Raw genomic sequence first — 111,541 nt, 5'->3', positions numbered from 1 at the left:
GGCACCACGGACAACTTCACCAAGTACCTGAGCAAGACCGCCGAGGCCGACTGGACGTTCGGCAACGCCAAGGCGTGGAAGGCCCCGGGCGGCACCGGTGCGGCCAAGTCCGATGGGGTGGCCAGCCAGGTCAAGAGCACCCCGGGCACGATCTCGTACGTCGAGCTGTCGTTCGCCGAGAACAGCGAGCTCCAGCAGGCGAAGGTCAAGAACGGCGCCGGCGAGTTCGTCGAGCTGACCGGCGAGAGCGCCGGTAAGGCCATCGAGGGCGCCAAGGTCACCGGCACCGGCAGCGACCTCAAGATGGAGATCGACTACGCCACCAGCACCGCCGGCGCGTACCCGATCGTCCTGATCACGTACGAGATCACCTGCAGCAAGGGTTCCGCGAAGGCCGCCGACATCAAGGCGTTCCTGTCCTACACCGCGAGCACCGGCGGCCAGTCGGCACTGGCCGAACTCGGCTACGCGCCGCTGCCCGAGTCCGTGCGCGCCAAGGTCGAGGCTTCGGTCGCCTCGATCAGCTGACGCCGTACACCACATCCCTCCGAACGACAGCGAGCGAGCAGATGGGTGACTACCCCTCCCGCTCGACGAACGCCACCGCCGGCGGCCCGGGTACTGATCCCCGGTCCGCCGGCACCGGCGTTTCGCCGAGAAGCTACAAACAACCCCCGATCGGCGGCGGTGGAGCCCTGCCCAAGAAGGCCCGGTTCTCGATGGAGACCGGGTTCCGCGGCGTCTCGACCGCGGCCGGCGCGATGGTGCTGGTCATCATCGTGGCCATCGCGGTCTTCCTGATCTCGAAGGCCGTGCCCGCGATCCAGGCCGACACCGAGAACTTCCTGACCTTCAAGCAGTGGTTCCCGAACGACTCCGAGCCCAAGTTCGGCATCGCGGCCCTGGCCTTCGGCACGGTGCTGACCTCGATCATCGCGCTCATCGTGGCGGTTCCCATCGCGCTGGGCATCGCGCTGTTCCTGTCGCACTACGCGCCCAAGCGGCTCGCCAACCCGCTGGGTTTCACCATCGATCTGCTCGCCGCTGTGCCCAGTGTGGTGTTCGGCCTGTGGGGGCGGGACGTCTTCCTCGAGCCGGTCCGGGACTTCTCGGTCTGGCTCAACACGTACTTCAGCTGGATTCCGATCTTCGGCGGTGACGGACCGTTCGGCCGCTCGGTTCTGCTCGGCAGCCTGGTCCTGGCGATCATGGTGCTACCGATCGTCACCTCGCTCTCCCGGGAGGTCTTCCAGCAGACCCCGGCCATGAACGAGGAGGCGGCGCTCGCCCTGGGCGCCACCAAATGGGAGATGATCCGGACCTCGGTGCTGCCCTACGGCAAGCCCGGCGTGATCGCCGCGGTGATGCTCGGCCTGGGCCGCGCGCTCGGCGAGACGATCGCCCTGGCGCTGACGCTCGGCACGGTCTTCAACATCTCGTTCAACGTGATCGAAAACGGCGGCAACTCGATCGCCGCCAACATCGCCAACACCTTCGGCGAGGCCAACGCCACCGGCCGCGGCGCGCTCATCGCGTCCGGTCTGGTGCTGTTCGCCATCACCCTGGTGGTCAACATGGCGGCCCGGGCGATCATCTACCGCCGCCGCGAATTCCGGGACAGTGCCGCATGAGTCTTCTCGAACGCGAGCTCAAGAGCGTCGTCATGACGCCGGACAACATTCGGACCAGGAAGCTGTCGCTCGGCGTGAACATCGGCATCGCGGTCCTCGCCGTGCTGCTCGGTGCCGTCGTCGTCTACGGCCTCGGCATCGGCAACTGGGTCCTGGTGCTGGTGGTGGCCGGCATCCTCTACCTGGCCGGCCTGTTCGCGGCGGCGAGCCGGGTGGAGGGCCGGCGCGCCGCCCGCAACCGGGCCTGGAAGTCGCTGATCTACTCGGCCTGCGTGCTCGCCATCCTGCCGCTCGCCTCGGTGGTGTGGACGTTGATCTCCAAGGGCGTCGAGCGGCTGGACGGTGACTTCTTCGGAACCTCGATGAACAACATCGGCGCCCGCGACCCGAACGGCGGCGCCTATCACGCCATCATCGGCACCCTCGAGCAGGTCGCCATCGCCACCCTGATCGCCGTGCCACTCGGCGTGCTCGGCGCGATCTACCTGGTCGAGTACGGCCGGGGGCGGTTCGCCAACACGGTCCGCTTCTTCGTGGACGTGATGACCGGCATCCCGTCCATCGTGGCCGGCCTGTTCATCCTGGCGTTCTGGGTGCTGATCGTCAGCCCCTGGTTCAACGACGGGCAGCCGCGCTTCTCCGGCTTCGCCGCCGCGCTGGCGCTGTCGGTGCTGATGTTGCCGACCATCGTCCGCTCCACCGAGGAGATGTTGCGACTGGTGCCGGGGCCGCTGCGGGAGGGCGCGTACGCGCTCGGCGTGCCGCAGTGGAAGACGATCCTCAAGATCGTGGTGCCGACCGCGCTGCCCGGCATCGTCACCGGCATCATGCTCGCGGTCGCCCGGGCGGCCGGCGAGACGGCCCCGGTCCTGCTGGTCGCCGGCGGTGCCGCCGCGATCAACTTCGATCCGTTCGGCGGCAATCAGTCGTCCCTGGCGCTCTTCGTGTACCAGCAGGCCGGCGACGCCTCCCGGTACGCACCGGCGCGCGCCTGGACCGCCGCGCTGACGCTCGTCGCCCTCGTGCTCATCCTGACGATCGCGGCCAAGATGCTCGCCCGTCGCAACAGTCTGTCCCGTTAAGAGGTGTCCACCATGGCCAAGCGCATCGAGGCGAGCAACGTCTCCTCCTACTACGGCTCGTTCAAGGCGATCGACAGTATCTCGATGACCGTCGAACCCAAGACGATCACCGCTCTGATCGGGCCGTCCGGTTGCGGCAAGTCCACCTTCCTGCGGTCGATCAACCGGATGCACGAGGTGCTGCCGAACGCCCGCATCGAGGGCCGGCTGACCATCGACGACCAGAACATCTACGACGCCGACGTGGACGTCACCGCGGTCCGTCGCATGATCGGCATGGTCTTCCAGCGGCCCAACCCGTTCCCCACCATGTCGATCTACGAGAACGTGGTGGCCGGCCTCAAGCTCAACGGGGTCAAGAAGAAGTCTCTGCTGGACGACGCGTGCGAGCAGTCGCTGCGCTCGGCCAACCTCTGGGAGGAGGTCAAGGACCGGCTCGGCCGTCCCGGTGCCGGCCTGTCCGGCGGCCAGCAGCAGCGGCTCTGCATCGCCCGCACCATCGCGGTCGAGCCGCAGGTGGTGCTCATGGACGAGCCCTGTTCGGCGCTCGACCCGATCTCGACGCTGGCGATCGAGGACCTGATGTTCAAGCTGAAGGACCGCTTCACGATCATCATCGTCACGCACAACATGCAGCAGGCCGCCCGGGTCAGCGACCGGACCGGGTTCTTCTCGATCGACAAGACCGGCGACCCGGGCCGCCTGATCGAATACGACGACACCCAGAAGATCTTCAGCAACCCGACCGAGAAGAAGACCGAGGACTACATCACCGGTCGCTTCGGCTAATCACGGCCCGGCGGCGCCGTCTCACGGCAGGTGCAGGACGGCGCCGCCCTCCGGCGTGATCTCCACGCGAGGCATGACCGGGGTTGCGGCATCGCGGCGCGTCGCGGCCGCGACCACTTCTTCAATGCGGCGGTACGCCGAGAGCGAGTCGACGGTCGAGCGGGTCGGCGGGAGCATGGCCAAACCGTCCGCGGCCGAGGGGTCGATCCAGCTGACCGCCTCGCTCTCGCCGGACACGTCGCGGGCCGTCTGGCCGTCCGGCAGCAGGGCCACGAAGAACCACGTGTCGAAGCGCCGCGGCTCGAACTCCGGTGTGATCCAGCGCGCCCAGGGCAGCAACAGGTCGTCGCGCAACCGCAGCCCGCGCCGGGCCAGCAACTCGGTCATGGTCAGCTCGCGGGCCGCCACGGCCGCGCGGTCGGCCTCCCAGTCGTCCGCGCTCACGTCGCCGACGACCCCGTGCGACACCACGCCGGTCAGCGTGCCGTCGCTCACCGTCCGGTCGAGTTCGCCGACCGGGCCGGCCAGCAGCACGCCGGCCTCCTCGAACAGTTCCCGGGCGGCCGCGCCGACCACGGCCCGGGCCTGCTCGTCGGGCACGCCGAGCCGGTCGGCCCAGTCGTGGCGGATCGTCTCGGGCCGGTCGGACGGGTCCACGCCGCCGCCGGGGAAGGCGTACAGGCCGCCGAAGACCATGGTGGCGGCTCGCTTCACCACGTACAGCTGGAATTTGCCACCCTCGGGGCGTAGGAGAACGACGGTGGCCGCGGGGCGCACGGGCGCGGGTTCGCCGCGAAACTCGCGGGCGCGCTGCACCAGAGCGGGTGGTAACGACATCGCGGATACCTCGGCCGGTCGGCCCGCATTCGAGTCGGTCACCCGTCGATCCTGCCATTGGAGGCGGCCGAGGTACTACCGTGGCGATCATGACCGAACAGAAGGTCCGCTGGGGCATCGTCGGCCTCGGCGGGATCGCCGCACAGTTCGCCCGGGACCTGCCGCTCGCGCCGGGCGCCGAACTCGCCGCGGTCGGTTCGCGGTCCGCGGAGACCGCCGCCGCGTTCGCCGAACGGTTCGGCTTCGCCCGCGCCTACGGCTCCTATGCCGAACTCGCCGCCGACCCGGACGTGGACGTCGTCTATGTGGCCACGCCGCACGCGCAGCACCTGGACGCGGCCCTGACCTGCATCGAGGGCGGCAAGGCCGTCCTGGTGGAAAAGCCGATCACGCTGGACCTGGCGTCGGCGGCGTCGCTGGTGCAGGCCGCGCACACCAGGGGCGTGTTCCTCATGGAGGCGATGTGGATGCGCCTCAACCCGGCCGTGCTCAAGGTGGCCGAACTGGTCGCCGAGGGGGCGATCGGCTGGGTCAGCGCCATCCACGCGGACTTCGGTCTCCAGGGCCCGTTCGAGGCCGAGCACCGGCTGCGCAACCCGAAGCTGGGCGGCGGCGCGCTGCTCGACCTGGGCGTCTACCCGATCCACCTGGCCCACCTGATCATGGGCGCGCCGCGGTCGGTGCAGGCCTGGGCGCACCTGACCCCGGAGGGCGTGGACGAGAACACCGGCGTCCTGCTCGGCTGGGAGGCGGGCGCGGTCGCGGCCCTCACCTGCAGCATCAACGGCAACAGCCGGAACGGCGCGTCGATCACCGGCACCGACGGCCGGATCGACCTGCCGCCCGGCTTCTTCGTGCCGCGCGAGTTCGTGCTGAACCGGCCGAACCACGCGCCGGAGACGTTCCAGTTCCCGTTCGAGGGCAACGGTTACCAGTTCGAGGCGGCCGAGGTGCAGCGGTGCATCCTGGCCGGCGACCTGGAGAGCCCGCACGTCCCGCACGCCACCACTTTGGAGATCATGGGGCTGCTCGACACGATCCGCGACGAGATCGGCGTCGCGTACTGACTATTGTGGGCCCATGCCGTCGAGGAAAGTCGGCGGCAAGCCGACGTCGAGCGACGTGGCCGCGGCCGCCGGGGTGTCCCGGTCGGCCGTCTCGTTCGCGTTCAACAACCCGCAGCGGATCTCGGCGGCAACCCGTGAACGCATTCTCGCGGCGGCCGCCGCGCTCGGCTACACGCCGAACACGCTCGCCCGGATGCTGCAGGCCGGCACCACCACTTCGATCGGGGTGCTGCTGCCGCAGCGGCTGGCCCAGGTCATGGAAAACCCGTACTACGCCCGCTTCCTGATGGGCGTCGGGCAGATCTGCGACCAGGAGGGCTACACGCTGCTGCTCACCCCGCCGCTGGGGGATTCGGTGCTCAAGGCGATCCCGTACGCGGCGGTGGACGGCTTCATCGTCTGCGGTCTGGAGACCGAGGGCGCCGAGGTGGTCGAGCTGGAGCGCCGCGGCATCCCGTACGTCCTGGTCGACAGCGACCGCTTCGAGAACGCGGCGAGCGTCGAGGTCGACGACCGGGGCGGGGCTCACGACGTGGCCCGCTACCTGCTCGAACTCGGCCACCGGCGGATCGCGCTGCTGTCCATCGGCCCGGGTCCGGACGTGGCGACCCGGGGTTACCGCGGCCCGCTCGGCCGCCGGCTGACCGGGATCGCCGAGGCGCTGGCCACCGCGGGCCTCGCGATGTCCGACGTCGCGCTGGCCGAGGTGCCGGTGAGCCGGTACGAGGGATACCGCGCCACCAAGCAGCTGATGTCCGCCGCCGAGCGGCCGACCGCGATCCTGGCGCTGTCCGACGTGCTCGCGTACGGCGCCGTCGACGCCCTCGGCGAACTGGGCCTGGACGTGCCCGGGGACGTCTCGGTGACCGGCTTCGACGACCTGGCCGAGTCGGCCTGGTTCCGCCCCCGGCTGACCACCGTGCGGCAGCCCATCGTCACCAAGGGCCGCAGCGCCGCCAGCTTCCTGATCTCCGCGGTCCGCGGCGAGGACCAGCATCCGCACCAGTTCCTCGGCACCACCCTGATGGTTCGCGAGTCGGCGGCGAAACCACGGATGTAACACGAGTTAGTAACCTGATACTGTGATCGGCTATGACCGATCTCCTCGCGCCGCGTCCCCCCGCTCCTTGGTGGCGAGACGCGGTCATCTACCAGATTTATCCGCGCAGCTTCGCCGACGCGAACGGCGACGGCATCGGCGACCTGCCCGGCATCCGCAGCCGCCTGCCGTACCTGCGCGACCTGGGCGTCGACGCGGTGTGGCTGTCGCCCTTCTACCTGTCACCGCAGGCCGACGCCGGCTACGACGTGGCCGACTACCGCACCGTGGACCCGATCTTCGGCACCGTCGAGGACGCCCGCGGCCTGGTCACCGACGCCCACGACCTGGGTCTGCGGGTGATCGTCGACCTGGTGCCGAACCACTCGTCCGACCAGCACGAATGGTTCCAGCAGGCGCTGGCTGAGGGCCCGGGGTCGCCGCTGCGGGCCCGCTATCACTTCCGGGAGGGTCGCGGCTCTCTTCCGCCGAACGACTGGCCGTCCATCTTCGGCGGCCCGGCCTGGACGCAGGTTCCCGACGGCCAGTGGTACCTGCACCTGTTCGCCGCCGAGCAGCCCGACTTCAACTGGGACCACCCCGCGGTGGCCGACGAGTTCCGCACCATCCTGCGCTTCTGGCTCGACCTGGGCGTCGACGGCTTCCGCATCGACGTGGCGCACGGCCTGGTCAAAGAGGCCGGGCTGCCGGACATCGGCCGCCCCACCGAGTGGCATCTGCTCGACGTCGGCGAGAGCCCGTGCTTCGACCGCGACGGCGTCCACGAGATCTACCGCAGCTGGCGCAGAATCCTCGACGAGTACCCCGGCGAGCGGATCGCGGTGGCCGAGGCGTGGGCGCCCACGCTGTCCCGGGTGGCCGACTACGTTCGCGCCGACGAGCTGCACCAGGCGTTCAACTTCAGCTACCTGGGCACCTCATGGAACGCCGGCGACCAGCGCAAAATGATCGCCGCGTCGCTCAACGCGATGGGTGCGGTGGGCGCACCCACCACGTGGACGCTCTCGAATCACGACGTGGTCCGGCACACCAACCGCCTGATGCAGGACACCCAGGGCGACGTCGCCGGCCGCCGCCCCACCGAGGTCGACCCGGTGGCGGGCCTGCACCGGGCCCGGGCGGCGTCGCTGCTGCTGCTGGCGTTGCCCGGCTCGGCGTACCTCTATCAGGGCGAGGAACTGGGCCTGCCTGAGGTGATCGACCTGCCGCCGGAGGTGCGCCAGGACCCGGCGTTCCACCGCGCCACCGGTCAGGACGGCTACCGCGACGGCTGCCGCGTCCCGATCCCGTGGAGCGGCGCCGAGACCCCGTACGGCTTCGGCCCGGCGGGCGCCCCGACCTGGCTCCCGCAGCCCCCCTCCTGGGCCGCCCTGAGCGTCCAGGCCCAGGACGGCGTGCCCGGCGCCACCCTGACGATGTACCGCGACGCCTTGGCGCTACGCCGCAAGGTCTTCCACAACGAAGACCTGACCTGGCAGGACGCGCCCGAGGGCGTACTGGCCTTCGACCGCGGCGAGGGCTTCCGCTGCACGGTCAACATGACCACCGAGCCCCTCCGCCTCAACCGGCCGGGCGAACTGCTGATCGCGAGCGGCCCGCTGACCATGGAGGACGGCACCGCCATACTCCCGCCCGACACCACCGTCTGGTGGTCCCTCTGAGTTGTCCCTGACCGGTCCGACCCGCTTGGGGTCGGGCCGGGGCGGGGCGCCGGGGTGTGTCCCAACGCGTGCTCGCCAACTGCCGCTCGGTCAAGGTGAGCAGGTTGAACACGTCGCGCGCGAGGTAAGCGACGGTGCCGCGGGCGACGCGCTTCCGGCTCAGGATTCCGGCCTCGGCCAGCTCCTCGAGCGCCGCCGGCCCTGAAGATCAGGTGAAGAGGGGCCGGACGGCGAAGTAGAAGAGGCTGGCGAACAGCGCCGCCGCCGGGAACGTGGTGATCCAGGCGATCACGATGTTGCCGGCCACGTTCCAGCGGACCGCGCTCAGCCGCTTCGTGGCGCCTACACCCATGATGGCCGAAGTGATCGTGTGGGTCGTCGAGATCGGGGCGTGCAGGACCAGGGCGTTGAAGAACAGCACCGAGCTGGCCACCGTCTCGGCCGCGAAGCCCTCGGACGGGCCCAGGTCGATGATTTTGCGGCCCAGGGTCCGGATGATGCGCCAGCCGCCGGCGTAGGTGCCGGCCGCCAGGACCGCCGCCGACGTCCAGAACACCCACCACGGGATGTGCGTGGAGCTCTCCTGGAAGCCGGCCGTGTACAGCGCGAGCACCACGATGCCCATGGTCTTGGCCGCGTCCTGCATGCCGTGGCCGACGGACATCGCGGCGGCCGAGACGGTCTGGGCGATGCGGAAGCCGCGGTTGAGCTTGCCGGGGTTGCCGCGGCGGAAGATCCACATGATCGCGACCATGGCGGCGAAGCCGAGGAGCAGGCCGACGATCGGCGAGGCGACCATCGGGATCAGCACCTTCTCGGTGATGGTGAGCCACTCGACGGTGCCGTTGGTGTACCACAGGGTGGCACCGACCAGGCCGCCGAACAGGGCGTGCGACGAGCTGGACGGCAGGCCGAAGTACCAGGTGATCAGGTTCCAGGCGATGGCCCCCAGCACGCCGGCGAAGACCACGCCCAGGCTGGGGATGCCGACCGGGAGCTTGACCAGGCCGTCACCGACGGTTTTCGCCACGCCGGCGCCGAAGTGGGCGCCGATGAAGTTGCCCACCGCGGCCATCGCCAGCGCGGCCCGCGGGGTGAGCGCGCGGGTGCTGACGCTGGTGGCGATCGCGTTCGCCGCGTCGTGGAAGCCGTTCGTGTAGTCGAACGCCATCGCAGCCAGGATCACCGCGAGAGCTGCTACGAGCTCGGGAGACAAAGTCTACGACTCCTTGACGGCGATCGTCTCGACCGTGTTCGCCACGTGCTCGAACGCGTCGCAGGCCGCCTCCAACTCGTCGGCGACCTCCTTCATCTTGAGTACGGTCAGCGCGTCGTACTCCCCGGAGAAAAGACGAACCAAGAGCATCCGGTACGCGCGGTCGCCGTCGTTCTCCAGGCGGTTGATCTCGATCCAGTACTCGTCGAGGCCCTTCATCGAGCGCAGGTTGGGCATCGCCTCGGCGGTCAGTTTGGCCTGCTGGTCGAGGACCGTGATGAGTTCGTGCATCTCGCGCGGCAGCGACGGCAACTCGGTCAACCCGTACAGGTAAAGCAGGTTGCCGACCGCCTCCAGGTGGTCCATCACATCGTCCAGCTGGGAGCCGAGCGAATAGATGTCGGCCCGGTCGAACGGGGTGATGAAGGTCGAGTTGATTTTGCGGTACAGCTCGTGCGTGATCTGGTCGCTGTCGTGCTCCACATCGGTCAGCCGTTCGCTGACCGATTGCACGTCCACACCCGGCAGCGCCAGTTCGTTCAGCAGCTCGGTGCCCTTGACCAGATTTTGCGCAGCCTTGGTGAAGAGATCGTAGAAAGCGCCCTCCACGGGGCGGAAGGAGAACTTCACGGCGCGGACCTCGATCGACGGGCGTGGGTTGGATCTCCACGAATGCTAGCGGTCCCCCTGGATTCACCTTGCGTTCGCCTGCTAAACGGGTTCGTGGCGACGTTCTGGCCGGGGTGCGTTCGGGCGTGGTGAGCTGCGGCGGACCGCTCGGGTGGGCAGCGGCGCGCGGGGTACCCAACGGCTCACCGGGTGCCGGCGCAGATGGCGTACGAGTCCATGCTGGTCTCCGTCGGCGATCACGTCGACGCCGGCCGCACCCAGTTCGGTCCACACCGCGCGGCGGGCCCGGCGGGAGCCTTCCGGCAGGCCGGAGATCCGCACGGTACGGCCGTCGTCGTGCGCCGACCGCACCATGGCGTGCAGCAGGTGGCGTTCCTCGGCCGGGATCGGCTCGCGGCCGTCCCACCCGAACCGCCGCCCCCACGGCTCGCTGATCATCGGGACCAGGGTGGGTGGTGCCGAGCGCGATCCGAGGTCGTCGAACGTGCCGTCGGCGAAGCAGTACCGCTTGCGCTGGGCCGCAAGCAGTTCGCGTACGTCGACAATGCCCGCAACCGACACGGTGACCGCGCCCGGCACCAGGGTGTTTCCGTCGCAATGACTGAGGAGCGCCGCGTGGTCGCGCAACTGCTGATCGAGCATCTGGTACGCGCGCAGCAGCGTCTCCGGTTCCCGGTTGGCCCCGACGAACTCGACCACCAGCCGGAACGGCACCTGCTGGTCGCGGGCGAGCCGTCCACCGCGGGTCTTGGCCCGGGCGAACAGTGGCGTGAGGACGAGCCGGCGCAGCGTGTGACCCGGCTGCGGGCCGCCCGGACCGAGGAACAGTTCGCCGTGCGGGCCCGGGGTGACCGGTACGGTCAGGCCGCCGAGTCCGAGCCGCAACACGCCGGGCAGCGGGTCGGCGGCGCGCGGGCTGGCGATCGCGTGCGCGGCCGGCAGGTAGGGCCCGGGCCGGCGCAGCAGCGTGTTGCCGATCGAAACGGCGCCGGCCACACCGGCGAGGCCGGCCAGGCCGCCGGCGAAGGTAGCACCGTTGTCGTTCACACCACACCATCCGATTAGTCCGAATTAGGCGTTTCCTACTGTGTCACAAGTGTTACCCCCGGCCGGGCAATCTCGCGCAGAATTCCCTCCATGCCGTTGCCGCCCACCACGTCGCCCGAGACGGAGTTCGAGGCCGAGCGACCGCACCTGCTCGCCGTCGCCTACCGCATGCTGGGCAGCCGCGCCGAGGCCGAGGACGCCGTGCAGGAGGCCTGGTTGCGGTACGCCAAGGCGCGCACCGGCGGCGAGATCCGCGATCTGCGCGGCTGGCTCACCACGGTCACCGGCCGGATCTGCCTGGACGTCCTCAAGTCGGCCCGGGTGAGTCGCGAGGCCTATCCGGGGCAGTGGCTGCCGCCGTACCTGGTCGATCCGGATGCCGATCCCGCCGGGCGGGTCGAGATGAGCGACCAGGTCGCCCTCGCCCTCCTGGTCGTCCTCGAACGACTGACCCCCGAGCAGCGGGTCGCGCTGGTGCTGCACGACGCCTTCGCGGTGCCGTTCGAAGACGTGGCCACCGTGCTCGGCACCACCGAGACCGCGGCCCGGCAGCACGCCTCGCGCGGCCGCCGGGCGGTTGCCGCCGGTGGCGTCCGGCACAACGCCGGGCTGGCCGAGCAGCGCCGGGTGCTCGGCGCGTTCCTCGAGGCGGCGAACACCGGCGACGTGCAGGCCCTGGCCGCGGTGCTGGCGCCCGACGTGGTGGCCATCGGCGACGGTGGCGGTCTCGTGCCCGGCGTGGGCACCCGCGCGATCGTCGGCGCCGACAAGGTGGCCCGCTTCTACCTCGGCATCATCGGCACCAAGCTGGCCGAGGCCACGGTGGAGCCGGTGCTGGTCAACGGCACGTCGGCGGCGGTGCTCATCCGGGGGACATTCGCCGACGGCCGGCCGCTGCTCTCGGTGCTGGCGCCGGCCGTCGCCGACGGGCGGATCACCGGCCTGTTCAACCAGCTGAACCCGAACAAGCTTTTATTGAACGACCTGCTGTAGGTACTTGTGGTACTGCGAGGCGAACGGCTCGGTGCCGTCGCCGAGCGCCGCCATCAGCCGGCCGGCCGCCGCCCGGGCCTCGGCCACCAGGTCGTCCGGGTAACCGAACTCGACCCGGTGCTCGTCGAACTCGTCCTCGTCGCGCAACTCGACCAGGCCGGTCTCCCGGCGCCGCACCACGTCCAGATCAAGATCAATGATGTGTACGGTGTCACCCTCCCACCGGGCCGGGGTGGTGATGTCGCAGTACACCTCGCTGGTCCGCGGTGGCGGGTTGAACATGCCGGTCCACCACGCGTGATGCGGGATCAGCAGCACGAACGGGATCTGCTCGACGGACTGCCGGCCGTGGTAGACCGAGGGCGTGCCGTGCGTGACGCCGACCCAGACCCCCAGGTCGTCCTCGTCGAACCGGCGGGCCGGATAGTCACGGTGGGCCGAGCCGTCGTACTTCGTGTAGACGACCCGGACCATCTCGTGCGGCATGCGAGAACCCTAACGGTGGTCGGCTTCTGTCGGTGGTGGCGGGTACCGTCTCCCCGTGCCCGCAGCAACCCGCAAGAAGGCGTCCGCCGAAGATCTCCTGAACGCCGCCGTGGGTGCCGTCCCCGGCGGCGCCTCCCGACCCGGTCAGCAGGCCATGGTGGCCGCCATCGACAAGGCCGTCCGCGACCGTGAGCACCTGCTCGTCCAGGCCGGCACGGGCACCGGCAAGAGCCTGGCCTACCTCACGCCCGCGCTGCTGGTCGACGGCCCGGTGGTCGTCTCCACCGCCACCCTGGCCCTGCAAAACCAGCTGGTCGAACACGATCTGCCCCGGCTCGCCGCCGCGGTCGAGCCGGTCCTCGGCAAGAAGCCCACGTTCGCCGTCCTCAAGGGCCGGCACCACTACCTCTGCCTGGCCAAGATGGAGCACGCCGACGAGGAGGCGCCGACCGACACGCTCTTCGACGACGCGCCGCCGCGGGCCACCCAGTGGCTCGGCGAGGCGGGCAAGCTCGGCAAGCAGATCCAGCGCCTGCAGGCCTGGTCGGAAAAGACGGCGACCGGCGACCGTGACGAGTTGGACCCCGGCGTCGACGACACGGCCTGGCGCCAGGTCTCGATGCCGGCCCGCGACTGCGTGGGCGCGCAGAAATGCCCATACGGTGCCGAGTGCTTCGCCGAGGCGTCCCGGGCCCGCGCCCGCGAGGCCGACATCGTGGTCACCAACCACAGCCTGCTGGCCGTCGACATGCTGGCCGACCGGCACATCGTCCCGCCGCACAAGCTGCTGATCGTCGACGAGGCGCACGAGCTGGCCGATCGGGTTTCCTCGGCCGCTCAGGCCGAGCTCACCCCCGACGCCATCGAGCGTACGGCGAAAAGAGCCCGCACCCTGATCCCGCCGGCCGCGGCAGAGTCCCTGGCCGAGGCCGCCGACGCGCTCACGGTCGGCCTCGCCGACCTGCCCGCCGGCCGCCTCACCACCGGCCTGCCCCCGCTGGTCCGCCAGGCCGTCACCCTGCTCGAGACCGCCACCCGGGCCGCACTCACCGCGATCGGCGACATCAAGGCCGACGACCCCGACCCGGTCCGCAAACAGCAGGCCAAGGCGGCCCTGGGCGACCTCAGCGACACCGCGCAGCGCCTGCTCGAGGAGTCCGACTTCGACGTCGCCTGGGTCGAACGCTCCGACCTGGGCAGCGGCCGCCGCGCCCTGGTGGTCGCCCCGCTCTCGGTGGCCGGCACCCTGGCGCAGGGCCTCTACGCCGACCGCACCGTGGTGGCCACCTCGGCCACGCTCACCCTGGGCGGCCGCTTCGACACGGTGGCCCGCTCGCTGGGCCTGCCCGCCGCCACCCCCGCGGTCCCGTCCGCCCGCACCGCGGTTGCCGAGACGGCCGCACCCGGCGCACTGACCGCGGACGCCCCGCCCACAACAGGTGATGGTTGGACCTCACTAGACGTAGGTTCCCCTTTCGACTACCCCAAGCAGGGCATCCTCTACGTCGCGGCACACCTGCCCCGCCCGGCCGCCTCGGGCCTGCCCGACCAGGCCGGTGCCGAGCTGCTCAAGCTGGTCGAGGCCCTGGGCGGCCGCACCCTGGGCCTGTTCTCGTCGCGGCGCGCCGCCACCCAGGCCGCCGAGCTGCTGCGCGCCCGCACCGACCTGCCGATCCTGCTCCAGGGCGAGGAGGCGCTGCCGCTGCTGGTCCGCAAGTTCCGGGAAGACAAGCCCAGCTGCCTGTTCGGCGTCATGTCCCTGTGGCAGGGCGTCGACGTCCCCGGCGACGCCTGCCAGCTGGTGGTCATCGACCGCCTCCCGTTTCCCCGTCCCGACGAGCCCCTGGCCGCCGCCCGAGCCGCCGCGGTCGACGCCGCCGGCGGCTCCGGCTTCGCCTCGGTGAGCGTCCCGATAGCCGCGATCCGCCTGGCACAGGGCGTAGGCCGCCTGATCCGCTCCACCGGCGACAAGGGCGTGGTCGCGGTGCTCGACTCCCGCCTCGAGACGGCCCGGGGTTACGGCGCTTTCCTGCGCAAGTCCCTGCCCCCGTTCTGGTACACCACCCGCCCCGACGTTGCTGTTGGTGCCCTCCAGCGTCTCGCCAAAGACGCTAGTCACTAGTATAGTTGACTCATGACCCCTCTTGTTGCAGATAATTGCACTAGCTTGAGACGCATGCCCACCGAACAAGTCACCGTCGAAATGGACAAAACAGCGCTCTACCTCGCGCGGGGGGCGGCCGAGGCGGCGCACCTGTCGCTCGGAGACTGGCTCTCCAAGGTTGCCCGCGAGCAGGGCATGGTGATCGCCGCCGAGCAGGCGGCCGAGAACGATCGCCGATTTCCCGACGAACCTCCCGGTTGGGCGGATGACGTGGAGGACTGCATGTTCCGGGAGGGTGACTGATGAAGCGTGGTGACGTCTGGGTCAAGTCCCGGCTCGGGCACGAGTACAAGGTTGTGGTGGTAGGAAACGACGGTCTCACTGCTACCCGGCCATACGTCCTCGTCGTGCCGATTTCTGATGTCACGGACCCTGGTCTCGTCCAACCGGTCGTCGCTGACGGTGATGGCAGTGCGCTCGGCGTGGCCCAGATCCCGCGGGTCGGCGAGGTCAGCAAAGCGTCGCTGATCAAGCAGTCCGGTGTGCTGGCGCCGGCGAGTGTCGAGATGGTCGATATGGCGTTGCGGGCGGCGCTCGCGCTCTGACGCGGGCGTGTCACCATGGCTGCCGTGAGCGAGCCGGAGAACAGTGGGGTGCCGCGGCGGAAGCGGCGGCGAGTCTGGCTGATCTGGCTTGCGGCGGCCTGGGTTGTGGTGGTGTCCGGGCTGGGCGCGTGGTCGGTTCGGCGGGATGCGGCGACCGTTCCGGAGCAGCGGGACATCGTGACCGCGGTCGGCGACCTGCAGCGGACCGTCGGGGTGCTGTTCGCGGCGGCCGACGGGGACGGGCGGGCCGTGGTGCTCGGTGGGCTCGACATGGTGCCGGACTGCCGGGTCACGCCGGTGCGGCGGGGGATGATCGCCAGCCGCGAGGTGACCGTCTATGTGGCCGAGGGCGAGGCCCGGACGGCGTTTGACGCCATCGCGGCGGGACTGCCGAGCGATTATCGCGCGGAAGTGTCCGAGTTGCGGGGCGGGACCCGATTGTCGCTGTTTGCGGACGCGGGAAATTTCGTGGCGATCGACGGGGATGCCGAGGCCGGGGCCGGCGCGCTGACCGTGCGCGTCACCACCGGGTGCCGGCCACGTGGTGGCACGGAGCCCGACAGGGCCGATCCGGTGCCGGGTGGGGCGCCGGTTGCGCTGAGCGCGCTGGTCAACGCATTAGGCGGTACGCCGTCAGAGCCGTCCATGGTCACCGCGGTGAACTGCCCCGAGGGCGGGGTGGCGGCCACCTACGCCGTCGACGAGGTGGCGGCGCCGGCCGGGTTCGAGGGCCGGATGCGGGAGGCCAGCGCCGGCGGGACCCTGCTGCGCGCCGACGAGTCAGTCTGGGCGTACCGCCTGGATGGTGACTCCGTGGTGGTCGTGCCGGATGAAAAGAATGTGCGAATAAGCGTCAGCAGTGGCTGCTGAGAACTGTAAACGTCCTGATATTCAGCCATTTCCAGAAAAGTCGGGTAGGCAAATTCCGGCCGCCATAGCGTGTGCAGGCGGCGGCCCCGCCACATGAGGGCCGCTTTCGATCCGGCGTGCGTGGGGATGCGGCATGTATTCGCGGGGAAAGCACAGGCGGGCATCGCAGTACGGGCCGGTCCTCCCGGCGATCGTGATCTGCGGGCTGTTGTTGCTGGTAGGCGCCGTCAATCTGGTGGTGCAGGGCGGCCCGGGCATGGTGCTGCAAGCGGCCAACCCGTGCCCTACGGCGACCTCGTCATCCCCGGACCCGTCGGCGTCTTCGGCGGAACCGGATCCGTCGGCGTCTTCACCGGAGCCGGACCCGTCGGCGTCTTCGGAGTCCGATCTGTCCTCGTCGGAGTCGAACCCGCTCGCGTCATCTGAGGCTTCCCATCCGTCGCCTTCGACGGTCGCGCCTATGGTCGCTCCGGCGCCGCCGACCGCTGGCGCCTCGACCGACGAACCCTGCGTGCCGGAGGCGACCCCGACGGTCACCTCGACGCCGACACCGTCGGAGACGCCCACCGGCACACCCACGCCGACCCCGACGGACACCGTGATGCCCACTCTGACGGCGACCCCCACCCCGACGGTGACGGCCACGCCGACCTCGACGGTGACGGCCACGCCGACCTCGACCGTGACGGTGACGCCGACCCCCACGGCCACCCCCACCCCGACTGGCACCACTCCTGACCCGGGCGCCCCCGCCGCGCCCACCGGCGTGACCGTCGTGGCCGGCTACTCCTCGATCAAGGTCTCCTGGACCGCCTCCGCCGCCGGCGGTGCGCCGGCCGCCAGCTACCGGGCCGTGGCCGACCCCGGACCGGCCTCCTGCACCACCACCGACGCGACCTCCTGCGTTCTCGGCGGTGAGGCCGGCATCGCGTACACCGTGACGGTGACCGCCTACTCCGCGACCGGCGCCGCCGCCACCTCGGCCGCCTCGGACACCGTGGTGCCGACCGTGCCCGACATCAGCACCACCCCGCCGGTGACCGACCTGCCGCTGGGGACCGGCGACGGCGACATCTCGGCCACCGAGCCCGGCGAGGAACTGGTCGTCATCGGCGACGGCTACGCGCCGTACTCGACCGTCACGATCACCGTCTACTCCGACCCGATCGTGCTGGCCACCGTGACCACCGACGAGGCGGGTGCGTTCCGGCAGGCGGTCATCGTCCCGGAAATCTTGAGCGCGGGTCTGCACTCGTTCGTGGCCGCCGGCGTCGATCCGAGCGGTGAGTTCCGGGCGCTACGCCTCGACATCACGGTGCAGGCCGGCAGCGGCGACAGCGACCTGCCGGTGACCGGACCGGCGCTGATCTGGCTGATCGTGGCCGGCTTCGGCGCCACCCTGGCCGGTGTGGTGCTGCGGAGCGTGCGCCGCTAGTGCGGGTGTGCTGCGGAGCCTGCGCTCAGTAGACGATCGCCTGAGCGCCGTCGGCGGTGATCTCTTCGACGAAGACGGCGGCGCCCGCTATCCGGATGCCCGGCAGCACGTCGTCGGGGCCGACCGCCCGGCGGGCCGCGCACTGCGTGCAGGCCGTCACCCGGCCGTTTGCCAGCAGCAGCTCGAGCAGGTCGGGCAGGGGCGCGGCGTGCGGCAGCTCGAACTGGGCGGCGCGGCCGGGCAGCGCGAACCAGGTGGACTCGCCGGTGAGCCAGAACGACACGTCCACCCCGGACACGGCGGCCGTGCTCGCCACCGTGAACGCCTGTGAGCAGCGCTCGGGTGCGTCCGCGCCGGCGGTGGCCTTGACGACCAGCAAACGTGCCATGCGGGCCAGCATAAGATGGGCCCGTCATGGTTACCGAGATCGGGTTCGTGAGTCTGCTGGTGGCCGGCCTGGGTGCGCTGGCCGGCGGCTTCGGCTATGTGGCGATACGCATTGCGAGGGGGCGTTGGTGAGCGGCGAGTCGGACAATCCTCTGGGCCCACCGCCCTGGTTGCACGCTCCGCCGGTTGAGCGCTACCCCTATGCCGACCAGGCCACCCACGACCTGCGCGAGGGTGCCGACCTGCATCCGGGGCTGCTCGGGCTGCTGCCGTTCGTGGGTCTGTGGCGCGGTCGCGGGCAGGGCGGCTTCCCGGCCGACAAGGATTACAACTTCGCCCAGGAGGTCCGGATCAGCCACGACGGCCGGCCGTTCCTGCGCTACGAGTCGCGGTCCTGGCTGCTCGACGACGACTCGCAGCCGGCCGGCATGTGGCTGGACGAGTCCGGGTTCTGGCGTCCGGTGCTGGTGGACGGCCGCGCGTCCGACGAGATGGAAGCGACCATCGTCACCCCGGAGGGCACGGCCGAGCTCTACCTGGGCAAGACCATCGGCACCACCCGGCTCGAGATGGCCGCCGACGCGGTGGCCTACACGCCGTCCGGCCTGCACGTGACCGGCGTGCACCGGCTCTTCGGCATCGTCGAGGGCGCCCTGCTGTACGCGCACGAGATGGCGATCGACGACAGCGGCATGCGCCCGCACATGTCAGCCCGCCTGTTGCGGATCGGCGGCTGACCATCCCCGCAGGTCGACATAGCCCAGCAGGGCGAGCAGCCGCGGGGTCCACGCCGAACGGTCCCGCGGCTGTCCGTCCACACTGATCGCCTCGGCCAGCCCGCGCAGCGCGGACGCCAGCCAGATGCCGTCCACCGTGCGCAGTTCGTCGATGGTGATCATGCGGCGCACCGGGCGGAGTCCGGCCGAGCCCGCCACGTCGAGCAGCCGGGCCACGGTCGTGCCCGGCAGGATGGCGGCCTCGTCCGGCGGCACCGTGCCCAGTTCGTCGCCGGCCAGCCACACCAGCGACGCCGTGGGCCCCTCCAGCGCGTACCCCTCCGGGGTGAGCCAGAGCAGGTCGTCCGCACCCCGGTCCCGCGCCCATCGCCGGGCCGCGAAGTTGGTCGCGTACGACAAAATCTTGGCACCGGAGAGTGACCAGGGCGCCGGCCGGCCCGCCTCGGCGCTGATCAGCCGGATGCCGTCGCGCCGCTCGCGCACCGCTGCCGCCGGAACGGCACCGACCGTGACGTGCATCGCCTCGCGGGTGCAGATGATCCGGAGGGCGCCCTCGGCGCCGGGGAAGCCGGTCACGGCCGCCGACACCCGCTCCGCGATTTCGGTACGCGGTGGCAGCGTCAGCTCGAGCATGCCGGCCGACCGGGCCAGCCGGTCGAGGTGCTCGTCGAGCAGCCACGGCCCGTCCGGCCGCAGGTGCACCGTCTCGAAGACGCCGTCGCCGAACAACTCGGCGGGGGAGACCACTAGTCGCTCGGTCACGGGCGGAGCGTAACCGCGATTCGAACTATGCTCGTGAGGTGTCCAGCTCATCGCTAGCCGAAATGCTCCGGGAGCGCGGCCTGCGCCTGACGCCGCAGCGCCAGCTGATCCTGGAGGCGGTGCACGACCTAGGTCATGCCACCCCCGAGCAGGTCCATACGGCGGTGCGCGAACGCGTCGCGGGCGTCAACATCACGACCGTCTACCGCACCCTCGAACTGCTCGAGGAGCTGGGCCTGGTCAACCACACCCACCTGTCGCACGGCTCGCCCACCTACCACCCGGCGGGTGAGGATCAGCACGTTCACCTGGTCTGCCGTGGATGTGGCTCGATCAGTGAGGTAGACCCGACGGTGATGCTGCCGGTCACCGACTGGCTGCTGTCGGAGCGGGGCTTCCGGGTCGATGTGGGCCACGTCTCGCTCTTCGGCGTCTGCGAGGACTGTAAGGAGCCGTGAGATGACCGTCGTGATGGTCGAGGACCTCGATCCTTCGTCCGCCGACGCGGGGGTTGCCGCGCACCTGGGCGACCCGATGCGGGAGCAGCGCCTGCTGGCCACCGCGGTGGGCCTGGTCGACCGGTCGCACCGCGATGTGGTGGCGGTGCCGGGCGAGGAACGCGCCAGTTGGCTGCACACGCTGACCACCCAGCACCTGACCGGCTTGTCCGCCCTGCAGGGCTCCGAGCTGATGGTGCTGTCCCCGCACGGGCATGTTGAGCAGCACGCGTACGTGACCGAGGACGGCTCGACGGCGTGGCTCGACACCGAGCCGGGCGCCGGGGCGGGCCTGCTCAAATACCTCGAGATGATGCGGTTCTTCACCCGGGTCGAGCCGCGCGACGCGTCCGCCGAGATCGCGGTGTTGTCGCTGGTCGGTCCCGGCGCGGCCGACCTGTTCCCCGATCTCGCGCCACCCCGGGTGGCGGTGGTGCCGGGTCCGAAATTCGCCGCCGGCCAGGTGCCGGCACAGGCAACGAGCAATTACGCCGTACGCCCGTACGAGGGTGGCCTGGCCCGGCGGGTCCCGCTGGGCGTCGACCTGCTCGTGCCGCGCGCCGCCCGGACGGCCGTGATCGAGAAACTCGGCGTGCCGCTCGCCGGCCTGTGGGCGTACGAGGCCATCCGGGTCGAACACCGCATCCCGCGCCTGGGCTGGGAGACCGACCACCGCACCCTTCCGGCCGAGGCCGGGTTCACCGCACCGGCCGTCCACCTCGACAAGGGCTGCTACCGCGGCCAGGAGACGGTGGCCCGGGTGCACCACCTCGGCCGGCCGCCGCGCCGCCTCGCACTGCTGCATCTGGACGGCATCGCCACCGACCAGCCGCCGGCGCAGGGCACCCCGGTGACCCTGGACGGCCGTGCGGTCGGCTTCGTCGGCACCGCGGTCCGGCACCACGAGCTGGGCCTGATCGCGCTGGCCGTGCTCAAGCGCAACGTGGCCGACGATGCCGAGCTGCGGGTGGGCGACTCGGTGGCGGCCGTGGACCCGGCCTGAACCATCGATCATGCCTGAACCATCGTTCATGCCTGAACCATCGTTCATGCCTGAACCGTCGCTCGTGACAGGATGCTGAGCATGACCGGTACCGTGATCACCGTTGCTCCGACCGGCGCGGAAAATCGCAAGTCCGACGTTCCCGCGCTGCCCGTCACCATCGACGAGCTGGTGTCGACCGCCAAGGAGTGCGAGGCCCTCGGCGCGTCGATCATCCACGTGCACATCCGGGACGCCGCCGCCGAGCCCACCCTCGACCAGGGCCGCCTGCGCGCGACCGTGGCGGCGTTGCGGGAGGCCACCGACCTGATCGTCCAGCTGTCCTCGGGCGGCGCGGTCACCGACCCGGAGTCCGACCGGCTCGCCGTGCTGGACGCCGCGCCCGAGATGGCCTCGTGCACGATGGGCACCGTCAACTTCGGCGACGGCGTGTTCCTCAACCGCTGGGAGTTCATCGTCGACCTGCACACCCGGATGCAGGAACGCGGCATCGTGCCGGAGTACGAGATCTTCGACCTGGGCCAGCTGACCACGCTCCAGCGGTTGCTCGGCAAGTACGGCCTGCCGGCCGGCGGCCACGTCCACGTCGACCTCGTGATGGGTGTGCCCGGTGGGATGCCCGGGACGGCCGCCGCGCTGGTCGCGTGCGAGCAGGCCATCCGGGACCTGCCGGCGGGCACCACGTTCTCGGCCACCGGCATCGGCCGCAGCACCATCCCGGTGATGCTGGCGGCGCTCGCGGCCGGTGGTCACCTTCGGGTCGGTATGGAAGACACGATCACGTACGCGAAGGGTCAGCCGGTCGAGTCGAACATGCAGCTGGTGGCCCGGGCCGCCGGGTTCGCGCAGCTCGCGCAGCGGCCGCCGCTGACCGCCGCGGCCACCCGGGAGCTGCTCGGCCTGCCCGGTAGGTGAGACGACTCACGCTAGCTAAAGTTAGCGTTTTGCTTGCAACAGCTAGCACCCGCGGCTACCTTCGAATGCATGGCCACGCCCAAGGATCTGCCGCAGGACATCGGTGCCTTCATCCGTGACCTGAGGCAGACCGCCCAGATCTCGCTGCGCCAGCTCGCCGACAAAGCCGGCGTCAGCAACCCGTACCTCAGCCAGATCGAGCGTGGCCTGCGCAAGCCCAGTGCCGAGGTGTTGCAGCAGATTGCCAGTGCCCTGCGGGTGTCAACTCCGGCGATGTACCTGCGGGCAGGCCTGCTGGACGGCGAAGGTCAGCAGGGGGTGCTGGCCGCGATCGCGGTGGACCCGGACCTCACGATTGCCCAGAAACAGTCGCTGTCGCAGATCTACGAGACGTTCCGCAACGAGAACGCCCGGCACACACCCGAACCCAATGAGGATGCCGAGGAGACGAAATGACCGAGCAGACCAAGACCCGATTCCCCGCCCCGCTGTACGCCGCGGCCGGTGCCGGTGACCTCGCCTATCAGCAGCTGCGCAAGCTGCCGGCCGTGGTCACCGAGCTGAGCGAGCGCGCCGCCGCGTCGCTGCGCACCTACAACGAGCAGGCCAGCACCAAGGCCGCCCAGCTCCGCGAGAAGGCCGGCACCACCGACTTCGACGCCCTGCGTGGCAACGCCGCCAGCGTCGCCACCTCGCTGGCCCAGCTGGCCCAGGACCGCGCCGTCACGGCGTACACCGCCCTGGTGGCCCGCGGCGAGCGGGTGGTCGGCAGTGGCATCGTGGCCAGCGCCGACGTGGTGAACGCCGACATCGAGGCGACCGAGGAGCCCAAGGCTGTCACGGCCGCTCCCGACGGCAAGCCGCGCAAGCGTGCCGCGAAGCCGGCCGGCGAATAAGCATGATCAGCGGGCCCCGGCGACGGCCGGGGCCCGCGGCATAGACTTCCCCTCATGGCCTCTTCCGCGCCGATCTTCTACCTGGCAGTCGTCAGCTACCTCAACCTGCTCATTTTGATCTTTTCGCTGGTCGTCCAGGCGGTTGCGCTGATCCACTGTCTGACCCAGCGGGGCGACGGATTCCAGGCGATCGGCACCCTGCCAAAGGGCGCCTGGGCGGCGATCCTGGGTGTCTGCATCGTGTTGACTCTGCTGTTCAGCGGCCCGATCGGCATCTTCGGCCTGATCGGTGTCGCAGCTGCCCTGATCTATCTCCTGGATGTCCGTCCCGGCCTCAAAGACCTGTCGGACGGCAAAGGCTTCTGGTGAGGAGCTTCAGGTGAGGCGGTTCGGTCCGCCTCCGCCGGACGGCGGGCCGCGCCTGCACCGGGCCGATCCGACCGGCCCGCGTTCGGGCCGGCCCACCCTGCCCGGTCCATCCACCGAGTTGGTCGGCACGCCCGGCGGCGTACGCCTCGAACAACTGGTCACCGGCGCCGGCGACCCGGTGACCGTGTTCGCGCACGGCCTCGCCGGTGACATCGCCGGCACCCGGCCGCTGGCCAGCGCGGTCGGCGGCCGCCGGGTCTTCTTCCACTTCCGCGGGCACGGCCGCTCCGACGCGCCGGTCGGCCCGTGGACGTTCGCCGACCTCGCCCAGGACCTGCGCGCCGTGGCCGACCTGGCCGGCGCCACCCGGGCGCTGGGCGTCAGCATGGGCGCCGCCGCGCTGTGCCGGCTGCTCAGCGAGTCGCCGGGCCGGTTCGAGCGGGTGGTCTGTTACCTGCCCGCCGCACTGGACGGCACCCGCCCGGCGGCCGCCGAGGCCCGGATGGAACGGCTGCTCGCCGCCGTCGAGTCGGGCGAGGCGGCGTCGATCGCGGCCGCGGTCGAGGGCGAGTTGCCGGCGCCGGTGCGCAACACTCCGACCGGCTGGAGCTACCTGCGGCAGCGGGTCGAGCAGTTGCAGCGGGACGGGCTCGCGGCCGAACTGACCACCCTCTGGCACGAACCGGCGGTGCCCGACGAGGCGGCGCTGGCCGAGTTCCGGGGCCGGGCGCTGGTCATCGGCTGTCTCGGCGACGATGCGCACCCGGCGGGCTGGGCGGAGCGGCTGGCCGGCCTGCTCCCTGGCTCCGACCTGCACGTTTACGACCGCCCTGCGGTCCTGTGGACGCACCGGGCCGAGTTGCGCGACCGCATCTCCGCGTTCCTCAACGCTTGATCGACCGTATTGATCAAGCCCGACCCGTAACTTTTCCCTGCCGCCGACCGGTGTTCTCGGCGTGCGGCTATCGGCTAAATCCATCTTTTTCGGACTAGTGGCTTTCGGGCTCCCGATCTCTCTGGCGATCGGGTGGACCCTGGCCAGCCCGGCGCGCAAACCGGCTCCGGTCGGTGCACCCACCGGAACCGGCGGCATCGGCGCCGGCGGTCTCGGCGCGGCACCGGAACGGGGCGGCCAGCGGCAGCCGGTCACCGCGGTGGACTACTCGTCCCAGCCCCCGCGCCCGGGTCTGTCGTCGGCACCCGTGCCGCCGAGTGCGGCCGCGAGCGCGCCGGTGACCGTCCTGCCCTCGACGACCGTGACGGCGACCCCGCCGACCGCGACGTCGGCGCCCACGCTGCCGCCGCTGACGCTGCCCCCGGTGCCGACGCCCACCGACGTGAGCTCACCGGCCGGCCCACCGAGCGCGACACCGTCCGAACCGAGCAGCACCGCCACCACGCCCTAGGGTTCCGGGGGCGGCCGGCGAGCGGGACCGGCCCGCAGGTCCTAAGCTGCCGGATCGTGACTCCTGTTCGGCAGTTCCTACAGGGGGCCGCCCTCCTCGGCCGCGGTCTCGGCCTGATCCTGCGCAGCCCCAAGCTGCTCGGGCTCGGCCTGCTGCCCGCGCTGATCTCCGGCGTGCTCTACACCGTTGCCCTGGTCGTCCTGCTCAACTTCCTGCCCCGGCTGTCCCGCACGGTCACCTGGTTCGCCGCCGACTGGGCGGAGTTCTGGCGCGAGCTGATCCGGGTCTTCGCCGGCGTCGGCCTGCTCGGCGTGGCCGCGCTCTTCGGAGTCCTGACCTTCACCGCGGTGACGCTGCTCATCGGCGACCCGTTCTACGAGCGGATCTCGGAGCGGATCGAAGACCGGTTCGGCGGGGTGCCGAACGCCGTGGAGGTCCGGTTCTGGCCGTCGCTGGGGCGCAGCCTGGTCGATTCGCTGCGGCTGATCGGGCTGTCCGTCCTGATCGGTATCCCGTTGTTCCTGCTCGGATTCGTGCCGGTGATCGGGCAGACCGTGATCCCGGTGCTCGGCGCGACGGTGGCCGGCTGGCTGCTCGCGGTCGAGCTGTCCGGCGTCCCGTTCCAGCGGCGCGGCCAGCGGCTGCGGCAGCGGCGGCACGCTCTGTGGACGCAGCGACCGCTCGTGCTCGGCTTCGGCGTCGCCGTCTTCTGCTGCTTCCTGATCCCGCTCGGTGCCATCCTGCTGATGCCGGCCGCGGTCGCCGGCGCCACGCTGCTGTCCAGGACCGTCCTCGGCCACCCGGTAACCGGGGCAGGACAGGCCCGGTCAGGCGGACTCGCGGATCACCAGCTCGGTCGGTAGCACCACGGCGTCCGGCTGGTGTGGCTCGCCGTTGATCAGCCCGAGCAGCTGGCGGGCCATGGTCCGGCCCATCTCGACGATGGGTTGCCGGACCGTGGTGAGTGGTGGCTCGCTGTAGCGGCTGATCTCGAAGTCGTCGAAGCCGATCACCGCGACGTCGCCGGGCACCCGGCGGCCGGCGTCCTTGAGGGCCAGCAGCGCGCCGTGCGCCATCATGTCGGACGCCACGAAGACCGCGTCCAGCTTGGGGTCGTCGGCGAGCAGCGAGCGCATCGCCACGATGCCGGACTCGCGGGTGAAGTCGCCGACCGCCACGTGCTGGGCCAGGCCGGCCTCCTCCAACGTGGCCCGATAGCCGGCCAGCCGGTCGATGCCGGCCACCATGTCCTGCGGTCCGGCGATGGTGGCGATCCGGCGGCGGCCCGAGGTGACCAGGTGGCGGACCGCGCCGACCACCCCGCCGAAGTGGTCGACGTCCACGTACGGCACCGCGGCCTCGCCGATGGGCCGGCCGCTGCACACCACTGGGATGCCGAGGCGGACCAGTGTGCCTGGCAGCGGGTCGGCGCCGTGCATCGAGGCGAACATGACGCCGTCCACGTGACCGGCCACCGCGTACCGCTCCACGCGGTCGTGGCTCTTGGCGGAGCCGGCCATCATGAGCACGAGTTGCTTGTCGGCAGCCTCGAGTTCGCCGCCCACGCCGCGGATGATCGCGGGGAAGAACAGGTCGTCGGAGAAGACCCGGTTGGCCGTCTCCGGCAGGATCAACGCGATCGACTCGGTGCGCTGGGTCACCAGGCTGCGGGCCGCCTGGTTGGGCACGTAGCCCAGTTCCTCGACGGCCCGGGTGACTGCCTCGCGGATGGAAGCGGCCACCGAGGTGGAACCGTTGACGACACGGGAAACGGTGGCCCGGGAAACTCCGGCGCGTCGCGCCACCGCCTCCAGGGTTGGCCGCTCCCGCGTCACCACCAGGTCACCCCTCGCTCTCTCCCGGGTCGGCGATGCCGTTGCGGCGGATCACATCCCGGTACCACTTCGCGCTGTCCTTCAGCGTCCGCTGCTGCGTGCTGTAGTCGACGTGCACGATTCCGAAGCGCTTCGCGTACCCCTCGGCCCACTCGAAATTGTCCATGAGCGACCAGACGAAGTAACCGCGCAGATCGACGCCGGCTGCCAAGGCATCATGGCAGGCTCGCAGGTGGCCGTCGAGATACTCGACGCGGCGGGTGTCGTGCACCGCACCGTCCGCACTCGGGCCCTCCGGGTACGCGGCGCCGTTCTCGGTGATCAGCAGCGCGGTGCCCGGGTAGTCGTCGTGGATCCGCTTCAGCAGGCGGGTCAGGCTGGACGGCTCGACCAGCCAGTTCATGTCGGTCACCGGGCCGTCCGGGGCGCGGTACCCGACGCCTTCGCTGCCCGGCTGGTCGGGCGAACCGGTCGCGCCGGGTTTCGCGTACACGTATGTCGGTTGGTAGAAGTTGATCCCCAGCATGTCGAGCGGTGCGTTGATCGTCTTCAGGTCACCGTCCTGGATGTAGGCCAGATCGGTGAACCGGGCCATGTGCTCGAGCATGTCGGCCGGGTAGCGTCCGCGCAGCAGCGGGTCGAGGAAGACCCGGTTGGACAGGCCGTCGATGACCCGGGCCGCCTCCCGGTCCGCCCAGCTGTCCGGGTCGACCGGCGAGACCGCGTTCGGGTTGAGCGTGATGCTGATGCTCTGCGCACCGGCGTCGCGCAGCGAGCGGGCCGCCAGGCCGTGGCCGAGCAGCAGGTGGTGCACGGCGGCGAAGGTGGCGGCCGGGTCCTTCTTGCCGGGGGCGTGCAGGCCGCTGGCGTAACCCAGGTACGCCGAGCACCACGGTTCGTTCAGCGTGGTCCAGGTCTTGACCCGGTCGCCGAGCCGGCCGTGCACGATCCGGGCGTACTCGGCGAACGCCTCGGCGGTCTCCCGGACGGCCCAGCCGCCCCGGTCCTCGAGCGTCTGCGGCAGGTCCCAGTGGTAGAGCGTGACCACCGGGTCGATGCCCTTGCCGAGCAGCGCGTCGGTGAGCCGGTCGTAGAAGTCGAGTCCGCGGGCGTTGACCGGGCCGGTGCCGTCCGGCTGGATCCGCGGCCAGGCGACCGAGTACCGGTACGACGCGAGGCCGAGGTCCGCCATCATCGCCACGTCCTCGACGTAGCGGTGGTAGTGGTCGCAGGCGACGTCGCCGGTGTGCCCGGCGTAGACCTTGCCCGGTGTCCGGGTGAAGGTGTCCCAGATCGAAGGGCCGCGGCCGTCCTCCCGGGCGGCGCCCTCGATCTGGTACGACGCGGTGGCCGCTCCCCAGATGAAGCCGTCGGGGAAGGTGATCCCGGCAAGGGCCGGCTGCGCCGACGTGGACGTGACGGTTGCCGTCATGCGGTTTCCCCGCTTCCTGGTGTGCTCCCGAGTCAACTTAACCGGTTAATCATAGGCGCGAATTTCGCGACGACGAGGGCCGGTAAGACGAATACTGCCGGGTCAGCCGGTGCGAAGTGCGGTGAACAGCCGAGGATCACCCGTCACTACCAGACGGTCTGCCCGTTGGCGCCCCATCAGGGCGAGCAGCAGGTCGCTGGCGGTGCCGGTCGCCTGGGCCCGGGCGTGATGGTCGTCGGTGTCCAGGATCGTGCCGGTGTCGAGCAGCGCCACGCCGGCACCGCGGAGCCGGACAAACCACTCATGCCCGGCGTCGTTCGCGACCAGGTGCACCACGCCGTGCAGATCGGTGGGGCCCTTCCGGCGTCCGGCGGGCAGCCAGGTGTCGAGCACCTCGCTCACCCCGTCGGCGGCCAGCTTGGTCTCGATCGGGGTGGGCCGCCCGGCCGCAGCCTCGGCGTCCCAGCGGTGCACGGAGATCTCGTGGGCCATCCGGCGGTGCCAGAAATGCGCCTTCTTCGCCTGGGGTGCCCAGTTCCACGCCGGGAAGTCGGACTCGACCGCCTCGAGCGTCTCGATCGTGCCGGTGAGTTCCCGGCGCAAGCCGTCCAGCGCCTCGTCCCACCCGGGCGGCGTGCCGTCGCGGACGGGGCTGGTCGCCGGCCGCTCGGTGGTGCCGCGCGGCACCGTCTCACGGACCCAGTGCAGCAGGCCGGTGAGGTGCTCGACCAGGTCGGTGCCGGTCCAGCCGGGGCATGATGGCACCTCGACGGTCGGCCCGGCCTGGGCCACCGCGTCCTGCAACGCGGGGCTGTCGGCGCGCAGGGCCGCCATCCAGAAGTCCTTCGTCGCGTGCAGCCTGTTCATCGCATCTCTCTCCACTCCACCGGAGGTGCCGATGAGGTGCCCCAACCCTTGAGCCTAGGGTGAACGGCGTGTCTGACGTTAGCGGCGATCGCCAAACTGCCACGCCCGCCGGTTCACTCGCGGCGTACACGACGCTACGCCTCGGCGGGCCGGCCGGCATCCTGACCGTCGCTACCGACCATGACAAAGCAGTGGAAACTGTACGGAAGGCCGCCTCGGACGGCCGCCCGGTGCTGATTCTGGCCGGCGGCAGCAACGTGGTGATCGGTGACGACGGGTTCCCGGGCGAGGTGCTGCTGCTGCGCACCCGGGGCAGCCGGGTGGTGGCGAGCGACGCCGGCAGCGTGGTCCTCCGGGTGGCCGCCGGTGAGCTGTGGGACGACCTGGTCGAGCACGCGGTGACTCAGGGCTGGTCCGGCATCGAGTGCCTGTCCGGCATCCCGGGTTCGGCCGGTGCCACCCCGATCCAGAACGTGGGCGCGTACGGGCAGGAGGTCGCGCACACGATCGTGGCGGTGCACGCGTACGACCGGGAGGGCGACACGATCCGCGCGATGTCCCCGGCCGAGTGCGAATTCGCGTACCGCTCCAGCGTTTTCAAGCACAGCGACCGCTACCTCGTGCTGGAGGTCGACTTCCGGCTCGCGGTGTCGCCCGGCTCGGCCCCGATCCGGTACGCCGAACTGGCCCGCAGCCTCGGCGCCGAGCCGGGCGACCGGGTGCCGCTGCAACAGGCCCGGGACACCGTGCTCAAGCTGCGGGCCGGCAAGGGCATGGTGCTCGACCCGGACGACCGGGACACCTGGTCGGTGGGCTCGTTCTTCACCAATCCGGTGGTGTCCACCGAGGTCTGGCAGGGGCTGTCGCTGGACGCGCCGCACTGGCCCGGCGAGGACGGCAGCGTCAAGATCCCGGCGGCCTGGCTGATCGAGCACGCCGGATTCGGCAGGGGCTACCCGGGCGCCGGGGTGTCCATCTCGACGAAGCACACGCTGGCGCTGACCAACCGCGGCGAGGGCAGCACCACGGCACTGCTCGACCTGGCCCGCACCATCCGGGACGGCGTACGCGCGCGGTTCGGTGTCGAGTTGCATCCGGAGCCGGTCCTCGTCGGCTGCGAGTTCTGACCACCCTGGGGTTCACTCGTAGCCGAAAACCTGCGTGAAATAAGGCAGACCGTTCTTTCCGTACGCGACGCCGGTGCCGATCGAGTGGGCGCTGCAGTTGAGGATGTTCTCCCGGTGCGTCGGACTGTTCATCCAGGCCTCGACGACCTCCTCCGAGGTGCGGTAACCCCAGGCGATGTTCTCCCCGGACGGCTGGCTGTATCCGGCCGCATGCGAGCGGGCCACGAACGTCGTGCCGTCCCGCCAGACGTGGCTGAAGACGCCGGTGCGGGCCATGTACAGGCTCTGCCGCACGGAAGCCACGGTCAGCTCCCGGTCGACCCCGAGCTGGCCGCAGCCGTTGGCGCGCCGCTGCTGGTTGGTCCTGGTCACCACTTCGGACATCAGCACGGCCGGCGCGACGGACCCGGCCGGCGCGTGCCTGGGGAGCGGCGGAGCCGGCACCTTCGCGTCCGCCGGCGCGGCCATGACCAGCAGCGCGGGTGCCGCCGTCAGTACGGCGAGACGTCGTACGACCTGGTCGAGCACGGGTGCCTCCCGAATCCGAAGGGGGCCGAGTCGCCCACCAGTGGATATCGCATCCGTTTCTCGGCCGTACGTCCCTTATTTCCGCGAAACCGGAATCGGCGTACGCAAAAGTGTCAGGCTGGTGGGATGGTCGTGCGCTCCCGTCGCTCGGGCCTCACCGTTCCCGATGGCGGATCCGGCCGGACCGGCCCCGATCGCCCGATAGCCCGCTAAACTGTGACTGTCCGTAAATAGACCGTGACATCACGCTATCGTGGGTTTGCGCGGTTGATTCCGTCGCTCGCGGTCTGCGAGTGGCGCCGAGCAAGAAGCTGACCGGACGGGTCGCCCCATCGGCGAACTCGGCGGTGGGCCGTGTGCGGACGCGGCGCGCGAGCGAGGGGTGGGGGCCAGGGTGAGCACACGATGAGTCGCCTTCTCGTCGTCGAGGACGACCCGGATATCGCCCTTGCCCTCCGGCTGTTGTTCAGCCGTGCGGGCTACGAGGTGGCGCACGCCGGCGACGGCCGGACCGGTCTCAAGGAGGCCTACGCCGAGCACCCCGATCTGGTGGTCCTCGACGTCGGCCTGCCCGAGATGGACGGCTGGCAGGTCCTCGAGCGGCTGCGCGACGTCTCCGACGTGCCGGTGCTGGTGCTGACCGCGCACGGCCAGGAGGCGGAGAAGGTACGCGGCCTGCGCGGCGGCGCGGACGACTACCTCACCAAGCCGTTCGCGAACAACGAACTCCTGGCCCGGGTGGAGGCGCTGCTGCGCCGGTCGTCCAGCGGCCAGAACAGCTGGGCCAGCCAGGTCTACGACGACGGCCTGGTGCACCTCGACCCGACCAAGCGCCGGGTCTACGTCAAGGGCGACGAGAAGCGTCTCACGCCCACCGAGTTCCGCCTGCTCAACGCCCTGGTCCGGCATGCCGGTGCGGTGCTGAGCCCCAATCAGCTGCTGACCCAGGCGTGGGACGACCCCACCGGCATCGGTCAGGAGCGGGTCAAGTTCGCAGTACTCCGGCTACGCCGCAAGCTCGGCTGGTCGGATCCCGACGAGTCGCCGATCGAATCCGTCCGCGGATTCGGCTACCGCTACCGCCGGCCGGGCGGGGAAGCCTGATTCCCGTCATCCCGGCAGCGTTGTTCTCAGGAGGCGGGTGCCCCCGTCGATGAGGGCACTGGAAGCCGAGCAGGAGGTACTGAAGCGTGGAAGACCTTGGCGAGATCGTTGGCGAATTCCTCATGGAAAGCCACGAGAACCTTGATCAGATCGACCGCGACCTGGTCTCCCTTGAGCAGGAGCCAGATTCGCGCGACCTGATCTCCCGGATTTTCCGGGCGATCCACACGATCAAGGGCACCAGCGGCTTCCTGGCCTTCAGCCGGCTCGAGAAGCTCGCACATGCCGGCGAGTCGCTGCTCTCCAAGCTGCGCGACGGCGTGCAGCCGGTAACCCCGGCCACCATCACGACGCTGCTGGCCACGATCGACGGCGTACGGTCGCTGCTGACCGCCATCGAGGAGACCGGCTCCGAGAACGACGTCGACGTCGACAGCATCATCACCCAGGTCAACGCGCAGATGAACGCCGGTGAGGCGGCTGCCGAAGCGGCGGCCGAGGCCGGTGCGCCGGCGGCGGAGGCGGCGGCCGAGACCGCCGAGGCCGCGCCGGCCGAGAGCGCCGAGAAGCCCGAGCCGCTCGAGGAGTCGTCGGTCCGCCCGGCGCCCGAGCCGGTCGAGGGCCAGCGCCGCCCGCTCGGCGAGATGCTCGTCGAGTCCGGTGCCGCCCAGCCCGCCGACGTCGGCTCGGCGTTGCAGCAGCAGCTCGAGGGCGACGAGCGCAAGCTCGGCACGATCCTGCTGGAGGAGGGCAAGGCCAAGCCGGCCGCGGTCAACGAGGCGCTGCAGGCACAGACCCCCAAGCGGAGCATCGCGGACAGCGCCATCCGGGTCGACGTCGACCTGCTGGACACCCTGATGAACATGGTCGGCGAGCTGGTCCTGGCCCGGAACCAGCTGGTCCGCGGCGTCATGGAGATCGGCGACGCCACCCTGGTGCGCAGCGCGCAGCGGCTCGGCATGATCACCAGTGAGCTGCAAGAGGGCATCATGAAGACCCGGATGCAGCCCATCGAGCACATCTGGTCCAAGCTGCCCCGAGTCGTCCGGGACCTGAGCAACTCGATGGACAAGCAGGTCCAGCTCGTCATGGAGGGCAAGGAGACCGAGCTCGACCGGAGCCTGCTGGAGGCGGTCAAGGACCCGCTGACCCACCTGGTGCGCAACGCGGTCGACCACGGCATCGAGACCCCGGAGCAGCGGATCGCCTCGGGCAAGGGCCCGGAGGGCACGCTCACGCTGCGCGCGTACCACGAGGGCGGGCATGTCGCGGTCGAGGTGGCCGACGACGGCGCCGGCCTGAACGTGGAGCGGATCGCGCAGAAGGCGGTCGAGAACGGCCTGCTGCGTCCCGACCAGATCCCCAACATGGACCGTCGCGACATCATGGCGATGGTCTTCCAGCCCGGCTTCTCCACCGCCGCCAAGGTCACCAACGTGTCCGGCCGCGGCGTGGGCATGGACGTGGTGAAGACCAACATCGAGAACATCGGCGGTGCGGTCAGCGTCGACTCGACGCCCGGCGAGGGCACGGTCTGGCGGCTCACGATTCCGCTGACCCTGGCCATCATCCAGGCGCTCACCGTCGACTGCGGCGACCAGCGCTACGTGGTGCCGCAGGTCGCGGTGCTCGAGCTGGTCTTCATCGACGGCCAGTCCACCAAGATCGAGTACGCCTCCGGCGCGCCCGTCTACCGGCTGCGCGGCAAGCTTCTCCCGCTGGTGCGGCTGGACCGGGCGCTCGGCCTCGACGTGGGCGGCGACCAGGGCGTCTACATCATGGTGCTGCAGGCCGACGGCCGGCGGTTCGGCCTGGTCGTGGACCGGGTGCTGAACACCGAAGAGGTCGTGGTCAAGGCCCTCAACAGCCGGTTCAAAGACATTGGCCTGTACGCCGGAGCGACCATCCTGGGCGACGGCAAGGTGGGCCTGATCCTGGACGTCTCGTCGCTGGCCCGGCGCAGCCACCTGGCCGCCGACGCCGAGCGGCAGAACCTCGAGGCGTCCTCGCGTGCCTCCGGTGCCAGCGGTACCGGCGAGCGGCTGCTGGTCACCGCGGTCGGCGAGCGGCGGGTCGCGATCCCGCTGGACACCGTCACCCGGCTCGAGGAGTTCCCGCGCGAGCGGATCGAGCACGCCGGGTCCCGCGAGGTGGTCCAGTACCGCGGCCAGATCCTTCCGCTGGTGCGGCTGTCGCACCTGCTCGGTGCGTACGGCGAGGAGCCCGAGGGCGACACCGTCTCGGTGGTGGTCTACAGCGAGGGCGAGCGGAGCGTGGCACTGGTGGTGGACCGGATCGTCGACATCGCCGAGAACTCGACCACCACGCGGCGGGACGCCGAGGAGGACGGGCTGGTCGGCACGGCGGTCATCCAGCAGCGGGTGACCGAGCTGCTGGACGTGCGCCGCGCCATCCTGGCCGCCGACCCCAACTTCTACACCGACCTGGAACACGACGAGATGCTGGTGGAGGCCTGACATGACGAGCCGACAGTTCGCCACGTTCGAGGTGGCGGACCAGCTCTTCGGGGTCGAGGTGCACACCGTGCAGGAGGTGCTCTCGTACAACGAGTACACCCCGGTGCCGCTCGCCCCACCGGCCGTCGGCGGGCTGTTCAACCTGCGCGGCCAGGTCATCCCGGCGGTCGACCTGCGGGTGCAACTCGGGCTCGCGCGCAAGGCCCTGCAGGGACCGGTGATGAACGTGATCCTGCGCGGCGACGGTGAACCGGTCAGCCTGCTGGTCGACAAGATCGGCGAGGTGGTCGACCTGGACGACGACACCTTCGAACCGCCGCCCGACACGCTCAGCGGGCCGACCCGGGAGCTGGTCGTGGGCACGTTCAAGCTGGACGGACGGCTGATGCTGGCGCTCGACGTCAACCAGGCCGTCGACACGTACCGCGCCACCACCTGATGTACAGCCTGGTCAGCGCCCCGGTCCTCGGGTTCGACCTGACCCGCCTCAGCGGCGGGTCGGCGACCGCCGAGGTGGTGCTGCGTGGCCTGCGGCTGCAGAGCGCCGATCTGGCGGTGCTCGCCGAGCGGCTGCCCGACGAGGGTGTCCGTGGACCGCTGTGGGTCGAGGTGGAGAGCGCGGCGCGCCGGATGCCGTCGCTCAAGGGCATGTCGAAGGACGATCCGGCCGGCAGCCTGGCGCTGGTCGAGCGGGCGCCGATCGGTTCGGTCGACGCGCTGCTGACCTGTCTGCGCTACGACGTGATGGCGTGGACCTGGCAGGGCACCGGCCGGGACGCGCAGCAGAGCGACACCGCGGCCGCCGCCACCGCGCTGCTCTGCGACGCCGCGGTGGCCAGCTACCTGCGCGAGGTGTTGGACACGGACACCCGTCGCCGGCTCGGCGCCGGCTGGGTCTCGGCCATGCGCAAACTCCCGGTGGGTGCCCCGATCGACCTGGGACCGCATCACTACGTGGTGTCGGCACTGCTCGACCGGCTGCGCTCACTGCGGTCGAAGGATCTCAGCCGGCTCGCGACCTCGGCCGAGGACGCCCGGCGCAACGCCGGCGGCTGGTCGCCCGCCGTGCACTCAGCTTCCTGGGCCGCGTATCTCTCCGATCGGGTCCGCACCGCCGCCGCGGCGCAGATGCTGTTGGTACAGGCCGTCGACACGGCCGACATTCCGCTGGCCGATCGGGCCGGCGGGGTCTGGAACATGCTCAGCGGTGCCGTGCAGGCGCTGGTGGTACGTGACCTCCTGGACACCTCCACGGCGCATCGGCTGCTCGCACCGGTGGTCGCGGCACTCGGCCCGGCGTGGCTGGGGTGAAGGGGGTGGTTCGATGATTTCGGTCCTCGTCGTCGACGATTCGGTCGTGGTTCGTCGGCTCATCGTCGACGCCCTCGGCAGCGCCGAGAACATCGAGGTCGTCGGCACGGCGTCGAACGGCCTGCTGGCCCAAGCCAAGATCGACCAGCTCAAGCCCGACGTGATCACGATGGACATCGAGATGCCGCAGATGGACGGCATCGCCGCGGTGCGCGAATTGCGCAAGCGGCACAAGCAGATTCCCGTGATCATGTTCAGCACGCTGTCCGCGGCGGGTGCCAGCGCGACGCTGGAGGCGCTGTCGGCCGGTGCCACCGACTACGTGACCAAGCCCAGCAACGTCGGGTCGGTCAACGAGTCCATCGCGGCGGTCCGGGAGCAGCTGGTCCCCAAGATCCACGCGCTGGGCGGCAAGCGCCGGCCCGCCGCGCCGTCCGGCCCGCCGGCCCGTCCCGGCGCCGCGTCGCCCGGACCCCCGGCCCGTCCCGGTGCCGCCCCGCCGCGCGCCGGCCAGCCGCCGTCCGGTCCCGGCCGGCCCGGCGCCCCGCCGCCCGGCGCAGCTCGGCCGGCCAAGCGCGGCGCGCCCGGCGGCCGGATCGACATCCTCGCGGTCGGCTCCTCGACCGGTGGCCCGGACGCCCTGACCAAGGTGCTGACCGGCATCCCGGCCGACTTCCCGGTGCCGATCGTGGTCACCCAGCACATGCCACCGGTCTTCACCAAGATGTTCGCCGAGCGGCTGGACCGCAGCACGCCGCTGCGCGTGGTGGAGGCCGGCGACGGGATGGAACTGACCCCCGGCTGGGCCTACATCGCTCCGGGCGATCACCACCTGGTGTTCCACCGCCGGGGCACGGCAACGCTCACGCAGCTCAGCGGCGCGCCGCCGGAGAACTCCTGCCGACCGGCCGTGGACGTGATGTTCCGGTCGGTGGCGCAACTGTACGGGGCTTCCGCGTACGCCACCGTACTCACCGGAATGGGACATGACGGACGGGGTGGAGCGAAGGTGCTGAGGGACGCTGGCGCCGAGGTGTTGGCGCAGGACGAGGCCACCTCGGTGGTGTGGGGCATGCCGGGCGCGGTCGTCGGAGCCGGTCTGGCCGACGAGATTCTGCCGCTGGACCGGATCGCCGCGTTCCTGGTCAACCGGATCAAGTCGGGTCGTTCGGCGGCGGTGGCCCGATGAGTCTCACGCAGGCCGAGTTCAACTTCGTCTCCACGCTGGTCCGGCGCGAAGCCTCGATCGTCCTGGCCCCGGGCAAGGAGTACCTGGTCGAGGCGCGGCTCATCCCGGTGGCGCGGGCGGTCGGCGCGGCCAACGTCACCGAGTTCCTGGCGGAGTTGCAGCGCCGCCCGAACCCGCAGCACCAGCGCAAGGTCATCGACGCGCTCACCACGAACGAGACCTCGTGGTTCCGGGACCGGGAGCCGTTCGCGGCCCTTACCGACCAGGTCCTCCCGGAACTGATCAAGTCGCGCGCGACGGCCCGCAAGATCCGGATCTGGTCGGCCGCGAGCTCCAGCGGCCAGGAGGCGTACAGCCTGGCCATCACCATGCAGGAGAAGCTCCCGGCGGGCTGGACCTACGAGATCATGGGTACCGACATCTCCACCGAGATGGTCAAGCGGGCGGAGACCGCCGAGTACAGCCAGGTGGAGGTCAACCGGGGTCTGCCGGCGAGCCAGCTGGTGCAGTACTTCGAGCGGGCCGGTGCGCACTGGCGGGTCACTCCGGCGCTGCGCCGCAACGTCTCGTTCAAGCTGATGAACCTCACCGCCCCGCTGCCGCCGATGCAGCCGTTCGACATCATTTTCTTGCGAAATGTCCTGATCTATTTCGACGTCGCGACGAAGCGGACCGTGTTGCAGAACGCCGCCAAGCTGCTGCGTCCGGACGGCTGGCTCTTCCTGGGTGCGGCCGAGACGACCATCGGCATCGACGACAACTACGAACGGGTGGCCGCCGGCCGCACCTCTGCCTACCGAGTCCGAAGCGGGGTGCCCGCGGGCGCTCCGAGAAGGGGATGACGCCGGATGCGCGCCATGGTGATCGACGACTCCCGCGCAATGCGCATGATCCTCAAGCGCATTGTCACCAAGCTCAATTTCGAAGCGGTGGAAGCAGGCGACGGCAAGGAAGCGCTGGACCTGCTCACCGAGATGACCGAGGTGCCGGAACTGGCCCTCATCGACTGGAACATGCCCAACATGAATGGGCTCGAGTTCGTCACCCACGTCCGGGCCGATCCGCGCCTGCGCGAGATGACCCTGGTCATGGTCACCACCGAGAGCGAACAGAGCCAGATCGTACGGGCGCTCGCCGCGGGCGCCCACGAGTACGTGATCAAGCCCTTCACCGAGGGCGCCATGATCGAAAAGCTGGCCCTCCTGGGCCTTGTCCCGACCGGAGCGAACTCATGAGCGTCGAAGTCGAGGTCGACGAGAACGACCTCGCCGAGATGGTGGAGCAAGTCTGGATGTCGTACCTGGATCCGGAGGGCGTCAGCCCGCTGATCCCCAACTACGACGAGAACCAGCCCACCGAGGTGCACTCGTCGGTCTCCATCACCGGCTCCTGGACCGGACACCTGGTGTACGCGTCCTCCACCGAGGCGGCGCGCCGCGCCGCGGCCGCATTCCTCGCCATGGAGGCCGACGAGGTGAGCCAGGAGGACATCTCCGACGTGCTCGGCGAGTTGGCCAACATCGTCGGCGGCAATGTGAAGGCGATGCTGCCGCCCGGCGCCCTTCTCTCCCTGCCCCAGGTGGTCCTGGCACCCGAAACTACCGCCCGGTTCCCGAACACCGAGCGGATCAGCGGCGTCTACGGCGTGTGGGAGGGCGAACCGGTGTCCATTTCCATGTGGCAGAGCCGCGGTGAGGACAAGGAGGAACAGCAATGAAGATTCTCATCGCCGATGACAGCCGGGTGATGCGGCAGATCGTTGTCCGCACGCTGCGCCAGGCCGGCTTCGGCGACCATGAGCTGATCGAGGCCGTCGACGGCAAGCAAGCCTTGGACCTGGCCAAGTCCGAGAACCCCGATCTGGTGCTTTCTGACTGGAATATGCCCGAAATGACCGGTATCGAGGTATTGCGGCAGTTGCGAGCAGCCGGTAACGACATCAAGTTCGGATTCGTCACCTCCGAGTGCACGCCCGAGATGCAGCAGGCGGCGGAGGCGGCCGGATCCCTGTTTTTCATCGTCAAGCCGTTCACAGCTGAGCGATTCGATGAGGTATTCGCTCCTATTTTGGGATGATTAAGACATGTCCGACGTCTCGGTTCTTCCAGGCAGTGTGGCCGTTCGCAACCTCTTCGAGGACCTGCTCGGCCGCGAAGTGACCGTCAGCCCCGGCGATCCGCTCTCCGCGGACGACATCGCCACGGCCACGGTTGCCATTTTCACCGACAGCGCGCAGAAGATTTACGGCGTCCTCGGGATGGATCTCACGCTGGCGGCCAACGCCGGCGCCGCGCTCGGCCTGTTGCCGGCCGGCGCGGCCGAGGACAGCATCGACGAGAAGAAGCTCTTCCCGAATCTCGCCGAGAACGTCTTCGAGCTGTGCAACGTGCTGACCAGCCTGCTCAACCGGGAGGGCAGCCCGCACATCAAGATGTACCAGGTGATCTACCCCGGCGATCCGCTGCCCGCGGACGCCCGGGCGCACCTGATGGCCCTGGGCCGCCGGATCGACCTGCTGGTCGAGGTCAACCGGTACGGCAAGGGCAAGTTCAGCCTGTCGCTCGCGCCCTGAGTGACGGTTCTCTCTCCGATCGCGGGTCCACCCCTGTGGGTGGGCCCGCGATCCTTTTTGGGGCTAAGCAAAATCGCGCTCCGGTCGATCGCGTAGGTAGAGCATCAAACGGACGGGAGAAATTCATGACCTCGCCGACCTCGGGAATCTCGGGCAGTTCGGGCTCCAGCGCGGTGCCGGGAAACACCAGCATCGCGGCCAAGAGCAAGGAACTCGGGGACAAGGACACGTTCCTCAAGCTGCTCGTCGCCCAGCTCAAGTACCAGGACCCCACCAAGCCGGCCGACTCGACCCAGTTCCTGGCGCAGACCGCCCAGTTCACCCAGGTGGAGAAGCTGGGCGATATCGCCGACATGCTCAAGTCGCAGCGCATGCTCAGCGCGAGCGCGCTGGTCGGGCACTCGGTCAAATACATGGACGAGTCGGGTGCCCACCAGGAGGGCGTCATCTCGGCCGCCAAGCTCAACGGAGACAGCGAACCGGTCCTGCGGATCGGCAACATGGATGTGCCGCTGTCCAAGGTCATGGAAGTCCAGCCGATGGCGACCGGCGCTGCCGCTGCCGGTACGACCGCCCCGCAGTCGAGTGCCACGCCGGCGGCCCCGAAGCCGTCGTCCGTCACTCCGACGACCGGTCCCGCGACCGCCTAATTTAAGGACACCACCCATGCTGCGCTCTCTCTACTCAGGCATCAGCGGCCTGCACGCCCACCAGCAGATGATGGACGTCACCGGTAACAACATCGCCAACGTGAACACCGTCGGCTTCAAGGCCAGCACGATGCAGTTCCAGGACACGCTCAGCCAGATGCTCGGCGCCGCAGGTGCGCCGCAGAACGGCCAGGGCGGCTCCAACCCGGCACAGGTCGGTCTCGGTGTGGCCAACGCCGGCATCCTGTCCAACTGGGCACAGGGCTCACAGCAGACCACCGGCCGCTCCGGCGACATGATGATCCAGGGTGACGGCTTCTTCGTCACCCGCAGCGGCAACGAGATGCTCTACACCCGGGCCGGCTCGTTCTCGTTCGACGCGAACGGCCTGCTGGTCACCGCCACCGGCGAGCCGGTGCAGGGCTGGACCGCGACCGACGGCGTCGTCAACGCCTCGGCCAAGCCGGACGACATCCGGATGCCGCTGGGCAGCACGATCGCGCCGAAGGCAACCGAGACCATCACGCTCAAGGGAAATCTGAGCAGTGACGTCACGCCCGATCCGAACAATCCGGCCAACACCGGGTTCGGCGTTTACGACCCCGGCCCTCCCAACAACTCGGTCGGTTACGAGACCACCATTCCGGTCAAGGTGTACGACGCGCAGGGCGCCACCCATACGGTCGTCGCCATCTTCCACCGGACCAACCTTGACAACGCCGCCAATCCGCAGACCTCAAGCTGGGACATCGATCTGCGGGCCGAGGACGGCACCTCACTCGCGACGGATGACCTGGACTTCTCCGGTGGCCTTCCGAGTGCTGCCTCGCTCAATGCCGACGGCAAGACGATGACGATCGGCGCCTACACCGTTGATTTGTCGGATGTCACCTCGTTCTCCGGTATCTCCGACGCGCGCGTGTTCGACACCGACGGCCAGGCTGCCGGTGCGCTCACCTCGCTCTCGTACACCGTGAACGAGACCGGCCAGATTCTCGGCGTCTACAGCAACGGCATGAAACAGGTCCTCGGCCAAGTCGCGATGGCGACCTTCAAGAACGTCAACGGCCTGGAGAAGACCGGAAACTCCAGCTACCGCTCCACCGTCAACTCCGGGTATGCCCAGGTCGGGCAGCCCGGCAGCGCCGGCATGGGCGGCGTGGTCAACGGCGCCCTGGAGATGTCGAACGTCGACCTCGCGCAGGAGTTCACCAACCTGGTCATCGCCCAGCGTGGCTTCCAGGCGAACTCCCGCATCATCACCACCTCCGACGAGCTGCTCCAGGAGCTCGTCAGCATGAAGCGCTAGCACCACCGGTAGCCGGCCGACGGCCGGGACGGGCAGTTCGCTGCCTGTCCCGGCCGTCGTCTTTTGCCCGAACGGCTGCACCCGTAAGGCGACCGGATGGATCTCATCAGCAACCGTCAAGTCGCCGATTCTCCTTGTGACGGGCCACGGACGGCCTACCAGCCCAGGACCACACCACCACCCAAGGACGGATGTAAGTGATCCTCGTAACCCGCATCAACGGTGCCGTGTTCGCCCTGAATCCGGACCTGATCGAGCGTGTGGAGTGCACGCCCGACACGGTCGTAACGCTGGTTGACGGCACCAAGTACATCGTCGCCGAGTCCGTGCCCGAATTCATCGACTCGGTCCGCCACTACCGCGCCTCGCTGATCGCCCAGGCGAGTCGCCTGGAGGCCGAGCCCACGGCCACCGCCCTGACCGCAGACGACCACGAAGACCTCGACGCTAAGGTGCTCCCGCTGCACCGGAAGGAACGCTGATGGATATCTCCACCATCGTCGGTGTAGGCGCCGGCCTCGTAATCGTCTTCGCCGTGCAGATCCTCGAGGGTGGTTCGCCGTCCTCCATCCTGCTGATCCCCTCGATGCTGCTGGTGTTCGGCGGTGGCTTCGCCGCCGCGATGGCCGGCGGTGTGGTGAAGGACTGGTCCGGCGTCGGCGCGCAGCTGAAGAAGGCCTTCCTCACCAAGGTCCTGCCGCCCACCGAGCTGGTCGACAACGTCGTCAAGCTGGCCGAGCGGGCCCGCCGCGAGGGCCTGCTCGCCCTCGAGGACGCGGTCAAGACGGTCGAGCACCCGTTCCTGAAGCGCGGTCTGCAGCTCGCGATCGACGGCACCGACCCGGACGAGCTGCACGACATCCTGCACGCCGAGATCGCCGCGAAGAAGAAGTCCGACAAGGCCTCCGCGAAGCTGTTCGAGAACATGGGCGGCTACGCACCGACCATCGGCATCGTCGGTACGGTCATGGGCCTGGTGCACGTGCTGGAGAACCTCGACCAGCCCGACACGCTCGGCCACTCGATCGCCGCGGCGTTCTGCGCCACCCTCTGGGGCGTGCTGAGTGCCAACCTGATGTGGCTGCCGATCGCGGCCCGTCTCGCCCGGCTGAGCCAGGTCGAGGCCGAGGAGATGGAACTGGTCGTCGACGGTGTGCTGGCCATCCAGGCCGGCTCGAACCCGCGACTGGTCGCCCAGAAGCTGCGCAGTCTGCTCCCGCCGGACGAGGCCGCCAAGGCCGAGGCGGCCGCGAACACCAAGAAGGCGGCATAACGAATGAGTTCAGGTGGTGGCGGCGGCGGCAAGCGCAAGAAGCCGCATGAGGAGCACGAGGAGCACGTCAATCACGAGCGCTGGCTCGTGTCGTACGCCGACATGCTCACCCTGCTGTTCGTTCTGTTCGTGGTGCTCTACTCGATGAGTGACGTGAACATGAAGAAGTTCGCGCAGCTCGCCAACGGTCTCTCCGAGGGATTCGGCGCGCAGAGCGCCGCCTTCCAGGGCAAGCAGGCAGTGCTCGAGGGTTCCGGCAACAACACGCAGATCGTGTCGATCGACCCGGGCGCCGGCAGCGGCGACGGCAAGGCCGGCACCTCCGACATGACCGCCAAGGAAATCCAGGCGGTGCAGAACGCCCTGGTGGCGCAGAGCCGCGCCAAGGCCTCCAAGGACGCTCAGGCGGCGACCAAGGAAGCCGAGGACCTGAAGAAGATCGAGAACAAGATCTCGGACGCGCTGGCCAAGCAGAAGCTGCTCGGCCAGGTGAAGTTCACGATCGACCGGCGCGGCCTGGTGGTCACGGTGGTGACCAACGAGATCGTCTTCGCCGGCGACCGGGCGGACCTCAAGTCCGGTGGCCAGAAGATCCTCAACGCCGTCGCGCCGACGCTGGCCAAGCTGCCGAACAGCATCGAGGTTGACGGCAACACGAACCAGCTGAACGCCAGGACCAAGTACTACCCGAGCGGTTGGGAGCTGTCCGCGGCGCGGGCCTCGACCACCGTCCGGTACCTGTCCAGCCACGGCATCGCCAAGAACCGGATGAGTGCCGTCGGGTTCTCCGACACCAAGCCACTGATCGACCCCGCCGACCCGCGGTCGATCACGATGAACCGCCGGGTGGACATCGTCGTCCTCACCACCCTGCCGGCCGACCAGGCCGCACTGCTGCCCACCGCGTCCGGTTCGGACGCCAAGCTGCACACCGGCCAGACCACGGCGCAGGCCGAGGCGATCGCGAAGGCGGCCGAGCCGGCCGCGAGCACCACCCCGACCACACCGACCACCACCCCGCACGACTGACGAGAGGAGCTGCTATGAGCGACAAGGATGCTGCTGCCCCCGAGGCGCCGAAGAAGTCCAAGAAGATGCTGATGATCATCATCGTGGCGGTAGTCGTGCTGCTGGGCGGTGGTGCCGGCGCGTTCTTCATGATGAAGGGCGATTCGGCCGAGGCGGCGAAGGAGCCCGTGAAGGGCATCGTCGTGGGGATCGAGGACTCGCTGACCGTGAACCTGGCCGACGGCCACTACCTGAAGTTCAAGTTCGCGCTTCAGCAGACCGAGGAGGCCGGCGCCGAGAAGGTCGACCTCAGCGAGGCGATCAACCTGGCGATCGACGAGTACACCGGGCGCAAGGTGGCCGAGCTCTCGACCGAGAAGGGCCGCGAGACCATCAAGCACGACCTGCTGACGAAGATCGTGAAGATCTACACCGAGAAGGACGTCAAGATGGTCATGGACATCTACTACACCGAGTTCGTGACCCAGTAAGGGATTCCGAATCGGCAAAGCGGACGGGCGGGCTCACTCCGGTGAGTCCGCCCGTTCGTCGATTCAGGGATAAAAACGCTTCTCGCGCTCAGCGGTTCCGGAAATGAGCCGATGGGGACGACGTGACCTCCGCTACTCGATCCCCGGGCAAGATGTCGCGTCGCGGCCAGGGCGGAGGGCCGACCGCGTACGACTTCCGGCGCCCGGTCAAGCTCTCCCGGGACCACGTCCGCACGCTGCAGACCGCGTTCGAGACGTACGCCCGTAGTTGCGGCACCCTGCTGACCACTCGCCTGCGGGTGGTCAGCAGCGTCACGCTCGCCTCGATCGAGCAGCTCAACTACGACGAATACGTGGCCGCGCTGGCCAACCCGACGGTGATCGCCGTGGTGACCCTCGAGCCGCTGGACGGCACGGCCCTCATGGAGCTGTCCTCGTCGGCCGTGATGACCGCCATCGACCACATGCTCGGCGGCCCCGGCGGGCCCCAGCCGGAGCGGCCGCTCACCGAGGTCGAGATGCCGCTGCTCCGCGGGCTCCTGGAACGGATGCTGGGCGAGCTGCGGTACGGCTTCGAGGCGCTCGTCGACATGGCGCCGACGCTCAAGGAAGTCGAGTACAACGCGCAGTTCCTGCGGGCACACGCGCCCGGCGACGCCTGCGTGGTCGCCACCTTCGACCTCAAGATCGGTGCCGAGGAGTGCATGGCCACGATCTGCATGCCGTTCAACATGATCCTGCCGGTGCTGAGCCGGACCGAGACGATCGTGCTGAGCGACAAGGAACGGGCCAGCCGGGATCTCGCGTTGCGCAACCTCACGGCCGGCCTTTTCTCGGCTCCGATCGACGTTGCGGTCCGATTCCAGCCCATTCGTATGCGTACCGATGACATCGTGGACCTGCGTCCCGGTGACGTCGTGCCGCTCGGTCATCCGACCAGCAGGCCGCTCGAGGTGACGGTCAACGAGACCGTTTTCGCTCACGCAGTTCCCGGTAATCAGGGCGCCCGGCTCGCCTGCCTCGTGGTGCCGCCGCCCAAGGAGTCGTCCAAGGAGTCTGGCCGTCCATGACCGCGCCCACCATCACCGCGCCGCAGCTCACACTCGCCCGGAACGCCGCCGACGCGGCGCTGGCCGTGCTGCCCACCAGCCGGGCGCTGAGCGCCGCCGCCCCGATCGCGGCGACCGCCGACGTGCTCGCCGACGGCCAGGCGGTGACGGCCAAGTTCAGCGGCGCGGCCAACGGCGAGGTCGTCGTGGTGGTCGGCCAGGATCTCGCGGACGCGCTCAAGGAGAGCCCGCTGGGCGAGCTCGACCTCACCGCCGCGGTCCGGCCCGCCCTGGAGGCGGCAGCCCGGGTCTTCGGGCCGGTGGTCCTCGATCCGGGCGTGGTGATGGAGTCCGGCGTGGCGATGAGCTCGCTGGCCACCAAGGAGGACGCCGTCGCGGTCCCGCTGGTGGAGGGCGAGGAGGTGCGGGCGGTGCTCGCGCTCGCGCTGAGCCCGTGGCCGGGCGAGGAACCGGGCCAGATGGACGTGGCCCGCCAGCAGTCCGCCGGGCCGGGCATCCAGCTGCGCGGCGGCCTCGACATGCTGCACGACGTCGAGATGGAGGTCTCGGCCGAGCTGGGCCGCACCCGGATGGCGGTCCGCGAACTGCTCTCGCTCAACCCGGGCGCCATCGTCGAGCTGGACCGGGCCGCCGGCAGCCCCGCCGACCTGCTGGTCAACGGCCGGTTGATCGCTCGGGGCGAGGTGGTCGTGGTGGACGAGAACTTCGGTATCCGGATCACCGAGATCGTCTCGCCGGGCACCGAACGGGAGTAACCGCCTTGATCGAGCTCGTCCTTCAGGTCGGCTTCTCGCTGGCGGTCGTCCTGGGCCTGATGTGGGCCCTGGCCCGCGCGGTGCGCCGGCCGCTGGGCGCGGGCCGCGGCCACGGACCGCTCGCGGTGCTCAACCGGCAGCAGCTGACCCGGGGAGCGGCGGTGACCGTGGTCCGGGTGGCCGACCGGGCTCTCATCCTGGGCGTCACCGATCAGCAGGTGAGCCTGCTGGGCGAGGCCGAGGTGGCGGACTTCGAGAAGCACCCGCCGGAGCGGCGGGACAGCGTGGTGCTGGCCGAGGACGAGGCCGGCGAGCTGCCCGATGCCCATCCGGCGGCGGCCGACGTCTCGAGCTCGGGGCGGATCCTGGACTTTCTGCGCGACCGGACCACGAGGCACTGATATGCGACGCGCGATCCTGCTCCTGCTCGCGAGCGCCGGCCTGGCACTCGTACTGCTGCCTGGAATTGCCGCGGCTGAGCCGGGTCGTGCCCCCGCGCCCGCACCCACCCCGCCGCCGGCCGCCGTGGCGGCCACCGCGACGACCGTGGCCCTGCCGCAACTCGTGCCGCGGGCACCCACTCCGCCGGCGCCGCCGAACCGGCCGAGCATCAACCTGAACGTCAACGGCACCAACCCGGACGGCAGTCGCCCGGCCACCTCGCTGGTGATCATGCTGGGCCTCACCGTGCTGTCGGTGGCGCCGGCCCTGCTGCTGCTCTGCACCTGTTTCACCAAGATCTTCATGGTGCTGGGCATCACCCGCAACGCGCTGGGCCTGACCAGCATGCCGCCCAACCAGGTGCTGGCCGGGCTCGCGCTGTTCCTCAGCCTGTTCATCATGGGCCCCACCGTCTCGGCCATGAACGAGCAGGGCGTGCAGCCCTACCTGAAGGGCGACAAGAACCAGGCGCAGGCGTTCAAGGACGGCGTGGAACCGCTGCGCGAGTTCATGTGGAAGACCACCCGTGAGGACGAGGTGGCCCTGATGGTCAAGCTGTCCGGCGAGGAGCGTCCGCGGAACAAGGAAGACGTCGAGCTGACCACGCTGATCCCGGCGTTCGTGCTGTCCGAGCTGCGGGCCGCATTCATCATCGGCTTCGTCATCTTCATCCCGTTCCTGTTGATCGACATGGTGGTCTCGGCGTCACTGATGTCACTGGGCATGATGATGCTGCCCCCGGTGACCGTCGCCCTGCCCTTCAAGCTCCTGTTATTCGTCCTGGTCAACGGCTGGGGGCTGATTCTCACCGCGCTGGTTGCGTCATACCGATGAACTGGAACGTGCCGGTCGCGGAGCTGCTGGCGATCATGCTGGGCGCGGCCCGTACCGGCGCCTGGATGATCATCTGCCCGCCGTTCAACTCGCGGCTCATCCCCGGGACCATCAAGGTGCTGCTCTCCATCGGCCTCACCCTGCCGATGGCGCCATACCTGCGGAGCACCATCCCGTCCCTGGAGACGGCCGACATCATCGCGAGTGCCGCGCTTCAGGTCTTCATCGGTGCCGCGCTGGGCTTCATCACGGCGCTGCTGTTCGCCGCGCTCCAAGCGGCCGGTGACCTGCTGGACCTGTTCGGCGGCTTCACCCTGGCGATGGGGTACGACCCGCTGTCGATGAACCAGAGCTCGGTGTTCGGCCGGTTCTACAACCTGGTGGCGGCCACCCTCCTGTTCGCCACCGAGGGGCACCAGCTGATCCTGCGCGGATTTCTGCAGTCGTTCCAGACGATTCCGCTCAACGCCGGGCTCAACATGAGCACGTTCAGCCAGTTGCTGATCGAGGGCATCGGCGAGATGTTCCTGGCCGCGCTGCAGATCGCCGGCCCGCTGATCGCCGTGCTGTTCCTCACCGACGTGGCGTTCGGCCTCCTCAACCGGGTGGCGCCGGCGCTCAACGCGTTCCAGCTCGGTTTTCCCGCCAAGATCTTCCTGGTCCTGCTGCTCTCCGGGCTGGCCATCACCACCCTGCCGGCGGTGGTCGACACGCTCGTCGAGAAGGCGGTCAACGCGGTCCTGAACCTCACCGGCGGCTGAGGGAGGTGAGATGAGCGGCGAGAAGACCGAACAGCCGACACCGCAGAAACTCAAGAAGGCCAAGCGCGAGGGCCAGATCGGCCGCAGCCAGGACATCGGCGCCTGGTTCGGGATGCTCGCGGCGAGCATCATGCTGCCCAAAACCTTCGGATCGGCGCTGGAGTACGCCGAGGAACTGATGGCCAAGGTGCCGGCGGTCATCGAGAACCCGGACACCGCCCTGGTGTTCGGCATGCTCAAGGACGCCGGGATGGGCACGATGTGGGCGGTGCTGCCGCTGGCCGCCACCATGATGGCGGTCGGCATCGCGGCGGCCGGCGCGCAGGGCGGCATCCGGGTCGCCACCAAGCTGTTCATCCCGAAGTTCAGCCGGCTCAACCCGCTGCCCGGGATCAAGAAGATGTTCGGGCCGCAGGCGCTCTGGGAGGGCACCAAGGCGCTGGTGAAGACCGCGGTGCTCGCCGGGGTGCTCTACACCACCACCAAGGACGTCATCCCGATCCTGATGAACGCCGGCCACCTGCCGCTGGCGTCGTTGCTCGGGGTGGTGCAGGACGCCACCATCGGCCTGATCCAGGCGGCCGCGGGGGCCGGTATCGCGATGGCCGCCGCCGACTACTTCGTGGTCCGCCGGCGTACCAACAAGCAGCTGCGGATGTCCAAGGAAGAGGTCAAGCAGGAGCACAAGAACACCGAGGGTGACCCGCTGGTCAAGGCCCAGATCCGGTCCCGGCAGATGGCCATGGCCCGGAACCGCCAGATGGCCGACATCCCGACCGCGGACGTGGTGATGGTCAACCCGACGCACGTGGCGGTGGCCCTGCGGTACGAGCCGAACAAGGGCGCACCGCGGGTGGTGGCCAAGGGGCAGGGCCCGGTCGCCACGAAGATCCGGGAACTGGCCGCCGAGCACCGGGTGCCGATGGTGCAGGACGTGCCGCTGGCCCGGGCGCTGCACGCGGGCGTCGAGGTCGGTGCCGAGATCCCAGCCGAGTTCTTCGGTGCGGTGGCCAAGGTGCTGGCGTTCGTGATGAGCCTGAAGGCGCGTGGATCGGCTGCTGGTTTGCACCGCAACCCCAACTCCGCCTCAACAGCCGCATAAACGAAAATTCATAAGATTTCCTCACATCGGTCCCTCGATTGGGGGAAGATCGGGCTGTGGGCGAGCCATCCCGGTACGTGGATGGCGCCCACGTTGTCCAGTCCGGGAAGGTGCTGTGAAGAACAAGAACGTCAGCCGGCTTGCCGTACCCATCGGGGTCATCGGCATCATCATCATGATGGTCGTGCCGTTGCCGACGTTCCTGCTGGACCTGCTCATCGCCATCAACATCACGGGCGCCCTGCTCATCCTGCTGACCAGCATGTTCGTCCAGAAACCGCTGGATTTCTCGGTCTTCCCGGCACTGCTGCTGGTGGCCACCCTGTTCCGGCTGGCACTCAACATCAGCGCGACCCGGCTGGTGCTGCGGGACGGCGACGCCGGCAAGGTCATCCACGCGTTCGGCAGCTTCGTGGTCGGTGGCAACCTGGTCATCGGACTGGTCATCTTCGCGATCCTGGTGATCGTCCAGATGATCGTGGTGACCAAGGGTGCCGAGCGGGTCGCCGAGGTCGGCGCCCGGTTCACCCTGGACGCGATGCCCGGCAAGCAGATGGCGATCGACGCCGACCTGAACGCCGGCCTGATCGACGAGGCCGAGGCCAAGAAGCGCCGGGCCGAGGTGGCCTCCGAGGCCGACTTCTACGGCGCCATGGACGGTGGCTCGAAATTCGTCAAGGGCGACGCCATCGCGGCCATCATCATCACCCTGATCAACCTGATCGGCGGCTTCGCGGTCGGCGTCTTCCAGCAGGGCATGGGCGCGGCCGACGCGATGAACCACTACAGCATGCTGAGCATCGGCGACGGCCTGGTCTCCCAGGTGCCGGCGCTGCTGCTCTCGGTCGCCACCGGTCTGATCGTGACCCGTTCGGCCACCTCGGGCGACATGGGCTCCAGCGTCACCGCCCAGCTCAGCCAGAACAAGCTGGCGCTGCGCATCGGCGGCGGCGCGGCGCTGGCTCTCTGCGTCATCCCGGGTCTGCCCAAGGTGCCGTTCCTGATCGTGGGCGTCGCGGTGCTGGTGATCGCGCATCGGCTCAAGGACCCGGAACCCGAGCTGGAGGCCGGAGCCGCCGCCGCGGCGGCCGAGGCGGTCGATCTACCGGCCCCCGACTCACCGGAGCAACTGCTCGGCGAGATGCGGGTCGACCCGCTCGAGCTCGCCCTCTCCCCGGACCTGGTCGACCTGGTCGACGCCAGCAGCGGCGACCTGCTCGACCGGGTGCGCGCCCTGCGCCGCAAGATGGCCATGGAGCTCGGCGTGATCATGCCGCCGGTGCGCACCCGGGACGATCTCGACCTGCCGCTGTCCTCGTATGCGATCCGGATCTCCGGGGTCGACGCGGGCACCGGCGAGGCTCCACCCGGCACGGTGCTGGCAATCGGCGACGGCCTGCAGGGCCTGCCCGGCCGGGCCGGCCGGGAACCGGTTTTCGGCCTGCCCGGCAAGTGGGTGCCGGCCGAACTGCACTACCAGGCCGAACTCTCCGGTGCGACCGTGGTCGACCGGGCCAGCGTGATCATCACGCACCTGGCCGAGGTGGTCCGCAGCAATGCGAGCCGCCTTCTCGGCCGCGAGGACGTCCGGGCGTTGACCGAGATGGTCAAACGGACCCACCCGGTCGTCGTGGAGGAACTGACCCCGTCGCTGCTCAGCCTCGGTCAGATCCAGAAGGTCCTGCAGGCCATGCTCGACGAGGGCGTGCCGATCCGGGACCTGGTCCGAATCTTCGAGTCGCTCTCTCTGCGAGCGAAGGTCTCCGTCGACCACGACGGCCTGGTGGAGGCGGCCCGGTCCGCGCTCGGCCCGGCCATCGCCGCCCAGTACGTGGCGGGTGGCCGGCTCACGGTGATCACTCTCGAACCCATGCTCGAGCAGCAGTTGCTCGAGTCGTTGCGGCCGAGCGAGACGGGCGCCTTCATGGCAATCGACGGCCTCCGCGCCGAGGCCATTGTCAGCGAGGCGGCCCGTCTGGCCGAAACCGCGGAACAGCAGGGCCTTTCGCCCGTGCTGGCCTGCTCGCCGCAACTGCGGCTGCCGCTGATGCGACTGCTGCGCGCCGGTTCCCGCCGGGTGCAGGTGCTCTCGTACGGCGAAATCTCTGGTTCCACGGCACAGATCGAAACGATAGGGGTGGTGAACGGTGCCTACGCGGGTGCTGCTTGAGGGACCGGCCATCGAGCCACTGCTGGCTCAGGTACGCGATGAGTACGGCTCCGGCGTCCGGATCATCTCAGCCGACAAGGTCCGCAGTGGCGGTGTCGGTGGCTTCTTCGCGAAGCAGCATTACGAGCTTTCCGTCGAGGTGCCGGACTCGAACGAGGACAGGACAGAAATGGCTAAACGTACGACGGCCGACGCCGGCCAGCACACCCTGGAGCGGCTGCTGGAGCGGGCCGAGTCCCAGGATCGGCTGGACGAGCCGGTCCGGGCCGGTGCGCAGGCCGCCCGGACCGCCATGCCGGCCGGCTTCGGCACGGCCCGGCCCGGCGAGACCGTGTTCCCGCGTCCGCAACAGAACCGTCCGGCGGCCCGGCCGACCGAGGAGTTCATGCCGGACGCCGAGGTGAGCCGCGGGGCCGCGATCAGCGACACCGGCAGCGCGTTCGCCGAGCTGATGGCCGGCCTGGACAACGACGTCCAGCCCGGCATCGAGCGGCCCAAGCCCAAGGCGGGCGTCCCGCTGCGCGGCGACGACCCGCCCACGGTGCGGCCGTTCCGGCCGGCGGCGACCACCGAGACGCCGGTCAACCCGCACCGGCCGGTCCAGCCGCAGCCGGTGCAGTCGGCTCCGCCGGCGCCGACCTCGCCCGCCGCGCCGGCCGCAACCGCGGCCCCGATGGCCGCGGCAGCCCCGGCGGCTCCGATGGCCCCGGTGGCTCCGATGGCCCCGGTGGCTCCGATGGCCCCGATGGCCCCGGCGGCTCCGATGGCTCCGGCAGCTCCGATCGCTACCGCGGCACCGGTCAGCCCGCCGGCCCCGCCCGTTTCGCCGCCCCCTCCGCCGCCGCACCAGCCGAGCCTGGCCGAGCGGATCGGCGGGCTGGGAGCCAGCGAGATCGAGATCGACGAGCCGCCGGCCGAGCCGGGCCCGTCCGCGGCCGAGGCGTACGGCCTCAACGAGCAGGTCCTGTCGACCCCGCCACCGGTCGCGGCGCCACCGGCGGTCGCGCCGCCGGCACCGGCCCCGGTGGTCCGGCCGCCGGACAACGACCCGGTCATCCAGAACCTCATGCGGGTCGGCATGCCGGAGTCGATGGCCCGGCAGATCACCGGCGCGGACACCTACGCTGGCGTGCTCAGCGTGCTGGCCGCCCGTCCGTCGGCGCCGGGCATCCCGGACGGCCCGGGCGAGATCCTGGTGCTGGCCGGGGACATCAACCTGGGCGTACCGATCGCCCGGCACCTGCTGGACGAGATCGGCGTGCCGGAGAACCACCTGCTGCTGGCCGCCCCGAGCACCGCCGGCACCGGCCTGCACTCGTCCCGGCTGATTCCGACCCGGGACGCGGCCGAGTCCCGGGTGGAGAAGCTGCACAGCGCCGAGCAGGCCTGGGTCGTGGTGATGGACGCCTCGGTGGGCGGCACCGACCCGCTGTGGGTCAACGAGATGTGCGACGCGATCGGGGCCACCGCGGTGTGGGCCATCGTCGACGCCACCCGCAAGACCGCCGACACGGCCCGCCACCTGCGGACCCTCGGCGAGGTCGAGGCGCTCGTGGTGCACGGAGTGGAGCTCACCGCGGACCCGGCCTCGGTGCTCGGTCTGGACCTGCCGATCTTCTCGCTGGACGGCAAGCAGGCCACCCCGCACGCCTGGGCCGCGATGCTCTGCGCGCGGATCGCCACCGATGTCACGCCGATCGCGGCCGCGCCCCGCCGGGTGGCCCGCACGGTGCGGCAATGATCCGTCCGTCGGTCCTGCTGTTCGCGTTCGTTATCAGCGCGCCGGCACTGTACCGCTATGTGCTCGACCAGCTGGACCTCACCGACGTGCTGATCCGCTTCATCATCGCGGTGCCGATCGCCGCGCTGTTGCTGGCCGCGCTGCGCTTCGTGACGGCCGGCTACGGCCGGAAGGACGAGGACGAGGACGCGGCCCCACCGCCGACGGCCCCGCTCACGCCGACTCCGGTCGAACCCGCATAACAGCGATCGGTGGTCACCCTGGGTGACCACCGATCGCTGCTTCTTTCTCAGGCCTGTACGTCCAGACGACTGCTGCCCGGCGCGCGGCGAACCGTGCTGGGACCGTTTTCGGCCGGCTCCTGGCTGCCGCCGGACGGGCCGGCGTCGCGCCGGTTGCCGCCGTAGCCCGCCGCCTCGAACTGCTGCCGCGCCTGGTCCTGCTGCCCGCTGCCCTGCCGCAGGTCGAGCGTGCAGTTCCCGAAGCCCGAATCCTCCAGCTCCCGGCGCAGGTCGCTGAGCGCGTTGCGGATGGCGTCGGTGCCGGCGTCGGTGCTGCCGGTCAGCTGGACGCTGATGTCCCCGTTGCGGATCTCGGCCACCACCTGCACCGGACCGAGGTCGGCGGGGTGCAGGTTGACGGTCAGCCGGTGCACGCCGTCGGCGTCCAGGCGCAGCGGCGCGATCCGCATCGCCAGCTGTGCGGCCGCGGGCGGCAGCGGGTTCGGCGTAGCGGCCGGCGGCGGTGCGCCCGCGGCCGGTGCGGCCGCCGCGGTGGGCTGCGGTCCGGTGACCCCGGCCGGCCCGGCCTGGCCGAGCGCGCCCGGTGTGGCCGTCTGGTCCGGGCCGAGACCCGGCGCACCGGCCGGTCCGGCCGGCACGCCACCGGGCAGCGGCGCGGTGGGGTCGACGGGCCGGTCCGGCAGGGTCCCGGTGGGCGTGGACGGTGTGGCCGCGTCCGGGCCGGGCTCCGCGCCGGTGGCCGCAGCGTTCGGGTCGGCAGACGGTGCCGGCGGGACCGTCGCGCCCGCAGTCGGGTCGACGGGCGCGGCGGCGTCGGACGGGTTCGCGGCCTCGGTGACCGGCGTCGCGGCGGTGCCGAGCACCGAGCGGCCGAGCAGGGCGTCGGCGCCGGCTGGCACGCCGGCCGGGGTGACGGCCGGCTGCGCGGTGGCCGGTGGAGCGGTGCCGCCGGTCGCGGGACTCGTGGTGGCGGCGGTGGTGGCCGCGGCGGTGGACGGCGCGCCGGGTGCGGTGCTGGTTCCGGGGGCCGGTGCGGCCTCGCCGGTCAGCTCGGCACCCGTCGCCGGGCCGCCCGGGCCGGCGACGTCCGGGCCCTGCGGCAGGCCGGTCTGGCCGGGAGTAGCGGGTGGGGCTGCCGGCGCGGCCGTGGGTGGGCCGCCGGCCAGGGAGACCCCGGCCACCGACGCTCCCGGGGCGGCGGCCTCGCCGGTCGCCGGGATCTGGTCGGCGGCGGCCAGCACGGCCGCCTGGGCGGCAGTCGCCTGGGCCGCGGCCGTCTGGGCTGCGGCGTTCGCCTGCGCGACACTGTCGGCGGCGGCCTGGTCCTGGGGCTGTGGCTGCTCGGTGGCCGTGCCGGCCGGGTCCGCGGTCGCCCGGTCCTGGCCCGCGCTCCGGTCGGTGCCCGTCGCCTGCTTCGCACTGGTGTCACCGCGGTCCGACGGGGCGCGATCGGCCGAGGCGCGGTCCGCGGAGGTCCGGTCGGTGCCGGCCCGGTCGGTGCCGGTCCGGTCGGTGCCGGTCCGGTCGGAGGCGGCCCGGTCGGAGGCGCGGCCGGTGGTGGCTCGGTCTGCGGCGGCGCGGTCGGCAGCGGCTCGGTCTGCGGCTCGTTCGGTGGTGGCGCGGTTGGTGGCGGCCCGGTCCGCGGCCCGGTCCGCGGCCCGGTCTGCGGTGGCCCGGTCTGCGGTGGCCCGGTCTGCGGTGGCCCGGTCTGCGGTGGCCCGGTCTGCGGTGGCCCGGTCTGCGGTGGCCCGGTCGGCGGCGGCTCGGTCTGCGGCTCGTTCGGTGGTGGCGCGGTTGGTGGCCGCCCGGTCTGCCGCCCGGTCTGCTGTGGCCCGGTCTGCTGCCGCCCGGTTCGCAGCGGCCCGATCGGTGGTCGCCCGGTTCGCGGCGGCTCGTTCGGCGGCGGCTCGTTCGGCGGTCGCGCGGTCGTTGGCCGATCGGTCGGCCCGGTCTGCCGCCTGTTGCCCGTCCTTGGGCGCGGTGTCCTGATCGCGTCCCGGCTTCCCCAGTTCGGCCTCCAGCGCGGAGCCGAACTCGTCACCGCCCTCGCCACGTCGGCTTCCCGGCCGGCGGCTGGCGTCGGGCGCCGAGGCGCGCTCCGGTCCGGTCACGGAACTCGGGTTCATGCGGCTCTCCCTACTCGGGTGGGGATGGCGAGGTCGGATCAGCCGCCGAGCGCGGCGAGGGCCTTCTGCACCTTGGGCACGTACGCCTGCGTCTCCGAGTACGGCGGGATGCCGCCGTACCGCTTCACCGCTCCGCCACCCGCGTTGTAGGCGGCCAGCGCCAGCGGCAGCGACTTGAACTCGCGCAAATTGCGCGCCAGCAACTTCGCCCCGCCGAAGATGGCCTGCTCCGGGTCGAAGGCGTTGTCCACGCCCAGTCCCTTCGCGGTACCCGGCATGAGCTGCATGATGCCCCGGGCGCCGGCCTTGCTGACCGCCTCCGGGTTGTAGCCCGACTCGACCTTGGCGACCGCGGCGAGCAGCTTGGGCGAGACGCCGTACTTGTTGCCGGCCCGCACGAACACGTCCGCATACGGGACGCCGGTCAGCGCCTCGGAGCCGCCGCGCAGGCTGGCCGGACGCAGCGCCGCGGCGCCCTGTGCGGCGATGTTCTGGGCGGCCACCTCGGCGGTGTCGCTGACCACCCGGCGGATGTGGGTGGGCTTCTCCCAGACCGTCTGGATCTTGACGTGGTCGCCCGGCTTGGGCGCCGCGATCATCTTGTTGTTGCCGAGGTAGATGCCGACGTGGTCGACCGGCGAGTTGAACGCCAGGATGTCGCCCGGCCGGGCCTGCGCGAGGCTCGCCACCGGCTGGCCGGCCCTGGCCTGCTGGTGCGACAGCCGGGGCACCTCGATGCCCAGGTCGCCGAACGCCTTCTGGACCAGCGCCGAGCAGTCCAGGCCCTTGTCCGGGTTGGTGCTGCCGAAGACGTACGGGGTACCCAGGTATTTTTTCGCGGCGCTGACCACGTCGTTGCCGGTGACGCCGCCACCCGCGGTCAGCGTGCCGCCGCCGGTCGCGTTCGCCAGCGCGGAGGCGAACGTGGAACCGTTGGTGCCCGGCTGCCGGGTGGTCACCGTGCCGGCCGCGGCGGCGTCCGGGTTCAGCGGGTCGAGACCCAGCTGAGCCTGCAGCTCCTGGATCCGGGAGAGGACCCCGGAAACGCCCATCATCCCGGTCATGCGAGACCCCGGGCGGCGTTGCGCGCCTTGGTCGTCACCGCCAGCTCGTCGAGGTTGGCCTGGTCCACCCGCAGGTCGTGGGCGCGTACGGTGGCGGCGTGCCGCTCGGCCATCATCTCGACGGCCCGGCGGCGCTTGGCCGCGTCGGCCAGGGCGGCCATCCGCTCGCGGTTGACCTCCTCGGCGTCGTCGACCATGCGCCGGGCGCTGATCAGGCCGGCCGCCAGCGACTGGCGAGCCACCAGCCCCGCGACGATGGCCTGAGCGGTGCCCTCGTTGGGCGCCTCGCTGCCGACCAGGTCGAGGTGCCGTCGGCGAGCCAGCGCCTCGGCCTCACGGATCTCGGCGCGCGACTGGATCACGGCACCCTTGGCGGCGTCCTCCTGCGCCTTGCGGGCGCGGAGCACGGGTCCGAGTCGGAAGAGTCGGTTCAAGTCCGGTGCCTCCTAGCAAGCGGGACGGCTTCCCTCTCACCAGTCCGCTTCGGCCCGGGTCCGGAATCGCTGAGGGCCTGCACCCGAGCTGCACCTGAGTCGCCGACTGCAACTGTCTCCGCCCAAGATTTGGCTCAACCCACGTTCACCAGCTGGTGCAGGTGGTTCCAGGACTGCTCGGCGGAGACCCGCTCGTCCATGTCCTGACGCAGGAAGTTGGTGATGGCCGGCCAGATCGCGTTGGCCCGGTCCGCCTCGGGGTTGGTGCCCGGCACGTACGCGCCGATCTCCACCAGCTCGCGGACCTCCCGGTGGGCCGCCATCAGCCGGCGCAGCTCGGCGGCGTCGGCCCGCTGCTGGGGCGTAGTGATCTTGTTGGCCACCCGGGAGATGGAGTCGAGGGCCTGGACGGCCGGGAAGTGGCCGGCGGTGGCCAGCTTGCGGTCGAGCACGATGTGGCCGTCGAGGATCGAGCGGGCCGCGTCGGCGATCGGCTCGTTGTGGTCGTCGCCCTCGACCAGCACGGTGTAGAGGCCGGTGATGCTGCCCCGCGCGCCCGGACCGGCCCGTTCCAGCAGCGAGGCGAGCATGGCGAACACCGACGGCGGGTAACCCCGGGTGGCCGGCGGCTCGCCGACCGACAGGCCAACCTCACGCTGCGCCATGGCCGCGCGGGTCACGCTGTCCATCAGCAGCAGTACGTCGGCACCCTCGTCCCGGTAGTACTCGGCGATCCGGGTGGCCACCGCCCCGGCCCGCAGCCGCACCAGCGGTGCCGCGTCCGAGGTGGCGATCACCAGCACCGAGCGGGCCAGGCCCTCGGGACCGAGGTCGTGCTCGATGAACTCGCGGACCTCACGGCCGCGCTCGCCGACCAGGGCCACCACGTTGATCTCCGCGGTGGTACCCCGGGTGATCATGCTCATCAGGCTGGACTTGCCGACGCCGGAGCCGGCGAAGATGCCGATCCGCTGCCCGCGCCCGCACGGCACCAGGGTGTCCAGCACGCGTACGCCCAACGGCATGGGCGCGTCGACCAGCTGGCGCTCCATCGCCGAGGGCGGGGCCGCCTCGATGCTCACCTGCTCGCCACGCAGCGGCGGGCCGCCGTCCATCGGCCGGCCCAGGCCGTCCAGGATCCGGCCGACCAGGTCGGGGCCGACCGCCACCCGCAGCGGCCCGCCGGTGCTCACCACCGGGGTGCCGGCGCCGATACCGGCCAGCGGGCCGAGCGGCAGGCAGGAAAGCTTGTCGCCGTCGATCGCGGCCACCTCGGCGTACACCGTCTGCGGGCCCTCGCCCATCTGCAGCATGTCGCCGACGCGGGCCTCGACGCCGCTCACCGTCACCCGCAGGCCCACCGCGCCGGTGACCTTGCCGCGGGCCAGCGGCCGCGCCGCGGTGAGCGCCGCCGACATCCGGTGGCGGAACAGGTCGGTCATCCTCAGCCCTTTCGGTTACCCGGCGCCGCTAGACGCGCAGCGCCTCGCGGGCCCGGGCCACCGCGGCCGCGATGGTGGCGTCCACGGTCGTCGTCCCGGTCTCGGCCACGGCGTCGCCGGGCTGGAGTGCGGGGTCCTGGCGCAGGATCACCCGTCGCCCGTCGTGGTCGAACTCGGTCTGCCCCTGCGCGCCGACCAGCGTCTCGAAGTCGGCCGGGCAGAGCGTGACGACCAGGCTGGGCGAACCCGGCGCGGCCGACATGGCCCGCCGCAGCGCGTCCGCGCCGCGGCGCTGCGGGTCGTCCAGGGTGCGTCCGACGATCGCCTCGGCCAGCTCGAAGGCGTGCGTCAGCAGCACCTCCTGCAGCTCGGTGAAGGTCGGCATGAGCTGGTTCTCCAGGTCGGTGACGGCCCGGCCGAGCGCGTTCACGGCCTGCGCCAGGGCGTTGGCCCGGCGCTGCTGGTGCGCCTCCTCGGCGGCCCGGGCGCGGACCGCGGTCTGCTCGGCCACCGCCGCAGCCTCGCGCTGCCCCTGCGCCCAGCCCTCGGCGTAACCGGCGGTGCGGGCCTGTTGCTTGGCCCGCTCCACGGCCTCGTTGTCGACCATGCCGGCCGGCTGGTCGTGCCGCAGGTCGGTGACGAACTGGGCGGCGGCCGCCGAGTCGGCGACCGTGCCGCGCAGCACGGGGTTGCGGGACTCAGGCGATGAGCTCATCGGCCTCGCCGCCGCGCTGGACCTCGATCTGGCCGGAGTCCTCGAGCGAACGGATCACCGAAACGATCTTGGCCTGAGCCTCCTCGACCATCTTGACCTTGACCGGGCCGAGCAGGTCGATCTCCTCGAGCAGGTTCTCCCGGCCACGCTCGGACAGGTTCCGGGTGACCTTGTCGCGCACCGTGTCCGGCACACCCTTGAGGGCGGTGGCGAGGTCGGCCGGCTCGACCTGGCGCAGCACCAGCTGCACGGCACGGTCCTCGAGGTTGATGATGTCCTCGAACATGAACATCCGGCGCCGGATCTCCTCGGCCAGCTCGGGGCTGCGCGCGTCCAGGGCCTCCAGGATGAGCCGCTCGGTGGTGCGGTCGGCACGGTTGATGATCTCGACCAGCGGCGTCAGGCCGCCGACCGTGGAGAGCTCGTCCGGCTGGAGCACCGAGGAGAGCTTGCGCTGGAGCGCGGCCTCGACCTGCCGGATGATCTCCGGTGAGGTGCGGTCCATGACCGCGATCCGGTGTGCCACCTCGGTCTGCACTTCGAGGGACAGTCCGGCCAGGATCGACGAGGCCAGCGCCGCGGGGATGTGCGCGAGCACCAGCGCGATCGTCTGCGGGTGTTCGTGCTGCACGTAGGAGAGGAGCTGGCGCGGGTCGGCGTGGCTGAGGAAGTTGAACGGGATGTCGTTCATCGAGGCTTCGAGCCGGTCCAGGATGAGCGCCGCACGCTCCTTGCCCAGTGACGACTCGAGCAGCTCGCGCGCGTAGTCCATGCCGCCCGAGCCGGCGTACCGGGTGGTCGCCATGGCGTAGAACTCGTCCATCACGTCGTCCACGACGATCGGATCGAGCTTGCCCAGCCGGGCGACCTCGGCCGAGATCATCTCGACCTCTTTCTCGGACATGCTGCCGAGGATCTGCGCCGAGTGCTCCTTACCGAACTGGACCAGCATGATCGCGGCTTTGCGGACGCCCGTCATCGACAGCGTGGTGAGCGCCGGTGTGCCCGGTGTGGTCAATGCGTACTCTCCTCAGCCCGTGCCGAACCCAAAGCGTCAGTGCGTCGCGTCGGCGGCCAGCCAGCCGCGCAGCAGCACCGCCATCTCCTCAGGCTGATCTTTGACCATCTGCTCGATCTCGCGCACGCGTTCCTGCCGAGCTTCCACGTCCGGGTACGCCTCCGGCGCGGCCTCGAGCATCTGCGCGGGGATCGCCTGGTTCAGTTCGGCGAGGCGCTGCTGCTCCAGGGCGGCCTGCATGTCCTCGAGGTGCTTGCGCTCCTCCGGGGTCAGCGACTTGCGCTTCTTGGAGCGGCGGCTGGCCCGCCAGGCCAGGAAGAGCAGCGCCAGGATCACCGCGGCCAGGGCGCCCGTCTTGATCAGCGACATCTGCTTGGCGGACTGCTCGGCGGCGGTGGCGGCCTCGAGGGCCTTCTGGGCCTGCTCGGCGGCGCTGTTGTCGAACGGCATGGCACTGACCGCGATGGTGTCGCCGCGGTTGGCGTCGATGCCGGCGGCCGCAGTGACCAGCTCCTGCACCTGAGCCGGGTCGATGGTGCCGGCCACGTTGCTGTTGAGCAGCACCGCCACCGCCAGCCGCTTGATCGCGCCGGGAGCGCTCTGGCGCACCTCGCGGGTCTTGTTCACCGCGTTGTTCCGGACGGTCTGGCTGTTCTCGTACTGGCCGGTGCCCTGCCCGGTGCCGCCCGGCGCGCAACCGGGTCCGGCGATGTTGTCCGGGCCCAGCACGCCGCCGACGCAGTTGGCGCCGTTGTTGTACGCCTCCCGGTTGTTGCTCTCGGACAGGGCCGGGAGCGAGGGATCGGCGTTGTAGGTTTCCTTGTCGGTCTGGGTCCGGTCGAAGTCGAGCTCGGCGGTCGTGTTGACCACGGCGTTCCCGGGACCCACCACGCTGTCCAGCATGTTCTGCAGCGAGCTGTTCATCCGGTTCTGGAACCCGACGGTCTGCGACTCGGCGCCGCTGTCCCCGCCGGTGCCGACGGCCGCACCACCGCCGGTCGACAGGATCTTGCCGTCCGCGCCGGCCACGGTGACCTGGGTCGGGTCGAGGCCCTCCACGCTGGAGGCCACCAGGTGCACGATGGCCTGCACCTGCTGGCCGCTCAGCGGCTGGGTCGACGCCGAGGCCACCAGGACCGAGGCGGTCGGCTTCTTCTCGTTGTCGGCGAAGACGTCCTTCTGCGGGATGACGAGGTGCACGGTGGCCGCCTCGACGCCCTCGATGGACTTGATGGTCTTGGAAAGTTCGCCTTCCAGCGCCCGCTGATAGTTCGTGTGCTGCATGAAGTCGCTCGTGGTGATTCCCTGCTGGTCCAGCAGGGAATAGCCCGTTCCGGCGTCGCCGGGCAGCCCTTCGCCGCTCAGCGACAACCGGAGCGTGTTCACCTGATCCTGCGGGACGAGCACGGTCTGGCCGTCGTTCGCCAGCTCGTAGCTCGTGCCGGACTTCTGCAGCGACTCGACGATCGCGCTGGCGTCCTTGGTCGACAGGTTGTTGAACAGGATCGAGTACGTCGGCTTCGACGCCCAGGTGGCGAAGAAGTAGGCACCGATCACAAGAGCGAGCACCGCCGCGATGGTGACGGCCTTCTGGCCCGGCGTGAAGGACCGGAAGGTCTGCGAGATGCGGCGAACCGGAGCGGGAAGGCGGTCGGTCATGTCAGGCCTGCATCCTCATGATTTCCTGGAAAGCTTCCACGGCCTTGTTCCGGATGGCCAGCGTGAGCTGGAGCCCGAGCTGGGCCTCGTTGGCGGCCATGGTGTACTGCGCCGGGTCCTTCAGTGAGCCGTCGGCGACCTGGGTGGCCAGGTTGCTGGCGTTGGCCTGCATCCCCTGCACGCTCTCCAGACCACGGGAGAGCATGCTGGCAAAGCTCTCGTTGGGGCCCTGCGGTGCGACCGGGCCGGCCGTCGTGCCGAGGCCTTCCAGCCCCTTGACGGCGTCGAGCCCGGACACCGGCGAGAACCCGCCGATCGCATTGATCGGAGAGGTCATCTAACTCATCCCTTCCCGAGGTTGATGGCCGCGTGGTACGAGTCCTTCGCGCGGTCGACAACTGCGAGGTTGGCCTGGTAGCCGCGCTGAGCCATCATCAGCTGGGCCATCTGGCCGCCGAGGTCGATGTCCGGCTTGCGGACGTAACCCTGGTTGTCCGCAAGCGGGTTGGTCGGATCGTGAACCAGGACGCCTTCCGCGCTGCCCAGGGCCATCCCGCCGACCTGAGCGCCGTTGCCGTCAGCCGCCTGCTGGGCGATGACGTAGCGGGCCTGGAAGGCCTTCTCCGAGGTCCGGCTGGTGTTGTCCATGTTGGCGATGTTGTCCGACACGGCGTCGAGCCACTTGCGGTATACGGTGACGCCGGTGCCGGAAGTGCCGATCGCGTTGAACGTGCTCATCTATCAGGCCCCCTTGATCGCGTCGCGCAGCATGCTGTACTTGCTGTCCAGCGCCCGGAGGGTCAGCTGGTAGCGCATCGTGGTGTCGATGTGCGACAGCGTCTCCTGGTCGAGGTTGACGTTGTTGCCGTTGAGCCGGGTCGGCTCCAGCGACGTCAGCGTTGTCGGCGTCACTCCGGCCGGCGACTCGCCCCGGGTGACAGCGCCGTGCAGCGCGTCCTCAAATGCCACTTTACGGGCACGGTAGCCGGGGGTTTCGATGTTCGCGATGTTGTTGGCGATGGCGTTCTGCCGGGCCGCCAGGCCGGAGACCGCGACGCGCAGGGCAGACGACGAAATATCGTCGAACACAGCAGCTCCTTGGTGTAGGTCAAGGTGCCGATCCGTGGCTTTTTGCTTGAGCAATCCGTGCTCGTACCATGCAGTTCGGCCCGGCCGCCGATCCGCTGAGCGCGAACAGGTTGCCGAGAGGTTGCACACAAACGTCCCGGGCCCCCTGGCCGGGGACTCCGGGATCGTTTTCGGTGTCGGGTCACATGGCCCGGTCGACGTAGACGGGGCGTTTGTTCGCCTCGCCGGTTTCCATCCGGGCGGTCATGGCCATCTGCTGCCGGTTGGCGGTCAGCCGCCGGCCGAGTTCCTCGGCAGCCCGCAGCTGGCGGGTCAGGATCTCGTCGGCCCGCGGCCGGAGCTCCAGCGGAAGCGCACCGAGCTCGGTCGGTGGCTTCCAGAGGCTGGCCGGCGGTGTCTCGGCGTGCCGGTGCTCGTCGGCGAGCATGGTCTCGATCTGGGCCACGTCCAGCTCGAGCTCGTCCAGGGCCGCCGCCCAGGCGCCGTTCCAGTCTCCGGACATCGGCTCAGCCGCCGACCGCCGCGGCGGCTGCCTCGCGCCAGGCGTCGCGCAGCGGCTCTACCAGGGAACGGCAGGAAGCGACCCGGTCGGCGTCCCGGGCGATGTTCGCCCCGATCAGCTCGGTGAGCAGGAAGCCGTACAGTGCGGCCAGGCCCGGCCCGCCGGTCCAGGCGTCCACGTCCAGGCTGGTGCGGAGCTCGATGACGATCTCCTGGGCGTGGGTGAGACGTTCGTGTGCCAACTCCCGATTGTTGGTGCGCAGCGCCTCCTCGGCCTGCATGAGGTCGAGGACGAGCCGGTCGTACAGCATCTGGAGCAGCTTGCCGGGCGAGGCGGTGTTGATCGATTCCTGCAGGTATCGGTCGCGCAGCGGAGAGTTCATCAGGCTCCTCGGTAGGTGCTCGGGTGACTGGTCGGGCGGAAAGGTCAGCCGAGGCCGCCCAGCTGACCGGCGAGCCAGCTCGACTGGTTCTTGAGCGAGCCCAGCGAGGTCTCCAGACTGGCGTACTGCCGCTGCAGGGCGGCCTGCCGCGCGGACAGGCGTACGTCCCAGTTGCTGATCTGGGTGTTGATCGTGTCGATCTCGTTCTTGCGCCCGGTGACCACGGCCGTCACGCTGGTCGACTGCTTGCCAGCCAGCGACTCGAAGGCGTCGCCGAGGGCGATACCCGCCTCCTGGATCGCGGCCGGGTCGGTGTTGTAGCCGGCGGTGAACTTGCCGGCGTCGAACGAGAGCTTGCCGTCCCGGCTCAGCTCGATGCCCAGCTTGGCGAGGCTGCCGAACTCGATGTTCTTGAGGTTGCCGGGGCCTTCCGCCTGGTTCGCGTCGAACTTCGGGTTCGGGTACGTGAGGCCGATGCTGACCGCGCTCAGGATGGTCTGCGACATCTGACGCACCATGAAGTCGCCGGTCAGCGGCGAGCCCTTCTTGGTCTCGGCGTTGTACGCGGTCTGCGTGCCGATCTCGGTCAGGGTGGCGTTCGCGGCGTCGACCAGCGCCTGGAACTTGGCGGCGACACCGCTCACGTCCGCGGCGGCCGACACGGTGACGTTGTTGTCCTCCTTGGTGGCCGTGATGGTGACGCCCGGGATCACGTCGGCGAAGGTGTTGTTGCCGCTCTCGATCGTGTAACCGCCGTTGTTCGGGTCGCCGACCTGCATGACGGCGTTCTGCGAGACCCGGGTCACCGGATCGGTGCCGCCGACCCCCGTTCCGTTCAGGCCGTCGATCGTGAAGCCCTTGTCGGCACCGGGCTTGGTGCCGGTGAACTGGAGCACGCCCTCGGTGTCGGAGACCTTGACGACGTACGCGCGAATGCCGAGGTTGGCCTGGTTGATCGCCTTGGCGATGCCCTCGGCCGACTGGTCCGCGCTGATGTCCACCGGCACCGGGGTACCGGTCGAGATGACCAGCCCGTCCTTGTCGTAGGTAACCGGCGTGACGTCGAGCGAGGCGGCGTTGGTGATGCGCACGGGGGCATCGGGGGTGCCGTCGTTGTTGGTGTCGAAGCTCTTGGTGGTGTCCACCTTCATGGTGGTGCTCTGTGCCCGGGCGAGCTTGGTGATGTCGAAGGTGAGCTCGCCGGCGGCGGCGTTGAGGCCGCCGGTGGCCGTGGCGGTCACGTTGCTCGAGGTCGACGTCGGCTTGATGGCCCGCCAGGTCTTGAGCTGGCTGATGTCGTCGGCGGCGCTCTTGAGCGAGGAAAGCTTGGAGTTCACGGACTGGTACGAGGACACCGCGGTCTGAGCCGTGGTGACCTTCGTCTTGAGCCGGTCCTGCGGAGCCTTTTCGACCTGCATCAGCTGCTGAATGAGCGAAGAAGTGCTCAAGCCGCTGACGAGGCCGTCGACTGAGGTGGTCACAGGTGCCTGCCTTCCTTCGACAACAAAGGCGATAGGGGCAGCCGGAAGACCGGCTACCCCTACCTATTCGGTCAGCAACGCTGGCGATTCAGTTCGGTTCGGTTGCTAAATCGCCTAGCGGAGCAGCGAGAGCACGTTCTGCGAGGCCTGGTTGGCCTGCGACAGCATCGCGGTGCCGGCCTGGGTGAGGATCTGGCTCCGGGTGAAGGAGACCATCTCCTGCGCCATGTCGGTGTCCCGGATCCGGGACTCGGACGCCGACAGGTTCTCGACCGAGACGTTCAGGTTGTTGATCGTGTGCTCGAAGCGGTTCTGGAAGGCACCGAGGTCGGCACGCTGGTCGGACACGGTCTTGAGTGCCGAGTCGAGCGCGGTGATCGCCGCACTGGCACCCGCCGTGGTGCTGAGGCTGTTGGTGCTGATGCCGAGCGAATCGGTGCTCATCTTGGAGATGACGACACCGAGCTTCTCGCCCGAGTTGGCGCCGATCTGGAAGTCGCCCGACGTGGGGTTGGCGCTCGCACCGCTGGGCGTCGCGGACGCGATGTCGAGGTCGGCGATGCCGTTGGCCATGGTGAACTCCTTGGAGCCGCTGGCGGTCCAAGTGACGCCGGTGCCGTCGCTGGCGACGGAGGCCGAAATCTGGAGCTCGTTGCCCTGGTGACCAGCGGCCTTGAGCGCCGTCGACAGCGAGGTGTTGATCGCCGCGGCGAGATCCTGTGCGGTCGCGTCCGCAGCCACACTCGCGGAGATGCTGATCGGTGGGACCAGCGCGGTCGCATTGTCGCCGAGGTGAGTTACGTCGAAGCTCACGCTCGTCGGCATGGGATCGGTGGTCTTGGTGCCGACCAGTTCCTGCGTGGTGCCGAACGAGCCGTCGAGGAGCTTGGACTTGCCGAAGGCAGTCGTTGAACCGATCCGGTCGATCTCCTCACCGAGCTGTGCGAACTCCTTCTGCGCCGCGTTCTTGGCGTCGGCGTCGAGGGAGGCGTTCGAGGCCTGGACGGCCAGGTCGCGCATGCGCTGCAGCATGCTGGTGACCTCGTTCAGGGCGCCCTCGGCAGTCTGCACGACGCTGATGGCGTCCTGCGCGTTGCGGACCGCGACCTTGAGGCCGCCGACCTGCGCGCGCAGACCCTCGGAGATCGAGAGACCGGCTGCGTCGTCCGCCGCCCGGTTGATCCGGAAACCGCTGGACAACTTCTCCAGCGACTTCGACATCTGGTTGTCGGTGACCGACAGGTTCCGGTAGGCGTTCTGGGCGGCGATGTTCTGGTTGATGCGGAGACCCATGGATCTTCCTCCTTGAGTGAGGGTCTGTCCGGCCCGTCCGTGAGCCGATGGCGGTTAGCCAGGCCGATCGGGTCATCAAGCAGTCTCTGAGATTTCTTCGCACTTTTCCGGCGAACCGGAAATAAGCCGCCGGTGCTGGAACTCGCCCGGGAATGCCCCGATCGGGGAAATTCCTCAGCGGAGCGGCGGACGTGCCGACCTGTCCGAATGAGCGGGCATGTCGGTGTGCCCGACGACGAGACGGAGGACCAGGGTGAGCCTGACCGACCTGGCCAGCGTCCTGTGGCGATCACGTGAGCTGCTCGAGATGCTGCTGTTCAAGCTTGAGGAGGAGCAACTGCTCCTCGCGTCCAATCGCTCCCGCTGGCTCAGCCACGCCACCCGCGAGGTCGAGGTGGTGCTGGACCAGATCCGGCAGACCGAGGTCATCCGGGCCGCGTACGCACAGGACGTCGCCGTCGAGCTCGGGCTGGGACCGGACGCCTCGCTGGGCGAGCTGGCCGACGCGGCACCGCCACCCTGGTCCGACCTCCTGCACCAGCACCGCAAGGCCTTCCTCATGCTGACCTCGGAGATCGGTGCCCTCGCCGACGTCAACCGGGACCTGCTCACGGCGGGCCAGCGGGCTGCACGCGAAACCATGCTCGCGTTTGCCGAAACTGTGGAAACGTACGGACCGCAGGGCCAGACCGTTTCCGGCGGCGTCCGCCGCTCCAGCCTGGTTGATGAGGCGATCTGATGGCTAGCTCGTTCGGCGGGATCAACACCGCACTCACTTCGCTCTACGCGCAGCGTCGCGGCCTCGACGTGGCCGGACAGAACATTGCGAACGCGAACACCGAGGGTTACACCCGGCAGAAGGTGCGGATGGCGGCGCAGACCGGCACCCTGCACCCCGGCATCTACACCACCGCCGACCAGGTCGGTTCCGGTGTCTCGGTGGCCGGCGTCGAGCGCAGCCGGAACTCGTACCTCGAGGAACGCGGCCGCATCGAGCACGGCAACTCGGCGTACCTGGCCAGCCAGAAGGCGTCGTACCAGCAAATAGAGAGCGTGCTCGCGGAGCCGAGCGACACCGCCCTGCAGGCCCGGATGCACGACATGTGGGACGCCTGGAACGACGTCGCCAACAACTGGCAGGACCCGTCGACCCGGACCGCCCTGATCGAGCGCAGCAAGACCGTGGCGATCACCCTCAACGACACCCACGGCGCACTGAGCAACCAGTTCGAGGCGCTCAGCAATCAGACCGTGGGCTACGTCGACCAGGTCAACAAGCTCGCCGCCGGCATCGCCGACATGAACCGCCAGGTGGCCGTGGCCACCCAGGCGAACCTGCCGGCCAACGAACTGCAGGACGAGCGGGACCGCCGGGTCATGGAACTGTCCCGCCTGGTGGGTGCGACCGCGCAGGCCAAGCCGAGCGGGTCGATCAACGTCTACGTGGGCAGCACCGCGCTGGTCGAGGACTTCACCGCGCGCTCCCTCGAGCCGTCCGGCCCGACCACCCTCGACGGCATCACGGCGACCGACAAGGTCTCTCTTAAATGGACGGACACCGGTATCGACGCCACTCCCGGCGGCACCCTGGGCGCGATGCTCGACACGATGAACACCGTGATCCCGGGCATCGTGTCCGATCTGGACAAGGTGGCCGCCAAGATCGCGGACACCGTCAACCTCGCGCTGACCGGTGACGGCACCCTGGCCCACCCGCCGGGCTACACCGAGAACGGCACCCCGGGCACCCCGATGTTCACCGGCACCACCGCGAAATCCCTCACCGTGGTGATCGACAACCCGGCCGACATCGCGTTCTCCCGGGGCAACCCGACGCCGGACCCGCTGGACCCGACCGCACCGCCGGCCGCACTCGACCACGACGTGGCGGACGACCTCGCCGACGTCGGCACCTCGGGCGCCGGCCCGGACTCCGACTACCAGGCGTTGATCGGCCGGCTCGGCGTTTCCGCGCAGGCGGCCAGCCGGCGCAGCGAGATCCAGGACGCGGTACGGGACCAGGTCGACACGTCGCGCGAGGCGGAGTCGGGGGTCAACCTCGACGAGGAAATGACCAACCTGCTCACCTACCAGCGCGGCTACGAGGCGGCATCGCGCGTGCTCACCACGATCGACGCGATGCTCGATCAGCTGATCAACCGCACCGGTCTCGTCGGGCGGTAAGCCGGTAAGGGGGACGGGACATGACTATTTCCAGCAGGGTCACCGAAGGCAGCATGCAGACCAGGGTTCTGGGCGATCTGCAACGGAACATGGCCCGTGGCCAGAAGATCCACCAGCAGATCTCCAGCGGCAAGCAGCTGCACCGGCCGTCGGACTCGCCGACCGGCACGGTCACCTCGCTCCAACTGCGCGGCGAGGTGCGGGCGACGCAGCAGTACTCGCGCAACGCCGACGACGGCCTCGGTTGGCTGGGCACCATTCAGGACACTCTGGGCGACGCCTCCACCTCGGTGATCCGGGTGCGCAACCTCACCGTCCAGGCGTTGAACGGCGCCACCAACGAGGAGTCCAAGAACGCGTTGGCGGCCGAGATCGACAACATCCGGGACACGCTGCTCGGGCGGGCCAACGCCAAGTTCATGAACCGGCCGGTGTTCGGCGGCACGACGCCCGGCGGGGTGGCCTACGACGAGACCGGCCAATGGTCCGGCAACGAGAACCCGACGACGCGGACCGTCGGTCCGAACGCCAAGGTGCGTATCGAAATCAGCGGCCAGGAGGCGTTCGGCCGGCGGGTGGACGGACAACTGGATGAGGACTCGACCGAGCTCTTCACCGTTCTCAACTCGATCTCGGACGCTATCAAGGGCGGCAACCAGGGCGTTCTAGAAAAGGGTCTGAAAAATCTAGATACCGCCCACGACTTACTAAAATCCGCACTTTCGGATGTTGGCGCCCGATATAATCGGGTTACACAGATGAAGCAGTCCGCTGACGACCATCTGCTGTCCGTGTCGACCCAGCTGTCCGACATCGAGGATGTCGACCTGCCCAAGGCGATCATGGAACTGCAGATCCAGCAGACCTCCTATCAGGCCGCCCTGGCTGCAACGGCCAAGGTGATCCAGCCCTCGCTCATCGATTTCCTGAGGTGACCATGACTACTCGCACGGCGTCCCGACAAATTGAGGCCTCCAAGATCGACCCGTCGCTGGGTCTGCCGACCATCTCGATGGCGGTGCCCATGCCCGGGTTCCCGGCGCACCGGGATTTCGTCCTGGTGCGTCTCAACGACGACGGCCTGCTCTACGCTTTCACGTCCATTCAGGACCCGGAGCTGCGCTTCCTCGTCGCCCCGCCGGAGCCGTTCTTCCCGGACTACGCTCCGGAGATCGACGACGAGGTCTTCGCGGCGCTGAACACCAAGGACCCGGACCGGCTCCTGCTGATGGTCGTCATCACGGCCGGCACCGACGAGACCACCGCCAACCTGCTGGCGCCGATCCTCGTCGACCGGGACAGCCTGCGGGCCATCCAGGTCGTCCTGAACGGCTCGGGGTACCCGCTCCGCGCCGTGATGAACCGGACCTACTGACGTTCCTCGCCGGCGCGGCCGCCAGGCCGGCGACCGCGCCCCTCGCGATGCTGTCCGTCCACGGATGGAGGAGGGCACCGGACGATGCTCGTGTTGACCCGGCGTGCCGGGGAAAGCGTGATGATCGGCAACGATGTGACCATCACCGTGCTGGAGGCGCGGGGCGAGGTCATCCGGCTCGGCATCCAGGCACCACGCGACGTCCAGGTGCATCGCGAGGAAGTGTTCCGGGAATTGCAGTCGGCCAACCGGCAGGCGGCCTCGCCTACCGACGATGCGGTCAAGGCGGTCACGGAGTTGCTTCAGACGCCGGACGACTCCGGCTGATGTGGGTTATGCCTCGGCACCGGTGGGTGCCGAGGCATACCCGTCTACTGGCCCGTCTCTACTGGCCCGTCTCTACTTGAAGGTCACCCCGCGCGCCTTCATGAAGGCAACCGGGCTCACCGCGTTCTCCCGGGTCGCCGACGGCGCGTTCACGTGCACCTCGAAGTGCAGGTGCGGGCCGGACGACGAGCCGGACGTGCCGACGTGGCCGAGCAACTGTCCCTTCACGACCTTCTGGCCCACCACCACGACCGGCTTGCGCACCATGTGGCAGTACCGGGTGACGATGCTGCCGGCGTGCTGCACCTCGACGTACCAGCCGCAGCCCTTCAGATTCCGGTTGCCGTCGACGTCGCAGGTGCCGGCCGAGACGTTGCACACCACCCGGATCACCGTGCCTGCCGACACCGAGACGATCGGGGTGTTGCGGGCCGCGCCCAGGTCGACCCCGTCGTGGGTGGGCCGCACCGTGGTGCGGAAATCGCTCACCAGGCCGGCCGCGAGCGGGAGCCGCCACGAGCCGGTGGCGGGCGGGAGCGGCGGCGGCTTCAGGATCGGCGCGGGTGCCGGCTTCGGCGTGGCGGGGACACTGCCGGCCGGGCAGACCGGGATGGTGAAGGCGGCGCGTCGCACGTACGCGTCCGAGACGTAGGTGTTGTTCGCCAGCCGCAGCCAGACGCCGGTGGTCCGCACCGTGCCGGCGACCTTGTCGCCCACGGTCTGACACATGATCCAGACAGTGCCGCCGTTGGCCACGGTGCCCTTCTGCTGCGCCGCGGTCGACGGGCCGCTGCGCATCTTGAGCGCCGTCCCCCCGGTCGTGGCGAGGCCGGTGCCGGCCACCTTGGCGGCCGCGGCCGCCGGTGTCACCGGGGCCAGCCCGGCCAGCAGGGTCGACGCGGCGAGCGCGGCCATGGCCAGGCGGCGCTGATGTCGGACCTTCACGATCTTCCTCCCCGGGCACGCGGTCGCGTGCGCACCGGGACAGGCTGCCGATCGCCGGATGCCGTCCCTGGTGCCGGAACGGCGCAGAACGGGTGCAGCCCAAATTGCGCAAAACGGCACCGGCGGCCGGGCCGGGGCCGAAAGATTGACAGCGGCGTCCGAACACGAGGATCAATGTCGCGACTGGCGGAACTGGGCATTGCCAAGCGGCTGGCCCTCATCGTGGTGACCGGTGCAGTCGCACTCGCGGTGCTCGTCGGCATCACCCTGAACAGCGAGCACAAGCTCAACCAGCAGAGCGACCTGGTGAACGGGTTGCAGGGAGCGCTGGCCGCGCTCAACCACCTGGACACCCGGATGAGCGAGCTGAAGGTGGACGGCTACCGGGCGGCGCTCGGCCACGATGTGCTCTCCGACGTCGCCGACGACGTGCAGGCCACCGCCGACGCGATGGACGAGGTGGTCGCCGCCGACCTGGAGCAGCAGTTCGCCGGCTACCAGCCGCACATCACCGGGTTCAGCGACTTCATCGCCGCCTTCGTCCAGGACGGGGTGGCCAACGCGCCGTCGGTGCGCGACCGGATCGGCGAGATCGACGAGCGCAACACGGAGGCCGGCGGCGAACTGGACGGGCTGGTGGACGAGGTCGCCAAGGTCATCGCGCAGGAACAGATCGACATGAACAACACGGTCAGCAACACCCGCATGGTCACGCTGCTGGTGGCCGGCGTGTGCATGGCCGGGTTGATCGGGCTCGCGGTGCCCACGGCCCGCTCGATCCTGGGGCCGGTGCACCGGCTCGGCGAGGTGATCGACCGGCTCGCGCACGGGGAGCTCACCAGCCGCAGCGGCAGCAGACCGCGACCACCGGCGAGATGAGCCGCAGCATCGCCGAGGTGGCCAGCGGCTCGTCCCGGATCGCGGCCAACATCGCCGACGTCTCGGCCGCGAGCGCCGGCTCGGCGCACGGCGTCGAGCAGACCCGGCACGCCTCGTCCGAGGTGGCCCGCACCGCGGATGAGTTGCGTCACCTGGTGGGGGCCTTCCGGCTGTGACCCGCACCCGGACTGCACCGGCCGCATACCGTGCTTGACAACGACGCACCCCCACTCTGAGGCAGGACGGGAAACAGCCCGTCGCTACGAGGCGGGAGCAATCAGTGGGCGCAGAGCTGAACTCGGTGATCGGTGCCGACGTGTTGGGGACCGCTTACGCTCTCGACCTGACCGTGGACGCGCACGTGCACACCGGCTTCGCGGCCGGCCGGGACAGCGTCGGAGTGGTCGTCTCGGCCGCCGACCGTGCCGGGCTCACCTCGCTCACCTTCGCCGACCAGGTCGGACCCGACACCACCTGGCTGTCCGCGTACGCCGACGCGGTGCGCCGCGCCCGTCGCCGCACCGAGCTCACCCTCAAGGTCGCCGCCGAGGTCGAGGTCGTGCAGGCCGACGGCTGGCTGGCCTGGCCCGCCGACCTGGCCCAGCTCGAGGCCGTCTCGGTGGCTGTCTCCCGCCTGCCGCTCGCCGCCGGCCCGCAGGGCCCGCGCGAGGTGCGCGCCATGCTCGCGGCCGGCGAGCTGACCGCCGAGGAGGTCGCCGAGATCCTGGTGACCGCGACCGTGCAGGGTCTGGAGCGGGCCTCCCGCTATGCGCCCACCCAGCTGGCCCGCCCGCTCGGCCTGCTCGCCCAGGTCGGCCTGGACGACGCCGTCGTCACCCCGGACCTGCTGGCCGCGCTGGCCGGCGCCTGCCGCGAGACCGGCACGCTGGTCGAGGTCAGCGAGGCGTGGCGCTCGCCGTCGCCGCGGCTGGTCGCGATGCTGCGCGCCGCCCAGGTGACGCTGGTGCCCGCGAGTGACGCCCGGTACGCGGCCGAGGTCGGCCACTGGCAGTACCTGCGCCGGGTCTGACCGAAACCGAACACGATCAGTAACCGTCTTCGTACGCTCGAACTGCCGGTTTCACCACCGAGGCAGGGGGAGAGTGCGATGAGTATGGTTCAGCAGGCCATCGAGGTGGGTGCGCCGCTGCACACGGTGTACGAGCAGCTCGCCGCGTTCGAGAATTACCCGCGGTTCATGAGTGGCGTGCAGGCGGTCACCCCGATCGGGGTCGATCAGACCCACTGGATCATGGACGTGGACGGCAAGCGCCGCGAGTTCGACGCGCAGATCACCGAGCGGTCCCTGGACGAGCGGGTCTCCTGGTCGACCATGGACGGCCCGTTGCTCGCCGAGACCCTCACGCTGCGCCCGCTCGGCGAGACAAAGACTCAGGTCGTCGCGCAGCTGGAGGCCGACATCGCCTTCCTGATGCCCAGCGACCGGCACGGCCAGGCCTCCCTGACCAAGCGCCTCAAGGACGACCTCACCACGTTCAAGGACCTGGTGGAGAGCGGCGTGCTCGGTGGTCGCCCGATGGTGGCCGGCGACCGGAACCGGCCGTCGCCGAAGCGGCCGCCGGCGGGCGGCGCCAGCTCCAAGCGGCTGACCGCGAACCCGGCCGTGGTCGCGGACCGGATCCGCAACCGCAATCCGCACCCGGGCGCCGGCTGGGGCACCAGCGCGGCCGAGCACAGCAACGCCAGCCGGGCCGACCTGCCCTATCACGGCATGACCGCGGCGGCCATGGGCACCAACGTCGACATCACGTCGGCGCCCGGCATCACCAGCGAGCACGACCTCGACGAGGTGCTCCCCCCGGGGCGGCGGATCGCGAAGTCCGGTCCGATCAGTGGCGGCTCGGCCCGGATGGGCGGCCGTACCACCAAGAAGGACACCTGGGGTGACGGCATGATCAACGAAGAGGACCGGGGCAGCAGCGGCCGCTGACGACCCTCAAATCGGCGACCTCAGATCGGCGCCGGCTCCAAGGTGACGATCAGGCGGGCGCCGCGCGGCTCGGCGCGTTCGTAACGGACCGTGCCACCGTTGGCCTCGACCAGGTGGCGCACGATGAACAGGCCGAGCCCGGCGCCCCGCATGAACCGGTCGAACACCTTCGCGAGCAGTTCGGAGGGAATGCCCGGCCCACTGTCCTGCACGACCAGCTCGATCAGGTCGCCGCGTTGGGCCGCGGACAGGCGCACCGGCGGGTCCCCGTACGTGAAGGCATTGGTCAGCAGGTTCTGCACCACGACGATGAGGTGCCCCCGGTCGGCCAGCGCGGCCAGGTTCTCGTCGATGTCCATCTCGACGTCCCCGGCGGCGGCCGTGACCACCTGCTCGGCGACCTCGAACAGCGGCACCGGCGCTCGCCGCGCGGTCACCGCGCCGGTGTCCAGCCGGAACAGCAGCTGGAGGTCGTTCATCATCTTGATCAGCCGCTGGGTGTTCTTGTCGATCTTGGTGGCCAGCTCCAGCCGGATGTCCTCGGGCAGGTCCGCCCAGTCGGCGCGGAGCAGTTCGGCGAGGCTGGCGATCGAGCTGATCGGCTGCGCGACGTCGTGGGTCAGCATCGAGGTCAGGTCGTTCTTGAAGGCCAGCGCGCCCTCCAGCCGGCCGTTCGCCTCGCGCAGCCGGGTGTTCTGCTCGCTGAGCGACTCCTCGGCCCGCTTGCGGTCGGCGATGTCGACGTAGGTGGCCACGTACGCCCGCGGCGCGCCCTCGGCGTCCGGGATGGCGGCCATGGTGGCCAGCACCGGGACCGCGCTGCCGTCGACCCGGGGCATCAGCCAGTCACCGCCCTCGGCGGGCGGCAGCGGCGGCGGGTCGAAGCGGATCGGCTCGTCCGGCCCGTGCCCGGTGAGTTCGCGCCAGCGCCGGTTCACGTCGATCACCCGGTGGTTGGCGTCGAGCACCATGACCGCCTCGTTCATCGACTGGAGCAGCGTGTCCGCGAACGTCTGCCGCTCCTGCAACTCCTCGGCGAGGTGCCGCTCCGAATCGTCGAACGGCCGGGCCATCGCGGCGCCGACCACCAGCACGATCAGGCCGCCGGAGACGGCCGGCGCGGCACCGTAGGCGAGCAGGGCGCTGACCGCGGCGCCGGCCAGCAGCGGGTCGGCCACCCGGTACCGGATGGCGTCCGGTGAGCTGCGCACCACCCGGATGTCGAGGCAGGCCAGGGCGAGCCCGGTCAGGATGCCGGCCACCGCGGCGGCCGGGTACCGGTCCAGTTCGGCGATGCCGAGCGCGGTGGAGGTCAGGGCGAGGAGGGTGGCAAGGACGCGCACGACCCGGCCGGCGGTCCGCCTGGCCTCCGGGAGTACCTGGAGCAACAGGGCAAGTCCGGCCGGAACGAGCGCGGCCGCCGGGTCGGATAGTCGTCCGGCCGGCGGCACGCCTGGGGCTGAGCTGGGCATCGCTACGGCGCCGAGCACGGCGGCCCCGATACCGGCACACCCGGCGGTCAGCCGGGCCAGCCTGCCCAGGTCATTAGCCGCGATCCGCACATAAATCTCCTCACAACGGAGGAATCGAGCATAACGCGGCTTATGCCATTCAAGCGGTCACTTGCCGGCCCATGCGAAGCCCTCCTCGAGGACGATGCGCTCGGCGACCCGGGTGATGTCCTCGTGGTGCCGGTTGGCGTGGTGTCCGCAGAAGGCGAGTTCTCCGCCGCTCGCCAGGTTGACCACGAGCTTCGCGGCCGCAGCGCAGCGGTCGCAGCGCTCGGTCAGCGAAGCAACAGTAGTGATCTCGGGCGACAGCAGGCTGGTCATATCGCTCTCCTTGCTCAGTGGCGGTGCAGCGGTCCTGACAGCGGGTTAGATCGGCCCTTCGATGTACAGCCTTAGCTCTTTACGGCCGGTCTTCCCGGCCGTCCGCGCTGGGCGGAAACCGTTGCACCACAGCTACTACCCGGCGAGTCCCGGGCTGGCCGGGTGCCGTCCTCACCATTCCCCTAAGACACGGCCCTCAACCGAACCAACCGAGAGGACCCAGCTTGCGCACCCACACCGGACGACTCGTCACCCGCATCGCCCTGCTCGCCGGGGCGGCTGCCGCCACGCTGGGCGGTGCGGCCGGAGCCGCCTGGGCCACGCCGCCGATCGCCGCCACCGGCAGCATCCTGGCCGCCGGCTCCGCCGACGCCATCGGCAACAGCTACATCGTGGTGCTCAAGCCGGCTTCGACCAGCGTCCCGGCCGTCTCGCGCGAGCTTGTTCAGCGGTACGGGGGACAGGTCGTCGACAACTACTCGTCGGCCGTCCGCGGGTTCCACGCCCGGATGACCGCCGCGCAGGCCAAGCGCCTGGCCGCCGATTCCGCGGTGCAGTACGTCGAGCAGGACGCCGTCGTCGCCCCGGCCGCGTCCACCGCCGTGACCTGGGGCCTGGACCGGATCGACCAGCGTGGCCTGCCGCTGTCCAAGTCGTTCGCCGCCCCGGTCGCGGCCGGCGTCACCGTCTACGTCCTGGACAGCGGCATCCGCACCACGCACCGCGAGTTCGGCGGCCGGGCCGGCAACGGCTGGGACTTCGTCGACAACGACGCGGTCGCGAACGACTGCAACGGGCACGGCACCCACGTGGCCGGCACCATCGGCGGCGCCACTCTGGGCGTGGCCAAGGACGTCAAGCTGGTCGCCGTCAGGGTGCTCAACTGCAAGGGCAGCGGCTCGTTCTCGGCGATCATCAAGGGCGTCGACTGGGTCACCAAGAACGCGGTGAAGCCGGCCGTGGCCAACATGAGCCTCGGCGGCTCGACCAGCAAATCCCTCGACGACGCCGTGAACCGCTCGATCGCCAAGGGCGTCACCTACGCGGTGGCGGCCGGCAACGACAAGCGGGACGCCTGCAAGCAGTCGCCGGCGCACGCCCCGGCCGCGATCACGGTGGGCGCTACCGACGCGTCCGACACCCGTGCCACGTTCTCGAACTTCGGATCCTGCCTCGACATCTTCGCGCCGGGCGTCCGGATCCTCTCGGCCGGCACCGCATCCGACACCGCCACCAAGACGATGACCGGCACCTCGATGGCCAGCCCGCACGTGGCCGGAGCCGCAGCCCTGGTGCTCGCCGCCGACCCGGCCCGGACGCCGGCTCAGGTGCGCGACGAACTGGTGAACCGGGCCGGCAACGGCCTGGTCCGCAACCCGGGTGCCGGCTCGCCCAACAGGCTGCTCTTCACGGGGTTCCTCGGCCGCTGATCGGGATGTGCCAAAGGCCGGTTGACGCAACCTCGTGCGGATAGCGTGAGGTGCGGAAACTCGGCCGGACGCACCCCAGGAGGATCCATGTCGCAGGCGCCCGCCGGAGAAACCCGGCCCACCGTCCTTGTCGTCGACGACGAGGAGGACCTGCGCGACATCATGCGGCGCATGCTGGAACGCCGCGGCTTCGACACCCTGATCGCCGGTGACTCGCAGGAGGCCATCGGGGTCTGCCAGGAACACGCCGGCGAGATCGACATCCTGGTCACCGACCTCGGCCTGCCGGGGGTCTCCGGGGGCGAGCTGTCCCAGGCGGCCACCGCGCTGCGCCCGGGCATGCGGGTCGTCTACATCTCCGGCCTGCCCAAGGACATGGCTGTCGCGGACGGCCTGATCGAGCCGGACGCGTTGCTGGTCAAGAAGCCGTTCAGCACCGAGCTGCTGATCGAGGCGCTGCGGTCGGTGCTGGCCGAGCGGGCCGCGTCGTAGCGCCGTAAAGAACCACCCGGGCGCCGCCGTCATCTGACGGCGGCGCCCTTTTTCGTGTCAACCGTCCGGCACCCGAGCTGCACCGGCACATAGACCAACCCTTTCTTCGTCCGCCCGACTGTGGGGTCAGAAGCAACTGATCCGACAACCTTTCGGGGGACGAAACGTGAAGTCCAGCAGGACTACCTTCGGTGCAGCGGCGATCGGGGTGGCGGTGAGCGCCGGCCTCGTGGTTGCGGGACAGGCGGATGCGGCGACCACGCCGGCGATCCGGACGGTCTTCGCCGGTGACGACGCGTACGTCTCCAGCACCCGCACCAAGACCAACTTCGGCGACGCCGGCAAGCTCGTGGTCGGCACCGCGGACGGCGAGACCCGTACGTCCTATGTGAAGTTCGCGCTCGGCGCGTTCCCGGCCGGCGCGACCATCACCAACGCCCGGCTGATCCTGCCGGTGGACGGCAAGCCGGCCGCCGCGAAGCTCTCCGCCTTCCCGGTGACCGCGGCCTGGACCGAGGGCGCGATCACCGGCGCGGCACTGCCCGCGACCGGTACCACCGCGGTCGGTTCGTCCGTTCCCCGGGCGACCGACACCTCGATCACCATCGACCTGACCAGGACCGTGACCAAGCCGGGCTCGTACGCGTTCGCGCTGCGCTCGGACGCGACCACCGCGGTCACCCGGCTGCTGTCGGCCGAGTCCGGCGACCAGAAGACGGCCGGCCCGCGCCTGGTCGTGAACTACACCCCGGCCGCCGCTCCGGCCGCCACACCCACCACCCCGCCGATTGCGGAGCCCAGGGAGTGCGTCACCGGCGACCTGCTGGTGCCCAGCTGCGGCGTGCTCTGGGGCGCGGCCGCCGGCGGCTTCACCGACACCCCGCGGGACACCGCGCTCAAGGACTGGGAGAACCTGACCGGCCGGACCGCGGCGATCTTCCACGCGTACCACAAGGGCGACGAGAAGTTCCCGACCAAGTCCGAGATCGCGATGACCCGCGACCCGGCCAAGCCGCGGGTGCTGCTGCTCAACTGGAAGATCGCGTACGGCTCCACCTGGGCCAAGGTCGCCGCCGGCGAGAAGAACGCCCGGATCGACGCGTGGGCCACCCACGTCAAGGCCAACTACGGCACCCAGAAGTTCTTCCTGGCCCTGCACCACGAGCCGGAGAACGACGTGCAGACCTCGGCCTCGTCCGGGATGACCGCCAAGGACTACGCGGCCATGTACCGGCACGTGATCGAGCGGCTGCGCGCCAAGGGCGTGACCAATGTGGTCAACGTGCTGGCCTACATGGGCAACGAGAAGTGGATGGCGCAGTCCTGGTGGAAGGACCTCTACCCGGGTGACGACGTCGTCGACTGGATCGGCCTGGACTCGTACGTGAGCGTGGAGCCCGGCTACTACCACTTCGGTGACTTCGGCGACCTGCTCGACCGCAAGCCCACCGGCGGCGGCCTCGGCTTCTACGACTGGTCGGTCAAGAACCACCCGGCCAAGCCGATCATGGTGGCCGAGTGGGGCATGTACCACCGGGTCTCCAAGCCGACCAGCAAGGCGGCCGCGTACCACACCGTGCTGAGCGAGCTGGCGACGCACCCGAAGGTCAAGGCGATCGTCTACTTCGACACCGCGAAGGACGACGAGGGCGACCGCAACATCGCGGTGAACTCGACCGCGGACAGCCTCACCGCGTTCCGCAAGGTGGCCGCCTCGCCGATCTTCAACGTGAAGATCGCCAACTAGAGAAGCCCTACCCCCCTGGGCCGGGCCGGTTCGCTGCGGCGGACCGGCCCGGCCCGCCTACGTATGCGGCCAGGGCACGGTGATCTCGCCGCGTCCCCAGCGGGCCGGACCGTCCAGCACCGGCCAGGAGTCGCGCATCCGCCGGCAGGTGGCCAGCCACCGCTGCCGCGGGCCGAACGGCGTGGCCTCGGCGGCCCATGCCGAACCCAGTTGGGCGAGCATTTCGTGCACCGGATGGCCGGGCACGTTGTGGTGGATCAGCGCCTTCGGCAGCCGTTCGGCGAACGTGGCCGGATGGTCCAGATCGGACAGCCGCGCCGACAGGGTCAGGGTGACCGGCCGGCCCGCCTCGACCACCGCCCAGGTGGCGACCCGGCCCAGCTCGTCGCAGGTGCCCTCGATCAGCAGCGCGCCGGTGCCGGTCATCTGCCGCCAGGCCGCGGCCACCTCGTCCTCGGCGTACTGGCGCAGCACGTTGGCGGCGCGCACCACGACCGGGCGCAGGCCGCCCAGCTCGAAACCGCCACGGCGGAACTCCAGGTGCGGCGGGTCCGCGTACGGCTGCGCGGCCGTCACGCGTACCGGATCAATCTCGAGACCCACCACCGTGACGTCCGCCCGCACGGCCGTCGCCAGACGGCCGCGCAACTCCACCGCGGTGACCGGCGTCGCGCCGTAGCCCAGATCCACCACCAGCGGCTCGGCGGCCGCCCGCAGAAGATCACCGCAGCGGTACGCGAGGAAGTTGTCGACGCGGCGCAGCCGGTTGGGATTGGTCGTCCCCCGGGTGATCGCGCCGACTGGCTTCATCACTTCTCCCGGTGCACCTTGTGTTGGGCCGCCTGAGCGAGCGGGCGGATCACCAGCCGGTCGATGTTGACGTGGTGCGCGCGGGTCGCCATGAACGCGATGCAGTCCGCGATGTCGTCGGCCACCAGCGGCTCCTTCACGCCGTCATAGATCGCGTCGGCCCTGGTCTGATCGCCGCCGAAGCGGTTGAGCGAGAACTCGTCGGTGCGCACCATGCCCGGGTCGATCTCCATGACCCGGACCGGCTTGCCGGACAACTCCAGCCGCAACGTGCCGACCAGGGCATTCTGGGCGTGCTTGGCCGCCGCATACCCGCCGCCGCCCTCGTACGCGGTGAACGCCGCGGTCGAGCCGACCGTCACGATCGTCCCGCGGCCGCTCGCCACCAGCGCGGGCAGCAGCCCCTGGGTGACCCGCAGGGTGCCGAGCACGTTCACGTCGTACATCCACTGCCAGTCCTCGACCGGGCCGCTCTCGACGGGGTCGAGGCCGTGCGCACCGCCGGCGTTGTTGACCAGCAGCGTGACCGGCCCGCCGAGCGCGGCGACCGACGACACCAGGCCCGCGACCGATTCGTCCGAGGTCACGTCACACTCGACCGCGGTGGACGCCGGACCGATCTCCCGGACCAGAGCGGCCAGCCGATCCGCCCGCCGCGCCGCCGCGACGACGTGGAATCCCTCGGTGGCCAGCCGGCGGGCGGTCGCCGCGCCGATGCCACTGGATGCTCCGGTGACCACTGCGATGTTCTGCATGACCCCATCCTTCCCGATGACTTCAGTCACGCCCGGGGTCCTGCGTGGTGGTTCAGCACACGCCGATGGGGAAGATTGACAAAGACGTAACAACTGCACGGTTACGTTTCGACCGCTTCGGGAGGAAATCGTGGTTGACTGGCCGACCCCACGGCGCATCGCCACCCTTTCGGTGCATACCTCCCCGCTGGAACAGCCGGGCACCGGCGACGCGGGCGGCATGAACGTCTACGTGGTCGAGGTCGCCAAGCGCCTCGCCGGTTTCGGCGTCGAGGTCGAGATCTTCACCCGGGCCACCCGCAGCGAGTTGCCACCGGTCGTCGAGATGACGCCGGGTGTCCTGGTCCGGCACGTCAGCGCCGGCCCGTTCGAGGGCCTCGCGAAGGAAGACCTGCCGTCCCAGCTGTGCGCGTTCACCAGCGGGGTGCTGCGCGCCGAGGCCGCCCACCCGCCCGGCCACTACGACCTGATCCACTCGCACTACTGGCTCTCCGGCCAGGTCGGCTGGCTGGCCCGGGAACGCTGGGGCGTGCCGCACGTGCACACCGCGCACACCCTGGCCAAGGTCAAGAACAGGCTGATCGCGGCCGGCGACCGCCCCGAGCCCAAGGCCCGGGTGATCGGCGAGGAGCAGGTGATCGCCGAGTCCGACCGGCTGGTCGCCAACACCCGCTTCGAGGCACAGGATCTGGTGGCCCACTACGACGCCGAGCCGTCCCGCACGGTCGTGGTGCAGCCCGGCGTCGACCTCGACCGGTTCCGCCCGGCGCCCGCCGACCGGGCCCGCCTCGGCCTGCCGGAGCACGGCCGGGTGGTCGCGTTCGTCGGCCGGATCCAGCCGCTCAAGGCACCGGACGTGCTGATCTCGGCGCTGGCCGCGATGACCACGCCGGACGTGACGGTGGTCATCTGCGGCGGCCCGAGCGGGAGCGGCCTCGAGCGCCCCACCGCGCTGATCGAGCTGGCGGCCTCGCTCGGGGTGTCCGACCGGGTTCGTTTCCTACCCCCGCAGACCGGCGACGACCTGCCCAACCTCTACCGCAGCGCCGACCTGGTGGCCGTACCGTCGTTCAACGAATCGTTCGGCCTGGTCGCCTTGGAGGCCCAGGCGTGCGGGACGCCGGTGGTGGCGGCCGCGGTCGGCGGGCTGGTGACCGCGGTCCGCAACGGGGTCAGCGGTGTGCTGGTCAACGGCCACGACCCGCAGGACTGGGCGCGCTCGCTGGACTCGCTGCTGGCCGCTCCGCGGCTGCGCGCGTCGCTGTCCGAGGGCGCGGTCGAGCACGCCGCCGGCTTCTCCTGGGACCGTACGGCCGAGGGTCTGCTCCGGGTCTACCGTGAGGCGATGGTCCAGCACCGCGCGATGATCACCGAACGCCTGGAGGCGTACGCATGGTGAGCGAGCTGATCGAGAAGGTCCTCACCGATCGCGAGCTGGAGTGGGACACAACGGCGCCCGGCGCCTACGTGGTGACGCTGCCCGGCACCCACAAACTCAAGACGGCGTGCAACCTGATCGTCGGCGAGCACGCCCTGCGCATCGAGGCGTTCGTGATGCGCCAGCCCGACGAACGGCGCGAGGATCTGTGGGCCTGGCTGCTGCGCCGCAACGCCCGCATGTACGGCGTAGCGTTCTCGATCGACGCCGAGGGCGACGTCTACCTGACCGGCCGCGTCTCGCTGAAGGCCCTCGACGAGGACGAACTCGACCGTCTGCTGGGCGCGGTGCTGACCTACGCCGACGAGTCATTCGACACGATGCTGGAGATCGGTTTCGGCACGTCGATCCGCCGCGAGTGGGAGTGGCGGGTCAAACGCGGCGAGTCAACGGCCAACCTTCAGGCCTTCCAGCACCTGGCCCCGGCCCAACCCTTAGCCGAACCCCTGGATGATCGTCATCAATTCCCAGCGAACGGGTAGTTAAACTTTGGTGACACGGCCAGCCCAGGCAGGTCCGGAAGGCCCAATGGAAGCTCCGCCGATCGGTCATTTGTCGTCGAGTGTGACGGTGCAGACAGATGGCAGACAGCCAACTGGCTTGTGGCACTTGCGGGGCCCAACTAGCGTAATCAATGGACGCCGGACCGTTAGTTCGGGGAACTGGTCGATCAGCAATGATCACCGCGGTCGGCGTTTGGGGACGGGTGGCATATGCCGTTGGGGGACGGCGCGACCCGAGACCGGCGGTTAGTGCGGGCGACGCCTATGGGGATGGGCGTCGTCCGCCGCCGCCGGCGCAATCTTCCCGTGTCGAGCCAGACTCCACGGCCCTGAACTCCACCACAGCCGACGTTGGCTGCCTGATTGCAACCCTCCGCACGGTCGGCCCTTCTTCACGGCCGCCACCGGCGGCGTGACCTCGACTTCCTCCGGGCCGCTACGAGCCGCGTGACGCGACCTTCCGCAATGCCGCCACAGCCGCGTGACGTCGACCTTCCTGAAGTCCGCAACCGGCTGCCGCGGAGTTTCGGTCGCGGCCGCAAACACAGTCGTGGCTTCACCCTCATTCACCTGCGACGATATCCGATATTTCAACATATAGACCATCTATATGCAGGACTCCGAGGAAGCGCCGCCGCCTCACGAGCCCGAAACCGACCAGGTCCGGCTCCGCGAGGAGATGTCGTCGAGTTGCTGTTCGTGCGTGACGGCAGATCGCCGAGATCGGGATCAGGGCGTCACTTCAGCGTCCGTTCGAGTGGCATTAACGGATATGTCCGCGAGCTCTCGTGTTGCGGGACGGAGGGTTCAGGGACCGAGAGGGTGACGCGCGCCGGCGGTGAAGGGCTAGCGGGACTGGACCGGGTCGTCGGCCACCGGTTCGGCGACGGTGGGAGGGAGCGCGGTCGGCGTCTCGCGGGTCGGGGCCGATCCGGACTCCAGCCGGGTGATGCGGCGTTCGCGGCCGGGGCCCGTGATCAAGTGGCCCACCGCCACCAGGGCGCACACCATGAAACAACCCAGCCACAACGCCGTATCCCCCAAGTGCTCCTGGGTCAGGCCGCCCAGGATCGGAGCCATGGCGGTGCCGGCCGACCAGCTCAGTGCGTTGAAGCCCTGGTACCGCCCGCGCAGGTGGAGCGGGGACAGGGCCGCCACCGTGGCCGCGCTGGACGGGGACTGGAGCATTTCGCCCAGCGTCCAGATCACCACCGTGAGGGCGAAGAACCACGCCGCGTTGGCGAAGGCGACCAGGCCGAAGCCGACACCCATGATCAGCGCGGCCAGGGCCAGCACGCGGGCGCGGTCGTGACCGTCGATCAGCTTGGGGACGAAAAGCTGGCCCAGGACGATCAGCAGGCCGTTCACGGCGATCACCCAGCCGAACGTGGCGGGGGAGAAGCCGTCGGCGGTCATCGAGATCGGCAGCGAGGACAGGTGCTGCATCATCACCACGACCGCGCCGAGGTTGATAAGCGTAAATATCAGATATGTTCGGTCGCGGAAAACGGCGGACAGGCTGCCGGCCGGGCGTGGGCCGGTGGAGACGGGCTTCGTCTCGGTCAAGAAAATGAGCCCGATCAGAGCCGTGATCAGCGTGCTCCCGGCATCGACCACGAACAGCAACAGGTAGTTCGCCTTGGCCGCCAGTCCGGCACCGACCGCGGACAGCGCGAATCCCAGGTTGATGGCCCAATAGTTCAGCGAGTACGCGCGTACCCGATCATGATCGGGCACGACATCGACCATCATGGCCGCGAACGCCGGGCGGACCGCCTCGGTGAAGACGCCCAGCAGCAGAGTCAAAACCAGGATCATGCCGTACGTGTGCGCGAAGCCCAGCGCGAGCATCAACACGGCCGCCCCGAACTGCGCGGTCAGCATCGTCGGCCGGCGGCCCCAGCGGTCGGACAGCACGCCGCCGACCGTGGTGCCGATCGCGCCGCCCACCCCGTACAGGCCGATCACCAGGCCGGCGCGGCTCTGGCTGAAGCCCCGGGCGTCGGTCAGATAGATGGCCATGAAAAGCACCACGAACGAGCCGAGACGGTTGACCAGGGTGCCGGCCCAGAGCAGCCAGAACGTTCGCGGCAGCCCCCCGGCGGCCTGGTGGAGCCAACCCGGCACGACAGCACCCTCCCCGGTAAGCAGCGATCAGCTTCACTCCACTTACAACCAGGGCTCCGGGGCAAACGACTTTCCACGTGGTGGTCGCCACTGACGGGTCGGCGTCCGCGCCGAAGCACGCTGCGGCAGGATGGAACCCATGACAGGGACTTTGGTGCTGCTGCGACACGGCAACAGCGAGTGGAACGCCAAGAACCTCTTCACCGGCTGGGTCGACGTCGACCTGGACGCCAAGGGCGAGGATGAGGCCCGCCGCGGCGGCGAGCTGCTGAAGGAGCACGGTGTCCTGCCGGACGTGGTGCACACCAGCGTCCTGCGCCGCGCCATCCGGACCAGCGAGATCGCCCTGCACATCGCCGACCGGCACTGGATTCCGGTGAAGCGCCACTGGCGGCTCAACGAGCGGCACTACGGCGCTCTGCAGGGCAAAGACAAAAAGCAGACGCTGGAGACGTACGGCGAGGAGCAGTTCATGCTCTGGCGGCGCTCGTACGACGTGCCGCCGCCGCCGATCGAGGTCGGCTCGGAGTTCGACCAGTTCAACGACCCGCGGTACGCGGCCCTCCCGCCCGAGGCCCGGCCGTCGGCCGAGTGCCTCAAGGACGTCCTGGTCCGCGCCCTGCCGTACTGGTACGACGAGATCGTCCCGGACCTGCGCGCCGACAAGACGGTGCTGGTCGTGGCGCACGGCAACTCGCTGCGCGCGTTCGTGAAGCACCTCGACCAGATCTCCGACGAGGCGATCTCGAAGCTGAACATCCCGACCGGCATCCCGCTGCGCTACGACCTCGACGACGACCTGCGCCCGATCACCAGGGGCGGTCTGTACCTCGACCCCGGGGCCGCCAAGGAAGCCGCAGCCGCGGTCGCCAACCAGGGCCGGTAAAGACGGCGAAGGCCGGGACACCCCCGTGGTGTCCCGGCCTCCGGTGCCGCCCCGAGCACCGGGTCAGGTCAGATCGCTCACCGGCTCCCCGGTGATCAGATAGATCAGCTGCTCGCCGATGTTCACGGCGTGGTCGGCGTACCGCTCGTAGAAGCGGCCCAGCAGCGCGCCGTCGATCGCGGTCTCCGCGCCGTACGGCCAGTCGTCGTCGAGCAGCACCTTGAACAGCGCCCGCTCCAGGTCGTCCATCGCGTCGTCCTGGCCCTCCAGCTCGGCGGCGAGCGTGGCGTCGGGCGTACCGATGAGGTTGGTGATCTGCTCGGCCATCCGGTCGGCGACCACGGCCATCTCCTTGAAGACCGGGCGCAGCTCGGCGGGCACGGCCGGCGACGGGTGCCGGCGCTGCGCGGTCTTGGCGACGTGTTCGGCCAGGTCGCCCATCCGCTCCAGATCGGCGGAGATGTGCAGTGCGGTGATCAACGTACGGAGATCGGACGCGACCGGCGCCTGCCGGGCGATGGTGTCCGCCACCTTGGTCTCGACCTGCTGATAGATCTTGTCGACCTCGATGTCCCGCTCGATCACCGTCTCGGCCGCCTTCAGGTCGGCGGTGAGCAGTGCACTGGTCGCCTTGCGCAGGGCCGCACGGACAGCCTCCGACATGGTCACCAGCAGCCGGTTGACCTCGTTGAGGTCGGCCTGGAACTCCTCGCGCATGTTCTCGTCCCGGGTTCGGGGCCGCGCCCGGCGTAAAAGGCGGCACGACCTTGGTTGATGCCTAACCTAGGTCGGTCCGGCGGCCTGAACATGAACGGCGATGAACGCTGCCGGGCGCGGTGGTGAACATTATTCGACGGGCGCCCGGTATGTCTGGATCGGCATAGGGCTCAGGTAAACAATGACCCTACGATCGCAGCGTGGCCTTGGCGTTCAGCTTCCTCCTTGCCCTCGTCGCGCTCGCCGTTGGCGTGGCCGCGGGCCTGCTGATCGCTCGTGCCCGCAGGTCGCCGGAGCCGGCTCACGGGTCAGGTTCCCGGCCGGACAAGGGGGGATCCGTCATCGAAACGGACGAGGAGCCGCAGACCGGCAAGCACGGCATGAAAGGGCTCGGTCGCAAGAGCCTGGACTCGCTGCGCGTCGGTGTGGTGGTGCTCGACGCCGAGGATCACCCGGTGCTGGTCAACCCGGCGGCGAGGGCGATGGGCCTGCTCCGCTCCGGCGGCGCGCCCGGCACGATCGCGGCGCACCCCATTCTTCGTACGCTCGCTGGTCAGGTGAGACGCACGGGCGTGCGTCGCGAGGTCGAGCTGGACCTACCCCGTGGTCGCGCCGGCGGTGCACACGCCCCACTCGGACTGCACCTGCGCGCGGTCGCCCTCAACTCGACGCACGTCGCGGTGGAGGCGGCCGACGTGACCGAGTCGCACCGTCTGGCCCGGGTGCGGCGCGACTTCGTGGCCAACGTGAGCCACGAGCTCAAGACCCCGATCGGCGCCCTCCAACTGCTGGCCGAGGCACTGCTGGACGCCACCGAGCTCTCGGCGTCCAGCGCACCGGACCATGACGGGTCTTCAGTCCGGTCAGGGGCGGTGGTGGGGTGGTCGGATGGGGAGTCCGAGGACCTCCTGGCCGCGCGACGGTTCGCCGAGCGGATCCACCACGAGTCGGCCCGGATGGGTCGCCTGGTGAACGAGTTGCTCGAGCTCACCCGGCTGCAGGGCGCCGAGCCGCTGCCCACCCCCGAGCCGGTCGCCGTGGACTGGGTGATCGCCGAGGTGATCGACCGCACCCGCACCACCGCCTCGGCCAAGCACATCGAGGTCATCTACGACGGTCCCAAGGGCGCGACCGTGTACGGCAGCGACAGCCAGGTGGCCACCGCGGTGACCAACCTGGTGGAGAACGCGATCGCGTACTCCGGCGAGGACACCAAGGTGTCGATCGCCCTGCGCCAGGACGACAACTGGGTCGAGATCGACGTCGCCGACCAGGGGATCGGTATCGCCCCGCACGACGTCGACCGGATCTTCGAGCGGTTCTACCGGGCCGACCAGGCCCGGTCCCGGTCGACCGGCGGCACCGGTCTCGGCCTGGCGATCGTCAAGCACATCGCCACCAACCACGGCGGGCGGGTCGACGTGACCAGCACGCTGGGCGACGGCTCGACATTCACCCTGCGCCTACCTGCGCGACCCCCCGAAGCCCCCCTGCCGTTACCCGCGGCAATTGAGATCGAGTCCGGTGCGGCCGGGCGCTAGCCACCGCGATCCGGAGGATGGAAGGAACCACATTGGCCCGCGTGCTCGTGGTCGAGGATGAGGAGTCGTTCTCCGACGCCCTGTCGTACATGCTGCGTAAGGAGGGCTTCGAGGTGTCGGTCGCGCCGACCGGTACCTCGGCGCTCACGCAGTTCGACCGGACCGGTGCCGACATCGTGCTGCTCGACCTCATGCTTCCCGAGATGTCCGGCACCGAGGTCTGCCGCCAGCTGCGGCAGCGCTCCGCGGTCCCGATCATCATGGTCACCGCCCGGGACAGCGAGATCGACAAGGTGGTCGGCCTGGAGATCGGTGCCGACGACTACGTGACCAAGCCGTACTCGCCCCGCGAGCTGGTCGCCCGGATCCGGGCGGTGCTGCGCCGGCAGGGCGCCGAGGCGGCCGAGGTGTCCACCCCGACGCTCGCCGCCGGTCCGGTCCGGATGGACGTGGAGCGGCACGTGGTCACCGTGGACGGTTCCGGCGTGCAACTGCCGCTCAAGGAGTTCGAGCTGCTGGAGCTGCTGCTGCGCAACGCCGGCCGGGTGCTGACCCGGGGCCAGCTGATCGACCGGGTCTGGGGCGCCGACTACGTGGGCGACACCAAGACCCTGGACGTGCACGTCAAGCGGCTGCGCTCCAAGGTGGAGCCGGAACCGTCGGCACCGCGCTACATCGTCACGGTCCGTGGCCTCGGCTACAAATTTGAACCCTGACCCGTCTCCAACCACCCCACCGCCGCCCTTGAACGGCCTAAAGGCTGCCTAGGCCTGGGGCGGGGTAGCGGGTTCGCGGCCGCCGCGCTGCTTCGGTTGGCCGGCGGCCACGGTCGCCGGGTGGATCGCGAGCAGGCCGGACTTGAGCCGGGCGGCGCACAGCTCGGCCAGCTTGCGGTAGGCCGCGGTGCCGACCAGAGCCGCCAGTTCCGGGCCGTACGACACGTACATCGGCTCAGAACCGACGTGCGCCTCCGGCGACGACGTGCACCACCAGTCCAGGTCGTGCCCACCCGGACCCCATCCGCGCCGGTCGAACTCGGTCAGCGTGGACTGGAGCACCTTGGTGCCGTCCGGCCGCTTGATCCAGTCCTGCTCCCGGCGCACCGGCAGTTGCCAGCACACGTCCGGCTTGTACTTCAGCGGGTGGACGCCGTCGCGCAGGGCCTGGGCGTGCAGCGCGCACCCGCCGCCACCGGCGAAACCGGCGTCGTTGAGGAAGACGCACGGGCCGTCCTCGGTGCGGATCGCGGTCCGGCGGGCCGGGCTGGAGCCGTCGACCGTGTCCATCTCGGTGTAGTTCTTGAACCCGCGCCGGTAGTGCTGCCAGGTCTCGGGGCTCAGCTTCGCGGCGGCGGCCTTCACCCGGTTCTCGTCGTCGGCGTCGGTGAAGAAGGCGCCGTGGGTGCAGCAGCCCTCCCGGGCGCGGCCGGCCACGATGCCGTGACAGGCCGACCCGAAGACGCAGGTCCAGCGGGACAGCAACCAGGTCAGGTCGGCGCGGATCAGGTGCTGTTCGTCGGCCGGGTCGAGGAACTCGATCCACTCCCGAGGGAAATCGAGGTCTACCTCGCTGGTGCGAATCTGGTCACGGCGGCTCACTCGCGACAGCGTACGCGTGCAGGTGACTATCACCTGGTTGCCGCCCGGTATGGGGGCATATACCCGGTCGAGGGGGCGGCGGTGAAGACAATCGGGTCTACGCTTGACCTCGTGAGTTCCCGCGTCCCCGTGCTTCTGTCCAGCTCTTCCGTGTTTCCCGAGCCGACCGCGGCGGCGTTCGAGATGGCCGCCACGGTGGGTTACGACGGTCTCGAGGTCATGGTGTGGACCGACCGGGTCAGCCAGGACGCCGGCGCCCTCAAGGGCCTGGCCGATCACTACAACGTGCCCGTCCTGTCGGTGCACGCGCCCTGTCTGCTCGTCACCCAGCGGGTCTGGAGTCCCGACCCGTGGGAGCGACTGACCCGGGCCGCCCAGCTGGCCGAGACGCTGGGCGCGCCGACCGTCGTGGTGCACCCGCCGTTCTCCTGGCAGCGGGACTACGCGCGCAACTTCGCGTCCGGCCTGACCAAGGTGCAGCAACGGCACCCCGACCTGGCATTCGCGATCGAAAACATGTTCCCGGTCAAGATGGCCGGCCGCTGGTTCGTGCCTTACACGCCAGGCTGGGATCCGACCGAGACCGGCTTCGACGCGTACACGCTCGATCTTTCGCACTGTGCGGCGTCCCGGATCGACGCGCTTGAGATGGCCCACCGGATGGGTTCCGGCCTGCGGCACGTCCACCTGGGCGACGGCACCGGCGAGGGCCGCGACGAACACCTGGTGCCCGGCCGGGGCAATCAGCCCTGCGCCGACGTGCTGCGCTCGCTGGTGGCCCGCGGATTCACCGGTTCGGTGGCCCTCGAGGTCTCCACCCGGCGGGCGCCGAGCCGCGCGGCCCGCGAGGCCGACCTGCGCGAGTCGCTGGCGTTCGCCCGGCGCCACCTCGCGCCCGCGACGAGCGCCGCGGCAGCCATTACGCGGGGGTGAGCGTGGTCGCGGCGCGCTTGCGGGCGCGGTGCGCGGCCACGTGCGAGCGGGTGGCGCAGCGCTCCGAGCAGAAGCGGCGGCAGTTGTTCGAGGACGTGTCGAGGTAGACGTTGCCGCAGCGCTCGTCGGCGCAGATGCCGAACCGGGCGCTGCCGTACTCGCAGAGCCAGACCGACAGGCCCCAGACGGCGCCGGCCAGGTATTCGGCGCTGACCGACGAGCCGCGGCTGGTCACGTGCATGTGCCAGTCGCTGGCGTCGTGGCCGGAGATGCGTGGCTGCACCGGGAACGCCTCGAGCAGCGCGTTGAGCTCGGTGACGGCGTCGGCGTCCCGGCCCGTGGTGCCGAGTTCGAAGACGTCGCGCAGGCGCCGCTGGGCGCGCCGGAACGCGGCGAGGTCCTTTTCCACGACCTCGTCCCGCATCCATTCATGGTCGTCGGAGAAGACGGCGCGCAGCCCGGCGAGCTCGCTCAGCTCCGCGTTCACGAGGTCGACCGCGGTGCGCGCGTACGCATCGAAGTTCACCCGACAAAGGTAGCCGCACCGCGCCCCGACGGACACGGTTGCCGCGACCCGCGCGGTTTCGGACGTTACCCTCGGCGCATGCTCCGTTCCGTCATCCTGGCCGCGGCGGGCTCGTCCCGTCTGGGGCGCCTGGTTTCCGGCAATTCCGTCAGCAAGGGCCTGGCCGCCCGCTTCGTGGCCGGCGACGGCGTCGAGGACGCTCTGACCGTCGCCCGCACGCTGATCGACGACGGACTGACCGTCACCTGCCAGCACCTGGGCGCCGAGACCACCAACGCGGAGCAGGCCCGGGCGGTCCGGGACGAGTACGTCACCCTGCTGGGCCGGCTCAAGGGCGCCGGACTGACCCCGGCCACCGAGGTCAGCATCAAGCTTTCCGCACTGGGCCAGCGGTTCGACGACAAATTGGCATACGAGTACGCCGAGTCGGTCTGTGCCGCGGCGACCGAGGCCGGCACCGCGGTGACCCTGGACGCCGAGGACCACACCACCACCGACTCGACCCTGGAGATCCTGGCCGGGCTCCGCAAGGACCACCCGGAGACCGGCGCGGTGCTCCAGGCGTACCTGCGGCGCACCGAGGGCGACTGCCGGGAACTTGCCGCGGCCGGGTCGCGGGTGCGGCTCTGCAAGGGCGCGTACGCCGAACCCGAGTCGGTGGCCTACCAGTCCGCCCTGGACGTCGACAAGTCGTTCGTCCGCTGCCTCAACATCCTGATGTCCGGCTCGGGTTACCCGATGGTGGCCACCCACGACCCGCGGCTGATCGCCATCGCCGAGGACCGCGCCCGCTGGTTCGACCGCTCTGCCGAGGAGTACGAGTTCCAGATGCTCTACGGGATGCGCACCGAGGAGCAGGCCCGGCTCGCGGCGGCCGGCAACGTGGTCCGGGTCTACCTCCCCTACGGCGAGCAGTGGTACGGCTACCTGATGCGCCGGCTGGCCGAGCGCCCGGCGACCGCTGCGCTTCTGGGTAGGGCCCTCGCAACGAAGAAGTAGACCTTTCGGGCGAAAACCGCGCAGAACTGGCGTGTCGGCCTTGACTTTTTCAGGCCATTTCACGGAACGCATCGCGTTGGTCACAGTCGTATCGATAACGTTCTGATGACACGCACGTTCTCCGCCACGTCGCGAAGCCTGTCCAGTCGCGGCGGCACGTGCCTGCGAAAGGATCGGTGCAAGGAGATGACGGGTCCAGCCCAGACCGAGGAACGCCTCTCGGAGGTGCGGTTCCTCACCGTGGCCGAGGTGGCCGCCCTGATGCGGGTCTCGAAGATGACCGTCTACCGGCTGGTGCACGGCGGCGATCTGACCGCTGTCCGGGTCGGCCGGTCGTTCCGGGTGCCCGAGCATGCCGTGCACGAATATCTACGGGGCGCCTTCTCCCAGACCGCGTGACGCCGGGGCCGCTTTGGCCCCGGACCGGCCTGGCCGGTACGCTGGTGCGGTTGGTTCCCGGTAATGCCACCCGCCGCTGCTTCGCGCGGCGAGGGCCCGGGGCGCCGTCCAGTTCGGATGCGGCCGTGCCGTCGGGCACCCGGGTCCGACCCACATGGTTTCGAGAGGCAAATTCGTATGGGCTCCGTGGTCAAGAAGCGCCGCAAGCGTATGGCGAAGAAGAAGCACCGCAAGCTGCTGCGCAAGACCCGCGTCCAGCGTCGCCGTCTCGGCAAGTGACGGCCGGCCGGGCGCGAGGAGCACGACAACCTCTCCCGGCCGAGACCGACCTTGCCGCTTCCTGCCGCTCGTAACGTCGCATCGGAAGGTGCGCCCGTGGTGACCTCACCGCCAGGCGTCGTCGTGGTCACCGGAGTCAGCCGATTTCTCGGCGCCCGGGTGGCCGCACGCCTCGCCGCCGATCCGCGTATCAACCGCGTAGTCGGCCTGGATCCGCACGAGCCGCCGCCGGCCCTACTGGGCCTGCTCGGCGATGTCGAGCTGATCCGGGCCGATGCCCGCGCGGCCTCCGGCGCCATCGCCGACCTCGGCGCCGAGGCGCTCGTGCACATGGCCGTGACCAGTGCGCCCGACTCGCAGGCGGGTGGGCGCGCGGCCATGAAGGAGCAGAACGTCATCGGCACGATGCAGCTGCTCGCCGCCGCGCAGGGCGCACCCGGCCTGCGCAAGCTCGTGGTGCGCTCGTCCACGGCCGCGTACGGCGCCTCGTTCCGGGACCCCGCGGTCTTCACCGAGGACACCGAGCCGCGGGCGGTGCCGCGCGGCTCGTTCGCCCGCGACATCCTCGACATCGAGGGCTACGTGCGGGGCTTCCGCCGGCGCCGGCCGGACGTCACGGCCACCGTGCTGCGGTTCGCGCCGTTCATCAGTTCGACCGCGCAGACGTCGCTGACCCGGTACTTCGCGCAGCCGGTGGTGCCGACCGTGTTCGGCCGCGACGCCCGGCTGCAGTTCGTGCACGTCGACGACGCGCTCGAGATCCTGCACCGGTCCGTGGTCGAGGACCACTCCGGCACCTTCAACGTGGCCGGCGACGGCGTGCTGGCGCTGTCCCAGGCGGTCCGCCGGGCCGGCCGCATCTCGGTGCCGCTGCCCGAGGGCACCCTGTCGACGGCCGCCGCGATCGCCCGCAACGTCGGCATCGGCGAGATCGGGCTCGACCAGATCGACCTGTTCGTGCACGGCCGGGTGGTGGACACGACCCAGCTGACCGAGGAGTTCGGCTTCACCCCGCGGGACACGGCCACCGCGTTCGACGACTTCATCAAGGGCCACGCGAACGGCTCGTCGCTGACCGCCGCCCGGATCGAGGCCGCCGAGCGGGCGATTCTCGACGGCATCCGCCGCTTCCGGGCCGCCGCGGCCGAGCAGGCGGGCCGCAGCAAAGCCGAGAAATCTCCGGTCGGGAGCGACCTGTCGTGAGCCAGCACGAGTACCGTGACATGCTGCCCGGCCACGCCGATTTCACCCTGCCCAAGCCGGCCGCACCGGTCCGGGTCAACGGCCGACGGCCGATCCCGGAGGTGCCGCAGATGAACGGGCATGCCGCGGCCAAGCCGCCACCCGAACCGGCTGCCGCCAAGCCGGACACCGTCGACATCTGGGACCAGCGGGTCGCCGCCGGTCTCGCGTTCCTGCGCCGCCGTCTCGCCGGCTCCTACCCGGTGGACGACTTCGGCTTCGATCCCGAGCTCACCGACGCCGTCTTCCTGCCGCTGCTGCGGGTGCTCTACCGGGACTGGTTCCGCACCGAGGTGGCCGGCATCGAGCACGTACCGGCCGACGGGGCCGGCCTGATCGTGGGCAACCACTCGGGCACTGTTGCCCTGGACGCGCTGATGCTCTCGGTGGCGATCCGTGACCAGCACCCGAACGACCGGCACCTGCGGCTGCTCGGTGCCGACCTGGTTTTCCGGATGCCGATCATGAGCGAGATGGCCCGCAAGTCCGGTGCCACCGTGGCCTGCAACCCGGACGCCGAGCGCCTGCTGGCCGGCGGCGAGTTGGTCGGCGTGTTCCCGGAGGGCTTCAAGGGCATCGGCAAGCGGTTCTCCGACCGGTACAAGCTCCAGCGTTTCGGCCGGGGCGGGTTCGTGTCGGCGGCGCTGCGCACCGGTACCCCGATCGTGCCGGCCGCCATCATCGGGGCCGAGGAGATCTATCCGATCCTGGCCGACGTCAAGCCGCTGGCCCGGCTGCTCGGCCTGCCGTACTTTCCGATCACTCCGACGTTCCCGTGGCTGGGCCCGCTGGGCCTGGTGCCGTTGCCGAGCAAGTGGATGATCCAGTTCTGCCCGGCCATCCCGACCGCACACCTGACCGAGCACGCCGACGACCCCATGGTCGTCTACAACCTCGCTGACCAGGTACGCGAGACGATCCAGGCCACCGTGCTGGAACTACTGGAGAAGCGGCCCGACCCGTTCGGAAAGTAACCGGGGCCGTTTGGCGCCACCGATCTGCCGTTGGGCGCATGTTTCGTACGTTGCCGGAGGGACTGGAGTGATCCGGCTAAAGTGACAGATGAGGGGCGGCCCCGGTAACACCCGGCAACCGCCCCTCGCCATGCTGAACTACCGGACCCCGAACAGCTCCCCGAGCAGCCCGCCGACGCCGGTCTCGCCGGTGTCCGCCGTGGTGGGCGGCACCGAGATCTTCGGCGTGCCGCCGAGCGGCGCCAGGTCCGGACCGGTGGACGCGCCCTGCAGGCCCGGGTCGGGCACGCCGGCGGAGGCGTCCGGCGCCACGGTCGGCGCGCTGCGCTCCGGGCGTACCTTGGCCTCGTCCTTGTTGTCGTCGTTGACCTTGGGCGTGGACTTGCCGCTGTGCCCGTTCGACCGGGACGTGGCGTTGCTGCCCGCGGTCGTCGTGCAGTCGCGCAGCTTCGGCCCGAGCGCGTCGGTGCCGTTCGCCACCACCGGGGTGCAGCCGAGGCCGGCCCGCAGCGCGTCGGTGCGCTGCCGGACGTCGTCGAGCAGCGACAGCGACGCCGTCGCCCGCTCCCGGTTGGCCGGGCTGAGCTTGCCCAGCGCCGGCGTCAGCAGCTGGCGCTGCTGTGCCGCGAAGCTGTCGACGGTGGCCAGCGGCTTCACGTCCCGGCGGGCCACCGCCGAGGTGGTCAGCAGCCGGACGCCCTTGCGGGTGTCGGCGTCCATGTCGTCCAGCACCCCGGCGAAATCTCCGGCGTTGCCCGGCATGGCGGCCGCCTCGGCAAGCCGGGTACGGGCGAAGTCCAGGGACAGCTGCCCCCGGGTCACGTCCGAGCCGGCCATCGCCAGTTGGGCACGTTCGGTCGACCGCTTGACGCCGTACAGCGCGTCACCCGGTGATGCGTTCTCACTTGCCGCGGAGATTCCGGACACCGCCATCGCACCGGCGGCGACGCCGATCACGATCGCGCCCCGGGCCCGGATCCGCCTGCCACCCTGACCGAGCACCGAGGCCCGCAGACCCGCGCGGCTAGCGCGTCCGGTCTCGGGTTCCGCCTCGATGGCGGTCGCGGTCCGGCCGAGGCCGTCCCGCTCGGCGGTGGCGACCAGCATGGCCCGCAGGCCCACGCGGAACTCGGGTTCCACCTGGACCCCGGGCTTCGCCGCGGACAGGCGGTGGCCGATGGCGACCAGTTCGGCGAGCCGTTCGTCGGTCAGGCCGTGGCTGTGGTGCCGCCGGCCGCCGGTGGTCTCGTCGAGAAGCTCCGCGAAGCGCTCGGCGCTCCGCCGGTCCAGGAAGTCGAACTTCACCGCGGGCACCTCCCCTCGCTCGTGAATGTCTCGCCGGCGGCATCGCCGACGGTCGCGACCGCACCGAGGGCCAGCCAGCCGGCCCGGGGTCGCACCCGGACAAACGCGCGATGCTCGCCCCCGGTTACGGGGAACGGCGGCTGATATCGAACTATGGAGATCCACATGGACGCCGCCCGGGTCACCACTGGAACCCTTCGGGCAGGAGCCGGGCGAGTGCCCGGACGGCCCGGTACTGGAGGGCCTTGATGGCACCCTCGTTCTTGCCCATGGTCTGCGCGGTCTCGGCCACCGAGAAGCCCTGCAGGAAGCGGAGCACGATGCACTCCTGCTGCTCCGGGTTGAGCTGCTTGACGGCGGTGAGCAGGGCGACGTTGGTGATGTGGTCGACCACGGCCGACTCCGGGCTGCCCTCCGGCCCGCGGTCCTCGCGGTCGGCGTCGAGCACGTCGCCGGTGGTGACCTCGAGCCGGTAGCGGCCGGACTTGAAGTGGTCGGCGACCAGGTTCCGGGCGATGGTCACCAGCCAGGCGCCCAGGTCGCGGCCCTGCCAGGTGAAGCTGCCGATGCGCTTGAGGGCCCGCAGGAAGGTGTCCGACGTCAGGTCCTCGGCGAGCTGGCGGTTGCCGACCCGGAAGTAGACGAACCGGAAGACGGTGTCCACGTACCGGTCGTAGATCAGGCCGAACGCCTCGGCCTCGCCGGCCTGTGCGCGTTCGACCAGCGCCCACACCTCGGCGGCGGCGTCGGTGGGGTCCGGGCGGGACGGATACTTGGGCGGCTCGCTCTCGCCGGGCGGGCCGGTGGTGCTCTGCGCCGGCACCACCACGGTCTGCTCGCCCGGTGTCTCCGGGAGGTTGCTGCGCTGGCCCGCGGTGGGCTGGGCGGGCATGGCCGGCCGGCCCGGCACCGCCACCCGGCCGCTGCCGGCGATCGGCTTGGCGTTGCCGGTCGGCGGGATACGGACCCCCGGCGACTCGTTGACGTGCCGGCGGTTGCTGGTCCGCTTGGGTCCGTCACCCCGGATGGCGTGCACGATCATGGTGTCGACGGACTCTCGAAGGGCGCTCAGGCCCTCGGTAAGTGCGAGGCGCGCCGCGACGATGTCGCGGTGGTACGGATCCCCGGCGAACACATGACTCACTGCGCCTCCTCAACCCGGCGGGCCTGGTCCGACTGCTGATCCGTCCCGCCAGACGTGGATCGGCAGTAATTCCGTGCTTGGTGTGGCACAGCGGCCTCCTCGGGATGAGGGGTGACTACTCATAGCAAAAGGGGTGGGGTGGCCCAAAAACGTCAGACCAGCCTCACCCAGGGTTGTGGAGTCCGTTACTCAGACGCGAAGTATCACGGAACCCGAACACACGGAGTCGCACACTGTGTGCGCTGCGCGAAAATAGTACGAAGTGGCGCAGACGAGACACAAGGAACGCATGCCACGATGGTGGACACCCTCGGGACCGCGACGGACAACCTGTGCGCTGTCCCCAAGAAGGCACCTTTGTGCCAGACTCAGCCCTCGTGGATGTACCAGCCCGGGATCCGGTTGCGGCTGCGGCCGCCCGTCGCCCCCACCACCCCGCGCTGATCACCCCGGACGCCACGCTGACCTGGGCCGAACTCGACGCCCGGGTGCAGGAGGCGGCCCGCCGGCTGGTGATGCTGGCCCGGCCGCGCGACCGGGTGGCGATCGTGCTGGGCAACACCGTCGACTTCGTGGTGACGTACTTCGGGACGCTGCGCGCCGGCCGGGTCGCGGTGCCGCTCAACCCGGGCTACACCGCCGACGAGCTGGACCACGCGATCGGCGACTGCCAGGCCACGGTGGTGGTGGCCGATCTGGCCGAACGAGCCAAACTGCGGTCGCCGACGCCGCCCTGCGTACCCCCTGACCTCGGCGCCGCCACGGGTGACCTGCCCGAGGTGCGCGCGGGTGACCTCGCGGTCCTGCTCTACACCTCGGGGACCAGTGGACGGCCCAAGGGGGCGATGCTCAGCCACGCCGCGCTGGCCGCCAACCACGACCAGCTGGACGCCATCGAACCGCCGGTGGTCGGCCCGGACGACGTGGTGCTGCTGGCCATGCCGCTGTTCCACGCCTACGGCCTGAACACCGGGCTGGGCACGGTGGCCCACCACGCGGCCACCGGGGTGCTGGTCGACCGGTTCGACCCGGCCGCCTCGCTGGCCGTGATGGCCGAGCGCCGGGTGACCGTCGCGATCGGCGTACCCGGCATGTATTCCGCCTGGTCCCGGCAGCCCTCGGCGAGCATCGCGCTGGCCGCCCTGCGCACCGCGGTGTGCGGCGCCGCTCCGCTCAACCCGGCCGAGGCGGCGCTCTTCACCACGGCCACCGGCAAGAACATCCTGATCGGGTACGGGTTGACCGAGACCGCCCCGGTGCTCACCACCACCGCGGTCAGCGACCGGGCCAAGACCGGCTCGATCGGGCGGCCGTTGCCCGGCGTCTCGCTCCGGCTGCGGTCCGCCGGCGGGCACGTGCTCTGGGAGGACGGCACCGCCTCGCCCGAGGAAGACCTCGCCGAGCTCGACCTGTCGGTGGAGGACTCGGCCGGCACCGACCCGGGCGAGATCGTGGTGCGCGGCGCCAACCTGTTCGGCGGCTACTGGCCGGACGGCCGGGACGGCCCGGACGGGGACGGCTGGTGGGCCACCGGCGACGTGGCCTACGCGGACGGCGACGGCGACCTGCACCTGGTCGACCGGATCGGCGAGCTGATCCTGGTGAACGGCTTCAACGTCTACCCGGCGGAGATCGAACGGGTGCTCGACTCGCACCCGGCGGTGGCCGAGTCGGCGGTGATCGGGCGGCCCGACGACGACACCGGGCAGCGCCCGCACGCGTACGTGGTCGCCGCTCTGGACCCCGCACCCACCCCGGCCGAACTCCAGGTCTTCTGCGCCGGGCAGCTGGCCCGGTTCAAGCTGCCGAGCATCGAAGTGGTGAGTGAACTTCCGCACTCGGCCACCGGCAAGGTGCGCAAGCGAGAATTGTCCTCATGACGACTCGGGTCACCCTGATCAGCCGGGACGGCTGCCACCTCTGCGCGGACGCCGAAGCCACGCTCGACCGCATTTTGCCCGGCCAATGGAGCCGGGTCGACGTCGACTCCTCGATCGAGCTGGAACGCGACTACGGCGACCGGGTGCCGGTGGTGCTGCTCGACGGCCGGGAGCACGGCTACTGGCGGGTCGAGGAGGCCCGGCTGCTGCGGGACCTCGCAGGCTAGATCTGCCGGTTAAGTTATTCGCCGTGGCGCGCACTCATCTGGTCTGGGACTGGAACGGAACCCTGCTCGACGACCTCAGCCTGGTGGTCTCCTCGACCAACCACGCGTTCGCCGCGGTGGGCGGGCGCAGCGTGGACTCCGACGAGCACCGGGCCCGGTTCCGCCGGCCGGTCGCCGAGTTCTACGCCGAGATCCTCGGCCGGGCGGTCGACGAGGAGGAGTTCGGCAAGCTGGACCGGATCTTCCACGACGCCTACCGGCTGGGCCTGACCAGCATGGCGCTGGCCGCCGACGCCAAGACCGCGATCACCGCCTGGCCGGGCTCGCAGTCGCTGCTGTCCATGTGGTTCCACAGCGAGTTGGTGCCGGCCGTCGAGACGTACGGGCTGACCGGTCTGTTCACCCGGGTGGACGGCCTGCGTACCGAGATCGGCGGTCACCTGAAGGCCGGTCATCTCGCCACCCATCTGGACGAGTTGGGTGTGGCCGGCGAGGAGGCGGTCCTGATCGGGGATTCGCTGGACGACGCCGCGGCGGCCGACTCGGTGGGTGCCGCCGCGGTTCTCTACACCGGTGGTTTCACTCACCCCGACCGGCTGCGGGCCTCCGGTTACCCGGTCGCGGATTCGCTGGTGGAGGCCATCACCATCGCCCGTACCCTCTAGCCGGGATCCCCTTGGTGGGTGGTCGGCACCCGGCTCTTCCGGGCATACTGCATGGGCCGGACGGGTCCATTAGCAGGCTAGTGGATCTTTGTCCACTTGACCCACCAAGATCGCGATTTGTGCACGCCTTCACAAGCGCCTACCCTGTGACTTCGAAGAGCCCCGCTATCACAGCCGGTTAAGCCGGGCGTCAGGGGGCTCGCACACCATGTCCGAGTCGTCGGCACGGAGTCAGATGAGTCAGCAGCGTCACGGAAGTACGCCCGGCAGCGCCTCAGACACCCGGGCCAACGCGGTCCCGGCGTTTCCGGACCTCCCGGAGGCGACGATCGCACGGCTGCCCGAGTACCTTCGCGCGTTGCACAACCTCGGCGAGAGCGGGGCCGACACGATCTCCAGCGAGGGCCTCGCGGCCGCGGCCGGGGTCAACTCGGCCAAGCTGCGCAAGGACCTCTCACACCTGGGGTCGTACGGCACCCGCGGCGTCGGCTACGACGTCGCCCTGCTGATCGAGCAGATCGAGTACGTGCTGGGCCTCGACCAGCGCCGCGCCGTCTGCCTGGTCGGCGTCGGTAACCTCGGGCACGCGCTGGCCGGCTACGACGGCTTCGCCAGCCGCGGCTTCAAGATCGTTGCACTGTTCGACGCCGACCCGGCCAAGGTTGGCGAGTTGATCCACGGCCTCGCCGTGCGCCACATCGACGAGCTGAGCCAGGTCGCCGTCGAGGAGAGCATCGCCATCGGGGTCATCGCCACCCCGGCCCGCGCCGCCCAGGCGGTCGCCGACGAGCTGGTCGCCGCCGGCGTCACCAGCATCCTGAACTTCGCCCCGTGTGTGCTCTCGGTGCCGGCCAACGTCGACGTTCGCAAGGTTGACCTGGCCATCGAGCTGCAGATTCTCTCATTTCATGAGCACCGCAAGGCGACGCTGACCGCGTTGCCCGGCGGCCGGTCCGCCACGGGGGCGGAGAATCAGGAGGCGGTGGGGTCGTGAATCTGCTCAGCGTCGGTGCGTCCTACCGCACCGCCGACGTCAGCACGCTGGAACGGCTCGCGATCGGCGAGGAGGACGTGCCCCGGCTGCTGCACAAGCTGGTCGGCCAGCCCTACGTGGGCGAGGCCGTGGTGCTCTCCACCTGCAACCGGGTGGAGATCTACGCGGCGGTCACCGGCTTCCACGGCGGTCTCGGCGACGTCTGCAACGTGCTCTCCGAGGTGTCCGGCATCCCGGCCACCGAGCTGGCCGGTCACCTGTACGTGCACTACGACGAGGCCGCGGTGCGGCACTCGTTCCGGGTGTCGGCCGGGCTCGACTCGATGGTGGTCGGTGAGGCGCAGATCCTCGGGCAGTTGCGCGACGCGTACCACGCGGCCACCGAGGCGGACACCGCCGGCCGGCTGCTGCACGAGCTCATGCAGCAGGCGCTGCGGGTGGGCAAGCGGGCGCACGCCGAGACCGGCATCGACAAGGCCGGGCAGAGCGTGGTCACCGCGGCCCTCGAGGTGGCCGAGTCCCGGCTGGGGCGCCTGGCCGGACGTCCGGCGCTGGTCATCGGCGCCGGTGCGATGGGTGCGCTGGCGGTCGCCACGCTGACCCGGGCCGGTGTCGGGCCGGTACGCATCACCAACCGCAGCGCCGCCCGGGCCGACCGGCTGGCCGAGGCGTACGGCGCCACCCCGGTGCCCTTCGCCGACCTCGACGCCGCGCTGCGCGACACCGAGCTGGTGATCACCGCGACCGCGTCGTCCGAGCCGGTGCTCACCCGGGACCGGCTCGAGGCCGCCGGGCCGCTGGTGGTGCTCGATCTCGCGGTGCCGCGGGACGTGGACCCGGACGCGGCCGGCCTGCCCGAGCTCACCGTGATCGACATCGACAGCCTCGCGGCGTCCCGGCGGGAGGCTCCGGCCGCCGCCGAGACCCTCGCGGTCGAGCAGATTGTCACCGCGGAGGTGGAACACTTCCTCGGCTGGCTGCGCGGCGCCGACATCGCGCCTACCGTGGCCGCACTGCGTTCCCGCGCCGAGGACGTGGTCGCCGCCGAACTGCGCAAGCTCTACGGCCGGCGGTCGGAATTCACCGAGGAGCAACGCGCGGATGTTTCCCGTACGCTGCATCGGGTCGTTCAGCAGCTGCTGCACTCGCCGACCGTGCGGGTCCGCCAGCTGGCCGCCGAGCCCGGTGGCGACCAGTACGCGGCGCTGCTGCGCCAGCTGTTCGACCTGGATGTCCCGCACGCCACGCAGGCCGACGCGGTGCCCGAGCTAGGAGGAAAGTCGTGAGCACGCCGCTTCGGCTCGGCACGCGGGGGAGCGCGCTGGCCCTGGCCCAGTCGCAGCACACCGCCGATGCCCTGACCGCGGCCACCGGCCGCCCGGTCGAGCTGGTCCGGATCATCACCCCCGGCGATCGCTCCAGCGCGCCGGTCGCCCAGCTCGGGGTGGGTGTGTTCGTCTCGGCGCTGCGCGACGCGCTGCTAGCCGACGAGATCGACTTCGCCGTGCACTCCTACAAGGACCTGCCCACCGGCGAGCACGCGGGGCTGCACATCGCCGCGGTGCCGCCGCGCGAGGACCCCCGTGACGTGCTGATCGCCCGCGGTGACCTGACGCTCGCCGAGCTCACCCCCGGTGCGGTGATCGGCACCGGCGCGGTGCGCCGAATCGCGCAACTGCATGCTTTGGGCCTACAGTTGCAGGTCACGCCGATCCGCGGGAACGTCGACAGCCGGATCGCCCGGGTGCGAGGGCCCGAGGCCGATCTGGACGCCGTCGTCCTCGCCCGGGCCGGCGTGGCGCGTCTCGGCCGCACCGCCGAGATCAGCGAGACGCTCGACCCGATGCTCATGCTGCCCGCCCCGGCCCAGGGCGCGCTGGCGGTGGAGTGCCGGGTGGGCGATGCAGACCTGGTCGAGCTGCTGGCTGCGCTCGACCACGCACCGTCCCGGGCCGCCGTGCTGGCGGAACGGGCGATGCTGGCCACGCTCGAGGCCGGGTGCTCCGCCCCGGTCGCGGCACACGCCGAACTCGCCGAGGGCGAGACCGGTGACGAGATCTACCTGCGCGGTGCGGTGATCAGCCCGGATGGGGCACGAGCCATCCGCCTGTCGCGCACCGGAACGCCCGCCGACGCGGCGGAGATCGGCAAGGCACTCGCCGCCGACCTCCTCGACGCCGGCGCCGATACCCTGATGGGGAGTATTGCATGAGCGACTGCACCGAGCGGCACGCAGCCGCACCGGACGACGGCCTCGTAGGCGAGGGCCAGGAGCGCATGCCCAAGGAAGGCACAGAATGACCACCCGCACCGCCCGCAAGCCAGCTGGACGCATCGCGTTCGTCGGCGCCGGACCCGGCGACCCGGAGCTGCTGACCCGCCGCGCGCACGCCGCGCTGACCGATGCCGACCAGGTGGTCTACGACCGCGGCGTGCCCGAGTCCCTGCTGACCGCGATTCGCGCGGAGGCCAAGGCGGACGCCCAGTTCAGTCCCGCCGAGGGCGCACCCGGCGACGTCGCCAAGGTGCTGCTGTCCGCGGCCAAGTCCGGCCTGTCCGCCGTGCACCTGGTGGCCGGCGACCCGTTCGGCCACGAGGCGGTCGTCAAGGAGGTGCAGGCCGTCGCCCGCACCGCCGTCCACTTCGAGGTGGTGCCCGGCCTGGGCCAGGCCGAGGGCGTCGCCACGTACGCCGGCGTGCCGCTGCCCGGCGTGCGCACCACCGCGGACGTCGACGACATCTCCGCGGTCGACTTCGACGCGCTCGCGGCCGCCGCGCAGAAGGGCTCGTTCGCCGTGGCGGTCGACGCCGGCGACCTGGCCGCCGTGCGTGACGGTCTGCTCGCGGCCGGCGTCGAGCCCGGCACCCCGGTCGCGGTGACCGGCGACGGCACCGGCGAGACGCAGTACACCACCACGTCCACGGTCGACAGTTTCGTGGCCGCGGCGCTCGGCTTCACCGGCCGGGTGGTGCTCACGGTCGGCGGCGACGTCGCCGAGCGCGACACCCTGAGCTGGTGGGAAAACCGGCCGCTGTACGGCTGGAAGGTGCTGGTCCCGCGCACCAAGGAGCAGGCCGGCGCGATGAGCGCACGGCTGCGGGCCTACGGCGCGATCCCGTGCGAGGTGCCGACCATCGCGGTCGAGCCGCCGCGCACCCCGGCGCAGATGGAGCGCGCGGTCAAGGGCCTGGTCGACGGCCGGTACGCCTGGGTCGTCTTCACCTCGGTGAACGCGGTCCGCGCGGTCTGGGAGAAGTTCGACGAGCACGGCCTGGACGCCCGCCACTTCGGCGGCGTCAAGATCGCCTGCATCGGCGAGGCCACCGCAGACGCGGTCCGCGCGTTCGGCATCCAGCCCGAGCTGCTCCCGGCCGGTGACCAGTCCAGCGAGGGCCTGCTCGCCGAGTTCTCGCCGCACGACGAGATCCTCGACCCGGTCGGCCGGGTGCTGCTGCCGCGCGCCGACATCGCCACCGAGACGCTCGCGGCCGGGCTCATCGAGCGCGGCTGGGAGGTCGACGACGTCACGGCGTACCGCACGGTCCGCGCCGCGCCGCCGCCGGCCGAGATCCGCGACGCGATCAAGTCGGGCGGGTTCGACGCGGTGCTGTTCACGTCGTCCTCGACCGTACGCAACCTGGTCGGCATCGCCGGAAAGCCGCACGCCCGCACGGTCGTCGCGGTGATCGGGCCGAAGACCGCCGAGACCGCCACCGAGTTCGGCCTGCGCGTCGACGTCCAGCCCCAGCACGCCTCGGTGCCGGACCTGGTCGAGGCGCTCGCGTCCTACGCGGTGGAGCTGCGCGAGAAGCTGGCCGCCATGCCGGCCAAGCAGCGCCGCGGCTCCAAGGTGCAGGGACCCACGGCTCTCCGCTTCCGTTAAGGAGCGTCATGTTTCCGGATGTCCGTCCGCGGCGGCTGCGCCGTACCCCGGCACTGCGTCGCCTGGTCGAGGAGACCAGGCTGGCGCCGGCCGAGCTGATCCTGCCGCTCTTCCTCCGGGAAGGGCTGACCGAGCCGCGCGCGATCAGCTCGCTGCCCGGGGTGGTGCAGCACTCGCGCGACTCGCTGCGCAAGGCCGCGCACGAGGCGGTCACCGCGGGCGTCGGCGGCCTGATGCTGTTCGGCGTGCCGGACAACGCCAACAAGGACGCCACCGGTTCGGCCGGGCTCGACCCGGACGGCATCCTGAACGTCGGCATCCGTGACCTGATCGCCGAGGTCGGCGACGCCACGGTCGTGATGAGCGACCTGTGCCTCGACGAGTTCACCTCGCACGGGCACTGCGGCGTGCTGGCCGCGGACGGCTCGGTCGACAACGACGCGACCCTGGCGATCTACGCCGAGATGGCGGTCGCGCAGGCCGCGGCCGGAGCCCACATGGTCGGGCCGTCCGGCATGATGGACGGTCAGATCGGCGTCGTCCGCCGTGCCCTGGACAAGGCCGGATACTCCGACGTCTCGATCCTGGCGTACTCGGCGAAATACGCGGGCGCGTTCTACGGCCCGTTCCGCGAGGCCGTCGAGTCCACCCTGCAGGGCGACCGCCGGCAGTACCAGCAGGACCCGCCCAACCTGCGCGAGGCGCTGCGCGAGGTCGACCTGGACGTGGCCGAGGGCGCCGACATCGTGATGGTGAAACCGGCCCTGCCGTACCTCGACGTGATCGCCGCGATCCGCGACCGGGTCACCGTGCCGGTGGCGGCCTACCAGGTCTCCGGCGAGTACGCGATGGTCGAGGCCGCGGCCGCGAACGGCTGGATCGACCGCGAGCGGGTGATGCTCGAGACGCTCACCTCGATCAAGCGGGCCGGCGTCCAGATGACCCTCACGTACTGGGCCGCCGAGGTGGCTCAGCTGCTCCGCTGAACCACCCCGGCGTTCCGCTCAGTCGTCGTTGACGATCGTGCCGGTCGCGGTCAGGTCGAGGGCCCGGACACCCGGGTCCAGGCCGGCCACCACCAGGGTCAGCCGCTCGTCCTTCTCGCGCGTCCGGTCACCGCGCACCTTGACCGTGAACGAGGTGCCGGTCGCGCCCGCCGCGATCGTCTGACAGCCCAGGTACGGGTCGAAGTCGGACAGCAGGTGGGCGGTGCCCGGCACGGCGGCCGCGCACACCGTGAGCGCCTTGCTCAGCGGCCGGGTCAGCGTCACCGGGAAGACCAGCGCCGACGTGCCGCGGTCGCCCTCCACGACACGGGCGTCCGCCACCGACAGCCCGGCCCGGGACTGGAACCGGGCCACCTGCGGGTCGTGGTCGCTGATCCCGCGGTCGGTGCCCTCCGGGAAGTCAGCGTTCAGGTGCGCGGCGCGCATCTGGATCAGGTCGCCGTACAGGTCGTCGTTGACGAACAGGTGGTCCAGCGTCTGCGCCTGACCGTCGAACACGTACGAGTACGCGGCCGACGGCGCGTCGGCGACCAGGTCGTCCCACAGGTTGTGCAGGCCGGCCTGGTACAGCGGCCCGAGCTGGTCGCCCGGGTTGGCCGGCACCGGGTCGTCCGGCCGCGGGAACACGTTCAGGTCGCCGCCGAACACCACCCGGGCGCCCGGCTCGGCGGTCTCGATCGCGCTGACGATCGCGGCGCCGTACCCGGCCTGCTCGCGGCGCTGGCCCACCCGGGAGTCCGGACCGGACGAGAAGTGGTTGGTGACGGCCCAGAGCGGGTAGCTCTCGGCCGATCCCGGGGCGGCCTTGACCGTGAACAGGCCCACCTGCGGCGCGCGGGTGTAGACGTTGCTGCCGTCCACCCCGGTCGACCGGTCGACGTCGGCGGGCAGCACCGCGTTCAGCGTCTTGGGGTTCGACACGTCGGCGTTGCTCGGCAGGGCCGCACTCCGGTAGACCACCTGCGGCGCCGAACCCAGGACCGGGTGGTCGGCGGTGGCCGCGGGCAGCGACAGCCGGTCGGTGCGGTAGAGGAAGCCGGAGACGATGCCCCGGGCGTCCGCACCGGACCGGTCGTAGGCGGCGTCGTACGCCGGGCCGCCGTGCGCCGCGATGGTCAGCGCCAGCTCCTGGAGCGTGTCCGGCTTGCCGTCGGCGTCGTTGGTGGCGCCGCACGCCAGCACACCCCCGGCGACCGTGCAGACGTCCTGGTCCTCGGCCTCCTGCGCGAGGATCAGGTCGGGGCCGTGCAGGTCCTTGACGACCTGGTCGGCGAGCCGGCCCAGGCGGGTGTCGTACTGCTCCTGGCTGGCCGGCACGTAGTCGAACGGCGGGCTCACCCCGGTGCAACCGGTGTTGCCGGCGAAGTCGCAGCCGTCGAACGGGTCGTCCCGGTAGTCGTACAGGTTTTCCACGTTGAACGTCGACACGGCCAGCTCGCGCTTGCGGTCGGCGGCCTTCGGCGGGGCGTTGCGCGACGGGTCGGCGCCCGCCTTGAAGGCCACGTCGGCGACCTGGATGCCGTACTTGTTGAACGCGTAGTAGAGCCCGCCGACCGCGTCCTTGGTGGTGGTGTCGAAGGTGCGGGCGGGCGGGAGGAGCTTGCTGCTGTCGCCGGCCGCGGCCTTGACGCCCATCGGACCCAGCATGATCCGGTTCCCGTTGCCGTTGTCCACCAGGCCCGGCTGGTCGTCCAGCGGGTGGGCGTCCCGGAAAACCCGGCGGGCGTACGGGTCGGACCGCTTCAGGATCGGGTCGTCCCGGTCGATCGCCCACACCTCGGCGTCGTCCGTACTGGCAAAGGTCTTGGTGTTGGACACCACCCCGGCGCCGGACCGCACCCGCAGCTGGCTGCCCTCGTGCCGCTCCCAGAACAGGTCGGCGGCCTCCTTGTCGGCCGGCGGCACGGCATCGGTGACCTGCACCTCGGCGGCCACGTCGAGGCCGGTGGCCAGGGTCGCGACCCACTCGGCGGCGCTCAGCTGGGTGAGGTTGAAGTATTCGCTGACCCGGGCGTTGACCACCACCTCGTCGCCGGCCTTGGGCGCGTAGTCGCCGATCAGCGTGGTGAACGTGCCCATGAAGACGAAGATGCCGTCGGAACTGGTGGGGTCGCCGTCGGTGGCGCCGGTGCGGCTCTGCAGGAAGAAGCCGTGCTGGTCGACGCCGGCCGCGGTGTGCGACAGGACCAGCTGGGTGATCACGCCGCGGACCTGGTATTTGCTGCTGCTGGAGCCGTTGCCGCTGGCCGGGGCGTACGGCGAGCGGTGGGTGCGCGGGCTGCTGGCGGTGCCGCCCTGGACGGCGCCGACCGTGAGTGGTTCGTCGGCGGCGTGGGCGACGCCCGGAAAAAGAACGCCGGCTGCCAGGATGGGCACGGCGAGTAAGGGCACTATGCGGTGGTGACGCACGAAGCCTCCACAGGACCTGAACAAAGGGTAAGGCCGACAGTAGAGGCCGAGCTCAGTCGATGGCTTCCAGGCTCTGTACCAGTTGCGCAACGTCGGCACCGTACTCGTACCAGTCGCGATCGGGCTGGTAGCCCAACTCGGCGTTAACCTTCAGCATCGATTCGTTGTCGTGCGCGTTCCAGGTCTGCACCTCGCGCAACCCGGGCTCGGCGGAGCGCAGCTCGAACAGCATCCGCGCCTTGATCGCCCGGTCGATGCCGTAACCGCGATGGGACCGCACGACGATCGTGTCGTACTGGTCGGCGCGTTCCGGATGCTGCGCCGGCACGACGACCTCGGTGAGCCCGGCCACCACGCCGGTGGCGTCGTGGGTGGCCAGCACGATGTAGGGCTTGAGACCACGCCGGTGCAGCGTGTCCAGCGAGTCGCGCAGGCGCTGCGGGTCGGAGGAGCGGGGAGCGAGGTCGAGATCGCCGTCGTCATCCTGCGCTTCGAGCTTTGCTTGGGCGTACGCCTCCAGCAGGGTCTCCGGTGGTCCGCCCGGGTGGTACTCGACGCGGTAGCCCGGGGCGATGCCGCCGGCCATCTCGGTCAGGGCCGGCCAGTCCACCGTCGACAGGGTGAGCACGCTGCGGGTTTCCACATACTCCCGCTCGAATCCGAGCGACTCGTAGAACGCTATGGCCGGCGTGCCGCCGATCGCTTCGACCCCGATGGAGGAGAAGCCCTCCAGATAGGCCCGCCGGGCCGCGACCGCGACCAGCTGCCGCCCCAGCCCACGCCGCCGCAGCGCGGGCCGGACCGAGACCTCGAGCACCCCGATGTCGCCCAGGAGCAGCATGCTGACGTGCGCAAAGATTTCGCTCTCGCCCTCGGGGAGGCGGTCGTCCTCGGCCACCCAGCTGATCCGGCGCTCGCCCGGCATGGTCTCGGCAAGGTACTCCCGCACCTGGCCGTCCTGCCACGGTGGATCGTTCGGGAGGTCCACGGCCAGGACCGCGTTGAGCGTCTCCACGAGCGATCGGATCTCCCCCGCCGACGCTGACCGGGGATCCCATTCACGCACCCTCACCCGTACAGCTTGCCGGTAAGGCGAGCGTCAGGGAAGTGCCGAGCCCGTATTCGTGCGGGTTCGGTCACTGTCTGTGGTTGCAAGTTGCAGGTCAGGCCCGGCTGCGCTGCCCGTAATCATTCGCCGCTTCAAACACCTTTTGCGCGTACGGGCGCACCGCGTTGTACGACAGGATGGCGTCCCACCAGGCGTCCGCCCTGGACATGTCGCGCCCACCCTGACACAGATAGACAGCCGCGGTCAGCGCCGCGTCGTCAATGTCGTTGGGATCGGCGAACCCGGTGTTGTCCGCGTCCACCTTGTAACTCGTCCAGGTGGCCGGGATGAACTGCAGCGGACCCACCGCCCGGTCGTAGGTACTGTCGGAGTCCATCGTGCCCTGATCGGTGTCCCGGATCAGCTGCCGCCCGCCCTTGCCGTCCAGGGGCAGCCCGTAGATGGCGGGCTGCACGGCCCCGTCGGCCCCGAGCACGGCCCCGTTGGCGCTGCCGTGCGCCGACTCCACCTTGGCGATGGCCGCGATGGTGGTCCAGCTGAGCCGGCAGGCCGGCGTGGTGCGGGCGACAACGAGTTCGGCATACCCGTACGCCTCAACCGCCACCACCGGAATGCCCACCTTGGTGCCCACCTGCTGAGCCCACCCCGACAACGCATCCGCCGGCCGCGCCCCACCACCCGCCGGCGGCGCCGGCACCACCCCGCCACCGGGCGCCGACGCACCGGGCAGCCCGCCAACACCAGCACTGGGCACCGGCGCCCCCGAAGCAACGGCCCCACCCTGCGGAAACTCCGGCGTGGCACTGGGCCCAGCCGAAGACTGCAACGCCTCCGGCACGAGATAGGCTCCCGCCGTCCCGGCCGCACCCACCAGAAGGACCGCGATAATCGCCGGCAGAATGAGGCGCCCGCTGGGCCGCTTGGCCCACTCCGAGGTGCTGCGCCCCGCCCGCCGAACGGCCCGGACAGGTTGAGCCCGCCGCAGCCGCCCACCCTTACCGCCGGGGTTGCTCGCATGCTTCCCGCCGGCAGCCGCACTGCGCGCCTCACCGGCCTGCGCCCCGCTGGTATGTGCGCTTCCACTGCCCTGAGCGCTTCCGCCCTGCGCGCCGCCGGCATGCGTGCCGGCGCCCTGCGCATTGCCGCTCTGCGTACCGCCGTATTGCGTGCCGCCGCTCTGCGTGCCGCCGGATTGCGTGCCACTGCTCTGCGTGCCGCCGGATTGCGTGCCACTGCTCTGCGTGCCACTGCTCTGCGTGCCACTGCTCTGCGTGCCACTGCTCTGCGTGCCGCCGGATTGCGTGCCACTGCTCTGCGGGTTGCCGGCCTGTGCGCTGCTGCGGTGTGCACCGCCCGCCTGCGGGCTGTTGGTGCTCTGTGCGTTCTCGCCCAGCGGGTTTCCGCTGTGCGGTCCGTTCCCCGCGCCGACGCTCGGTGCGCCACCAACGCCCTGCTGGCCCCCGGCCGGGCCGCGCTCGCCGCTGCCGGGAACCGCACCCCGCAGGAAGCCGCCCGCCTGTGCGTACCGGGTAGCCGCGCTGCGCGGCCCCGGGAAGCCGCCCGGCTGGGCAGTACCGTCCGGCTGTCCGGCGGCCTCCGGGTTGTTGCTGCCCGGGGAGGCGGGACTTCCGGGCCGTGCCGGCAACCCACCCGCCGGCGAGGCGCTGATTGCCGGGTCATCCTCCCGGGGGCTCCCGGTATGCGGGGCGCTGCCGGCGGCGGAACCGCTGTGCGGCGGCCAACTCGGCGGACCGGAGGGCTGCGCATCGCGCTGGGGCGGAGCGCCGACCGGCGGAGCGCCGACCGGCGGAGTCAGGCCCGCGGCGGGCGGGCTGCCGAACGCGCCGCTGCCGGCCGGCCGGAATCCGGGCAACGGGTTGACGGGCTGCGGAGCGACGGGCGGCGAGTTGGCCGCGCGCGGGCCGCTGCCCATGTCGGATTTGTCGCCCGAGGGTCGTGCGCCCGGCGGGAGGTCGGCGGCCAAGCCGGACGGCTCGGGCCAGGCGTCGTCAGCCGGCCGCCGGGAGCCGCCGGAGGAGGGTGCCGCGCCGGTCGGCGGGGCCGGGCTGATCGGCGGGGCCGGGCTGAT

118 protein-coding genes and 3 pseudogenes (1 of these 121 cut by a window edge) are annotated in these 111,541 nt (G+C 70.4%); 80 read left to right on the top strand and 41 right to left on the bottom strand.

Going from position 1 to position 111,541, the window contains the following annotated elements; all coding sequences use genetic code 11:
• The 4 genes in view from pstS to pstB are tightly spaced (at most 41 nt apart) and all read left to right on the top strand, a layout consistent with a single transcriptional unit that may run on beyond the window.
• Positions 1-528, top strand: the final stretch of a protein-coding gene (gene pstS / locus Ari01nite_RS26950) for a phosphate ABC transporter substrate-binding protein PstS (protein ID WP_203784971.1). 570 nt of this gene lie to the left of the window's left edge; 528 of the gene's 1,098 nt are visible here — the last part of the coding sequence; its start codon lies off the left edge, out of view; it ends in the stop codon at positions 526-528.
• A 41-nt stretch (positions 529-569) separates the two neighbouring features.
• Entirely contained in the window at positions 570-1,631 is a 1,062-nt protein-coding gene (pstC, locus tag Ari01nite_RS26945) for a phosphate ABC transporter permease subunit PstC (protein ID WP_203784970.1), read from the top strand.
• Between the two features lie 32 nt (positions 1,632-1,663).
• On the top strand, positions 1,664-2,713 hold the full coding sequence (gene pstA / locus Ari01nite_RS26940) for a phosphate ABC transporter permease PstA (protein WP_239163077.1): 1,050 nt from the start codon (positions 1,664-1,666) through the stop codon (positions 2,711-2,713).
• A gap of 12 nt (positions 2,714-2,725) precedes the next feature.
• On the top strand, positions 2,726-3,502 hold the full coding sequence (gene pstB, locus Ari01nite_RS26935; protein ID WP_203784968.1) for a phosphate ABC transporter ATP-binding protein PstB: 777 nt from the start codon (positions 2,726-2,728) through the stop codon (positions 3,500-3,502).
• 21 nt (positions 3,503-3,523) lie between these two features.
• Here pstB and Ari01nite_RS26930 read toward each other — a convergent pair whose 3' ends face one another.
• Positions 3,524-4,339, bottom strand: coding sequence for an NUDIX hydrolase (locus Ari01nite_RS26930; protein ID WP_203785107.1), 816 nt, complete (start codon positions 4,337-4,339; stop codon positions 3,524-3,526).
• An 89-nt stretch (positions 4,340-4,428) separates the two neighbouring features.
• Here Ari01nite_RS26930 and Ari01nite_RS26925 point away from each other — a divergent pair, with 89 nt between their 5' ends.
• From Ari01nite_RS26925 to Ari01nite_RS26915, 3 genes are read left to right on the top strand one after another with little or no spacing between them, the layout of a single operon-like run.
• Positions 4,429-5,406: a Gfo/Idh/MocA family protein gene (locus tag Ari01nite_RS26925; RefSeq protein ID WP_203784967.1), complete on the top strand. Its 978-nt coding sequence runs from the start codon at positions 4,429-4,431 to the stop codon at positions 5,404-5,406.
• A 13-nt stretch (positions 5,407-5,419) separates the two neighbouring features.
• Positions 5,420-6,466: a LacI family DNA-binding transcriptional regulator gene (locus Ari01nite_RS26920; RefSeq protein ID WP_203784966.1), complete on the top strand. Its 1,047-nt coding sequence runs from the start codon at positions 5,420-5,422 to the stop codon at positions 6,464-6,466.
• 32 nt (positions 6,467-6,498) lie between these two features.
• Complete coding sequence (locus tag Ari01nite_RS26915; protein ID WP_203784965.1) at positions 6,499-8,127, top strand: glycoside hydrolase family 13 protein; 1,629 nt, start codon at positions 6,499-6,501, stop codon at positions 8,125-8,127.
• A 208-nt stretch (positions 8,128-8,335) separates the two neighbouring features.
• Here the strand turns inward: Ari01nite_RS26915 and Ari01nite_RS26910 are convergent, their stop codons facing one another.
• The 3 genes from Ari01nite_RS26910 to Ari01nite_RS26900 form a co-directional block, all read right to left on the bottom strand.
• Entirely contained in the window at positions 8,336-9,343 is a 1,008-nt protein-coding gene (locus Ari01nite_RS26910) for an inorganic phosphate transporter (protein WP_203784964.1), read from the bottom strand.
• 3 nt (positions 9,344-9,346) lie between these two features.
• Positions 9,347-9,973, bottom strand: coding sequence for a DUF47 domain-containing protein (locus Ari01nite_RS26905; RefSeq protein WP_203784963.1), 627 nt, complete (start codon positions 9,971-9,973; stop codon positions 9,347-9,349).
• An 81-nt stretch (positions 9,974-10,054) separates the two neighbouring features.
• A complete protein-coding gene (locus tag Ari01nite_RS26900) occupies positions 10,055-11,020 on the bottom strand; it encodes a PI-PLC domain-containing protein (RefSeq protein ID WP_203784962.1) in 966 nt (321 codons plus the stop codon).
• A 90-nt stretch (positions 11,021-11,110) separates the two neighbouring features.
• Between Ari01nite_RS26900 and sigJ the strand changes: the two genes are divergently transcribed.
• Positions 11,111-12,013, top strand: a complete 903-nt coding sequence (gene sigJ / locus Ari01nite_RS26895; protein WP_203784961.1) for an RNA polymerase sigma factor SigJ — start codon at positions 11,111-11,113, stop codon at positions 12,011-12,013.
• Here sigJ and Ari01nite_RS26890 read toward each other — a convergent pair.
• Positions 11,993-12,499 (bottom strand): DUF402 domain-containing protein, encoded by a 507-nt coding sequence (locus Ari01nite_RS26890; protein ID WP_203784960.1) that lies wholly within the window; start codon positions 12,497-12,499, stop codon positions 11,993-11,995. The genes sigJ and Ari01nite_RS26890 overlap by 21 nt on opposite strands.
• 55 nt (positions 12,500-12,554) lie before the next feature.
• Between Ari01nite_RS26890 and Ari01nite_RS26885 the strand changes: the two genes are divergently transcribed.
• Genes Ari01nite_RS26885 through Ari01nite_RS26870 form a run of 4 tightly spaced genes read left to right on the top strand, consistent with a single transcriptional unit; the run spans position 12,555 to position 16,078 of the window.
• On the top strand, positions 12,555-14,621 hold the full coding sequence (locus Ari01nite_RS26885) for an ATP-dependent DNA helicase (RefSeq protein WP_203784959.1): 2,067 nt from the start codon (positions 12,555-12,557) through the stop codon (positions 14,619-14,621).
• Between the two features lie 54 nt (positions 14,622-14,675).
• The gene (locus Ari01nite_RS26880; RefSeq protein ID WP_203784958.1) at positions 14,676-14,906 is read left to right on the top strand and encodes a hypothetical protein; all 231 of its coding nucleotides are present in this window, start codon (positions 14,676-14,678) and stop codon (positions 14,904-14,906) included.
• Positions 14,906-15,208, top strand: coding sequence for a type II toxin-antitoxin system PemK/MazF family toxin (locus Ari01nite_RS26875; protein ID WP_203784957.1), 303 nt, complete (start codon positions 14,906-14,908; stop codon positions 15,206-15,208). The genes Ari01nite_RS26880 and Ari01nite_RS26875 overlap by 1 nt, the downstream gene beginning before the upstream one ends.
• A gap of 24 nt (positions 15,209-15,232) precedes the next feature.
• Positions 15,233-16,078 (top strand): hypothetical protein, encoded by an 846-nt coding sequence (locus Ari01nite_RS26870; RefSeq protein WP_203784956.1) that lies wholly within the window; start codon positions 15,233-15,235, stop codon positions 16,076-16,078.
• 21 nt (positions 16,079-16,099) lie between these two features.
• Here the strand turns inward: Ari01nite_RS26870 and Ari01nite_RS26865 are convergent, their stop codons facing one another.
• On the bottom strand, positions 16,100-16,783 hold the full coding sequence (locus Ari01nite_RS26865) for a hypothetical protein (protein WP_203784955.1): 684 nt from the start codon (positions 16,781-16,783) through the stop codon (positions 16,100-16,102).
• On the opposite strand from Ari01nite_RS26865, the gene Ari01nite_RS26860 reads away from it, so the two are divergent.
• On the top strand, positions 16,767-17,513 hold the full coding sequence (locus Ari01nite_RS26860) for a hypothetical protein (protein WP_203784954.1): 747 nt from the start codon (positions 16,767-16,769) through the stop codon (positions 17,511-17,513). The two genes, Ari01nite_RS26865 and Ari01nite_RS26860, sit on opposite strands and share 17 nt — an antisense overlap.
• Positions 17,514-17,538: 25 nt before the next feature.
• Here Ari01nite_RS26860 and Ari01nite_RS26855 read toward each other — a convergent pair whose 3' ends face one another.
• Complete coding sequence (locus Ari01nite_RS26855) at positions 17,539-17,913, bottom strand: DsrE family protein (RefSeq protein WP_203784953.1); 375 nt, start codon at positions 17,911-17,913, stop codon at positions 17,539-17,541.
• A 14-nt stretch (positions 17,914-17,927) separates the two neighbouring features.
• Between Ari01nite_RS26855 and mtfM the strand changes: the two genes are divergently transcribed.
• Both mtfM and Ari01nite_RS26850 read left to right on the top strand, forming a co-directional pair.
• On the top strand, positions 17,928-18,032 hold the full coding sequence (gene mtfM, locus Ari01nite_RS50980; protein WP_275410877.1) for a small membrane protein MtfM: 105 nt from the start codon (positions 17,928-17,930) through the stop codon (positions 18,030-18,032).
• Positions 18,029-18,637 (top strand): heme-binding beta-barrel domain-containing protein, encoded by a 609-nt coding sequence (locus Ari01nite_RS26850; RefSeq protein ID WP_239163058.1) that lies wholly within the window; start codon positions 18,029-18,031, stop codon positions 18,635-18,637. Before mtfM ends, Ari01nite_RS26850 begins: the two co-directional genes overlap by 4 nt.
• Here Ari01nite_RS26850 and Ari01nite_RS26845 read toward each other — a convergent pair.
• Positions 18,608-19,399: an aminotransferase class IV gene (locus Ari01nite_RS26845; protein ID WP_203784951.1), complete on the bottom strand. Its 792-nt coding sequence runs from the start codon at positions 19,397-19,399 to the stop codon at positions 18,608-18,610. The two genes, Ari01nite_RS26850 and Ari01nite_RS26845, sit on opposite strands and share 30 nt — an antisense overlap.
• Positions 19,400-19,461: 62 nt before the next feature.
• Here Ari01nite_RS26845 and Ari01nite_RS26840 point away from each other — a divergent pair, with 62 nt between their 5' ends.
• The 7 genes and pseudogenes from Ari01nite_RS26840 to Ari01nite_RS26810 all read left to right on the top strand — a co-directional run bounded on the left by Ari01nite_RS26840 (position 19,462) and on the right by Ari01nite_RS26810 (position 23,974).
• Positions 19,462-19,857, top strand: coding sequence for a Fur family transcriptional regulator (locus tag Ari01nite_RS26840; RefSeq protein ID WP_203785106.1), 396 nt, complete (start codon positions 19,462-19,464; stop codon positions 19,855-19,857).
• Between the two features lies 1 nt (position 19,858).
• Positions 19,859-20,899, top strand: coding sequence for a CAF17-like 4Fe-4S cluster assembly/insertion protein YgfZ (gene ygfZ / locus Ari01nite_RS26835; RefSeq protein WP_203784950.1), 1,041 nt, complete (start codon positions 19,859-19,861; stop codon positions 20,897-20,899).
• 81 nt (positions 20,900-20,980) lie between these two features.
• Positions 20,981-21,814 carry a beta-keto acid cleavage family enzyme gene (locus tag Ari01nite_RS26830; protein WP_203784949.1) on the top strand — a complete coding sequence of 278 codons (834 nt, stop codon included), beginning with the start codon at positions 20,981-20,983 and terminating at the stop codon, positions 21,812-21,814.
• 69 nt (positions 21,815-21,883) lie between these two features.
• Positions 21,884-22,228, top strand: a pseudogene (locus Ari01nite_RS26825) (helix-turn-helix domain-containing protein); the annotation flags it as partial.
• Between the two features lie 38 nt (positions 22,229-22,266).
• The gene (locus Ari01nite_RS26820) at positions 22,267-22,710 is read left to right on the top strand and encodes a hypothetical protein (RefSeq protein ID WP_203784947.1); all 444 of its coding nucleotides are present in this window, start codon (positions 22,267-22,269) and stop codon (positions 22,708-22,710) included.
• Between the two features lie 54 nt (positions 22,711-22,764).
• A complete protein-coding gene (locus Ari01nite_RS26815) occupies positions 22,765-23,079 on the top strand; it encodes a DUF2516 family protein (RefSeq protein WP_203784946.1) in 315 nt (104 codons plus the stop codon).
• 10 nt (positions 23,080-23,089) lie between these two features.
• Positions 23,090-23,974: an alpha/beta fold hydrolase gene (locus Ari01nite_RS26810; RefSeq protein WP_203784945.1), complete on the top strand. Its 885-nt coding sequence runs from the start codon at positions 23,090-23,092 to the stop codon at positions 23,972-23,974.
• A gap of 264 nt (positions 23,975-24,238) precedes the next feature.
• On the opposite strand, the gene Ari01nite_RS26805 is transcribed toward Ari01nite_RS26810, so the two are convergent.
• The gene (locus tag Ari01nite_RS26805) at positions 24,239-24,475 is read right to left on the bottom strand and encodes a hypothetical protein (protein WP_203784944.1); all 237 of its coding nucleotides are present in this window, start codon (positions 24,473-24,475) and stop codon (positions 24,239-24,241) included.
• Positions 24,476-24,541: 66 nt separating this feature from the next.
• On the opposite strand from Ari01nite_RS26805, the gene Ari01nite_RS26800 reads away from it, so the two are divergent.
• Positions 24,542-25,348: an EI24 domain-containing protein gene (locus Ari01nite_RS26800; RefSeq protein ID WP_203784943.1), complete on the top strand. Its 807-nt coding sequence runs from the start codon at positions 24,542-24,544 to the stop codon at positions 25,346-25,348.
• On the opposite strand, the gene Ari01nite_RS26795 is transcribed toward Ari01nite_RS26800, so the two are convergent.
• The 3 genes from Ari01nite_RS26795 to Ari01nite_RS26785 form a co-directional block, all read right to left on the bottom strand.
• Positions 25,313-26,323, bottom strand: coding sequence for a LacI family DNA-binding transcriptional regulator (locus Ari01nite_RS26795; protein WP_203784942.1), 1,011 nt, complete (start codon positions 26,321-26,323; stop codon positions 25,313-25,315). The genes Ari01nite_RS26800 and Ari01nite_RS26795 overlap by 36 nt on opposite strands.
• A 4-nt stretch (positions 26,324-26,327) precedes the next feature.
• Positions 26,328-27,752 (bottom strand): GH1 family beta-glucosidase, encoded by a 1,425-nt coding sequence (locus tag Ari01nite_RS26790; RefSeq protein ID WP_203784941.1) that lies wholly within the window; start codon positions 27,750-27,752, stop codon positions 26,328-26,330.
• Between the two features lie 102 nt (positions 27,753-27,854).
• The gene (locus Ari01nite_RS26785; protein WP_203784940.1) at positions 27,855-28,619 is read right to left on the bottom strand and encodes a maleylpyruvate isomerase family mycothiol-dependent enzyme; all 765 of its coding nucleotides are present in this window, start codon (positions 28,617-28,619) and stop codon (positions 27,855-27,857) included.
• 68 nt (positions 28,620-28,687) lie between these two features.
• Here Ari01nite_RS26785 and Ari01nite_RS26780 point away from each other — a divergent pair, with 68 nt between their 5' ends.
• Positions 28,688-29,746 (top strand): UDP-N-acetylmuramate dehydrogenase, encoded by a 1,059-nt coding sequence (locus tag Ari01nite_RS26780; protein ID WP_203784939.1) that lies wholly within the window; start codon positions 28,688-28,690, stop codon positions 29,744-29,746.
• A 12-nt stretch (positions 29,747-29,758) separates the two neighbouring features.
• Here Ari01nite_RS26780 and Ari01nite_RS26775 read toward each other — a convergent pair whose 3' ends face one another.
• Positions 29,759-30,274, bottom strand: a complete 516-nt coding sequence (locus Ari01nite_RS26775; protein ID WP_239163057.1) for a CAP domain-containing protein — start codon at positions 30,272-30,274, stop codon at positions 29,759-29,761.
• A 405-nt stretch (positions 30,275-30,679) separates the two neighbouring features.
• On the opposite strand from Ari01nite_RS26775, the gene Ari01nite_RS26770 reads away from it, so the two are divergent.
• From Ari01nite_RS26770 to Ari01nite_RS26650, 25 genes are all read left to right on the top strand, one after another.
• Entirely contained in the window at positions 30,680-31,378 is a 699-nt protein-coding gene (locus tag Ari01nite_RS26770; protein ID WP_203784938.1) for a response regulator transcription factor, read from the top strand.
• An 86-nt stretch (positions 31,379-31,464) separates the two neighbouring features.
• Positions 31,465-33,855 (top strand): chemotaxis protein CheW, encoded by a 2,391-nt coding sequence (locus Ari01nite_RS26765; protein ID WP_203784937.1) that lies wholly within the window; start codon positions 31,465-31,467, stop codon positions 33,853-33,855.
• A gap of 1 nt (position 33,856) precedes the next feature.
• Positions 33,857-34,294 (top strand): chemotaxis protein CheW, encoded by a 438-nt coding sequence (locus Ari01nite_RS26760; protein WP_203784936.1) that lies wholly within the window; start codon positions 33,857-33,859, stop codon positions 34,292-34,294.
• Positions 34,294-35,166: a hypothetical protein gene (locus Ari01nite_RS26755; protein ID WP_203784935.1), complete on the top strand. Its 873-nt coding sequence runs from the start codon at positions 34,294-34,296 to the stop codon at positions 35,164-35,166. The genes Ari01nite_RS26760 and Ari01nite_RS26755 overlap by 1 nt, the downstream gene beginning before the upstream one ends.
• A 13-nt stretch (positions 35,167-35,179) precedes the next feature.
• Positions 35,180-36,355, top strand: coding sequence for a protein-glutamate methylesterase/protein-glutamine glutaminase (locus Ari01nite_RS26750; protein ID WP_203784934.1), 1,176 nt, complete (start codon positions 35,180-35,182; stop codon positions 36,353-36,355).
• Positions 36,352-37,197 carry a CheR family methyltransferase gene (locus Ari01nite_RS26745; RefSeq protein ID WP_203784933.1) on the top strand — a complete coding sequence of 282 codons (846 nt, stop codon included), beginning with the start codon at positions 36,352-36,354 and terminating at the stop codon, positions 37,195-37,197. Before Ari01nite_RS26750 ends, Ari01nite_RS26745 begins: the two co-directional genes overlap by 4 nt.
• A gap of 15 nt (positions 37,198-37,212) precedes the next feature.
• Positions 37,213-37,590: a response regulator gene (locus tag Ari01nite_RS26740; protein WP_239163056.1), complete on the top strand. Its 378-nt coding sequence runs from the start codon at positions 37,213-37,215 to the stop codon at positions 37,588-37,590.
• Positions 37,587-38,072, top strand: coding sequence for a chemotaxis protein CheX (locus tag Ari01nite_RS26735; protein WP_203784931.1), 486 nt, complete (start codon positions 37,587-37,589; stop codon positions 38,070-38,072). The genes Ari01nite_RS26740 and Ari01nite_RS26735 overlap by 4 nt, the downstream gene beginning before the upstream one ends.
• Positions 38,069-38,431 carry a response regulator gene (locus Ari01nite_RS26730; RefSeq protein WP_203784930.1) on the top strand — a complete coding sequence of 121 codons (363 nt, stop codon included), beginning with the start codon at positions 38,069-38,071 and terminating at the stop codon, positions 38,429-38,431. The genes Ari01nite_RS26735 and Ari01nite_RS26730 overlap by 4 nt, the downstream gene beginning before the upstream one ends.
• Before the next feature lie 7 nt (positions 38,432-38,438).
• Complete coding sequence (locus tag Ari01nite_RS26725) at positions 38,439-38,927, top strand: hypothetical protein (RefSeq protein ID WP_203784929.1); 489 nt, start codon at positions 38,439-38,441, stop codon at positions 38,925-38,927.
• 125 nt (positions 38,928-39,052) lie between these two features.
• The gene (locus Ari01nite_RS26720; protein ID WP_203784928.1) at positions 39,053-39,577 is read left to right on the top strand and encodes a flagellar hook assembly protein FlgD; all 525 of its coding nucleotides are present in this window, start codon (positions 39,053-39,055) and stop codon (positions 39,575-39,577) included.
• A 16-nt stretch (positions 39,578-39,593) separates the two neighbouring features.
• Complete coding sequence (locus Ari01nite_RS26715; RefSeq protein WP_203784927.1) at positions 39,594-40,886, top strand: flagellar hook protein FlgE; 1,293 nt, start codon at positions 39,594-39,596, stop codon at positions 40,884-40,886.
• A gap of 197 nt (positions 40,887-41,083) precedes the next feature.
• Positions 41,084-41,368 (top strand): flagellar FlbD family protein, encoded by a 285-nt coding sequence (locus tag Ari01nite_RS26710; protein WP_203784926.1) that lies wholly within the window; start codon positions 41,084-41,086, stop codon positions 41,366-41,368.
• Entirely contained in the window at positions 41,368-42,159 is a 792-nt protein-coding gene (locus Ari01nite_RS26705) for a flagellar motor protein (protein ID WP_203784925.1), read from the top strand. The genes Ari01nite_RS26710 and Ari01nite_RS26705 overlap by 1 nt, the downstream gene beginning before the upstream one ends.
• A gap of 3 nt (positions 42,160-42,162) precedes the next feature.
• Positions 42,163-43,188 (top strand): flagellar motor protein MotB, encoded by a 1,026-nt coding sequence (locus Ari01nite_RS26700; RefSeq protein ID WP_203784924.1) that lies wholly within the window; start codon positions 42,163-42,165, stop codon positions 43,186-43,188.
• A gap of 14 nt (positions 43,189-43,202) precedes the next feature.
• On the top strand, positions 43,203-43,658 hold the full coding sequence (locus Ari01nite_RS26695) for a flagellar basal body-associated FliL family protein (protein ID WP_203784923.1): 456 nt from the start codon (positions 43,203-43,205) through the stop codon (positions 43,656-43,658).
• 122 nt (positions 43,659-43,780) lie between these two features.
• Positions 43,781-44,728, top strand: a complete 948-nt coding sequence (locus Ari01nite_RS26690; RefSeq protein ID WP_239163055.1) for a flagellar motor switch protein FliM — start codon at positions 43,781-43,783, stop codon at positions 44,726-44,728.
• Positions 44,725-45,483: a flagellar motor switch protein FliN gene (gene fliN, locus Ari01nite_RS26685; protein WP_203784922.1), complete on the top strand. Its 759-nt coding sequence runs from the start codon at positions 44,725-44,727 to the stop codon at positions 45,481-45,483. The genes Ari01nite_RS26690 and fliN overlap by 4 nt, the downstream gene beginning before the upstream one ends.
• A gap of 5 nt (positions 45,484-45,488) precedes the next feature.
• The gene (locus Ari01nite_RS26680) at positions 45,489-45,884 is read left to right on the top strand and encodes a FliO/MopB family protein (RefSeq protein ID WP_203784921.1); all 396 of its coding nucleotides are present in this window, start codon (positions 45,489-45,491) and stop codon (positions 45,882-45,884) included.
• A 1-nt stretch (position 45,885) separates the two neighbouring features.
• Positions 45,886-46,758, top strand: coding sequence for a flagellar type III secretion system pore protein FliP (fliP, locus tag Ari01nite_RS26675; protein ID WP_203784920.1), 873 nt, complete (start codon positions 45,886-45,888; stop codon positions 46,756-46,758).
• Entirely contained in the window at positions 46,755-47,519 is a 765-nt protein-coding gene (locus Ari01nite_RS26670; protein WP_203784919.1) for a flagellar biosynthetic protein FliR, read from the top strand. Before fliP ends, Ari01nite_RS26670 begins: the two co-directional genes overlap by 4 nt.
• Positions 47,520-47,529: 10 nt before the next feature.
• Positions 47,530-48,621 (top strand): EscU/YscU/HrcU family type III secretion system export apparatus switch protein, encoded by a 1,092-nt coding sequence (locus tag Ari01nite_RS26665; protein WP_203784918.1) that lies wholly within the window; start codon positions 47,530-47,532, stop codon positions 48,619-48,621.
• 115 nt (positions 48,622-48,736) lie between these two features.
• Positions 48,737-50,791, top strand: coding sequence for a flagellar biosynthesis protein FlhA (flhA, locus tag Ari01nite_RS26660; RefSeq protein ID WP_203784917.1), 2,055 nt, complete (start codon positions 48,737-48,739; stop codon positions 50,789-50,791).
• Complete coding sequence (locus tag Ari01nite_RS26655) at positions 50,769-52,532, top strand: hypothetical protein (protein WP_239163054.1); 1,764 nt, start codon at positions 50,769-50,771, stop codon at positions 52,530-52,532. The genes flhA and Ari01nite_RS26655 overlap by 23 nt, the downstream gene beginning before the upstream one ends.
• Complete coding sequence (locus Ari01nite_RS26650; RefSeq protein WP_203784916.1) at positions 52,529-52,774, top strand: hypothetical protein; 246 nt, start codon at positions 52,529-52,531, stop codon at positions 52,772-52,774. The genes Ari01nite_RS26655 and Ari01nite_RS26650 overlap by 4 nt, the downstream gene beginning before the upstream one ends.
• Positions 52,775-52,821: 47 nt before the next feature.
• On the opposite strand, the gene Ari01nite_RS50975 is transcribed toward Ari01nite_RS26650, so the two are convergent.
• The 14 genes from Ari01nite_RS50975 to Ari01nite_RS26580 form a co-directional block, all read right to left on the bottom strand.
• Entirely contained in the window at positions 52,822-54,900 is a 2,079-nt protein-coding gene (locus tag Ari01nite_RS50975) for a flagellar hook-length control protein FliK (protein ID WP_203784915.1), read from the bottom strand.
• A gap of 38 nt (positions 54,901-54,938) precedes the next feature.
• Positions 54,939-55,964 (bottom strand): transglycosylase SLT domain-containing protein, encoded by a 1,026-nt coding sequence (locus Ari01nite_RS26640; protein ID WP_203784914.1) that lies wholly within the window; start codon positions 55,962-55,964, stop codon positions 54,939-54,941.
• Positions 55,961-56,398: a flagellar FliJ family protein gene (locus Ari01nite_RS26635; RefSeq protein ID WP_203784913.1), complete on the bottom strand. Its 438-nt coding sequence runs from the start codon at positions 56,396-56,398 to the stop codon at positions 55,961-55,963. The genes Ari01nite_RS26640 and Ari01nite_RS26635 overlap by 4 nt, the downstream gene beginning before the upstream one ends.
• A 134-nt stretch (positions 56,399-56,532) precedes the next feature.
• Positions 56,533-57,840, bottom strand: a complete 1,308-nt coding sequence (locus tag Ari01nite_RS26630; protein ID WP_203784912.1) for a FliI/YscN family ATPase — start codon at positions 57,838-57,840, stop codon at positions 56,533-56,535.
• A 28-nt stretch (positions 57,841-57,868) separates the two neighbouring features.
• On the bottom strand, positions 57,869-58,555 hold the full coding sequence (locus Ari01nite_RS26625) for a FliH/SctL family protein (protein ID WP_239163053.1): 687 nt from the start codon (positions 58,553-58,555) through the stop codon (positions 57,869-57,871).
• Complete coding sequence (gene fliG / locus Ari01nite_RS26620) at positions 58,539-59,573, bottom strand: flagellar motor switch protein FliG (RefSeq protein ID WP_239163052.1); 1,035 nt, start codon at positions 59,571-59,573, stop codon at positions 58,539-58,541. Before fliG ends, Ari01nite_RS26625 begins: the two co-directional genes overlap by 17 nt.
• 36 nt (positions 59,574-59,609) lie before the next feature.
• Positions 59,610-61,232, bottom strand: coding sequence for a flagellar basal-body MS-ring/collar protein FliF (gene fliF / locus Ari01nite_RS26615; RefSeq protein ID WP_203784911.1), 1,623 nt, complete (start codon positions 61,230-61,232; stop codon positions 59,610-59,612).
• 1 nt (position 61,233) lies between these two features.
• A complete protein-coding gene (gene fliE / locus Ari01nite_RS26610) occupies positions 61,234-61,569 on the bottom strand; it encodes a flagellar hook-basal body complex protein FliE (protein ID WP_203784910.1) in 336 nt (111 codons plus the stop codon).
• Between the two features lie 5 nt (positions 61,570-61,574).
• A complete protein-coding gene (locus tag Ari01nite_RS26605) occupies positions 61,575-61,970 on the bottom strand; it encodes a flagellar basal body rod protein FlgC (RefSeq protein WP_203784909.1) in 396 nt (131 codons plus the stop codon).
• A gap of 3 nt (positions 61,971-61,973) precedes the next feature.
• Positions 61,974-62,321, bottom strand: a complete 348-nt coding sequence (locus Ari01nite_RS26600; protein ID WP_203784908.1) for a flagellar basal body rod protein FlgB — start codon at positions 62,319-62,321, stop codon at positions 61,974-61,976.
• 181 nt (positions 62,322-62,502) lie between these two features.
• Positions 62,503-62,823, bottom strand: a complete 321-nt coding sequence (locus Ari01nite_RS26595; RefSeq protein WP_203784907.1) for a hypothetical protein — start codon at positions 62,821-62,823, stop codon at positions 62,503-62,505.
• A 4-nt stretch (positions 62,824-62,827) separates the two neighbouring features.
• Positions 62,828-63,205, bottom strand: a complete 378-nt coding sequence (gene fliS / locus Ari01nite_RS26590) for a flagellar export chaperone FliS (RefSeq protein WP_203784906.1) — start codon at positions 63,203-63,205, stop codon at positions 62,828-62,830.
• A 44-nt stretch (positions 63,206-63,249) separates the two neighbouring features.
• Complete coding sequence (gene fliD / locus Ari01nite_RS26585) at positions 63,250-64,686, bottom strand: flagellar filament capping protein FliD (protein ID WP_203784905.1); 1,437 nt, start codon at positions 64,684-64,686, stop codon at positions 63,250-63,252.
• A 114-nt stretch (positions 64,687-64,800) separates the two neighbouring features.
• The gene (locus tag Ari01nite_RS26580) at positions 64,801-65,979 is read right to left on the bottom strand and encodes a flagellin N-terminal helical domain-containing protein (protein ID WP_203784904.1); all 1,179 of its coding nucleotides are present in this window, start codon (positions 65,977-65,979) and stop codon (positions 64,801-64,803) included.
• Positions 65,980-66,232: 253 nt separating this feature from the next.
• Between Ari01nite_RS26580 and Ari01nite_RS26575 the strand changes: the two genes are divergently transcribed.
• The 5 genes from Ari01nite_RS26575 to csrA all read left to right on the top strand — a co-directional run bounded on the left by Ari01nite_RS26575 (position 66,233) and on the right by csrA (position 69,865).
• On the top strand, positions 66,233-66,718 hold the full coding sequence (locus Ari01nite_RS26575) for a flagellar protein FlgN (protein ID WP_203784903.1): 486 nt from the start codon (positions 66,233-66,235) through the stop codon (positions 66,716-66,718).
• On the top strand, positions 66,718-68,163 hold the full coding sequence (flgK, locus tag Ari01nite_RS26570) for a flagellar hook-associated protein FlgK (RefSeq protein WP_203784902.1): 1,446 nt from the start codon (positions 66,718-66,720) through the stop codon (positions 68,161-68,163). The genes Ari01nite_RS26575 and flgK overlap by 1 nt, the downstream gene beginning before the upstream one ends.
• Positions 68,164-68,183: 20 nt before the next feature.
• Complete coding sequence (locus Ari01nite_RS26565; RefSeq protein ID WP_203784901.1) at positions 68,184-69,098, top strand: flagellin N-terminal helical domain-containing protein; 915 nt, start codon at positions 68,184-68,186, stop codon at positions 69,096-69,098.
• Positions 69,099-69,100: 2 nt separating this feature from the next.
• On the top strand, positions 69,101-69,538 hold the full coding sequence (fliW, locus tag Ari01nite_RS26560) for a flagellar assembly protein FliW (RefSeq protein ID WP_203784900.1): 438 nt from the start codon (positions 69,101-69,103) through the stop codon (positions 69,536-69,538).
• Positions 69,539-69,622: 84 nt separating this feature from the next.
• A complete protein-coding gene (gene csrA, locus Ari01nite_RS26555) occupies positions 69,623-69,865 on the top strand; it encodes a carbon storage regulator CsrA (RefSeq protein WP_203784899.1) in 243 nt (80 codons plus the stop codon).
• Positions 69,866-69,937: 72 nt separating this feature from the next.
• On the opposite strand, the gene Ari01nite_RS26550 is transcribed toward csrA, so the two are convergent.
• On the bottom strand, positions 69,938-70,810 hold the full coding sequence (locus Ari01nite_RS26550) for a M23 family metallopeptidase (RefSeq protein WP_239163051.1): 873 nt from the start codon (positions 70,808-70,810) through the stop codon (positions 69,938-69,940).
• A 174-nt stretch (positions 70,811-70,984) separates the two neighbouring features.
• Between Ari01nite_RS26550 and Ari01nite_RS26545 the strand changes: the two genes are divergently transcribed.
• From Ari01nite_RS26545 to Ari01nite_RS26535, 4 genes are all read left to right on the top strand, one after another.
• Positions 70,985-71,689 carry a methyl-accepting chemotaxis protein gene (locus Ari01nite_RS26545; RefSeq protein ID WP_239163050.1) on the top strand — a complete coding sequence of 235 codons (705 nt, stop codon included), beginning with the start codon at positions 70,985-70,987 and terminating at the stop codon, positions 71,687-71,689.
• Complete coding sequence (locus Ari01nite_RS50080) at positions 71,686-71,865, top strand: hypothetical protein (protein WP_239163049.1); 180 nt, start codon at positions 71,686-71,688, stop codon at positions 71,863-71,865. The genes Ari01nite_RS26545 and Ari01nite_RS50080 overlap by 4 nt, the downstream gene beginning before the upstream one ends.
• Positions 71,866-71,969: 104 nt before the next feature.
• Entirely contained in the window at positions 71,970-72,719 is a 750-nt protein-coding gene (locus tag Ari01nite_RS26540; protein WP_203784898.1) for a hydrolase, read from the top strand.
• An 84-nt stretch (positions 72,720-72,803) separates the two neighbouring features.
• Positions 72,804-73,640: an SRPBCC family protein gene (locus Ari01nite_RS26535; protein ID WP_203785099.1), complete on the top strand. Its 837-nt coding sequence runs from the start codon at positions 72,804-72,806 to the stop codon at positions 73,638-73,640.
• Between the two features lie 20 nt (positions 73,641-73,660).
• Here the strand turns inward: Ari01nite_RS26535 and Ari01nite_RS26530 are convergent, their stop codons facing one another.
• Positions 73,661-75,202, bottom strand: a complete 1,542-nt coding sequence (locus Ari01nite_RS26530; RefSeq protein WP_239163047.1) for a sensor histidine kinase — start codon at positions 75,200-75,202, stop codon at positions 73,661-73,663.
• Positions 75,203-75,259: 57 nt separating this feature from the next.
• Positions 75,260-75,472, bottom strand: coding sequence for a DUF7455 domain-containing protein (locus Ari01nite_RS26525; protein ID WP_203784897.1), 213 nt, complete (start codon positions 75,470-75,472; stop codon positions 75,260-75,262).
• 224 nt (positions 75,473-75,696) lie between these two features.
• On the opposite strand from Ari01nite_RS26525, the gene Ari01nite_RS26520 reads away from it, so the two are divergent.
• The 3 genes from Ari01nite_RS26520 to Ari01nite_RS26510 all read left to right on the top strand — a co-directional run bounded on the left by Ari01nite_RS26520 (position 75,697) and on the right by Ari01nite_RS26510 (position 79,141).
• Complete coding sequence (locus tag Ari01nite_RS26520) at positions 75,697-76,902, top strand: S8 family peptidase (protein ID WP_203784896.1); 1,206 nt, start codon at positions 75,697-75,699, stop codon at positions 76,900-76,902.
• An 87-nt stretch (positions 76,903-76,989) separates the two neighbouring features.
• Positions 76,990-77,394, top strand: coding sequence for a response regulator (locus tag Ari01nite_RS26515; RefSeq protein WP_203784895.1), 405 nt, complete (start codon positions 76,990-76,992; stop codon positions 77,392-77,394).
• 166 nt (positions 77,395-77,560) lie between these two features.
• Entirely contained in the window at positions 77,561-79,141 is a 1,581-nt protein-coding gene (locus Ari01nite_RS26510) for a CBM96 family carbohydrate-binding protein (protein ID WP_203784894.1), read from the top strand.
• Between the two features lie 57 nt (positions 79,142-79,198).
• On the opposite strand, the gene Ari01nite_RS26505 is transcribed toward Ari01nite_RS26510, so the two are convergent.
• On the bottom strand, positions 79,199-79,951 hold the full coding sequence (locus tag Ari01nite_RS26505; protein ID WP_203784893.1) for a class I SAM-dependent methyltransferase: 753 nt from the start codon (positions 79,949-79,951) through the stop codon (positions 79,199-79,201).
• The gene (locus Ari01nite_RS26500) at positions 79,951-80,706 is read right to left on the bottom strand and encodes an SDR family oxidoreductase (RefSeq protein WP_203784892.1); all 756 of its coding nucleotides are present in this window, start codon (positions 80,704-80,706) and stop codon (positions 79,951-79,953) included. Before Ari01nite_RS26500 ends, Ari01nite_RS26505 begins: the two co-directional genes overlap by 1 nt.
• Before the next feature lie 130 nt (positions 80,707-80,836).
• Between Ari01nite_RS26500 and mshA the strand changes: the two genes are divergently transcribed.
• Together mshA and Ari01nite_RS26490 are read left to right on the top strand one after the other, a co-directional pair.
• Positions 80,837-82,105: a D-inositol-3-phosphate glycosyltransferase gene (mshA, locus tag Ari01nite_RS26495; RefSeq protein ID WP_239163046.1), complete on the top strand. Its 1,269-nt coding sequence runs from the start codon at positions 80,837-80,839 to the stop codon at positions 82,103-82,105.
• Entirely contained in the window at positions 82,099-82,626 is a 528-nt protein-coding gene (locus Ari01nite_RS26490; protein WP_203784891.1) for a type III secretion system chaperone family protein, read from the top strand. Before mshA ends, Ari01nite_RS26490 begins: the two co-directional genes overlap by 7 nt.
• Before the next feature lie 867 nt (positions 82,627-83,493).
• On the opposite strand, the gene Ari01nite_RS26485 is transcribed toward Ari01nite_RS26490, so the two are convergent.
• A complete protein-coding gene (locus Ari01nite_RS26485) occupies positions 83,494-84,774 on the bottom strand; it encodes an MDR family MFS transporter (RefSeq protein ID WP_203784890.1) in 1,281 nt (426 codons plus the stop codon).
• Positions 84,775-84,904: 130 nt separating this feature from the next.
• On the opposite strand from Ari01nite_RS26485, the gene Ari01nite_RS26480 reads away from it, so the two are divergent.
• Positions 84,905-85,660: a phosphoglyceromutase gene (locus Ari01nite_RS26480; RefSeq protein WP_438872230.1), complete on the top strand. Its 756-nt coding sequence runs from the start codon at positions 84,905-84,907 to the stop codon at positions 85,658-85,660.
• A gap of 63 nt (positions 85,661-85,723) precedes the next feature.
• Here Ari01nite_RS26480 and phoU read toward each other — a convergent pair whose 3' ends face one another.
• Positions 85,724-86,377, bottom strand: coding sequence for a phosphate signaling complex protein PhoU (phoU, locus tag Ari01nite_RS26475; RefSeq protein ID WP_203784888.1), 654 nt, complete (start codon positions 86,375-86,377; stop codon positions 85,724-85,726).
• A gap of 200 nt (positions 86,378-86,577) precedes the next feature.
• On the opposite strand from phoU, the gene Ari01nite_RS26470 reads away from it, so the two are divergent.
• Together Ari01nite_RS26470 and Ari01nite_RS26465 are read left to right on the top strand one after the other, a co-directional pair.
• Positions 86,578-87,918 (top strand): sensor histidine kinase, encoded by a 1,341-nt coding sequence (locus tag Ari01nite_RS26470; protein ID WP_203784887.1) that lies wholly within the window; start codon positions 86,578-86,580, stop codon positions 87,916-87,918.
• Between the two features lie 32 nt (positions 87,919-87,950).
• Positions 87,951-88,634, top strand: coding sequence for a response regulator (locus Ari01nite_RS26465; RefSeq protein WP_203784886.1), 684 nt, complete (start codon positions 87,951-87,953; stop codon positions 88,632-88,634).
• Positions 88,635-88,682: 48 nt separating this feature from the next.
• Here the strand turns inward: Ari01nite_RS26465 and Ari01nite_RS26460 are convergent, their stop codons facing one another.
• Positions 88,683-89,516 (bottom strand): DUF3109 family protein, encoded by an 834-nt coding sequence (locus Ari01nite_RS26460; protein ID WP_203784885.1) that lies wholly within the window; start codon positions 89,514-89,516, stop codon positions 88,683-88,685.
• 111 nt (positions 89,517-89,627) lie between these two features.
• Here Ari01nite_RS26460 and Ari01nite_RS26455 point away from each other — a divergent pair, with 111 nt between their 5' ends.
• Positions 89,628-90,449: a sugar phosphate isomerase/epimerase family protein gene (locus tag Ari01nite_RS26455; RefSeq protein ID WP_203784884.1), complete on the top strand. Its 822-nt coding sequence runs from the start codon at positions 89,628-89,630 to the stop codon at positions 90,447-90,449.
• On the opposite strand, the gene Ari01nite_RS26450 is transcribed toward Ari01nite_RS26455, so the two are convergent.
• On the bottom strand, positions 90,436-90,975 hold the full coding sequence (locus Ari01nite_RS26450; RefSeq protein ID WP_203784883.1) for a CGNR zinc finger domain-containing protein: 540 nt from the start codon (positions 90,973-90,975) through the stop codon (positions 90,436-90,438). The two genes, Ari01nite_RS26455 and Ari01nite_RS26450, sit on opposite strands and share 14 nt — an antisense overlap.
• 78 nt (positions 90,976-91,053) lie before the next feature.
• Between Ari01nite_RS26450 and Ari01nite_RS26445 the strand changes: the two genes are divergently transcribed.
• From Ari01nite_RS26445 to Ari01nite_RS26425, 5 genes are all read left to right on the top strand, one after another.
• Positions 91,054-91,974, top strand: coding sequence for a proline dehydrogenase family protein (locus tag Ari01nite_RS26445; RefSeq protein WP_203784882.1), 921 nt, complete (start codon positions 91,054-91,056; stop codon positions 91,972-91,974).
• A 186-nt stretch (positions 91,975-92,160) separates the two neighbouring features.
• Entirely contained in the window at positions 92,161-92,373 is a 213-nt protein-coding gene (locus tag Ari01nite_RS26440) for a helix-turn-helix domain-containing protein (RefSeq protein WP_203784881.1), read from the top strand.
• A gap of 177 nt (positions 92,374-92,550) precedes the next feature.
• Complete coding sequence (locus Ari01nite_RS26435; RefSeq protein ID WP_007465623.1) at positions 92,551-92,652, top strand: 30S ribosomal protein bS22; 102 nt, start codon at positions 92,551-92,553, stop codon at positions 92,650-92,652.
• Between the two features lie 96 nt (positions 92,653-92,748).
• Complete coding sequence (locus Ari01nite_RS26430) at positions 92,749-93,855, top strand: NAD-dependent epimerase/dehydratase family protein (RefSeq protein WP_203784880.1); 1,107 nt, start codon at positions 92,749-92,751, stop codon at positions 93,853-93,855.
• On the top strand, positions 93,852-94,868 hold the full coding sequence (locus Ari01nite_RS26425; RefSeq protein ID WP_203784879.1) for a lysophospholipid acyltransferase family protein: 1,017 nt from the start codon (positions 93,852-93,854) through the stop codon (positions 94,866-94,868). Before Ari01nite_RS26430 ends, Ari01nite_RS26425 begins: the two co-directional genes overlap by 4 nt.
• A 435-nt stretch (positions 94,869-95,303) precedes the next feature.
• Here the strand turns inward: Ari01nite_RS26425 and Ari01nite_RS26420 are convergent.
• Both Ari01nite_RS26420 and Ari01nite_RS26415 read right to left on the bottom strand, forming a co-directional pair.
• Positions 95,304-96,182 (bottom strand): annotated as a pseudogene (locus Ari01nite_RS26420) (DUF5667 domain-containing protein); the annotation flags it as partial.
• Positions 96,183-96,354: 172 nt separating this feature from the next.
• Positions 96,355-97,215, bottom strand: a complete 861-nt coding sequence (locus Ari01nite_RS26415) for an ECF subfamily RNA polymerase sigma factor, BldN family (protein WP_438872233.1) — start codon at positions 97,213-97,215, stop codon at positions 96,355-96,357.
• Between the two features lie 479 nt (positions 97,216-97,694).
• Here Ari01nite_RS26415 and Ari01nite_RS26410 point away from each other — a divergent pair, with 479 nt between their 5' ends.
• The 8 genes from Ari01nite_RS26410 (at position 97,695) to hemB (ending at position 105,953) form a co-directional block, all read left to right on the top strand.
• Positions 97,695-99,197 (top strand): AMP-binding protein, encoded by a 1,503-nt coding sequence (locus tag Ari01nite_RS26410; RefSeq protein WP_239163044.1) that lies wholly within the window; start codon positions 97,695-97,697, stop codon positions 99,195-99,197.
• Positions 99,194-99,424, top strand: coding sequence for a glutaredoxin family protein (locus tag Ari01nite_RS26405; protein WP_203784875.1), 231 nt, complete (start codon positions 99,194-99,196; stop codon positions 99,422-99,424). Before Ari01nite_RS26410 ends, Ari01nite_RS26405 begins: the two co-directional genes overlap by 4 nt.
• 23 nt (positions 99,425-99,447) lie before the next feature.
• Positions 99,448-100,089 (top strand): HAD family hydrolase, encoded by a 642-nt coding sequence (locus Ari01nite_RS26400; protein WP_203784874.1) that lies wholly within the window; start codon positions 99,448-99,450, stop codon positions 100,087-100,089.
• A gap of 235 nt (positions 100,090-100,324) precedes the next feature.
• The gene (locus Ari01nite_RS26395) at positions 100,325-101,083 is read left to right on the top strand and encodes a redox-sensing transcriptional repressor Rex (RefSeq protein ID WP_203784873.1); all 759 of its coding nucleotides are present in this window, start codon (positions 100,325-100,327) and stop codon (positions 101,081-101,083) included.
• On the top strand, positions 101,080-102,369 hold the full coding sequence (locus Ari01nite_RS26390; RefSeq protein WP_203784872.1) for a glutamyl-tRNA reductase: 1,290 nt from the start codon (positions 101,080-101,082) through the stop codon (positions 102,367-102,369). The genes Ari01nite_RS26395 and Ari01nite_RS26390 overlap by 4 nt, the downstream gene beginning before the upstream one ends.
• Entirely contained in the window at positions 102,366-103,295 is a 930-nt protein-coding gene (gene hemC / locus Ari01nite_RS26385) for a hydroxymethylbilane synthase (protein WP_203784871.1), read from the top strand. Before Ari01nite_RS26390 ends, hemC begins: the two co-directional genes overlap by 4 nt.
• A gap of 85 nt (positions 103,296-103,380) precedes the next feature.
• Complete coding sequence (locus Ari01nite_RS26380; RefSeq protein WP_203784870.1) at positions 103,381-104,967, top strand: bifunctional uroporphyrinogen-III C-methyltransferase/uroporphyrinogen-III synthase; 1,587 nt, start codon at positions 103,381-103,383, stop codon at positions 104,965-104,967.
• 8 nt (positions 104,968-104,975) lie between these two features.
• Positions 104,976-105,953 carry a porphobilinogen synthase gene (gene hemB, locus Ari01nite_RS26375; RefSeq protein WP_203784869.1) on the top strand — a complete coding sequence of 326 codons (978 nt, stop codon included), beginning with the start codon at positions 104,976-104,978 and terminating at the stop codon, positions 105,951-105,953.
• An 18-nt stretch (positions 105,954-105,971) separates the two neighbouring features.
• Here the strand turns inward: hemB and Ari01nite_RS26370 are convergent.
• The 3 genes and pseudogenes from Ari01nite_RS26370 to Ari01nite_RS26360 all read right to left on the bottom strand — a co-directional run.
• Positions 105,972-108,302, bottom strand: a pseudogene (locus Ari01nite_RS26370) (lamin tail domain-containing protein); the annotation flags it as partial.
• A 133-nt stretch (positions 108,303-108,435) separates the two neighbouring features.
• The gene (locus tag Ari01nite_RS26365) at positions 108,436-109,398 is read right to left on the bottom strand and encodes a GNAT family N-acetyltransferase (RefSeq protein ID WP_438872229.1); all 963 of its coding nucleotides are present in this window, start codon (positions 109,396-109,398) and stop codon (positions 108,436-108,438) included.
• 148 nt (positions 109,399-109,546) lie between these two features.
• A partial coding sequence (locus Ari01nite_RS26360; RefSeq protein WP_203784866.1) for a hypothetical protein occupies positions 109,547-111,541 on the bottom strand: 1,995 nt, incomplete at its 5' end.

The sequence above is a fragment of the Paractinoplanes rishiriensis genome, assembly GCF_016862375.1.
GTDB lineage: Bacteria > Actinomycetota > Actinomycetes > Mycobacteriales > Micromonosporaceae > Actinoplanes > Actinoplanes rishiriensis.
Note: the sequence above shows the minus strand (reverse complement) of the source record. Positions and strands in the feature narration are given on the sequence as shown.

Bases quoted from the DNA above. Each gene is read 5' to 3' on its own strand.
- Ari01nite_RS26480 (WP_438872230.1), top strand. From the start codon at position 84,905: ATGGAACCCATGACAGGGACTTTGGTGCTGCTGCGACACGGCAACAGC.
- Ari01nite_RS50080 (WP_239163049.1), top strand. From the start codon at position 71,686: ATGAGCCGCAGCATCGCCGAGGTGGCCAGCGGCTCGTCCCGGATCGCG.
- Ari01nite_RS26670 (WP_203784919.1), top strand. From the start codon at position 46,755: ATGAACTGGAACGTGCCGGTCGCGGAGCTGCTGGCGATCATGCTGGGC.
- fliS (WP_203784906.1), bottom strand. From the start codon at position 63,205: ATGAACTCTCCGCTGCGCGACCGATACCTGCAGGAATCGATCAACACC.
- Ari01nite_RS26745 (WP_203784933.1), top strand. From the start codon at position 36,352: ATGAGTCTCACGCAGGCCGAGTTCAACTTCGTCTCCACGCTGGTCCGG.
- Ari01nite_RS26535 (WP_203785099.1), top strand. From the start codon at position 72,804: ATGGTTCAGCAGGCCATCGAGGTGGGTGCGCCGCTGCACACGGTGTAC.
- Ari01nite_RS26445 (WP_203784882.1), top strand. From the start codon at position 91,054: ATGCTCCGTTCCGTCATCCTGGCCGCGGCGGGCTCGTCCCGTCTGGGG.
- Ari01nite_RS26725 (WP_203784929.1), top strand. From the start codon at position 38,439: ATGTCCGACGTCTCGGTTCTTCCAGGCAGTGTGGCCGTTCGCAACCTC.
- Ari01nite_RS26435 (WP_007465623.1), top strand. From the start codon at position 92,551: ATGGGCTCCGTGGTCAAGAAGCGCCGCAAGCGTATGGCGAAGAAGAAG.
- Ari01nite_RS26760 (WP_203784936.1), top strand. From the start codon at position 33,857: ATGACGAGCCGACAGTTCGCCACGTTCGAGGTGGCGGACCAGCTCTTC.
- fliP (WP_203784920.1), top strand. From the start codon at position 45,886: ATGCGACGCGCGATCCTGCTCCTGCTCGCGAGCGCCGGCCTGGCACTC.
- Ari01nite_RS26715 (WP_203784927.1), top strand. From the start codon at position 39,594: ATGCTGCGCTCTCTCTACTCAGGCATCAGCGGCCTGCACGCCCACCAG.
- Ari01nite_RS26915 (WP_203784965.1), top strand. From the start codon at position 6,499: ATGACCGATCTCCTCGCGCCGCGTCCCCCCGCTCCTTGGTGGCGAGAC.
- Ari01nite_RS26890 (WP_203784960.1), bottom strand. From the start codon at position 12,499: ATGCCGCACGAGATGGTCCGGGTCGTCTACACGAAGTACGACGGCTCG.
- Ari01nite_RS26730 (WP_203784930.1), top strand. From the start codon at position 38,069: ATGAAGATTCTCATCGCCGATGACAGCCGGGTGATGCGGCAGATCGTT.
- Ari01nite_RS50975 (WP_203784915.1), bottom strand. From the start codon at position 54,900: ATGAACCCGAGTTCCGTGACCGGACCGGAGCGCGCCTCGGCGCCCGAC.
- phoU (WP_203784888.1), bottom strand. From the start codon at position 86,377: ATGCGCGAGGAGTTCCAGGCCGACCTCAACGAGGTCAACCGGCTGCTG.
- Ari01nite_RS26740 (WP_239163056.1), top strand. From the start codon at position 37,213: ATGGTGATCGACGACTCCCGCGCAATGCGCATGATCCTCAAGCGCATT.
- Ari01nite_RS26395 (WP_203784873.1), top strand. From the start codon at position 100,325: ATGAGTCAGCAGCGTCACGGAAGTACGCCCGGCAGCGCCTCAGACACC.
- fliE (WP_203784910.1), bottom strand. From the start codon at position 61,569: ATGACCTCTCCGATCAATGCGATCGGCGGGTTCTCGCCGGTGTCCGGG.
- Ari01nite_RS26515 (WP_203784895.1), top strand. From the start codon at position 76,990: ATGTCGCAGGCGCCCGCCGGAGAAACCCGGCCCACCGTCCTTGTCGTC.
- Ari01nite_RS26815 (WP_203784946.1), top strand. From the start codon at position 22,765: ATGGCCTCTTCCGCGCCGATCTTCTACCTGGCAGTCGTCAGCTACCTC.
- Ari01nite_RS26840 (WP_203785106.1), top strand. From the start codon at position 19,462: ATGCTCCGGGAGCGCGGCCTGCGCCTGACGCCGCAGCGCCAGCTGATC.
- Ari01nite_RS26700 (WP_203784924.1), top strand. From the start codon at position 42,163: ATGAGTTCAGGTGGTGGCGGCGGCGGCAAGCGCAAGAAGCCGCATGAG.
- Ari01nite_RS26525 (WP_203784897.1), bottom strand. From the start codon at position 75,472: ATGACCAGCCTGCTGTCGCCCGAGATCACTACTGTTGCTTCGCTGACC.
- Ari01nite_RS26790 (WP_203784941.1), bottom strand. From the start codon at position 27,752: ATGACGGCAACCGTCACGTCCACGTCGGCGCAGCCGGCCCTTGCCGGG.
- Ari01nite_RS26735 (WP_203784931.1), top strand. From the start codon at position 37,587: ATGAGCGTCGAAGTCGAGGTCGACGAGAACGACCTCGCCGAGATGGTG.
- fliF (WP_203784911.1), bottom strand. From the start codon at position 61,232: ATGACCGACCGCCTTCCCGCTCCGGTTCGCCGCATCTCGCAGACCTTC.
- fliW (WP_203784900.1), top strand. From the start codon at position 69,101: ATGACTACTCGCACGGCGTCCCGACAAATTGAGGCCTCCAAGATCGAC.
- Ari01nite_RS26720 (WP_203784928.1), top strand. From the start codon at position 39,053: ATGACCTCGCCGACCTCGGGAATCTCGGGCAGTTCGGGCTCCAGCGCG.
- pstA (WP_239163077.1), top strand. From the start codon at position 1,664: ATGACGCCGGACAACATTCGGACCAGGAAGCTGTCGCTCGGCGTGAAC.
- Ari01nite_RS26640 (WP_203784914.1), bottom strand. From the start codon at position 55,964: ATGACCGGGATGATGGGCGTTTCCGGGGTCCTCTCCCGGATCCAGGAG.
- Ari01nite_RS26565 (WP_203784901.1), top strand. From the start codon at position 68,184: ATGACTATTTCCAGCAGGGTCACCGAAGGCAGCATGCAGACCAGGGTT.
- mtfM (WP_275410877.1), top strand. From the start codon at position 17,928: ATGGTTACCGAGATCGGGTTCGTGAGTCTGCTGGTGGCCGGCCTGGGT.
- Ari01nite_RS26755 (WP_203784935.1), top strand. From the start codon at position 34,294: ATGTACAGCCTGGTCAGCGCCCCGGTCCTCGGGTTCGACCTGACCCGC.
- Ari01nite_RS26415 (WP_438872233.1), bottom strand. From the start codon at position 97,215: ATGATCGTGCACGCCATCCGGGGTGACGGACCCAAGCGGACCAGCAAC.
- Ari01nite_RS26875 (WP_203784957.1), top strand. From the start codon at position 14,906: ATGAAGCGTGGTGACGTCTGGGTCAAGTCCCGGCTCGGGCACGAGTAC.
- Ari01nite_RS26705 (WP_203784925.1), top strand. From the start codon at position 41,368: ATGGATATCTCCACCATCGTCGGTGTAGGCGCCGGCCTCGTAATCGTC.
- Ari01nite_RS26380 (WP_203784870.1), top strand. From the start codon at position 103,381: ATGACCACCCGCACCGCCCGCAAGCCAGCTGGACGCATCGCGTTCGTC.
- Ari01nite_RS26500 (WP_203784892.1), bottom strand. From the start codon at position 80,706: ATGCAGAACATCGCAGTGGTCACCGGAGCATCCAGTGGCATCGGCGCG.
- Ari01nite_RS26920 (WP_203784966.1), top strand. From the start codon at position 5,420: ATGCCGTCGAGGAAAGTCGGCGGCAAGCCGACGTCGAGCGACGTGGCC.
- Ari01nite_RS26490 (WP_203784891.1), top strand. From the start codon at position 82,099: ATGGTGAGCGAGCTGATCGAGAAGGTCCTCACCGATCGCGAGCTGGAG.
- Ari01nite_RS26650 (WP_203784916.1), top strand. From the start codon at position 52,529: ATGATCCGTCCGTCGGTCCTGCTGTTCGCGTTCGTTATCAGCGCGCCG.
- Ari01nite_RS26630 (WP_203784912.1), bottom strand. From the start codon at position 57,840: ATGACCGACCTGTTCCGCCACCGGATGTCGGCGGCGCTCACCGCGGCG.
- Ari01nite_RS26880 (WP_203784958.1), top strand. From the start codon at position 14,676: ATGCCCACCGAACAAGTCACCGTCGAAATGGACAAAACAGCGCTCTAC.
- Ari01nite_RS26770 (WP_203784938.1), top strand. From the start codon at position 30,680: ATGAGTCGCCTTCTCGTCGTCGAGGACGACCCGGATATCGCCCTTGCC.
- csrA (WP_203784899.1), top strand. From the start codon at position 69,623: ATGCTCGTGTTGACCCGGCGTGCCGGGGAAAGCGTGATGATCGGCAAC.
- Ari01nite_RS26605 (WP_203784909.1), bottom strand. From the start codon at position 61,970: ATGAGCACGTTCAACGCGATCGGCACTTCCGGCACCGGCGTCACCGTA.
- Ari01nite_RS26785 (WP_203784940.1), bottom strand. From the start codon at position 28,619: ATGAACAGGCTGCACGCGACGAAGGACTTCTGGATGGCGGCCCTGCGC.
- Ari01nite_RS26750 (WP_203784934.1), top strand. From the start codon at position 35,180: ATGATTTCGGTCCTCGTCGTCGACGATTCGGTCGTGGTTCGTCGGCTC.
- sigJ (WP_203784961.1), top strand. From the start codon at position 11,111: ATGCCGTTGCCGCCCACCACGTCGCCCGAGACGGAGTTCGAGGCCGAG.
- hemB (WP_203784869.1), top strand. From the start codon at position 104,976: ATGTTTCCGGATGTCCGTCCGCGGCGGCTGCGCCGTACCCCGGCACTG.
- Ari01nite_RS26405 (WP_203784875.1), top strand. From the start codon at position 99,194: ATGACGACTCGGGTCACCCTGATCAGCCGGGACGGCTGCCACCTCTGC.
- Ari01nite_RS26820 (WP_203784947.1), top strand. From the start codon at position 22,267: ATGACCGAGCAGACCAAGACCCGATTCCCCGCCCCGCTGTACGCCGCG.
- pstC (WP_203784970.1), top strand. From the start codon at position 570: ATGGGTGACTACCCCTCCCGCTCGACGAACGCCACCGCCGGCGGCCCG.
- ygfZ (WP_203784950.1), top strand. From the start codon at position 19,859: ATGACCGTCGTGATGGTCGAGGACCTCGATCCTTCGTCCGCCGACGCG.
- Ari01nite_RS26925 (WP_203784967.1), top strand. From the start codon at position 4,429: ATGACCGAACAGAAGGTCCGCTGGGGCATCGTCGGCCTCGGCGGGATC.
- Ari01nite_RS26930 (WP_203785107.1), bottom strand. From the start codon at position 4,339: ATGTCGTTACCACCCGCTCTGGTGCAGCGCGCCCGCGAGTTTCGCGGC.
- Ari01nite_RS26625 (WP_239163053.1), bottom strand. From the start codon at position 58,555: ATGAGCTCATCGCCTGAGTCCCGCAACCCCGTGCTGCGCGGCACGGTC.
- Ari01nite_RS26830 (WP_203784949.1), top strand. From the start codon at position 20,981: ATGACCGGTACCGTGATCACCGTTGCTCCGACCGGCGCGGAAAATCGC.
- flgK (WP_203784902.1), top strand. From the start codon at position 66,718: ATGGCTAGCTCGTTCGGCGGGATCAACACCGCACTCACTTCGCTCTAC.
- fliN (WP_203784922.1), top strand. From the start codon at position 44,725: ATGACCGCGCCCACCATCACCGCGCCGCAGCTCACACTCGCCCGGAAC.
- pstB (WP_203784968.1), top strand. From the start codon at position 2,726: ATGGCCAAGCGCATCGAGGCGAGCAACGTCTCCTCCTACTACGGCTCG.
- Ari01nite_RS26545 (WP_239163050.1), top strand. From the start codon at position 70,985: ATGTCGCGACTGGCGGAACTGGGCATTGCCAAGCGGCTGGCCCTCATC.
- Ari01nite_RS26505 (WP_203784893.1), bottom strand. From the start codon at position 79,951: ATGAAGCCAGTCGGCGCGATCACCCGGGGGACGACCAATCCCAACCGG.
- Ari01nite_RS26595 (WP_203784907.1), bottom strand. From the start codon at position 62,823: ATGTCCGGAGACTGGAACGGCGCCTGGGCGGCGGCCCTGGACGAGCTC.
- Ari01nite_RS26695 (WP_203784923.1), top strand. From the start codon at position 43,203: ATGAGCGACAAGGATGCTGCTGCCCCCGAGGCGCCGAAGAAGTCCAAG.
- Ari01nite_RS26580 (WP_203784904.1), bottom strand. From the start codon at position 65,979: ATGGGTCTCCGCATCAACCAGAACATCGCCGCCCAGAACGCCTACCGG.
- Ari01nite_RS26855 (WP_203784953.1), bottom strand. From the start codon at position 17,913: ATGCTGGCCCGCATGGCACGTTTGCTGGTCGTCAAGGCCACCGCCGGC.
- Ari01nite_RS26665 (WP_203784918.1), top strand. From the start codon at position 47,530: ATGAGCGGCGAGAAGACCGAACAGCCGACACCGCAGAAACTCAAGAAG.
- Ari01nite_RS26440 (WP_203784881.1), top strand. From the start codon at position 92,161: ATGACGGGTCCAGCCCAGACCGAGGAACGCCTCTCGGAGGTGCGGTTC.